This is a genomic window from Brachybacterium sacelli (genome assembly GCF_017876545.1).
Classification (GTDB): domain Bacteria; phylum Actinomycetota; class Actinomycetes; order Actinomycetales; family Dermabacteraceae; genus Brachybacterium; species Brachybacterium sacelli.
In genome coordinates this window covers 966,675-1,082,017 of sequence record NZ_JAGIOD010000001.1, presented here as the reverse complement: position 1 = coordinate 1,082,017, position 115,343 = coordinate 966,675, and the positions used below count along the sequence as shown (strand labels likewise).

The 115,343-nt window shown below is 71.0% G+C and carries 94 protein-coding genes (2 of these 94 cut by a window edge); 44 read left to right on the top strand and 50 right to left on the bottom strand.

Annotated elements, in window-relative coordinates:
- Positions 1 to 477, bottom strand: the 5' portion of a protein-coding gene (locus JOF43_RS04790) for a sodium:solute symporter family protein (RefSeq protein ID WP_245354260.1). The gene continues 1,158 nt to the left of window position 1, outside the view; only the first 477 of its 1,635 coding nucleotides appear in the window; it begins with the start codon at positions 475 to 477; its stop codon lies beyond the left edge, outside the window.
- A gap of 540 nt (positions 478 to 1,017) precedes the next feature.
- On the opposite strand from JOF43_RS04790, the gene JOF43_RS04785 reads away from it, so the two are divergent.
- A complete protein-coding gene (locus tag JOF43_RS04785; RefSeq protein ID WP_209899839.1) occupies positions 1,018 to 1,911 on the top strand; it encodes an ATP-grasp domain-containing protein in 894 nt (297 codons plus the stop codon).
- Here the strand turns inward: JOF43_RS04785 and manA are convergent.
- Positions 1,898 to 3,178, bottom strand: coding sequence for a mannose-6-phosphate isomerase, class I (manA, locus tag JOF43_RS04780; protein WP_209899836.1), 1,281 nt, complete (start codon positions 3,176 to 3,178; stop codon positions 1,898 to 1,900). The genes JOF43_RS04785 and manA overlap by 14 nt on opposite strands.
- Positions 3,178 to 4,965, bottom strand: a complete 1,788-nt coding sequence (locus tag JOF43_RS04775) for a class I mannose-6-phosphate isomerase (protein WP_209899833.1) — start codon at positions 4,963 to 4,965, stop codon at positions 3,178 to 3,180. Before JOF43_RS04775 ends, manA begins: the two co-directional genes overlap by 1 nt.
- A 158-nt stretch (positions 4,966 to 5,123) precedes the next feature.
- Between JOF43_RS04775 and JOF43_RS04770 the strand changes: the two genes are divergently transcribed.
- A complete protein-coding gene (locus JOF43_RS04770) occupies positions 5,124 to 6,017 on the top strand; it encodes an ROK family protein (protein WP_209899831.1) in 894 nt (297 codons plus the stop codon).
- 15 nt (positions 6,018 to 6,032) lie between these two features.
- Here JOF43_RS04770 and JOF43_RS04765 read toward each other — a convergent pair whose 3' ends face one another.
- The 4 genes from JOF43_RS04765 to JOF43_RS04750 all read right to left on the bottom strand — a co-directional run bounded on the left by JOF43_RS04765 (position 6,033) and on the right by JOF43_RS04750 (position 10,140).
- A complete protein-coding gene (locus JOF43_RS04765; protein ID WP_209899828.1) occupies positions 6,033 to 6,758 on the bottom strand; it encodes an HAD family hydrolase in 726 nt (241 codons plus the stop codon).
- A 76-nt stretch (positions 6,759 to 6,834) separates the two neighbouring features.
- Entirely contained in the window at positions 6,835 to 8,208 is a 1,374-nt protein-coding gene (locus JOF43_RS04760; protein ID WP_209899824.1) for an extracellular solute-binding protein, read from the bottom strand.
- Entirely contained in the window at positions 8,205 to 9,125 is a 921-nt protein-coding gene (locus tag JOF43_RS04755; protein WP_209899821.1) for a carbohydrate ABC transporter permease, read from the bottom strand. The genes JOF43_RS04760 and JOF43_RS04755 overlap by 4 nt, the downstream gene beginning before the upstream one ends.
- Before the next feature lies 1 nt (position 9,126).
- A complete protein-coding gene (locus JOF43_RS04750; protein WP_209899818.1) occupies positions 9,127 to 10,140 on the bottom strand; it encodes a carbohydrate ABC transporter permease in 1,014 nt (337 codons plus the stop codon).
- A 485-nt stretch (positions 10,141 to 10,625) separates the two neighbouring features.
- On the opposite strand from JOF43_RS04750, the gene JOF43_RS04745 reads away from it, so the two are divergent.
- On the top strand, positions 10,626 to 13,799 hold the full coding sequence (locus JOF43_RS04745) for a glycoside hydrolase family 38 N-terminal domain-containing protein (RefSeq protein ID WP_209899815.1): 3,174 nt from the start codon (positions 10,626 to 10,628) through the stop codon (positions 13,797 to 13,799).
- 190 nt (positions 13,800 to 13,989) lie between these two features.
- The gene (locus JOF43_RS04740; protein ID WP_209899811.1) at positions 13,990 to 14,988 is read left to right on the top strand and encodes a LacI family DNA-binding transcriptional regulator; all 999 of its coding nucleotides are present in this window, start codon (positions 13,990 to 13,992) and stop codon (positions 14,986 to 14,988) included.
- 33 nt (positions 14,989 to 15,021) lie between these two features.
- On the opposite strand, the gene JOF43_RS04735 is transcribed toward JOF43_RS04740, so the two are convergent.
- From JOF43_RS04735 to xylA, 6 genes are all read right to left on the bottom strand, one after another.
- Positions 15,022 to 16,407, bottom strand: a complete 1,386-nt coding sequence (locus tag JOF43_RS04735; RefSeq protein ID WP_209899807.1) for a copper amine oxidase — start codon at positions 16,405 to 16,407, stop codon at positions 15,022 to 15,024.
- A 145-nt stretch (positions 16,408 to 16,552) separates the two neighbouring features.
- Positions 16,553 to 22,084: a choice-of-anchor G family protein gene (locus JOF43_RS04730; RefSeq protein ID WP_281065010.1), complete on the bottom strand. Its 5,532-nt coding sequence runs from the start codon at positions 22,082 to 22,084 to the stop codon at positions 16,553 to 16,555.
- An 885-nt stretch (positions 22,085 to 22,969) separates the two neighbouring features.
- Complete coding sequence (locus tag JOF43_RS04725; RefSeq protein ID WP_209899801.1) at positions 22,970 to 24,013, bottom strand: LacI family DNA-binding transcriptional regulator; 1,044 nt, start codon at positions 24,011 to 24,013, stop codon at positions 22,970 to 22,972.
- Between the two features lie 425 nt (positions 24,014 to 24,438).
- Complete coding sequence (locus tag JOF43_RS04720; protein ID WP_342592085.1) at positions 24,439 to 24,990, bottom strand: GNAT family N-acetyltransferase; 552 nt, start codon at positions 24,988 to 24,990, stop codon at positions 24,439 to 24,441.
- A 176-nt stretch (positions 24,991 to 25,166) separates the two neighbouring features.
- The gene (xylB, locus tag JOF43_RS04715; protein WP_209899796.1) at positions 25,167 to 26,564 is read right to left on the bottom strand and encodes a xylulokinase; all 1,398 of its coding nucleotides are present in this window, start codon (positions 26,562 to 26,564) and stop codon (positions 25,167 to 25,169) included.
- Positions 26,565 to 26,797: 233 nt separating this feature from the next.
- Positions 26,798 to 27,991, bottom strand: coding sequence for a xylose isomerase (gene xylA, locus JOF43_RS04710; protein WP_209899793.1), 1,194 nt, complete (start codon positions 27,989 to 27,991; stop codon positions 26,798 to 26,800).
- A gap of 278 nt (positions 27,992 to 28,269) precedes the next feature.
- Here xylA and JOF43_RS04705 point away from each other — a divergent pair, with 278 nt between their 5' ends.
- From JOF43_RS04705 to JOF43_RS04675, 7 genes are all read left to right on the top strand, one after another.
- A complete protein-coding gene (locus JOF43_RS04705; RefSeq protein WP_209899790.1) occupies positions 28,270 to 29,445 on the top strand; it encodes an ROK family transcriptional regulator in 1,176 nt (391 codons plus the stop codon).
- 311 nt (positions 29,446 to 29,756) lie between these two features.
- A complete protein-coding gene (locus JOF43_RS04700) occupies positions 29,757 to 31,094 on the top strand; it encodes an extracellular solute-binding protein (RefSeq protein ID WP_209899788.1) in 1,338 nt (445 codons plus the stop codon).
- Between the two features lie 2 nt (positions 31,095 to 31,096).
- Complete coding sequence (locus JOF43_RS04695) at positions 31,097 to 32,044, top strand: carbohydrate ABC transporter permease (protein ID WP_209899786.1); 948 nt, start codon at positions 31,097 to 31,099, stop codon at positions 32,042 to 32,044.
- Position 32,045: 1 nt separating this feature from the next.
- Positions 32,046 to 32,858 carry a carbohydrate ABC transporter permease gene (locus JOF43_RS04690; RefSeq protein WP_209899784.1) on the top strand — a complete coding sequence of 271 codons (813 nt, stop codon included), beginning with the start codon at positions 32,046 to 32,048 and terminating at the stop codon, positions 32,856 to 32,858.
- 109 nt (positions 32,859 to 32,967) lie between these two features.
- Positions 32,968 to 34,179, top strand: coding sequence for a Gfo/Idh/MocA family protein (locus tag JOF43_RS04685; RefSeq protein WP_209903084.1), 1,212 nt, complete (start codon positions 32,968 to 32,970; stop codon positions 34,177 to 34,179).
- Positions 34,179 to 34,976 carry a ThuA domain-containing protein gene (locus JOF43_RS04680; protein WP_209899783.1) on the top strand — a complete coding sequence of 266 codons (798 nt, stop codon included), beginning with the start codon at positions 34,179 to 34,181 and terminating at the stop codon, positions 34,974 to 34,976. The genes JOF43_RS04685 and JOF43_RS04680 overlap by 1 nt, the downstream gene beginning before the upstream one ends.
- Before the next feature lie 5 nt (positions 34,977 to 34,981).
- Entirely contained in the window at positions 34,982 to 36,061 is a 1,080-nt protein-coding gene (locus JOF43_RS04675; RefSeq protein ID WP_209903082.1) for a Gfo/Idh/MocA family protein, read from the top strand.
- Between the two features lie 166 nt (positions 36,062 to 36,227).
- Here JOF43_RS04675 and JOF43_RS04670 read toward each other — a convergent pair whose 3' ends face one another.
- Together JOF43_RS04670 and JOF43_RS04665 are read right to left on the bottom strand one after the other, a co-directional pair.
- Positions 36,228 to 37,799 carry an aspartate:alanine exchanger family transporter gene (locus JOF43_RS04670; RefSeq protein ID WP_209899781.1) on the bottom strand — a complete coding sequence of 524 codons (1,572 nt, stop codon included), beginning with the start codon at positions 37,797 to 37,799 and terminating at the stop codon, positions 36,228 to 36,230.
- A gap of 180 nt (positions 37,800 to 37,979) precedes the next feature.
- Positions 37,980 to 38,645, bottom strand: coding sequence for a maleylpyruvate isomerase N-terminal domain-containing protein (locus JOF43_RS04665; protein WP_209899779.1), 666 nt, complete (start codon positions 38,643 to 38,645; stop codon positions 37,980 to 37,982).
- A 338-nt stretch (positions 38,646 to 38,983) separates the two neighbouring features.
- On the opposite strand from JOF43_RS04665, the gene JOF43_RS04660 reads away from it, so the two are divergent.
- Positions 38,984 to 40,072, top strand: a complete 1,089-nt coding sequence (locus JOF43_RS04660) for a Gfo/Idh/MocA family protein (protein ID WP_209899777.1) — start codon at positions 38,984 to 38,986, stop codon at positions 40,070 to 40,072.
- Between the two features lie 151 nt (positions 40,073 to 40,223).
- Here the strand turns inward: JOF43_RS04660 and JOF43_RS04655 are convergent, their stop codons facing one another.
- Entirely contained in the window at positions 40,224 to 41,633 is a 1,410-nt protein-coding gene (locus tag JOF43_RS04655) for a GntP family permease (protein WP_209899775.1), read from the bottom strand.
- A gap of 452 nt (positions 41,634 to 42,085) precedes the next feature.
- On the opposite strand from JOF43_RS04655, the gene JOF43_RS04650 reads away from it, so the two are divergent.
- The 4 genes from JOF43_RS04650 to JOF43_RS04635 all read left to right on the top strand — a co-directional run bounded on the left by JOF43_RS04650 (position 42,086) and on the right by JOF43_RS04635 (position 46,416).
- Complete coding sequence (locus JOF43_RS04650; protein WP_209899773.1) at positions 42,086 to 43,609, top strand: mannitol dehydrogenase family protein; 1,524 nt, start codon at positions 42,086 to 42,088, stop codon at positions 43,607 to 43,609.
- Positions 43,609 to 44,613: an L-idonate 5-dehydrogenase gene (locus tag JOF43_RS04645; protein ID WP_209899771.1), complete on the top strand. Its 1,005-nt coding sequence runs from the start codon at positions 43,609 to 43,611 to the stop codon at positions 44,611 to 44,613. The genes JOF43_RS04650 and JOF43_RS04645 overlap by 1 nt, the downstream gene beginning before the upstream one ends.
- Before the next feature lie 121 nt (positions 44,614 to 44,734).
- A complete protein-coding gene (locus tag JOF43_RS04640) occupies positions 44,735 to 45,388 on the top strand; it encodes a bifunctional 4-hydroxy-2-oxoglutarate aldolase/2-dehydro-3-deoxy-phosphogluconate aldolase (RefSeq protein ID WP_209899769.1) in 654 nt (217 codons plus the stop codon).
- Positions 45,385 to 46,416, top strand: a complete 1,032-nt coding sequence (locus JOF43_RS04635) for a sugar kinase (protein WP_209899767.1) — start codon at positions 45,385 to 45,387, stop codon at positions 46,414 to 46,416. The genes JOF43_RS04640 and JOF43_RS04635 overlap by 4 nt, the downstream gene beginning before the upstream one ends.
- Before the next feature lie 181 nt (positions 46,417 to 46,597).
- Here the strand turns inward: JOF43_RS04635 and JOF43_RS04630 are convergent, their stop codons facing one another.
- Complete coding sequence (locus tag JOF43_RS04630) at positions 46,598 to 47,200, bottom strand: TetR/AcrR family transcriptional regulator (protein ID WP_209899765.1); 603 nt, start codon at positions 47,198 to 47,200, stop codon at positions 46,598 to 46,600.
- Positions 47,201 to 47,263: 63 nt separating this feature from the next.
- Here JOF43_RS04630 and JOF43_RS04625 point away from each other — a divergent pair, with 63 nt between their 5' ends.
- Positions 47,264 to 48,166, top strand: a complete 903-nt coding sequence (locus tag JOF43_RS04625; RefSeq protein ID WP_209899762.1) for an oxidoreductase — start codon at positions 47,264 to 47,266, stop codon at positions 48,164 to 48,166.
- A gap of 10 nt (positions 48,167 to 48,176) precedes the next feature.
- Here JOF43_RS04625 and JOF43_RS04620 read toward each other — a convergent pair whose 3' ends face one another.
- Positions 48,177 to 49,259, bottom strand: a complete 1,083-nt coding sequence (locus tag JOF43_RS04620) for an alkene reductase (RefSeq protein ID WP_209899759.1) — start codon at positions 49,257 to 49,259, stop codon at positions 48,177 to 48,179.
- Positions 49,260 to 49,454: 195 nt separating this feature from the next.
- On the opposite strand from JOF43_RS04620, the gene JOF43_RS04615 reads away from it, so the two are divergent.
- Entirely contained in the window at positions 49,455 to 49,895 is a 441-nt protein-coding gene (locus JOF43_RS04615) for a MarR family winged helix-turn-helix transcriptional regulator (RefSeq protein WP_342592084.1), read from the top strand.
- Positions 49,896 to 50,013: 118 nt separating this feature from the next.
- On the top strand, positions 50,014 to 51,324 hold the full coding sequence (locus tag JOF43_RS04610) for an MFS transporter (RefSeq protein ID WP_209899756.1): 1,311 nt from the start codon (positions 50,014 to 50,016) through the stop codon (positions 51,322 to 51,324).
- 63 nt (positions 51,325 to 51,387) lie between these two features.
- Here JOF43_RS04610 and mgtE read toward each other — a convergent pair whose 3' ends face one another.
- The 6 genes from mgtE to JOF43_RS04580 form a co-directional block, all read right to left on the bottom strand.
- Positions 51,388 to 52,764, bottom strand: a complete 1,377-nt coding sequence (mgtE, locus tag JOF43_RS04605) for a magnesium transporter (RefSeq protein ID WP_209899753.1) — start codon at positions 52,762 to 52,764, stop codon at positions 51,388 to 51,390.
- Between the two features lie 19 nt (positions 52,765 to 52,783).
- Positions 52,784 to 54,547 (bottom strand): aryl-sulfate sulfotransferase, encoded by a 1,764-nt coding sequence (locus JOF43_RS04600; RefSeq protein ID WP_209899751.1) that lies wholly within the window; start codon positions 54,545 to 54,547, stop codon positions 52,784 to 52,786.
- A 9-nt stretch (positions 54,548 to 54,556) separates the two neighbouring features.
- Positions 54,557 to 55,069, bottom strand: coding sequence for a hypothetical protein (locus JOF43_RS04595; protein ID WP_209899748.1), 513 nt, complete (start codon positions 55,067 to 55,069; stop codon positions 54,557 to 54,559).
- Entirely contained in the window at positions 55,066 to 56,304 is a 1,239-nt protein-coding gene (gene manD / locus JOF43_RS04590) for a D-mannonate dehydratase ManD (RefSeq protein WP_209899745.1), read from the bottom strand. Before manD ends, JOF43_RS04595 begins: the two co-directional genes overlap by 4 nt.
- Entirely contained in the window at positions 56,301 to 57,731 is a 1,431-nt protein-coding gene (locus tag JOF43_RS04585; RefSeq protein WP_209899742.1) for an MFS transporter, read from the bottom strand. The genes manD and JOF43_RS04585 overlap by 4 nt, the downstream gene beginning before the upstream one ends.
- A 93-nt stretch (positions 57,732 to 57,824) precedes the next feature.
- The gene (locus JOF43_RS04580) at positions 57,825 to 59,246 is read right to left on the bottom strand and encodes an MFS transporter (protein WP_209899739.1); all 1,422 of its coding nucleotides are present in this window, start codon (positions 59,244 to 59,246) and stop codon (positions 57,825 to 57,827) included.
- A 224-nt stretch (positions 59,247 to 59,470) separates the two neighbouring features.
- On the opposite strand from JOF43_RS04580, the gene JOF43_RS04575 reads away from it, so the two are divergent.
- Positions 59,471 to 60,268 (top strand): IclR family transcriptional regulator, encoded by a 798-nt coding sequence (locus tag JOF43_RS04575; protein WP_245354012.1) that lies wholly within the window; start codon positions 59,471 to 59,473, stop codon positions 60,266 to 60,268.
- Here JOF43_RS04575 and JOF43_RS04570 read toward each other — a convergent pair.
- Positions 60,224 to 60,928, bottom strand: a complete 705-nt coding sequence (locus JOF43_RS04570; protein WP_209899734.1) for a hypothetical protein — start codon at positions 60,926 to 60,928, stop codon at positions 60,224 to 60,226. The genes JOF43_RS04575 and JOF43_RS04570 overlap by 45 nt on opposite strands.
- A 202-nt stretch (positions 60,929 to 61,130) precedes the next feature.
- On the opposite strand from JOF43_RS04570, the gene JOF43_RS23120 reads away from it, so the two are divergent.
- Complete coding sequence (locus tag JOF43_RS23120; protein WP_209899731.1) at positions 61,131 to 62,363, top strand: sensor histidine kinase; 1,233 nt, start codon at positions 61,131 to 61,133, stop codon at positions 62,361 to 62,363.
- Entirely contained in the window at positions 62,360 to 63,010 is a 651-nt protein-coding gene (locus tag JOF43_RS04560) for a response regulator (protein WP_209899728.1), read from the top strand. The genes JOF43_RS23120 and JOF43_RS04560 overlap by 4 nt, the downstream gene beginning before the upstream one ends.
- Before the next feature lie 72 nt (positions 63,011 to 63,082).
- Here the strand turns inward: JOF43_RS04560 and JOF43_RS04555 are convergent, their stop codons facing one another.
- The gene (locus tag JOF43_RS04555; protein ID WP_209899725.1) at positions 63,083 to 63,364 is read right to left on the bottom strand and encodes an SHOCT domain-containing protein; all 282 of its coding nucleotides are present in this window, start codon (positions 63,362 to 63,364) and stop codon (positions 63,083 to 63,085) included.
- A gap of 392 nt (positions 63,365 to 63,756) precedes the next feature.
- On the opposite strand from JOF43_RS04555, the gene JOF43_RS04550 reads away from it, so the two are divergent.
- The 3 genes from JOF43_RS04550 (at position 63,757) to JOF43_RS04540 (ending at position 67,257) form a co-directional block, all read left to right on the top strand.
- A complete protein-coding gene (locus JOF43_RS04550; protein WP_209899723.1) occupies positions 63,757 to 64,716 on the top strand; it encodes a Gfo/Idh/MocA family protein in 960 nt (319 codons plus the stop codon).
- Between the two features lie 139 nt (positions 64,717 to 64,855).
- Positions 64,856 to 65,869 carry a Gfo/Idh/MocA family protein gene (locus JOF43_RS04545; protein WP_209899720.1) on the top strand — a complete coding sequence of 338 codons (1,014 nt, stop codon included), beginning with the start codon at positions 64,856 to 64,858 and terminating at the stop codon, positions 65,867 to 65,869.
- A 131-nt stretch (positions 65,870 to 66,000) separates the two neighbouring features.
- Positions 66,001 to 67,257, top strand: a complete 1,257-nt coding sequence (locus JOF43_RS04540; protein ID WP_209899717.1) for an MFS transporter — start codon at positions 66,001 to 66,003, stop codon at positions 67,255 to 67,257.
- Positions 67,258 to 67,392: 135 nt separating this feature from the next.
- Here the strand turns inward: JOF43_RS04540 and JOF43_RS04535 are convergent, their stop codons facing one another.
- Both JOF43_RS04535 and JOF43_RS04530 read right to left on the bottom strand, forming a co-directional pair.
- Positions 67,393 to 68,013 carry a DinB family protein gene (locus JOF43_RS04535; protein ID WP_209899714.1) on the bottom strand — a complete coding sequence of 207 codons (621 nt, stop codon included), beginning with the start codon at positions 68,011 to 68,013 and terminating at the stop codon, positions 67,393 to 67,395.
- Between the two features lie 155 nt (positions 68,014 to 68,168).
- On the bottom strand, positions 68,169 to 68,747 hold the full coding sequence (locus tag JOF43_RS04530; protein ID WP_245354011.1) for a mycothiol transferase: 579 nt from the start codon (positions 68,745 to 68,747) through the stop codon (positions 68,169 to 68,171).
- A gap of 149 nt (positions 68,748 to 68,896) precedes the next feature.
- On the opposite strand from JOF43_RS04530, the gene JOF43_RS04525 reads away from it, so the two are divergent.
- Positions 68,897 to 69,853 carry a helix-turn-helix transcriptional regulator gene (locus JOF43_RS04525; protein WP_209899711.1) on the top strand — a complete coding sequence of 319 codons (957 nt, stop codon included), beginning with the start codon at positions 68,897 to 68,899 and terminating at the stop codon, positions 69,851 to 69,853.
- Between the two features lie 4 nt (positions 69,854 to 69,857).
- Here the strand turns inward: JOF43_RS04525 and JOF43_RS04520 are convergent, their stop codons facing one another.
- The 3 genes from JOF43_RS04520 to JOF43_RS04510 all read right to left on the bottom strand — a co-directional run bounded on the left by JOF43_RS04520 (position 69,858) and on the right by JOF43_RS04510 (position 72,742).
- The gene (locus JOF43_RS04520; protein WP_209899709.1) at positions 69,858 to 70,724 is read right to left on the bottom strand and encodes a sulfite exporter TauE/SafE family protein; all 867 of its coding nucleotides are present in this window, start codon (positions 70,722 to 70,724) and stop codon (positions 69,858 to 69,860) included.
- Positions 70,725 to 71,021: 297 nt separating this feature from the next.
- On the bottom strand, positions 71,022 to 71,732 hold the full coding sequence (locus JOF43_RS04515) for a DAK2 domain-containing protein (protein ID WP_209899707.1): 711 nt from the start codon (positions 71,730 to 71,732) through the stop codon (positions 71,022 to 71,024).
- A gap of 11 nt (positions 71,733 to 71,743) precedes the next feature.
- Positions 71,744 to 72,742, bottom strand: coding sequence for a dihydroxyacetone kinase subunit DhaK (locus JOF43_RS04510; RefSeq protein WP_209899704.1), 999 nt, complete (start codon positions 72,740 to 72,742; stop codon positions 71,744 to 71,746).
- Between the two features lie 236 nt (positions 72,743 to 72,978).
- Here JOF43_RS04510 and JOF43_RS04505 point away from each other — a divergent pair, with 236 nt between their 5' ends.
- Positions 72,979 to 73,686 carry a histidine phosphatase family protein gene (locus JOF43_RS04505; RefSeq protein ID WP_209899701.1) on the top strand — a complete coding sequence of 236 codons (708 nt, stop codon included), beginning with the start codon at positions 72,979 to 72,981 and terminating at the stop codon, positions 73,684 to 73,686.
- Between the two features lie 61 nt (positions 73,687 to 73,747).
- Here the strand turns inward: JOF43_RS04505 and JOF43_RS04500 are convergent, their stop codons facing one another.
- The gene (locus tag JOF43_RS04500) at positions 73,748 to 74,755 is read right to left on the bottom strand and encodes an aldo/keto reductase (protein ID WP_377783898.1); all 1,008 of its coding nucleotides are present in this window, start codon (positions 74,753 to 74,755) and stop codon (positions 73,748 to 73,750) included.
- A gap of 279 nt (positions 74,756 to 75,034) precedes the next feature.
- Between JOF43_RS04500 and JOF43_RS04495 the strand changes: the two genes are divergently transcribed.
- The 3 genes from JOF43_RS04495 (at position 75,035) to JOF43_RS04485 (ending at position 77,907) form a co-directional block, all read left to right on the top strand.
- On the top strand, positions 75,035 to 75,541 hold the full coding sequence (locus JOF43_RS04495; protein ID WP_209899696.1) for a nucleoside deaminase: 507 nt from the start codon (positions 75,035 to 75,037) through the stop codon (positions 75,539 to 75,541).
- Complete coding sequence (gene codB / locus JOF43_RS04490) at positions 75,538 to 76,821, top strand: cytosine permease (RefSeq protein ID WP_209899693.1); 1,284 nt, start codon at positions 75,538 to 75,540, stop codon at positions 76,819 to 76,821. The genes JOF43_RS04495 and codB overlap by 4 nt, the downstream gene beginning before the upstream one ends.
- Before the next feature lie 384 nt (positions 76,822 to 77,205).
- A complete protein-coding gene (locus tag JOF43_RS04485) occupies positions 77,206 to 77,907 on the top strand; it encodes a class I SAM-dependent methyltransferase (protein WP_209899690.1) in 702 nt (233 codons plus the stop codon).
- A gap of 30 nt (positions 77,908 to 77,937) precedes the next feature.
- On the opposite strand, the gene JOF43_RS04480 is transcribed toward JOF43_RS04485, so the two are convergent.
- Complete coding sequence (locus tag JOF43_RS04480) at positions 77,938 to 78,699, bottom strand: glycerophosphodiester phosphodiesterase (RefSeq protein WP_209899689.1); 762 nt, start codon at positions 78,697 to 78,699, stop codon at positions 77,938 to 77,940.
- A gap of 236 nt (positions 78,700 to 78,935) precedes the next feature.
- Here JOF43_RS04480 and JOF43_RS04475 point away from each other — a divergent pair, with 236 nt between their 5' ends.
- Entirely contained in the window at positions 78,936 to 79,133 is a 198-nt protein-coding gene (locus JOF43_RS04475; RefSeq protein ID WP_209899686.1) for a hypothetical protein, read from the top strand.
- 46 nt (positions 79,134 to 79,179) lie between these two features.
- Positions 79,180 to 80,412: an amidohydrolase gene (locus tag JOF43_RS04470; RefSeq protein ID WP_209899683.1), complete on the top strand. Its 1,233-nt coding sequence runs from the start codon at positions 79,180 to 79,182 to the stop codon at positions 80,410 to 80,412.
- A gap of 90 nt (positions 80,413 to 80,502) precedes the next feature.
- On the opposite strand, the gene JOF43_RS04465 is transcribed toward JOF43_RS04470, so the two are convergent.
- From JOF43_RS04465 to JOF43_RS04445, 5 genes are read right to left on the bottom strand one after another with little or no spacing between them, the layout of a single operon-like run.
- Complete coding sequence (locus JOF43_RS04465; RefSeq protein ID WP_209899680.1) at positions 80,503 to 83,256, bottom strand: sugar-binding protein; 2,754 nt, start codon at positions 83,254 to 83,256, stop codon at positions 80,503 to 80,505.
- Between the two features lie 36 nt (positions 83,257 to 83,292).
- Positions 83,293 to 84,537, bottom strand: coding sequence for a carbohydrate kinase family protein (locus tag JOF43_RS04460; protein ID WP_209899677.1), 1,245 nt, complete (start codon positions 84,535 to 84,537; stop codon positions 83,293 to 83,295).
- Complete coding sequence (locus JOF43_RS04455; protein ID WP_209899674.1) at positions 84,537 to 85,340, bottom strand: carbohydrate ABC transporter permease; 804 nt, start codon at positions 85,338 to 85,340, stop codon at positions 84,537 to 84,539. Before JOF43_RS04455 ends, JOF43_RS04460 begins: the two co-directional genes overlap by 1 nt.
- Complete coding sequence (locus JOF43_RS04450; RefSeq protein ID WP_209899671.1) at positions 85,337 to 86,224, bottom strand: carbohydrate ABC transporter permease; 888 nt, start codon at positions 86,222 to 86,224, stop codon at positions 85,337 to 85,339. The genes JOF43_RS04455 and JOF43_RS04450 overlap by 4 nt, the downstream gene beginning before the upstream one ends.
- Positions 86,225 to 86,231: 7 nt before the next feature.
- The gene (locus JOF43_RS04445; protein WP_245354010.1) at positions 86,232 to 87,704 is read right to left on the bottom strand and encodes an ABC transporter substrate-binding protein; all 1,473 of its coding nucleotides are present in this window, start codon (positions 87,702 to 87,704) and stop codon (positions 86,232 to 86,234) included.
- Between the two features lie 35 nt (positions 87,705 to 87,739).
- On the opposite strand from JOF43_RS04445, the gene JOF43_RS04440 reads away from it, so the two are divergent.
- Positions 87,740 to 88,510 (top strand): DeoR/GlpR family DNA-binding transcription regulator, encoded by a 771-nt coding sequence (locus JOF43_RS04440; RefSeq protein ID WP_209899667.1) that lies wholly within the window; start codon positions 87,740 to 87,742, stop codon positions 88,508 to 88,510.
- Positions 88,507 to 89,928, top strand: a complete 1,422-nt coding sequence (locus tag JOF43_RS04435) for a family 4 glycosyl hydrolase (protein WP_209899664.1) — start codon at positions 88,507 to 88,509, stop codon at positions 89,926 to 89,928. Before JOF43_RS04440 ends, JOF43_RS04435 begins: the two co-directional genes overlap by 4 nt.
- Positions 89,929 to 90,225: 297 nt before the next feature.
- Here JOF43_RS04435 and JOF43_RS04430 read toward each other — a convergent pair whose 3' ends face one another.
- On the bottom strand, positions 90,226 to 91,608 hold the full coding sequence (locus tag JOF43_RS04430; RefSeq protein ID WP_209899661.1) for an alpha-L-fucosidase: 1,383 nt from the start codon (positions 91,606 to 91,608) through the stop codon (positions 90,226 to 90,228).
- Between the two features lie 106 nt (positions 91,609 to 91,714).
- On the opposite strand from JOF43_RS04430, the gene JOF43_RS04425 reads away from it, so the two are divergent.
- A complete protein-coding gene (locus JOF43_RS04425) occupies positions 91,715 to 93,307 on the top strand; it encodes a M81 family metallopeptidase (RefSeq protein ID WP_209899658.1) in 1,593 nt (530 codons plus the stop codon).
- A gap of 165 nt (positions 93,308 to 93,472) precedes the next feature.
- Here JOF43_RS04425 and JOF43_RS04420 read toward each other — a convergent pair whose 3' ends face one another.
- The gene (locus JOF43_RS04420; RefSeq protein ID WP_209899655.1) at positions 93,473 to 94,222 is read right to left on the bottom strand and encodes a TetR/AcrR family transcriptional regulator; all 750 of its coding nucleotides are present in this window, start codon (positions 94,220 to 94,222) and stop codon (positions 93,473 to 93,475) included.
- Positions 94,223 to 94,312: 90 nt separating this feature from the next.
- Here JOF43_RS04420 and JOF43_RS04415 point away from each other — a divergent pair, with 90 nt between their 5' ends.
- The 5 genes from JOF43_RS04415 (at position 94,313) to JOF43_RS04395 (ending at position 98,783) form a co-directional block, all read left to right on the top strand.
- Complete coding sequence (locus tag JOF43_RS04415; protein WP_209899653.1) at positions 94,313 to 95,011, top strand: DUF899 domain-containing protein; 699 nt, start codon at positions 94,313 to 94,315, stop codon at positions 95,009 to 95,011.
- Positions 95,008 to 95,514, top strand: a complete 507-nt coding sequence (locus tag JOF43_RS04410) for an SRPBCC family protein (RefSeq protein WP_209899650.1) — start codon at positions 95,008 to 95,010, stop codon at positions 95,512 to 95,514. Before JOF43_RS04415 ends, JOF43_RS04410 begins: the two co-directional genes overlap by 4 nt.
- A 205-nt stretch (positions 95,515 to 95,719) precedes the next feature.
- Entirely contained in the window at positions 95,720 to 96,610 is an 891-nt protein-coding gene (locus JOF43_RS04405; protein ID WP_209899647.1) for a hypothetical protein, read from the top strand.
- A gap of 44 nt (positions 96,611 to 96,654) precedes the next feature.
- Positions 96,655 to 97,869, top strand: a complete 1,215-nt coding sequence (locus JOF43_RS04400) for a toxic anion resistance protein (protein WP_209899644.1) — start codon at positions 96,655 to 96,657, stop codon at positions 97,867 to 97,869.
- Between the two features lie 143 nt (positions 97,870 to 98,012).
- Positions 98,013 to 98,783, top strand: a complete 771-nt coding sequence (locus JOF43_RS04395; protein WP_209899641.1) for an SDR family NAD(P)-dependent oxidoreductase — start codon at positions 98,013 to 98,015, stop codon at positions 98,781 to 98,783.
- Positions 98,784 to 98,816: 33 nt separating this feature from the next.
- Here JOF43_RS04395 and JOF43_RS04390 read toward each other — a convergent pair whose 3' ends face one another.
- The 10 genes from JOF43_RS04390 to JOF43_RS04345 all read right to left on the bottom strand — a co-directional run bounded on the left by JOF43_RS04390 (position 98,817) and on the right by JOF43_RS04345 (position 109,887).
- Positions 98,817 to 99,572 (bottom strand): GntR family transcriptional regulator, encoded by a 756-nt coding sequence (locus tag JOF43_RS04390; RefSeq protein ID WP_209899638.1) that lies wholly within the window; start codon positions 99,570 to 99,572, stop codon positions 98,817 to 98,819.
- Between the two features lie 142 nt (positions 99,573 to 99,714).
- Entirely contained in the window at positions 99,715 to 101,358 is a 1,644-nt protein-coding gene (locus tag JOF43_RS04385) for an MFS transporter (protein ID WP_209899635.1), read from the bottom strand.
- 48 nt (positions 101,359 to 101,406) lie between these two features.
- Positions 101,407 to 102,447, bottom strand: a complete 1,041-nt coding sequence (locus JOF43_RS04380; RefSeq protein ID WP_209899632.1) for a Gfo/Idh/MocA family protein — start codon at positions 102,445 to 102,447, stop codon at positions 101,407 to 101,409.
- A gap of 29 nt (positions 102,448 to 102,476) precedes the next feature.
- A complete protein-coding gene (iolB, locus tag JOF43_RS04375) occupies positions 102,477 to 103,388 on the bottom strand; it encodes a 5-deoxy-glucuronate isomerase (RefSeq protein WP_209899629.1) in 912 nt (303 codons plus the stop codon).
- 26 nt (positions 103,389 to 103,414) lie between these two features.
- On the bottom strand, positions 103,415 to 104,314 hold the full coding sequence (locus JOF43_RS04370; RefSeq protein WP_209899626.1) for a Cgl0159 family (beta/alpha)8-fold protein: 900 nt from the start codon (positions 104,312 to 104,314) through the stop codon (positions 103,415 to 103,417).
- Complete coding sequence (iolC, locus tag JOF43_RS04365) at positions 104,311 to 105,342, bottom strand: 5-dehydro-2-deoxygluconokinase (protein WP_209899623.1); 1,032 nt, start codon at positions 105,340 to 105,342, stop codon at positions 104,311 to 104,313. The genes JOF43_RS04370 and iolC overlap by 4 nt, the downstream gene beginning before the upstream one ends.
- Positions 105,343 to 105,486: 144 nt before the next feature.
- A complete protein-coding gene (locus JOF43_RS04360) occupies positions 105,487 to 105,876 on the bottom strand; it encodes a tautomerase family protein (protein ID WP_209899620.1) in 390 nt (129 codons plus the stop codon).
- A 53-nt stretch (positions 105,877 to 105,929) separates the two neighbouring features.
- Positions 105,930 to 106,934 (bottom strand): sugar phosphate isomerase/epimerase family protein, encoded by a 1,005-nt coding sequence (locus JOF43_RS04355; RefSeq protein WP_209899616.1) that lies wholly within the window; start codon positions 106,932 to 106,934, stop codon positions 105,930 to 105,932.
- A gap of 54 nt (positions 106,935 to 106,988) precedes the next feature.
- The gene (locus JOF43_RS04350; RefSeq protein ID WP_209899613.1) at positions 106,989 to 108,182 is read right to left on the bottom strand and encodes a Gfo/Idh/MocA family protein; all 1,194 of its coding nucleotides are present in this window, start codon (positions 108,180 to 108,182) and stop codon (positions 106,989 to 106,991) included.
- A gap of 94 nt (positions 108,183 to 108,276) precedes the next feature.
- Complete coding sequence (locus JOF43_RS04345; protein ID WP_209899610.1) at positions 108,277 to 109,887, bottom strand: MFS transporter; 1,611 nt, start codon at positions 109,885 to 109,887, stop codon at positions 108,277 to 108,279.
- A gap of 401 nt (positions 109,888 to 110,288) precedes the next feature.
- On the opposite strand from JOF43_RS04345, the gene iolD reads away from it, so the two are divergent.
- From iolD to JOF43_RS04325, 4 genes are all read left to right on the top strand, one after another.
- Complete coding sequence (gene iolD / locus JOF43_RS04340; RefSeq protein WP_209899607.1) at positions 110,289 to 112,199, top strand: 3D-(3,5/4)-trihydroxycyclohexane-1,2-dione acylhydrolase (decyclizing); 1,911 nt, start codon at positions 110,289 to 110,291, stop codon at positions 112,197 to 112,199.
- A gap of 78 nt (positions 112,200 to 112,277) precedes the next feature.
- A complete protein-coding gene (locus JOF43_RS04335; protein ID WP_209899604.1) occupies positions 112,278 to 113,774 on the top strand; it encodes a CoA-acylating methylmalonate-semialdehyde dehydrogenase in 1,497 nt (498 codons plus the stop codon).
- Positions 113,775 to 113,935: 161 nt separating this feature from the next.
- Entirely contained in the window at positions 113,936 to 114,868 is a 933-nt protein-coding gene (locus tag JOF43_RS04330) for a TIM barrel protein (protein WP_209899601.1), read from the top strand.
- 13 nt (positions 114,869 to 114,881) lie between these two features.
- Positions 114,882 to 115,343 carry the 5' portion of a sugar phosphate isomerase/epimerase family protein gene (locus JOF43_RS04325; protein ID WP_209899599.1) on the top strand. Its footprint extends 408 nt past the window's final position, so only the first 462 of its 870 coding nucleotides appear in the window; its start codon is at positions 114,882 to 114,884; its stop codon lies beyond the right edge, outside the window.

Below are 115,343 nucleotides of genomic sequence, written 5' to 3'. Positions count from 1 at the left end.
CGAGGCGCGGAAACCGGACCACAGGGTGTACAGCAGCACTCCGCCCGCGATGATGACGATGCCGTGGCCGAAGCTCATCGGGGAGAGCATCGCGATCAGTGCGCCGCCGGCGATGAAGTTGGAGGTCAGCGAGATGACCGAGCCGAGCACGTTGGAGCCGGCGAGCATCAGCTGGGAGGAGCGGCCGTGGCGGGCGTACATGACCTCGGCGAGGGTGTGCGCCTTGGGGGCGACCTTCCGGATCCGTTTGCCGAAGGGGTAGATGAACAGGATCATCAGCGCTCCCCACAGCCCGTAGTGGATGGGGCCGGAGACGCCGTACGTGTAGCCCGCGGTCACCGAGGCGTACATCGAGGACGCCCAGATCCAGGTCGCGGTCATGGAGGCGGCGGAGACGCCGAAGCCGATCTTGTTGCCGGCCGTCATGTAGTCGTCGGCGTTCTCCTTCTTGCGGGAGATCGCCACCGACATCCACATCGTGCCGCCGTAGAACAGCAGCAGGAGGAGGATGACACCGATGGTTCCGAGCTGGGATATCTCCCCTGTGGGCGCGGGCGGCACTGCACTTCCTTTCTTCGCGGACGATCCGGTCACTCTCTGCCGGCGCGTCGCGACGCGGACGCGAGAGCGCGCTGACGTCAGGGGGTACCCCACAGCGGGCCGACCGGCATTCGGCCCCCTGAGCGCGTCCCGTCCGACATCGACCCGGGCGGTGCCTCGCACCTGCTCCGGGGATGTCCTTCTCGACGGCTGCGGTGGGATCCGCGCTCTTCTCGGAGCGCGGTCCCGCACGTCACAATCACGCTTGGGGCCGCATAGATACTCGCACACGTGGCCCCCGATAGCCACCTGAGAGGTCACTGGACGAGTCGATTTGCAGGTCATGGGGTCAAAAGTGATTGTCGGACAAGCAGATCCCCCGAGCTGTCAGCTCCGTGGCGCATGTCGATGCACTCCGCGCGCGCCCCGGCGGACGCCCACGGTGCGGCGCTCCCCGGCGCTGTTAGGGTCACGGCCATGACCCGCATCGGCCTCGTCGTGACGGACCCCGCGACCTTCACGGCCGCCGATCCGCATCTCGATGCCGTCCCGCTCCTGGAGGCGCTGCGGCGACGGGGCGCGGAGGCCGAGCTCACCGTCTGGCACGATCCGGCGGTGGACTGGGCCGCCTTCGACCTGCTGGTGATCCGCAGCCCCTGGGACTACGCCGAGCGGCCGGCCCGCTTCGAGGAATGGCTGGACCGGGTCGGGACGCTCACCCGGGTGCTCAACGAGCCCGAGATGGTGCGCTGGAACATGGACAAGAGCTACCTCGCCCAGCTCGAGGAGGCCGGCGTCGCTGTCGTGCCCACGAGCTACCACCTCGAGATGCCCACCCTCGAGGCCGCGCTGGCCACGGAGGGGAGCTCGACGCCGCACGTGGTGGTGAAGCCGACCGTCGGGGCCGGTGCCCGACACACCGGGCTGTTCGCCCGCGACTCCCCCGCCGCCCTCGAGCTCGGGCGCGCGATCCTCACCGAGGGCGGCGTCGTGATGCTGCAGCCCGAGGTGCCGGAGCTCTCCGAGGGCCGGGAGAAGGCGCTCTACGTGGTCGACGGGGAGGTCACGCACGCGATCGCCAAGGGCGCCCTGCTCGAGCGGGGCGGCGGCCTGCGCGGCGGGGTCTACCGCGAGTCCCCCGTGGTGCTCCGCGCCACGGCCCGTGAGGAGGCCTTCGCCGGACAGGTGCTGGAGGCGGTCTGCGAGGTCACCGGGCTGCCCGCACCGCTGTACAGCCGCATCGACACCGTTGACTCCGCCGAGCACGGCCTGGTCCTGCTGGAGGCGGAGCTGTTCGAGCCGCTGTTCAACCTGCAGCTGGTCCCCGAGGTCACCGAGATCTTCGCCGACGCGATCCTCACCCGCGCCTGAGGCGCATGTCCCCGGCCATCGCCAGGGCGACCCTGCCGTGACCCGAGACGGTCAACGCCGGCTCGTCGGCCGCGATGAACAGTGCCCGGCCCCGCCGCAGCTCGAGCTGCTGCGTCCTTCCCCGCAGCCGGGGGGCACCGTCGAGCGCGAGGGCGATCGCCGGTCCCCGGAGATCGACCACGGTCCCCTCCCGCTCCCGTCCCTGCCCGGTGGAGGGCGCGGCCGCGGGTGACGGGGCGGTGACCAGGTGCAGCTCGAAGTCCGGTTCCCGGGGACGGTAGACCGCGACGTCGGGCTGCGACCGATCGGGCCGGCAGGTCGGGTCCTCCAGCGGATCCGCGCAGACGATCCGCTCCAGCTCACGCGCGTCGACGTGCTTGTCCGTCAGCCCTCCGCGCACGACGTTGTCCGAGGCGGCCATGACCTCGACGGCGAGTCCCCCGAGATGTGCATGGAGCGCCCCCGGAGGGACGTACGCCGCCTCGTCCTCGCGCAGGCTCAGGGTGTTCAGGAGCACGGCGGCGAGGATCCCGGGGTCCCCGGGGCGCACCGTCACGAGGCGCGCGAGGGCGCGGAGGTCGTCCTGCAGCGACGGGTCGGCACCCTCGATCGGGATCGCCGACTCGACGGCCTCGGTCACGGCCTCGACCAGCTCCGCGCTGCCGGCGTCCAGGAGATCACCCACGAGGCAACGCAGCCGGTCCCCGCACGCCCCCTCCAGCGAGCGGGCCCAGCGGGTGAGCACCTGCTGGGCGCGCGGGCGATGGGCGGCCCGGGTGATCAGCTCCTGCAACATCAGTCGTCTCCGGGCGCTCGGCTTCAGCCCCACCAGGGTCTCGAAGGGCGCCTCGAGGGCGAGGGCGAGCTCCGGCTTGTGCCGCGGGTCCTTGTAGGTCCTGGTGGCGCTCGTGCTCGGGACGCCGCGGCGGCTCTCCACCGCGTACCCTCGCGCGGCCTGGTCGGCATCGGGGTGGACCTGGAGCGACAGCGGCTCCTCGACGGCCAGGACCTTCATCAGGAACGGCAGCTGGTCCGAGGCCCGGTCCTCACCGAGGGTGCGCACCGGGTCCGCGGCGATCAGGGCGTCGAGGCTCTCATGGCGGTCGGCCGCATCCGGCACCACGATGTGGCTGGGGCACAGTGGGTGCGCTCCGAGCCAGAGCTCCGCCTCGGGTTCCCCGCTGGGGCAGCGGCCGAGGAACTCCGCCATCTTCGAGCGGGAGCCCCAGGCGTACGGCCGGGGGTCGTTGGTGATCTCCAGCAGCATTAGGAGGCTCTGGCGGCGGTGCCGTCGACGAACGCCTTCACCGTCGCGTGCTGCACGCCCTCCCCGACGCCGTGGGGACGGATCCGATAGGCCCCCACCTCGGCCGGGACGATGAAGGTCTCCGCGTAGTGCACGACGAAGGGCGCGAAGGCGCCGTGCGGGCTCTCGACGACCGCCTCCGGTCCTTCGACCAGGTTGAGCACGTTGACCGTCCCCTCGGTGTCATGGTCCACGGCGTCGGTGAACCAGTGCCGTCGCACCTCGATGAACTCCAGCTCGTGCAGGCCGGTGCGCTCCTCGCGCCATCCCGGCCCCTCCGCGATCGGCACGACGCGGTCGACCAGCTGCTGCCTCGTCCACTCGGTGTCGCGATCCCACTGGACCGACGCGAGGGCGTGCTCGAGGTGGATCGGTCGGGGTGCGCCGTCGAGGCCGACGCGGCCCCAGTCCCACATCTTGAAGGTGAAGATGTACGGGGTCGCCGAGATCTCGAGGACCATCGACCCGGCCCCGGAGGCGTGCACGGTCCCGGCCGGGATCGCGAAGTGGTCATGCTTCCTCGCGGGGAAGGTGTTGACGAACCGCTCCGCGGGGAAGGAGCTCTCCCCGGCATCGGCGCTGCGCAGCCGGGAGACCATCTCCTCCGGGTCGGCGTCCGTGCGGAGCCCGAGGTAGACCCTCGCGTCCTCGGCGGCGTCGAGCAGGTAGTAGCTCTCGTCCTGCGTGAACGTCATCCCGAAGGTCTCTTTGATGTACTCGGTCAGCGGGTGGACCTGGAGGGAGAGATTGCCGCCGTCCATCGTGTCCAGGAAGTCGAAGCGGATCGGGAACTCGGCGCCGAAGCGGGCGAAGGTGCGCTCCCCGAGCAGCTCGCGCGGATGCGAGAGGACGAGATCGATCGCCGGGATCTCGAGGACCTGGTCGCCGACGGCCAGCAGCAGACTGTTCTCCTCCGGCACGCAGTCGAAGCACCAGGCGTAGTTGTCCTGCTCCGGGTCGAGACCGCACACCTCCTTCATCCACTGACCGCCCCAGACCCCGGGGTCGAAGAAGGGCGCCAGACGGAAGGGGCGATGCACCGCAGAGCGGAGCCCCTCGCGCAGCGCGTCACCGGTGGTCATGGGTGCTGTCTCGAGCGGACCGTTGGCGTCGAGCACGAAGTCGGCGCGCTCGAGCAGACCGGTCTTGTGCCGGTCGGCCACGCGCCATTCGACGAAGTAGCCGCGCTTGAACTTCGCCAGTGCATCCTGGTCGCCGTTGTCCGCACGCCAGTTGCCCGCGCCGGCACGGTATCGACGCTGGATCTCTGCGCGCGCGAGATCCGCCAGAACGAGGGCCGAGGGCGCCAGCGGGACCAGCGACGCCCCCCACCCCACGAGCACGCACTGGTGCTCGGCGGAGGAGACCCGTTCGGCGAGCGCGCGCAGGCGGGATGCGTCGTAGAACTCCTCGAGGCGGTGGTGGGAGACGAGCCCGAAGACCCGATCGGCGGTGAGGTTCCGCTCGAGCAGGGACTGGATCCGGTCCGGGTCGAGCGCGGCCTCCCGCTCGACGTCGATGACCTCGGCGCGAGGCAGGGCCTCGTGGGCCACCGCACCGAGCGCCTGCACGTCACTGGCCGGGTAGGCGTCGACGACGATCGTGCCGCCGGCCGCGTGCGCGGTGATCGCCGTCCAGGCCTCGCGTCCGCTCCAGGCCGGGTGATCGCCGGGGACGTCCATCACGGGGCGCTTGTCGTAGTTGCGGTGCGCCGCGCTGGCGGGGACCTGCATCGTGCTCGTACCCATCGCGTTATCGGTACCTTTCCGAATCCCGCACCTGAGAGCTCATCTCGCAGCTAAGTTGAGGAGATGCAGTTCAACAGGGTGCATCTGATGCGTGTTGCTTGGTAACGTTACCAGAGATCGTCATTGCACCCCGGCGCCGAGCCCTCGAGGATGAGCACATGCATCGCGACCACCGGAGATCGCCCACCGTCACGGCCGTGGACATCGGCGGCACCCACGTCTCTGCCGCCATCGTGGACACCGAGCTGCGGATCCGCGACGAGCAGCGCCGCCCTCTCGACGCCGACGCCCCGGCGCACCAGGTGCTGGACCAGATCGCCGGCTGCGTCCGCGAGCGGCACCTGGACACCACCCGGATCGCGATCGCCGTCCCCGGCCCGTTCGACTACTCCCGCGGCATCGGCGATTTCGAGGGCGTCGAGAAGTTCGCCCGCCTGCGCGCCGTGGACGTGCGGGAGGAGCTCGCCTCGCGCTGGGACCGGGATCCCGGCACGCTGCGGTTCGTCAACGACGCCGAGGCCTTCGGCCTGGGCGAATGGGCGGCCGGGGCGGGTGGTCGCGCGCGCCGATGCGTCTCGATGACCCTCGGCACCGGGATCGGCAGCGCGTTCATCGACCGAGGCCGCTGCCTCACCACCGGCACGGAGGTGCCCGCGGACGGCAATCTCCACACGGTCGAGGTGGACGGCGCCCCGCTCGAGGAGCACGTCTCCCGCCGCGCGCTGATCGGAGCGTTCCGTGACCGGGCGGGACGCACGGTCGACGTGGCGGAGATCGCCGAGCTCGCCCGTCGCGGCCACCGGGACGCCGCCGAGATCCTCACCGCCGGCATGGAGGTGCTCGGCACCGCCCTCGCGCCCTGGCTGCGCGCCTTCCGGGCCGAGCGGCTCGTGATCGGCGGATCCATGGCCGCCTCGGCGGATCTGCTCTTCCCCCCGCTGCACGCGCAGCTCACCTCCTTGATGACGGCGGCGCCGCCCGTGGTCCAGGGGGCGCTGGGCGCCGAGCGGGCGAGCCTGATCGGAGCGCTGATCGGCACCTCGGCGCGGTGAGGGCCCCGGGCGCGATCAGCGCGCCTGCTGGTGCTGCAGGAGCAGGTCGCAGGTCTGCTCCAGGCGTCGGACGTGCTCGTGGTCGTCCGCGAGGTCCTCGCAGTCGCCGAAGGGGTCGTAGTGGACGGGGCGGATCCCCGCCGCCTGCGCTCCGCGGACGTCGGCGGGGACCGTGTCGCCGAGGTGGACGGCCTGCCCCGGGCTCGCCCCCACCAGATCCAGGGCGCAGCGGAAGATCTCGGGGTCCGGCTTGTCGAACCCGACGAGCTCGCTGTCCACGATCCCGTCGACCTCGACGCCCGGCCCTTCGCCGATCTGGCACATCTCGGCCTCCCGCAGGAGCTGTGCCGCGGTGCCGTCGGCCTGGGAGACCACGACGGTCGCGATGCCCGCGGCCCGCACCAGGCCCAGGAGGCGGCGCGCCGGCGGGTGCGCCAGATGGCACATGTTCCGGGTGTGCGAGAGCGCGCGGAAGGCCTCGGTGAACTCCTCGAGCTCGTCATCGGCGACACCGGCGACCTCGCCGAAGCGGCGGTAGTAGTCACCGTCGGGCCGGACTCCGGAGAAGGTGCTGTTGTGGCACGCGAAGTGCACCCGCTGATAGTCCTCGGGGGTGCGGAGTCCGCTGTACTCCGCGAGGAGCGGGAGGAGCAGCTCATGGTTGTTCAGCAGCAGCACACCGCCCGCATCGATCAGCAGGACAGGGGGCTTCCCGGCGCGGTGCGTCGGAGCATTCGTCATGGTGGGTCCTTCCGGGGGTGGGTCATGATGTCGGCGCTGCGCCCGCGCGTCGTCGGGCTCATGGGGCTCGTGGGGCTCAGCCGCCGGGGATCTCATTGGGCTGCCCGTAGGTCTCCGGCATCGTGTAGCCGGGGAACAGGTCCATCTTGGGCTTGACGTAGGCCTGGTTGATCGCTACCGCCTCCGCGGGCGTCTCCGAGCCGATCGGCACCGCCGCGCGGGTGCGATCGAGGGTGTCCCAGATGGCCTGTCCCGCCGGGACCGGCGGTCGGGCGATCGACGTCGGGAGCATCTGCCGGAAGATCTCCGCCGCCGGGTTGTACTTCTTCTCCTCGATCGCGCGCAGGTTGGTGGGAAGGTTGCCCATCGAGGGCTGGATGATCGACTGCCCCTCGAACCCGGCATGGAACTTGATGTACTCCCAGAGCGTCCGGGTGATGTGGGCGCCCTTCGGGATCGCCAGGGAGAAGCCGCCGGACCAGGTGTACGTCTCGGCGCCCGCCTCGCTGACGGGCAGCCAGGTGAACTTCAGCGGGAGGTCCGGGGCGTACTTCTCGTTGCCCTCGAGGGACCACGGGCCCGTCGTGGTCAACCCCAGCCGGCCGCTGAACATGGCGCTCTGGCTGGGCGGCGCGTTCGGCGGCTGGTACGTCGCGAAAAAGGTGTCGACCATCGAGTACGGGAACTCCTCCGCCCAGTCCGCGTAGAGGCCGTAGACGGCCTCCCACTCGGGCGAATCGAGGGTGACCGTCGCCGTGTCGTTGTCGTACGCCTGCGCGCCGAGCCCGAAGCCCCAGGTGTAGGCCCATCCCTCATCGAGCCAGGGCGCGAAGCCGAAGCGGGTGTAGTTGCCGCGGGCGTCGGTCTTCGTGATCGTCCGGGCGACCTCTCGCAGCTCGTCCCAGGTCATCACGTGCTGCTCGGGGTCCAGCAGGTCGAGGTCGATGCCGGCCTCCTTCATGACGTCCTCGTTGTACATCAGCGAGCGGGCGTCGGTGTCCGTGGGCAGCCCGTAGATCTGGCCCTCGTACGTCAACTCGTCCACGGCGAACTGGAGCCACTGGCGCTTGAACTCCTCCGGGGAGACGTCCTCGTACTTCTCGATCAGCGGGTCGAGGGGCTCGAGCAGACCGATGGAGGCCGTCTGGACGGCGGTGAAGCGTCCCATCCACCACAGGTCCGGAGCCGTGTTGCCGCGGACCGCGGTGATGATCGAGCTCATGTCCCCGGCGCCGTTGGAGGGCACCTGGTCGATGTAGATCTGCGCGTCCTTGCCCGCGTCGGTCCCCACGAAAGCCTCGCGGACGGCCTTGTCCTTGTCGGAGTCGGCAGCACCCATCCCCCAGTAGCGGATGACGTGCTCCCCGTCGGCGGGGACGCGGGCGCAGGAGGGCAGAGCCAGGCCTGCCGCGGCGGCGGAGCCGCCGAGGAAGTGTCGTCGGGAGATCACTTGAAGCCTCCGATCGTGATGCCGCGGATGAAGTACCGCTGGAAGATGAAGAAGAGGATCAGCAGCGGCAGGATCACCAGGAACGAGGCGGCCATCAGCTGGTTGAAGGAGACGTCCTGGGCGTTGACGGAGCGGAAGGCCTGCAGACCGATCGAGAGCGTCTGCACGCTCTGGTCCTGCAGGTAGATCAACGGGCCCATGAAGTCGTTCCAGGAAGCGACCGCCGCGAAGATCGCCACCGTCGTCAGCGCGGGCAGGGAGGTCGGGAACACCAGGCGCCACAGGATCGTCCACTCCCGCGCGCCGTCGACCCGGGCGGCGTTGAGCATGTCCTTGGGGATCTGCAGCAGGAACTGGCGCAGCAGGAACGTGTAGAACGCGGACCCGAAGGCCGCCGGGATGATCAGAGGGAACAGGGTGTTGACCAGGTCCAGGCTCGACCAGAAGTCGAACATGGGGATCAGCGTGACGGGGAACGGGAGGAAGAGGGTCGCGATGACCACGTAGAAGAGCGTGTCGCGCCCGCGCCACTCGATGCAGGCGAATCCGTAGGCGACCACGAAGTTCGACAGCACCGAGAGGATCACGACGCTGACCGTGATGATCGAGGAGTTCAGGAAGAACTGCAGGAACGGCATCGCGTTGAGGGCGTGGAGGAAGTTCTCGAACTCCCACGTCTGCGGGAGGAGGGTGGGCGGGAACTGCGCCAGCTCCTCGTCGGACTTCAGCGCCGAGACGATCATCCAGTACATGGGCAGCAGGAAGAGCAGGCTCAGCACGACCATCACCACGCGGGCGAGGGTGCTCGACCACCAGGGCCGCCGGGTGCCGTCCGCGCGCCGGTTCAGCTCGCTCTGTCGCTCGGCCCGGCCGCGGGCCCGGAGCGAGGTCTTGTCGGTCAGCGGGGTCGTGGCCATGTCAGTTCGCCTCCACGTCGTAGTTCACGAGCCGGCGCGAGAGCCAGAAGATCAGCAGGGCGAGGATCAACCCCACGAGGAACAGCAGGACCGCCAGCGCGGAGGCGTAGCCGAGCTCGGCGAAGCCGAAGGCGTTGCGGTAGAGGTACATCATGTAGAACAGCGCTCCGGCGTCGGGTTCGCCGGTGCCATCGGTGACGACGTAGGCCTCGGTGAAGACCTGCAGCGCGCCGGAGACCCCGGTGATGAGGTTGAACAGCACCACCGGGGAGATCAGCGGCAGCGTGATGGTGAAGAACTGACGCAGCGGGCTCGCCCCGTCAACGCGGGCCGCCTCGTACAGGGTCTTCGGCACGTTCCGCAGTCCGGCGAGGAAGATCAGCGCTGCGTTCCCGGCCCCGAACTGGGCCATCAGGATGATCGCGATCTTCACACCCTGCGGGTCGCCGAGCAGGTTCACGTTCTGCCCGCCGAAGAGCCCCAGGATCTGGTTGAACAGGCCGAACTTCGGGTTCAGGAACACGATGAAGATGAACGACATCGCGAAGGCCGGGATCAGGGACGGGGCGTAGAAGATCGTCCGGTACAGGGCGACCTCGCGGACGTTCTGGTTCATGGCGATGGCGAGCACGAGCGCGATCAGCAGGCCCAGCGGGATCGCGATGATGGCGTAGTACGCGGTGTTCGAGGCCGCCTTGTGCACCAGCGGATCGGTGAACGCCGAGATGTAGTTCTGGATGCCGACCCAGGTGGGCGCCTCCATCCCCGAGTACCGGGTGAAGCTCAGCGCGATCGAGTAGACCACCGGGTACACGATGAAGACCATCAGCCCGATCAGCCACGGGGAGACGTACAGCAGCCCGGCGCGAATGCTGCGCCACTGATAGCCCGTGACCCGGCGGCGCCCTGAACGTCCTGGTGAGGACTTCGGTGCGGGGTCACGGCTCCGGGGCGAGCTCCGCCCCGTGCCCGCACCGGGCGGGGAAGTCGCGACGGTCGGGAGAGCATCCTCCATGGGTTCTGGCTCCTTCGGTCGGGAAGTCTCGGGGCTTCCGCGAGCAACGGGTCGAGTCATGCCGTGGTCCGGTCGCCGACTGCGATGTCGCCGGACGTCAGCAGGGTCGGTTCTGCTGTGCCGACCCCGGGGGTACGGGAGTGCGGCGAGGTCGTCGAAGGTGGGTGACTGCGAAGGCCCTCGGGGTGGACCCGGGGCGCCGCCACCTCGAAGGCTTCTGAAAGGTATCGCTACCCTTCCACCCCGTCAAGGTCCACAGGGTGAGAAGGCCACGCAGGTTGACGTTGACCTGCAGTGATCGCCGAAACATCGATGACCTGGGGGAAGAACGGTCCTCGGGCGGCGCAGAACCTTGACCGACCTGCTTGGTACCGATATCTTTCCTGACACCGAATGTGCGCCGGTCCGCGCCGATCCTGCGAGGGCCGCAGCGCGCACGAGGAGTCCGGCACGAACGCGCCACAGCACAAGGAGAGTGCAGCCCCATGCCGAAGACATCACTGGTCGCGCGAGGACCAGGCCACCGCGAGCGTCTGCTCGAGGCCTCCGCCCGCGCGTGGATCCCGGTGGGAGACGAGACCATCGCGGTCGTCTGCGAACCGTTGATCAGGAAGGACGACGACGGCGCCCGGATGCGCGCACTGCGTCTCGACCTCCCGCCCGGCGTGAGGGGCTCCCTGTCTCCCGCGGACGTCCACATCACCGACGGGGACGGTTCCACGGTGCGCACCGCGGAGGCGCCCGCGCCCGAGGGCACCGTGCGGATCCTGGTGCCGCTGTTCGCGCAGGAGACCACGGTGCACGTCGCCGTGCGCACCACCGAGGTCGACGCAGGGACCGACGTCGTCCTGGATGTCCCGCGGGAATGGACCATCCACCTGGTGCACCACTCGCACCTCGACATCGGGTACACCGATCCGCAGCCGCGCATCCGTGCCGAGCAGCGCTCGTACATCGACTCCGCCCTGGACCTGTGCCGGGCCACGGACGACTGGCCCGAGGACGTCAGGTTCCGGTGGACCGTCGAATCCCGCTGGGTCGTGGACGACTGGATGCGCTCCCGCCCCCGTGCGCGCATCGACGAGCTCGTCCGTCGGATCCGTGAGGGCCGCATCGAGCTCTCGGCGCTCCCGTACAACGTCCACCTCGACACCTGCTCGACCGATGAGCTCCACGAGATGCTGCGCCCGACGGTGGAGTTCAGCCGGAAGTACGGCGTCGAGCTCCCCAGCGCGATGCAGACCGACGTCCCCGGGCAGCCCGTCGGCCTGCCCCAGGCTCTCAGCGACGCCGGCGTGCGCTACCTCTCGGTCGCGCACAACTGGGCCGGCCGCTCGATGCCCCATACCCACGGCGACGACGACCTCCCGCGGCTGTTCCGCTGGAGGGCGCCCTCCGGCGCGGAGGTCCTCGTGTGGAAGACCGACAGCCCCCACGGCGGGGCCTACATGGAGGGACCGCACGTCGGCCTCCACGAGTCGTACGCGGAGGTGGACCGCCTGCTGCCGTCCTACCTCTCGAATCTCGCCCACCTGCCCTATCCCTACCCGCCGGGAATCTTCGGCTGGCACGGGGAGGAGGTCTCCACGCGGGACCCGTACCCGTGGGACGTGCTGCACCTGCGGACCCAGGGCCGCGGCGGCGACAACGCCCCCGCCCGGCTCCAGGCCGCGGAGATCGCCAAGGAGTGGAACGAGACCTGGCAGTGGCCGCGGCTGGTCACCTCCACCAGCACGGCCTTCTTCGAGGATGCCCAGGAGCGTCTCGGCGACGAGATCCGCACCTTCGAAGGGGACTGGGGCGACTGGTGGGTCGAGGGGGTCGGCTCCGGTGCGCTCCCCCAGTCCCTGGTCCGCGACGCCCAGGCGCGCGTCAGGGATGCCCACTTCGTCTCCCGGACGGGCCAGATGCTCGGCATCGACGGGACGGACGCCATGGACGCCGGGGACGAGCGCCGTCTGGCCGACGCCGGCTACCAGGCGATCTCCCTCTTCGACGAGCACACCTGGGGCGCATCGAACTCCTGGCTCGCCTCGGACCGCGGCATGGATTCCGGTGGCCTGCAGTGGCAGTGGAAGGCCTCACGCGCCCTCGATGCCGAGGAGGCCACGCGGGAGTTCCTGGAGAAGGCGAGCTCGGAGCTCGCGGACCAGGTGGGCTCGGATCCCTCCTCCCTGCTGTCCGTGCTGGCCGTGAACACGCACGGCTGGGCCGGCTCCACCACGGCGTCGTTCCTGCTGCGCGAGGCGATCGTCCCCTTCTCCCAGGAGATCGTGGTCCTCGACGCCCGCACGGGCGAGCCGCTGGCCCATACGGAGGCCGAGCAGGTCAACCACACCTTCCGCGAAGCCGGGCGCTGGATCCGGGTCACCGTCCCGGACGTCCCCGCACTCGGCTACGTCCGTCTCGATGTCCGGGCGGCCCCCGAGACGTCGGCCGCCCGGCGCTCCGACACCGCCGAGGGGACCGCGCTCGAGGCCCTGGTGCTTCAGAACGAGTTCCTGCGTGTCGAGTACGACGCGAACCGCTCCTGCATCACCTCGATCCGCGACCTCGCCGGCGACCGCGAGCTGGTCAACCCGGACTCCGTGCTCGGATTCGATCAGTACGTCTACGACGAGTACACGACGGCGAGCGGCTTCAACCACCATTCCAACCGGTCCTCCTCGAGCTCCAAACTCGAGCTGCTCGGCAGCCGGAGCCTGGCCGGGCCGTCGGTGCTCACCGAAGCGGTCGACGACGGCGTGGAGCAACGGCTCGTCCTGGAGTTCACCGCGGCGGGGATCGAGCAGGGCTGGACGACGCTGCGTCTGCGGCACGGCGAGAACCTCCTGCGCATCGAGCACCGCCTCCGCAAGCCGACCACGGAGACGAAGGAGAGCGCGTACTTCGCCTTCCCCTTCGCCCTCGCGGAGCCCCGCGTGCACTTCGAGATCACCGGGGGGATCGCCGGGGACGACCTGCCGTCCATCCCCGGCGCGCCGACGCACATGCGGGCCATGCGCAACTGGGTGAGCATGGAGTCGGAGCAGGACGGATCCGTCGCCTGGGTCACCCGCAATGCGCCGCTGGTCGAGTCCGGGGTCATCGCGCTCCCCTACGCCCCCTTCCCCGACAGCACGGCTCCGCGCGAGCCGGCCACGGTGTACTCCTGGGCGCACAACAACGTCTGGGACACCAACTTCCCGAACCAGCAGGCCTTCGAGACCACCTTCGAGTACGCGGTGGGGGTGCCGGGCGACAGCGGTCGCCACGGTGACGTGCTGGCGGCGGCGACCGCCGCGAGCGTCGTCCACCCGCCGGTAGCGGTGCCCGCGCACGGCGCGCCGGGGGCACCGGTGCCGCCGCCGCAGGGGCAGCTCCTCGCGGTCACCGGGGACGGTGCCGAGGCGGTCCAGGTCGTCACGGTCTCCGCGGGCGAGCAGGGAGCGGTGCTGGTCAAGCTGCAGTCCTTCGCCGCGGACCCCGTCACCGTGCAGGTCTCCCTGCCGCAGGTCGACGTGCGGGCGGCACGGTCGACCAGCTACCTCGGCGAGGAGGGAGAGGACCTTCCCCTCCGGGACGGAGCGGGGGTCCTCACCCTCGAGCCCCGCGGAGTGCGGGCCGTGGCGCTGCTGCCCGCGGACACCGCGTCGGGTCCCGGCGGGGGCGAGGCCTGACGGCCGGTCTCCACCGGTCACGGGCAGGAACCGCCTTCGCGCTCACGCCTCCGGTCCCCGAGCAGTGCTCGGCGGGCCGGAGGCGTGAGCCCGCTCCGGCCCCGGGTACGCGAATCTCCCGCCCGGTACGCAGGTGATCTGCACCGAACGTCCTTTGCCAGGATCCTCGTCGGTTTGGCATGCTGAGGCCGTGGGAACGATACCGACGATGCGCGACGTCGCCCAGCGCGCGCGAGTGTCTCCGATGACCGTCTCGCGCACTCTGCGGGGCGAGGGCACGGTGGGCCCCGAGCTCGCCGCTCGTGTGCTCGCGGCCGTCGAGGAGCTGGGCTACCGGCACAACGACTGGGCGCGCGGCCTGAAGTCGGGCAGCAGCAGCGGCCTGGTGGGGCTGGTCGTCACGAATCTCGCCAACCCCTTCTACGCCGAGCTCGCGACCGGGGTGGACCGCGTGGTCTCGGGCGAGTCGCTCCAGCTCCTGTTCGGCTCCAGCGGTGACGACGGAGGTGGGGAGCGTCGCGCTGCCGACGGCCTCGCCGCGCGGCGCGTCGAGGGGCTCGTGGTCGTGCCGACGGCCGACGACGACGATTTCCTCGCCCAGCTGTGCCACCAGCTCCCCGTGGTCACGGTGACCAGTCGCCTGGCAGACGCCCAGGCGGACTCCGTCACGGTCGACGACTTCGGCGGCGCCCGCGACGCGAGCCGTCGGCTGGTGCTGGAGGGTCATGAGCGCATCGCCTTCCTCGGGCTGTCCCATGCCTCCCGCACCGGCGAGGAGAGGGAGCGCGGCTACCTCGCCGGCCAGGAGGAGTGCGGGCGCCCACGGGACCGGGCCCGGATCGTCACGCTCGCGGCCGACGAGGCCGAGGCCGACCGGCAGATGTGGCGCCTGATGTCGGGCCCCGAGGCTCCCACCGCGGTCTTCGCCGCCAACAACCGCAACACGATCGCCGCCTGCCGGTGGGTGGCCGCCTCCGGTGATCCGCTGCGGATCATCGGCTTCGACGCGATCCGCACGGCAGGATTGTTCCGGATGCCGATCTCCCTGGTCGAGTACTCCGCGGAGGAGCTCGGCGAGCGGGCCGGAGAGCTGCTGCTGCGGAGGATCCGCGGAGGTCTCGAGGAGCCGCCGCGCCACGAGGCGATCGCGACCCAGCTCGCGCACTACGGCGCGGCGGGGACCCTGTAACTCGCCCCCGCCGCGGACTGCGACGCGGTCCGATCACCCGGTGGGGGACTCGTGCCACTCGGAGTCGGGGATCCCGTTGACCTCCTCGTGCCCCTCGGGGACGTCGAACCGCTGCGCGGTGAGATCGCGGGGGAGCATCGAGAACCCCTGCCAGTGCATCTCCATCGGGGACTGGTCCTCGTCACGGGCCACGTGGTGGAATCCGACCGCCACCCAGGAGACGACGTCGTCGAGCGTCTCCTCGCTGCCGTCCTCCACGAAGTCCTGGACCCCGCCGCCGCAGTCCCCGCGGTTCTTCACCGCGAAGCGTTCACACTCGTCGTAGTTGGTGAACGCGACGTCGTACCCGAGGTCGCTCTCGTGCTCGTGGCCCTCGCCTCCCCCGTCGGCCTGGGCCTCGGCGAGGTCGTCGGCGAAGACGAACGAGTCGGTCTTCTTCATGTCGATCTGGTAGGAGATCGGATGGCCGTCCTCGTTGAGCACGTCGGGATTGAGCACCCGCCACCAGCGCCGGTCCTGCCACTGCGCGGTGGTGGGCTGCCGGATGGGCGTGATGTCCCCGGTCAGGAGCGCCGACTCCTCCCCCATCTCTCCGGTGGGCTCCGCGTCGAACTGCTCGGCCTGCATGCCGCCGTCACCGCCGAGGGCCCAGTGCACGCGCCACACGGCGTTGTGCGAGTGGCTGGCGGCGTGCTCGTCGTCGCCGACGTCCCAGCCGTGCTCCTCGTCGGTGTAGTCGACGGGTGAGAGGTCCCCGGTCGCGCCCAGCTGCACGTCGATCGAGCCGTCGGCGCCGAAGGTGTACTCGGTGATGTACTCGTACCAGCCGACGCGGGAGACCGTGAACAGCTGCAGATCCTGCTTCCGGGTCGCGGCGGGGGCGACGGCGTCGCTCGAATGGTAGGAGACGCCCCCGTCGACCTCGGTGGAGCACAGCACCTGACGGGTCTCGGTCTCGCCGTAGCTGCCGTCGCCGATGTTGGGGATGTCCGCCGCGAGGAGGTCGCCGGTGCAGACCTCCTCGTCGAGGGTCTTCATCTTGGTGCCGCCGAAACCGGATTCGGTGATGTCGTGGGTGTTGCGCCCGCCGTCGTCGTAGGGCACCTCGAGCTGCGAGAGGGCGAGGGAGCTGATCAGGCTGATGGGTTCGGCCCCGGGCGGGGTCAGATGGATGTCCGAGACGACGAGGCCCATGTCCGGGTCGATCGACCAGCACATCGACCAGGTGGCGCCGCTCGTGAGAGTCCTCGAGAGCTCCTGGCCCTCGCCGCAGTCGAGCTCTGCCACGGCCCCGGTGGCTGCCTCGGTCTCCGCGGGCGCGTCGGGGCCGGGGGCCGTCGGCCCGATGCTCGCGACCCAGACGAGGATGCCTGCGGTGACGACCAGGACTGCGGCCAGAGCGATCTTGCTCTTGTTCATCGACCCTCCACGGAGATCGGTCCTTCGAGATGCTGACGCCTCGTCTCCGGGGCCGGTGCAACGAGTACTGCGGACAGCGCAATGGTGGCGACCCCACTGGGGGGCCGCCACCATTGCGGTTACTGCCTCATCGGATGGTGTCCGTTCACACCTTCCGCTGGTGGTGCGTGATGAGAGCAGCGGCACCGCCGATCGTCAGCAGCGAAGCGAACGCGGCGATCGGGAGCACGTCGAACCCGGTGTTCGCCAGGTCACCGTCCGCACCGCTTCCGCCGTTCCCGTTGCCCTCGCCGACACCGACGGACGAGTCATCGTCGCCACCGGGTGCCGGGTCGCCGCCGTTCTGCGCCTCGGTCACCGTGAGGGAGTCCGACGCGGAGTTGCCGTCACCGTCGGAGACCACGAGCTCGTAGTCACCGGGGCTGACATCGGTCGAGACGACGACCTCGTTCTCGAAGGCGCAGTCATCGCCGACCTCGATGATCTCGAGCGCGGCTCCGACCTGGTTGCCCTCGCCATCGACGAGCGCGACGTTCCCGGTGCCGGGAGCGAACCCGGTGCCGGAGACGATCACGGTGCCACCGGCGTCGACCGAGTCGGGCTCGATCGTCACCGTCTGGTCACCGACGCAGGTGCCACCGTCGGCCGCAGCCACCTCGAGGGTGTCCGTGGCCTCGTTGCCCTCAGGATCGGTCGCGGTGACGGTGTAGCCGTCAGCCGGGGTCGCATCCTCAGGGATCGGGAGCGCGGAGCCCTCGGGGAAGGCACCGTTCTCATCGGTGGTCACCGTGACCGGATCGCCGACGGCATTGCCCTCGGGATCGGCCAGCTGCACGGAGACCTCGGTACCCGGGGTCCAGCCGTCACCGGTCAGAGTGGACTCGCCACCGGCCGGAGCCGGCGAGGAGGCATCGACCAGCGGGGCATCCGCCGCAACCACCTGGATGGTGTCCGTCGCCTCGTTGCCCTCACGATCCCCCGCGGAGACGGTGAAACCGTCGCCCGGCTTCGCCTCCGGCGGGATCGGGAGCGCGGAGCCATCGGGGAAGGCACCGTTCTCGTCGGTGGTGACGGAGATCGGGTGGCCGACGGCCTCGCCCTCGGGATTGATCAGCTGGACCGACACCGCGGTGTCCGGGGTCCAGCCCTCGGAGGTCAGCGTGGACTCATCGCCCACACGCACCGGCGAGGACGCCTCGAGAGTTGCCTCGTCGGCCGAATCGGCCGGCGCGATCTCGAGGGTGTCCGTCGCCTCATTGCCCTCAGGGTCCGACGCGGTGACGGTGTACCCGTCGCCCGGAGCCGCATCCTCAGGGATCGGGAGCGCGGAGCCCTCGGGGAAGGCACCGTTCTCATCGGTGGTGACCGTGACCGGATCGCCGACGGCATTGCCCTCGGGATCGGCCAGCTGCACCGTCACGTCGGTATCCGGAGTCCAACCGTCACCGGTCAGAGTGGACTCGCCACCGGCCGGAGCCGGAGTGGAGGCATCCACCAGCGGAGCATCCGCCGCAACCACCTCGAGGGTGTCGGTGGCCTCGGTGCCCTCAGGATCCGTGGCGGTGGCGGTGTAGCCATCGCCGGGGGTCGCATCCTCGGGAACCGGGAGCACCGTGCCCTCGGGGAAGGCACCGTTCTCGTCGGTGGTGACCGTGACCGGATCGCCGACGGCATTGCCGTCGGAGTCGGTCAGCTGCACGGACACCTCGGTGTCCGGGGTCCAGCCCTCGGAGGTCAGCGCGGACTCATCGCCCACACGCACCGGCGAGGACGCCTCGAGAGTTGCCTCGTCGGCCGAATCGGCCGGCGCGATCTCGAGGGTGTCCGTCGCCTCGTTGCCCTCAGGGTCCGACGCGGTGACGGTGTACCCGTCGCCCGGAGCCGCATCCTCAGGGATCGGGAGCGCGGAGCCCTCGGGGAAGGCACCGTTCTCATCGGTGGTGACCGTGACCGGATCGCCGACGGCATTGCCCTCGGGATCGGTCAGCTGCACCGTCACGTCGGTATCCGGAGTCCAACCGTCACCGGTCAGAGTGGACTCGCCACCGGCCGGAGCCGGAGTGGAGGCATCCACCAGCGGAGCATCCGCCGCAACCACCTCGAGGGTGTCGGTGGCCTCGGTGCCCTCAGGATCCGTGGCGGTGGCGGTGTAGCCATCGCCGGGGGTCGCATCCTCGGGAACCGGGAGCACCGTGCCCTCGGGGAAGGCACCGTTCTCATCGGTCGTGACCGTGACCGGATCGCCGACGGCATTGCCGTCGGAGTCGGTCAGCTGCACGGACACCTCGGTGTCCGGGGTCCAGCCCTCGGAGGTCAGCGCGGACTCATCGCCCACACGCACCGGCGAGGACGCCTCGAGAGTTGCCTCGTCGGCCGAATCGGCCGGCGCGATCTCGAGGTTGTCGGTCGCCTCGTTGCCCTCGGGATCGGTCGCGGTGACGGTGTAGCCGTCAGCCGGGGTCGCATCCTCGGGAACCGGGAGCACTGTGCCCTCGGGGAAGGCACCGTTCTCATCGGTCGTGACCGTGACCGGATCGCCGACGGCATTGCCCTCGGGATCGGTCAGCTGCACGGAGACCTCGGTGTCCGGGGTCCACCCTGCGGATTCCAGGGTCGACTCCCCACCGGCCGGAGTCGGCGAGGCCGCATCCAGCGAAATCACCTCGGCATCGGGAGCGACCACCTCGATGGTGTCCGTCGCCTCGGTGCCCTCAGGATCCGTCGCGGTGATGGTGTACCCGTCGCGCGGGGTCGCCTCCTGCGGGATCGGGAGTGCGGAGCCCTCGGGGAAGGCACCGTTCTCATCGGTGGTCACCGTGACCGGATCGCCGACGGCATTGCCCTCGGGATCGGCCAGCTGCACGGACACCTCGGTGTCCGGGGTCCAGCCCTCGGAGGTCAGCGCGGACTCATCGCCCACACGCACCGGCGAGGAGGCGTCGATCGTGACCTCGTCGGCCGAATCGGCCTCCGTGACCTCGATGGTGTCGGTCGCCTCGTTGCCCTCGGGATCCGTCGCGGTGACGGTGTAGCCGTCAGCCGGGGTCGCATCCTCGGGAACCGGGAGCACCGTGCCCTCGGGGAAGGCACCGTTCTCATCGGTCGTGACGGTCACGGGGTCACCCAGCGGGTTCCCCTCGGGATCGCCCAGCTGCACGGACACCTCGGTGTCCGGGGTCCAGCCCTCACCGGAGACGGTGGAGTCATCGCCGGCGGCAACCGGCGAGGAGGCATCCACCAGCGGGGCATCGGCCGCGACCACCTGGAGGGTGTCGGTGGCCTCGGTGCCCTCGGGGTCGGTCGCGGTGACGGTGTAGCCGTCGCCGGGAGCCGCATCCTCGGGAACCGGGAGCGCGGAGCCCTCGGGGAAGGCACCGTTCTCATCGGTGGTCACCGTGACCGGATCGCCGACCGGGTTGCCCTCGGGATCGGCCAGCTGCACCGTCACATCGGTGTCCGGGGTCCAGCCCTCGGAGGTCAGGGTCGACTCGTCGCCGGGAACCACCGGCGAGGAGGCTTCCAGCGTCGCCTCGTCGGCATCGGCCTCGCCAACCTCGACAGGTGCCGGGATCTCTGCGCCGTTGTCGTCCGAGATGATCGCCTCGTAGTCACCCGGCTCGGTCCCCTCGGGGATCGTCACGCAGGTGTCTGCGGGGAGGTTGCCCTCGTCATCCGCCGTCGCCGTCACGGGGTCCCCGACGGGGTTGCCCTCGGCGTCGGTCAGCTGGATCGTGACCTCGCTGCCGGGGACCCAACCGCTGGAGGTCACCGTGGCGCACTCACCGGGAGCTGCCGGCGAATCGACCTGGGCTTCCGGCGCGTAGACCGTCAGCTCCGATTCGCCGGTGTTTCCGTCCGGGTCCTCGCCCACGACGGTGTAGTCACCGGGCTCGGTGCCCTCGGGCACCGTGAGGCAGGTGTCCGCCGGGACATTGCCCTCGGCGTCGGTGGTCGCCGTGATCGGGTCGCCCACGGGGTTGCCCTCGGCGTCGGTCACCTGGAAGGTCACCTCGGTCTCGGGGGCCCATCCGCTGGAGGTGATCTCCGTGCACTCGCCGGCCGGAACCGGGCTCGCGGCCTCGACCACGGGCTCGGCGGCGGCGAGACCACACGCATCGGTTCTCACGCCGGCATTACCTATGCCCAATCGTGCTGTGCCGTCCAATACGCCGATACTCAATGCCGATACCTCGAGGCCCGAGAGCGCTTCGGAGCCATCCGAGGTCTCGCAGGTCTGGGTCTCCTGGTGGTTGATCTGCACCGAGAACAGGTTGGTGGCGATCAGCTCGAGGAAGGGATCGAGCGCAGCACGCACCGGGACGGTCATCAGGTCCGTCTTGATGGTGGTGAACGCCTCGTAGATCACGCCCTCCGGGTTGGTGATCAGGTCGTTGATCGGCGTCATGACCGGGCCCAGAGCGCCCATCGCGCCTTCGAGGGTCGCGCAGGTCGCCACGCCCGTGATGCCGCTGGGGGTGCACTCGAAGTTGGAGACCTCACCGGCCAGCGTCATGTCCCACGAAGCCGTGGTGCCGTCGGGGGCGCTCACGGAGGAGCCGATGCTCACGCTCTCCAGGGAATCCATGGCGGTGCCGACGGAGAGATCGACGGTCTCGTCGATGACGTCGTGCACGCTGCTCGCGATGAAGGGGTAGGTCTCGTCATCGATGAGCTCGGTATTGGGGTTCTGGTTGTTGATCCCGACCGGACGATCGATGAGGCCGTCATCGTTGCCGCCGATCCGGCCCAGGTCGACCACGACCGTGCCGTCGCCGAGATTGATCTCGGCGAGGCCGTCATCCGTGGCGATGGGGCCGAGGAGAGTGGCGTCGAGGACGTCTTCCTGGAGGGTGCTGGAGACCTCGGTGTCGACCGAGAGACCGGGCACCGGCAGGGCGCTGGTCAGGTCGAGGCTCTCGTTGATGGTGTCGGTGACTTCCTGCTCCATCTGCCCGGCCGCATCGCTGAGACCGTCGCCCGCGGCCTGGACGGCCGGGGAGTGGAGCTCGAGCTTCATGTCGCCGACGCGGTACTGACCCATCTCGCCCACAGCATCCGGGTCCTGGAACTCGCCGTTGACCGACTCGACCCATGCACCGCCGAGTCCGAAGCTCAGATCGGCCTGATCGACCATCTGATCGGTGACCGTGTCGGCCCCGCTGGCCTTGGCGATGGACAGGAGGTCGACGCGTGCCGTGCCGAAGTCGCTGTCGGTGCCGTCGAGGGTGAGACCGCCGTCCGCCCCGACGATGCCGGTGATGGCTTCGCCGTTCTGGTCGTCGGTCGCGGTCGACTCGCTCTGGATGGCACCGACCTCACCGAACTCGAGGAACTCGTCGAGGGGGATCTGGTATCCCGTGCCGAAGTCGACGACTTCCCCACCGCCGATGGCACCGTTGAAGGCCTCGTTGTTCGGGCCCGGGTTCGAGGCGGAACCGGCCTGCGACTGCCCGAGTCCGATGAGGTCCTCACCGCCGAGCGACATCCCCGCAACGCTGGCCTCGGACTCCGTCGGCTCGTCGGGGTAGGTATCGAGGCCCAGCGCTGAGGCGGGACCGGAGGCCAGAAGTGCCCCGGCGAAACCCAGCGCCGCGCCTTGGGCGACTCGCCTTCGCCACGATCTTCCCCGTGGAGGTGGGGCGATTCCGTCCCGTGGTACTCGGTCAGGTGTGAGCATGACTTCCCTCTCTGGCGCGACGTCGAACAGGCACTAATTGCTGGCGATCACCACCGGATCGGACGGGCCTTCTCGGGGCGGACAGATCGCCAGCGTGCCCAGCCAACATTAAGCAAAGTGGTCCCGTCAAGTGATGGGAGGCCCTTTCCTGAAAGTCCACTCAACGTTGGCCATACATCCCCTAAGGGCGTTCTGCAAGGGCTGTCCGTGCCCGGCGCGCATCGCTCGGAAATGCTCGTGTCCAGCTACGATGCTGGATCATCCGGCAAGGTCCGTGGGACGAAATGGTCATATCGGCAAGACAACGAACCGGTAACGAAGCGCGACTTCAGCGTTTAAGCGCGCGTTGCCGGCGCTTGCCAGCTCGTGTTCAGGTTGCTGCCGCATCTCGCCACCCTCAGCCCCTCAACCCGCCGCACCGTATGCCCGAAAGAACCGGAAGAGTCCGATTTCGTACGAACTGCGCAATTTCTCTGCAGCGACCTTTCGGAGAATAGTTCTTCATGGACATCTGTCGCAAAGCGAAGTGTGCCGGGTCTCAGCCGCGCGTCGCGGAGTCGGGAGCACGGCGGCAAGCGCGCCGAGAGGATCGGAGAGCCACGCGGGCGAGCACGCCGAAAGGGTCGGAGCGCCACGCGGGTGAGCACGGCACCGGCGACCGCCACCTCGCGCGGCCGCGCACCGCACCGCGTCCGCCACCTCGCACGGCACTGCGACATGCACTCGCGGGCGCCTTCGCCCGCCTCGGCGTGCGAGCCGGCCTCTGATGTGAGAGGAGGGCTCTGCACCTGAGCGTGCCCTCGAGTTATGTCGCCGCAGGACCGATGCGGCACGACGCATCGGTCCTGCGGCGACATTTCTGCGTAGCGGCGGCCCCGCCGGGGCTCAGGTCCCCGCGACCGGGGCGGTCGACTCCCGCTCGATCAGCTGGGTCTCGAGCTTGAAAGGGTGGGCGAACAGGCCCGGGTCGGAGGACAGCGCCAGCAGGCGTTCGACGGCGACCTGCCCCATGGAGAACAACGGCTGGCGCACGGCCGTGAGCTGGGGATGTGTCCAGTTGGCGATCATGGTGTCGTCGAAGCTGACCACGCTGAGGCGATCCGGTACGGCGACCTCACGCCGGCGGGCGGCCCGCAGCACGCCGACCCCGAGAGTGTCGGCCACCGCGAAGATCGCGGTGGGCGGCTCGGGCAGGTCCAGCAGCGTCTCCGCGCCGCGCTGGCCGTCCTCGTAGCCGAAGCTTCCGTGCTCGATGAGGGCGGGGTCGACGGGGATGCCGGCCTGCGCGAGAGCGCTGTGGTACCCCTGGACGCGCTGACGGGCGGGGACCGACTCCTCGGGACCCCCGATGATCCCGATGCGCCGATGCCCGAGATCGAGCAGGTGCTGGACGGCGCTGCTGCCGCCCTCCCAGTTGGTGGCGGAGATCGCGACGACCCCCTTGGTGTCGGGGCCGATGGTCACCGGGTCGATGGCGATCAGCGGAAGCTTGAGGTCCCGGCTCCATCGGGCGTGTTGCTGGCCCACCGGCGAGGTGACCGCGATGAGCCCCTCGACTCCGCGGGCAGAGAGGTCCGCCATCATCGCCCGGGTGGGGCCCTGGTAACCGGGGCCCCGTTCGTCCACGCTCACGACGAGCAGGTCGACGTCGGCCCGGCGGGCTGACTGCTCCGCACCTTCGAGGATCTGGAGCACGTAGGGGCTGGTGAGGGTGTCGAAGTGGATCATCACCGAGCGCCGACCGTCGGTGTCGCGCCGCTTGGGCTGGTAGCCGAGCGCCCGCGCGGCCGCGGCGACCTCCTTGCGCGTCGAGTCACGCACGTCGGCGCGTCCGTTCATGACCTTCGAGGCGGTCGCGAGGGAGACCCCGACCCGCTCCGCGACGTCCCTCAAGGTGACGCGGCTCTGCCGCGAACCGTCCTCGGGCATGTCCACGTCCTCCCCGTCGTCTCGGCACCTTCACCGGCACCGACCGGCGGAGGGCATCCTTGCCGGATCCGCAGGTGCCGTACCTCCCAGCGTAAAGCACTCCATAACTTTCCGACACTTTTCGGCACGTTTCTGCTCGCACTCCGGGCGCCCGCCATTGGATGCGACGGACATCGCCGGTACAGCCCGTTGTGGAACCACCACACGGTCGGCGGCTCACTGAAGCAGCGCCGCCAGCTCGAGTTGTCGAGCGACCGCCGCTGATCGACCCTGCTGACGCGCCCGTCGGCCCCGACCCCTCGCATCTGCGCACCTGACCAAGGTCGAGCATCCGCGCGCCCTGATCCCTCAGGCCAGGGGGACGCGACCAACTGCTCACCTACTTCCGCCGGGCCTCCGACCCCCGGCGGGACATGGCGGCCGCTCTACTGAACGGGTCGTTCCCTGGCAAGCCGGGAGTGGACATGCATATCGTGCCAACCGTCAGCGTGCAGAGCACCGTCCCGTCGTATTCCTTCGGCCACGAAGCCCGCCTTGGATGCGACACGACAGGAAGCCGAATTTCGCGTCGAATGCTCAAGCTCCACTCTGCGCATCCCAATACTGAAAGCCCAATCACTCGCTACCACCAGCGCCCGCGGTGCGAGCCCACTCCCCCGATAGTCGGCACGGGTCCAGTACGCCGTTGAGGCACACCCTTCTGTGAGATCGAGCTTGAGCGTCATGCGTCCAGCCAGCGCACCGCGGACCTCGACGGCCCAACTTGCCTCAGTCTCTTCGGCCCACGCCGAGCCCGCGCGCTCCACCCACCGAGCGGCTTCGACTTCGGTCATCGAACGGGCGTGCCATCGCTGGATATCTGATTCCGCGTATACAGAGACCAGACCCGCGACATCGGTGAGTCGCCAAGGACGCAGGCGAAAAGCTCCGGCAGCGAGAATGGGTTGAGCAGAGATCGACAGCGATCCTGGCGGCACTGCAGGATGAACACATGAAGGCACGGTGGAATCATCTCAGCGATTCCCGACGAGGAGAAGGGCCAACGCCCCGTAAGTGTGTACCTCACGCCGCTCCGGCCTCACCCCTCCTCGAGGCGATGACCGCGAGCAGAGTCGGAGGGAGAGTGGGCCCGGAGGCGCCAGGGGCAGCCGCGTCAGCTCCGGCGGACCCAGCCCTCGGTGCGGTCCTTGAGCTCGCGGTAGGCACCGAGCACCTCCGGGGTGGGGTCCGCCTCGACGACCCGGCTGCCGGAGACCTCCCAGGACGGCGGCTCCTCGGTACCGGCCAGCGCCCACGCGGCCTGGCGTGCGGCCCCCAGCGCCACGTACTCCGCGGCCGGAGCCACGGTGACCTCCCGGCCGAAGACCGCGGGAGCCAGCTGCTGCACGGCCTGGTTGCGGGCCGCGCCGCCGATCAGCGTGATGCGGGCCGCGGAGGATCCGGTGCGGTCCTCGAGCGCGGTGATGCCGTCGGCCAGGGAGCACAGCAGCCCCTCGACGTAGGCGCGGGCCACGTCCTCGCGGGTGGTGGCGGTGCTCATCCCGCTCAGGGTCGCCCGGGCCTCGGGACGGTTCGGCGTGCGCTCGCCGTCGAAGTAGGGCAGCAGGGTCACCCCGTGGGCGCCCGGCACACTGGCCAGGGCGAGCTGCGCCATCTCCTCGTGGCTCACCCCGAGCAGGTCGCGGCCGGCCTCGAGGATCCGGGCGGCGTTGATGGTGGTGGCCATCGGCAGGAAGCGCCCCGTGGCGTCGGCGAACCCGGTGACGGCGCCGGTGGCGTCGTTCGGCCGCCGCGGGCTGACCATCGCGCACACCCCGGAGGTGCCGATCGAGACGGAGACGTCGCCCTCGCTCTGGGACAGACCGAGCGCGGCGCCCATGTTGTCGCCGGTGCCGGCGGCGATCGCGGCGCCGGAGGGGGTGCGGGCCATGATCTCCTGCGGTGTCCCGGGCAGGCGCGGCAGCTCGAGAGAGCTCCCCAGGGCCAGCTCGACCAGCTCGGGCTTCCACTCCTCGGTGCGAGTGGAGTAGTAGGCGGTGCCGGAGGCGTCGCCGCGGTCGGTGAAGGCCTCTCCCCCGCCGGCCAGGTGACGCGAGACGTAGTCGTGGGGAAGCAGCACGCTGGCGGCGCGCCGGGCCGTCCCGGGCTCCTCGTCCCGCACCCAGCGCAGCTTGGAGGCGGTGAAGGAGGCCACCATCAGGCTGCCGATCTCCTCGACCGAGGCCTCGGGGCCCCCCATCTCCTCGATGAGCGCCTCGGCCTGCGGGGCGGAACGGGTGTCGTTCCACAGCAGCGCGTCACGCACCACCTCGCCCTGCGCGTCCAGCAGCACCATGCCGTGCTGCTGGCCGCCGACGGAGACGGCCTCGGCCCGCTCGAGCAGCGGCCCCGCCGCCTCGTCGACCGCTTCGAGCCAGGCACGAGGGTCGACCTCGGTGGCGTCGGGGTGCGTCGCGCGGCGCTCCTCGAGGACCTCGCCGGACTCGGCGTCGACGAGCAGGGCCTTCGTGGCCTGGGTGGAGGAGTCGATGCCGAGAACCTTCGGTGCCATCGGGAGGTCCTTTCCGGGGAGCAAGGTGCGGGGGAAGCTGCGACTTCCCAGAGTACGTGGAGGCGGCCCCGGGCATGCCGGCTCGCGGGCCCGGCACCACCGCGAAATCCCGACGCCTGGTCCGGCTGCCGGGCCCGACACCGGGTCGGCTCACGGAGTGTCGCCTCGGGACCGATGTCGTCGAGAACATCGGTCCCGAGGCGACACTCCGCGGCTGCCGCGGACCGGACGGCTCAGGCGCGGAAGCCGAGCAGGTGCTGCAGGGCCAGCTGCTGCAGACGGACGAAGCCGTAGTTGCGCTCCCCCGCCGTCTCGGCGTCGAAGTCCTCGAAGGCGCTGCGGTCGGAGAGGAGGTCGGCGACGGTCTCGCGCTCGGCCAGCGTGGGCAGTGCGAGCTGGTCGACGCCGGAGTACGCCAGCGCCTCCTGCACCTCGGAGTCCTGACGGAACGCGACCGCGCGCTCCTTGAGCATCAGGTACATCTCCATGTTGGCGGCGGCCGCGTCGTACTGGCCCTGCTCGTGCTCGGTGCGCGAGGGCTTGAAGTCGAAGTGGCGGGCGCCCTCGTAGGCGCCGGGCTTCGAGGGGAACCCGTTCTCGAGCAGGTCGACGGTGAAGAAGGCGCTGATCAGGTCGCCATGGCCGAACACCAGGTCCTGGTCGTACATCGGGCCGTGCTGGCCGTTGAGGTCGATGTGGAAGAGCTTGCCGGCCCACAGCGCCTGGGCGAGGCCGTGGGTGTAGTTCAGCGTGGCCATCTGCTCGTGCCCGGTCTCGGGGTTGATGCCCACGATGTCGCCGTGCTCGAGCTGCTCGATGAAGGCCAGGGCGTGCCCCACGGTGGGCAGGAAGATGTTGCCGCGAGGCTCATTGGGCTTGGGCTCGAGGCCGATGCGCAGGTCGTAGCCCTTGTCCTTGATGTAGGCCGCGACGGTGTCGATGCCCTCTGCGTAGCGCTGGTGGGCGGCGAGCAGGTCCTTGGAGCCGTCGTATTCGGTGCCCTCGCGGCCGCCCCACATGACGAAGGTGCTCGCACCCAGCTCGGCGGCGAGGTCGACGTTGGTCAGCACCTTGCGCAGGCCGAAGCGGCGCACGGAGCGATCGTTGGACGTGAAGGCGCCGTCCTTGAACACCGGGTGGGCGAAGGTGTCGGTGGTGATCATCTCGATCACCAGGCCGGTCTCCTCGGTGACCTTCTTCAGCGAGGTCAGGATGCTCTCGCGCTCGGCGGGGGTGGCGTCGAAGGGGACGACGTCGTTGTCGTGGAAGGTGAAGCCCCAGGCGCCGAGCTCGGCGAGCCGCCGGATGTGCGCAGTCAGCTCGAGCGGCGGGCGGCTGGCCTCGCCGAACTGGTCACGGGCCTCCCAGCCGGTGGTCCACAGGCCGAAGGAGAACTTGTCGTCACGGGTGGGGGTGGGCGCGGTCATGGTCGAGCTCCTCTGGTCGCAGGCAGGTCTGGTCCCTCGCGGCCCGGGGCGCCGTCATACGATGCCCGCAGCGGGCCGGCCGTTCCACGGAACTGCCGTCCTCGAACCGCTTAGTATGTTTGGGTTACTAACATACGACGTCCCGCCGCCCGATCACAACCCGCACGTCTGCGGCCCGCCTGACCCCGAGCCGCCGGTCAGCCCGCCGGACCAGACCACCCACCCCCGAGCCGCCCGTCGTACGACGAAGTCACCGAGCACATGACGGAAAGGTCCCCATGCAGTCCACGCACCTGCGCGAGCACAACCTCTCGGTCGTCATGCGCGCCGTGGCCACGGCGACCGACCCCGTCTCCCGGGCGACGCTGGCCCGCTCGACGCAGTTGACCAAGCCCACCGTCTCCAAGCTGGTCGAGGAGCTGATCTCGGCCGGGCTGGTCGAGGAGCACGCGCCGGTCTCCCAGGGCAGCGGTCGCCCGATGGTCCCGCTGCAGCCCGCCAAGGGCACGGTGCTGGGCATCGGCCTCGAGATCGCCGCCGAGCACATCTCCTGCCTCGGCATCGACCTGGCCGGCCGGCAGCTGAGTACCCACACCGAATACCTCCGGGTCACCGCCGGCAACGTCGAGGAGACCGCACAGGCGTGCGCCCGGCTCGTGGCGCAGGTGCGGTCCGAGACGCCCGGGGCGACCCTCGTCGGCGTCTGCGCCGCCGTGCCCGGTCGCATGTCTCCGGACGGGCAGTCCGTGCTGGCCGCCCCGAACCTCGACTGGACCGAGGTGCCGCTGGGCCGCGAGCTCGCACGGACCCCCCAGCTGGCGGACGTCCCCGTCCAGGTCCAGAACGACATCCGCCTGTCAGTCCTCACGGAGATCGCCCGCCGCCCTGAGGACTCGTTCATGTACGTGCGCGGGAGCACCGGCGTGGGCGGGGCGATCGTGCTGGACGGCACCGTGCTCGAGGGCGTCCACGGCTGGGCCGGGGAGTTCGGGCACACGGTGGTCGAACCGGGCGGCGCGCTGTGCCGCTGCGGCCGACGTGGCTGCCTCGAGGCCTACATCTCCTACCACGCCCTGCGGGAGCGGGCCGGGCTGCGCACGGACGTGCTGATCGACGAGCTGGTCGAGGAGCTCTCGCGCAGCACCGACCGCGCCAAGGTGATCGGCACCATCGGCCGTTCGCTCGGCCTCGCGGTCGCCAATGCGCTGAACGTCCTGGACCTGTCCACCGTGGTGCTCTCGGGCTACCTGGGCCCGATCGCCGGGGAGATCGCTCCGTTCATCCGCGAGACGGTGGATCGCCACGCGTTGGCGGCCGAGGTCGACGAGGTCGTCATCGAGCGGTCCGACGACCTCGCGGCCCCGGCCCTGTGGGGTGCTGCCCGCGCGGCGATCTGGCCGATCCTCGACTCCCCCGGCGCCTGGATCGCTCGCACTGCCGCTACCGTCGACTGACGAAGCGACCTCCCGTCGGCCCGGACCGACAGCCGGCGCCACGGACCCGACCCACAAAAGCTTTCGGGGCCCTCTCGTCGCTCGTCCTACACGTGGAACGATCGCGACCGCCAGATCAGGGCGCATCGGTCATGGACCTCCGAGGCGCGCTCCACGACCCTCCGAACTCTGTGCTCCCGAAAATTCCAACCCTCTTGACCGTGGAACTTTCGATTTGTAAGTTAGGCACACTTACCTGGGTGCGCCCTTCGATCCGCGGGGCGACCCCTCTGGCCGCCGTACCCCGTCACCGTCGACATCAGGAGTAGGTCATGAAGAACCCCCAGCTCTCCCGCAGGTCCTTGCTGGGCGCCTCCGCCGGCGCCTCCGCCCTCACCCTCGCCGCCTGCGGCACCTCCGGCCCCGGCGGCTCCGGCGGCTCCGGCGAGGGCGGTGGAGGCGGCGGCGCCACGTATTGGGACCTCTCCGGCGAGCCCGGCGAGAGCATCACCCAGGGCGCGGTCGACGCCTTCAACGAGCTCGATCAGGGCACCGTCGACCTCACGTTCTTCCAGAACGACGCCTACAAGCAGAAGATCCGCACCGCCATCGGAGCGGGCCAGGCCCCGACCATCGTCTACGGCTGGGGCGGCGGCGGCCTGCGCACCTACGCCGAAGCGCAGCAGGTCGAGGACCTCACCTCGTTCTTCGAAGAGAACGCCGAGGTCAAGGATCGCTTCGTGAAGTCGGTCTGGGGCGCCGCGACCGTCGAGGACAAGATCTACGCGATCCCCAACGAATCGACCCAGCCCATCATCCTGTTCAACAACCGCACCGTCCTCGAGGACATCGGCGCCGAGCCGCCGACCACCTGGGAGGACCTGATGAGCACCATCGAGAAGGCGAACTCGGCCGGCATCGCCCCGATCTCCCTGGCCGGGCAGTCGCGCTGGACCTCGATGATGTGGCTCGAGTACCTGCTGGACCGCATCGGCGGCCCGGAGGTCTTCGAGCGGATCGCCGCCGGCGAGGAGGACGCCTGGCTCGATGACGCCGTCGTCGAGATGGGCACGAAGGTCGAGGAGCTGATCGCGGCGAAAGCTTTCGTCGACGGCTTCGAGTCGATGGCGGCGGACTCCAACAGCGATCAAGCACTGCTGTGGACCGATCAGGCCGCCCTGATGCTGCAGGGCGGTTGGACCTACGGCTCCATGAAGACCAGCGGGAACGGCTTCGTCCAGGACGGCCGGCTGGGCTACGACCCCTTCCCCACCATCGAGGGCGGCAACGGCGACCTCGCGAACCTGGTCGGGAATCCCGCCGGCTACCTCTCGATCTCCTCCGACGCGAGCGACGAGGAGAAGGAGGTCGCCAAGGCCTATTTCACCGACGGCGTCATGACCGACGCGGTCGCCGAGGCGATCATCGACACCGGCGGCATCCCCGTCGTCACCGGCCAGGACGAGGCGATGGCGGCCAGCGAGGACGCCGACTACCTGCAGTGGGTCTACAGCGGCACCCAGGAGGCCCCTGCCTTCACCCAGTCCTGGGACCAGGCGCTGCAGCCCACCGTGGCCGAGGCCCTGCTGGTGAACATCGAACAGCTCTTCCTCGGCTCGATCACCCCCGAGCAGTTCGCCGAGACCATGAACACCGAGACGGCAGGCTGAGCATGGCCACGACCACCACGGAACTGTCCTCCCCACCGCGGGACGGAGCGTCGCCGGCGCCCGCCCGGGCCGCGAAGGAGCGGACCCAGCTGCCCCACGTGCTCTTCGCCCTGCCGGCGCTGGTGATGTTCGGCGTCTTCGCGCTGCTGCCGCTGCTCGGCGTCATCGCCCTGTCCTTCACCACCTGGAACGGGATCGGCGCGATCGAGTTCACGGGCCTGACGAGCTGGAAGGAGGTGCTCTCCCGGAGCTCGACGTGGAACGGCCTGGCGCTGGTGGTGCTGATGGTCGTCGCCACCTGGCTGACGCAGACCCCCCTCAGCATCCTGCTGGGCGCGTTCCTCGCGGGGCCGCAGCGCTACCGCAACGTCCTGGCCGTGCTGTACTTCCTGCCGCTGCTGCTGTCCTCGGCGGCGATCGCCATCACCTACAAATCCCTGCTGGACCCCAATTTCGGCCTCGCCAGCGGACTGAACATGGACGTCTTCGCGCTGAACTGGCTGGGTGACACGACGCTGGTGTGGTACGTCGTGCTGTTCGTGATCGCCTGGCAGTTCATCCCGTTCCACACGCTCATCTACCAGGGGGCCGTGCGCCAGATCCCGCAGAGCATGTACGAGGCGGCCCAGATCGACGGGGCGGGCCGGGTGCGACAGTTCTTCTCGATCACGCTGCCGCAGCTGAAGTACACGATGATCACCAGCTCGACGCTGATGGTCGTGGGCGCGCTGACGTACTTCGACCTCATCTTCGTCCTCACCCAGGGCGGACCGGGGGTCGCCACCCGGATCCTGCCCCTGGACATGTACCTCACCGGGTTCCGCGGCAACGAGATGGGCGTCGCGAGCGGCCTGGCCATGATGCTCGTCGTCCTCGGCCTCGGCCTCGCCCTGGGTGTGCAGCGCCTGGGCGGCAAGGACGCGTCCGCCAGCCAGATGGAAGGGGCCTGACATGAACCGCAACTGGCTCGGAGGGACCCTCGGTTGGCTCTGGCTGATCGTCGTGCTCCTGCCCATCTACTTCGTGCTGATCACCAGCTTCAAGTCGATGGCCGCCTACTTCGGATCCAATCCGGTCGTCCCGGCGCTCCCGCCCGTCATCGAGAACTTCATCGCGGTCCTCGAAGCGGACTTCGGGATGTACCTGCTCAACAGCGTCGTGGTCGCCGTCGGCACCGTCGTCCCGCTGGTGATCATGGCCTTCATGGCCTCGTACTCGATCGTGCGGGGCAGCCGCCGTGTGTTCAACCCCGTGCGGAACCTGTTCCTGCTGGGGCTGGCGATCCCGGTGCAGGCGACGATCGTGCCCATCTACCTGCTCATCATCCGGATGCACATGTACGACAGCCTGGCGGCGCTGATGCTCCCGGCGATCGCCTTCGGGCTCCCGCTGAGCATCCTGATCATCGCCAACTCGCTGCGCGACGTGCCCAAGGAGCTGTTCGAGGCGATGGACATCGACGGCTGCACCGAGTGGCAGAAGATGTGGCGACTGGCCCTGCCGATGACCCGTCCGGCGCTGGTCACCGTCGCCGTCTACCAGGCCCTGCTGTCCTGGAACGGCTTCCTGTTCCCGCTGATCCTGACGCAGAGCCCGGACAAGAGGACCCTTCCTTTGGCATTGTGGTCCTTCCAGGGCGAGTACGCCACGAACATTCCCGTGGTCATGGCCGCCGTGACCCTGTCGTCCATCCCCATCGTCGTGCTGTACGCCGTCGGCCGCCGGTACCTGGTCAGCGGCATGACCGCCGGGGCCGGCAAGTGAACGACGACCTCCACCACCCACACCGCCCGCACCACCCGCTCTTCGAGGAGTCGTGAGACCTGCAGTGACCACCCCATCCGCCCCCTCCTCCCGGCCGCTGCGCATCGGCATGGTCGGCTACGGCTTCATGGGTGCCGCCCACTCCCATGCCTGGCGCACCGCCCACCGCTTCTTCGACCTGCCGCTCACTCCGGTGCTGCACACCCTCGCCGGCCGCACCGAGAGCAGCCTCGTCGCGGCCGCCGAGCGCTACGGCTTCGCGCAGACCACCACCCGGTGGCAGGACCTCGTCGAGGACCCGGAGGTCGACGTGATCGACATCTGCACCCCGGGCGACACCCACTTCGAGATCGCCATGGCCGCGCTCGCCGCCGGCAAGCACGTGCTGTGCGAGAAGCCGCTGGCGAACTCCGTGGAGGACTCCGAGCAGATGACCGCGGCCGCTGCGGCCGCCCGCGAGAAGGGCGTGCGCAGCATCTGCGGCTTCTCCTATCGCCGCACGCCCGCCCTCGCCTACGCGCGCCGGCTGGTCGCCGAGGGCTTCGTCGGCGAGCTCCGTCAGGTGCGCGCGCAGTACCTCCAGGACTGGCTCTCCGACGCCGACGCCCCCATGACCTGGCGGCTGGACCGGGAGAAGGCCGGCTCCGGGGCACTCGGGGACATCGGCGCCCACATCGTCGACCTCACCCAGTGGATCACCGGGCAGGACATCGCGGCGGTGGCCGGCACTGTGGAGACCGTCGTCCCCACTCGTCCCGCCGCCGGCACCGCGCAGGGCCTCGGCGGCACCGGCGACGCCTCCGGTGAGCGGGGGACGGTCACGGTCGACGACATCGCCCTGTTCACCGCGCGCTTCGGCGGCGGCGTACTGGGTTCCTTCGAGGCCACCCGCATGGCGCAGGGCCGCAAGAACGCGATGCGCGTGGAGCTCAACGGCGAAAGCGGCTCGATCGCCTTCGACTTCGAGCGGATGAACGAGCTGGAGATCTACGACGCGACCGCGCCCACGGGCCGGCAGGGATTCACCCGGGTGCTGACCACCGAGCCCGAGCATCCCTACGCCGAGGCGTGGTGGCCCACCGGGCACGGACTGGGCTACGAGCACACCTTCACCCACGAGATCGCCGACCTCGTGCGCGCGATCGGCGAGGGCGACGACCCGTCGCCGTCCTTCGAGGAGGCGCTGCACGTCCAGCGCGTCCTGGCCGCCGTCGAGGTCAGTTCGGCCGACGGCTCCGCCTGGCGCGACGTCGACCCGTCGGCCGCGAGCTACCCCACCTCCACCACCCCGCAGTCCCCCACCTCGCAGGAGAGCACCTGATGACCGACGCCCAGACGACCGCCTCGACCCGGATCTTCGTCGACGAGGACCCCACGCCCCGCACCGCCCTCGTCGTCCGCGGAGGATGGGACGGCCACCAGCCCATCGAGGCGACCGACCTGTTCATCCCCTTCCTCGAGGACAACGGCTTCACGGTCCGCATCGAGGACTCCCCCGCGATCTACGCCGACCCCGAGTACATGGCCACGGTCGACCTCATCCTCCAGTGCGTGACGATGTCCTCCATCGAGCGGCCCCAGTTCGAAGGGCTGCGGGCGGCGGTGGAGGCAGGCACCGGGTTGGCCGGCTGGCACGGCGGCATCGCCGACTCCTACCGCCACGAATCCGACTACCTCACCCTCATCGGCGGCCAGTTCGGCTGCCACCCGGGCAAGCACCCTGACGAGCGCCGGGGCGAGCAGGCCGACAACTACGTGCCGTACACCGTGAACATGGCGCCGGGGGCGGCACACCATCCGATCACCCGCGGGATCAGCGACTTCGACCTGGTCACCGAGCAGTACTGGGTGCTCTCGGACGATTACGTCGACGTGCTCGCCACCACCACCCAGAAGGTGCGCGAATGGGATCCGTGGCACCGCGAGATCACCTCGCCGGCGATCTGGACCCGCCAGTGGGGCGAGGGCCGGATCTTCGTCTCCACCCCCGGCCACCGCGTCGAGGTGCTCGAGGACGAGAACGTGCGCACCCTGATCCAGCGGGGCCTGCTCTGGGCCGCGCGCGGAACCGACCAGCCCTACGGCGACCACGGCACGACGGGAGCTGAGACCCGATGAGCACGATGAGGATCGGCATGATCGGCTGCGGGGTCATCTCGCAGCAGTACCTGGCGAGCTTCGAGCAGCTGCCGGACGTGCAGCTGGTCGCCGTCGCCGACCTCGACCCAGCCCGGGCCGAGGCCGCCGCCGCGGGTCGCGAGGGGGTGCGGGTGCTGAGCGTCGACGAGCTGATCGCCGACGACGAGGTGGACACCGTCCTGAACCTGACGATCCCCGCCGCCCACGCCGGGATCGATCTGCGCGCGATCGCCGCGGGCAAGAACGTGTACTCGGAGAAGCCGTTCGCGGTGACCACCGCCGAGGGCCAGGAGGTGCTCGCCGCCGCCCAGGAGGCCGGCGTGGTCGTCGGCAGCGCTCCGGACACCGTGCTGGGCACCGGCACCCAGACCGCTCGGGCCGCGCTCGAGGACGGCACGATCGGGGCCCCGATCGCCGCGGTGGCCACGATGGTGACCCCGGGCCACGAGCGCTGGCACCCGCAGCCCGACTTCTACTACGTCCCTGGTGGCGGACCCCTGCTGGACATGGGCCCGTACTACATCCATGCCCTGGTCACGCTGCTGGGCCCGGTCTCCGAGGTGATGGGGGCCTCCAGCCGTCTGCGCACCGAGCGGACCATCGGCTCCGGTCCCCGCCAGGGCGAGACCATCCCGGTCACCACCGACACCCACGTCACCGGCGTGCTCGTGCACGAATCCGGGGTGCTGTCCACACTGGTCATGAGCTTCGATGCGGTCGCCACGACGATCCACCCGATCGAGATCCACGGCACCGCGGGCACCCTGGCGGTGCCCGACCCGAACCGTTTCGACGGGGACGTGGAGGTCCGCCGACTGGGCGGTGACGGCTGGGAGACCCTGCCCGTGGCCGCCGGTTACGCAGAGGCCGGTCGCGGCATCGGCCTGCAGGACATGGCGGTGCGCGGGAGTGGGCTGCGGGCCAGCGGCGAGCTGGGCCAGCACGTGCTCGAGGTGATGAACGCGGTGCTCGAGTCCTCGACCGGCGGTGCGCGCGTGGAGGTCACGAGCAGCGTGGCGCGGCCGGCGATGGTGGCGCTGGAGGGCGCCGGCGTCACGGCGTGAGGCGCAGGAGGGTGGGGCGTTGTCGTGCTCGGCGGAGCGGTCATCTCCCCGAGATGATCCATGTACGTGACGATGCCCTTCTCCATCGGGGGCGAGGTCATGGCCCATGATGCTCAACCGTGTGCTGCGCGGCGGGGACCGGTGACGTCCGCGTGCCCTGGCGGCGTCACAGGTTCCAGATGACCGGGACGAGCAGGATCTTCACCACGATGGAGAAGGCGAAGAGCGTCGCGTAGGCGGTCTCGATGCGCTCGTCGGCCCGCTTGGAGTTGGCGGCGTCGAGCACCGCGGGCTGGCCGAGGAAGCCGGCCACCGCCCCGGCGGCCCGCGGGGCGGACAGGTCCAGCACCCAGCGTCCCGCCAGCAGCATGGCGGCGCAGCTGAGCACGGCGACGACCACGGAGAGGACCGCCGCGCGCCAGGCCGTCGGCGAGGCGAGCACCGCGGCGACGTCGGGCCCTGCCGTGAGGCCCAGCCCGGCGAGGAAGAGCAGCAGGCCCAACTGGCGCAGCGTGATGTTCGCGCTGCCCGGCAGGGCCCACACCACGGGCCCCGTGCGACGCAGGGCGCCCAGCACCATCCCCACCAGCAGCGGGCCCGCCGCCGGCCCCAGGGAGAAGCTCCCACCGCCCGGCATCGGGACCGTGACCAAGCCGAGGGCAAATCCGAGCACGAGCCCGAGGCCGAGCGACAGCACGTCGAGCTCACTGGCCTTGCGGTCGGAGTCCCCGAGCAGGGCATGCACGGCGTCCAGCCGGGAACGGTCCACGACCACGGCGAGCCGGTCGCCCGGCTCCAGCACGAGATCGTCCCGGGCGAGCAGCTCCAGGTCACCACGCCGCACCCGGGTGACGACCGCGCCGAAGCGCACCGGGAGGTTCAGCTCGGCGATCGACCGTGAGGCCAGGTCAGGGTTGGAGACCGTGAGCCGCGTGAACTCCACCAGTGACCGGTCGTGGGCGATGTGGCGGTCGCTGCGCCGGCCGAGCACCTCCGTCACCGCCTCCACCGCCTCCGGCATCCCGACGGCGACCACCTCGTCACCGGCCAGGAGGTCCTCGCCGGGCACGAAGACCCGCACCCGCTCCTCTCGGCGCAGGTAGGAGAAGCGCACCTGCTGGTCCCGCCACTGCGGGACGTCCCGCAGGTTCACGGAATGCAGCACCTTCACCGTCGTGGAGGCCAGACTCGTGCCGGCCAAAGCCGGGGTGTCCTTGCGTCCCGGCCAGCTGCGGGTGACGACGCTCGAGACCAGCACGATCCCGACGATCACGCCGAGCGGATAGCCGAAGGCGTAGCCCACCGAGGGCGCGGAGTTCCCGGCGAGCCGGTCCGCGGCGTCCAGGGCCGGGGCGGCGGTGAGTGCGCCGGTGAACAGGCCCAGGGAGAGGTCCTTCGTGATGCCCAGCACGTGTCCCAGGACGATCGTCGCCCCCGCCGCGAGGACCGTGCTGAGGGTGGCTGCGAGCAGCAGGGGCAGCTGACGGTTCAGCGTGCCGAAGAAGGCGGCGCCGGCGGAGATCCCGACCGTGTAGACGAACAGTGCGAGCCCGAGGGACTGCACGATGTGCATGCCGTCGCCCAGGTGCGGGGCGGCCGCCGAGAGGGCGAGCCCGGTGAACAGGGCCCCGGCGGCTCCGAACCTGACGCGGCCGAAGGGGATGGCTCCCAGCACGGCCCCGGTGGCGACGACCAGGAACAGCGCCAGCAGCGGATTCCCCTCGAGGACGTCGATCACGATGATCCTTTCCAGGGCCCGCGGAGGTGCACCTGGGCGGTGCGCGCCGGACGCGGGCACCGCGGTGTGAAGTGGGTTTCCACGATAGTCGGGGCCGACGGGCACCGTGCGTGGAGTTGTCCGAGGTCACCCCGGAACCACCGACGCTTCACTCGACCTCGGCTCGTCAGCCCTGCCGCCTCACCCGAGGGACAGCGGCAGCATCTGCCCGCGCACGCCGAGGGCGTCCAGCTCGGTGCGCTGGGCAGGAGTGGGTCGGAGGCGTCCGGTGGCGATCCGCAACCCGTCGGCGTCGGCCCATGCCTCCGGCAGCCGCACCCGGAGTATCCGCTCGAGCATCTCGCGGGACCGGGCCAGGCTCTCTGCCGGCGGGGGCCCGGCCCCGGGAACCGCTGCGATGAGATCCAGGTGGTGCAGGGTCCATTCGAGGACGTAGGCGCCGAGGTAGTCGCGCACCGTGAGGGTCATGTCCTGGGTGCTCACGGGCAGGTCGGGGTGGGCGAGACGGGCCGCGCGCTCGGCCGCTGGGCCGAGGTCCTCGAGGTGGGCGCGCAGCAGGGCCGGGTCCTCGTAGGCGGCCGCCAGGCGCACGGTGAGCGCGTCGAAGGGATCCTTGCCGTCCGGCGGGGTCGCCGAGGGCGTCCAGTAGCTGAGGGCGTCGTGGGTGGGGGCGGCGTCCGCCGGGGTCGCGAGGGTGATCAGCACGTCCTGGGCGTCGATCACGAGGTGGCACACCAGGTCCCGCACCGACCAGCCGCTGCAGCCGGAGGGCCGGGCGAAGGTCTCGTCGGGCAGTTCGGCGACCGTGGTGAGCAGCGCCGAGAGGGAGCGGGAGAAGAGGTCCACGTCCGCACGCTAGCAAGGAGGCCCACCGGCGGCGAGGTCGAGCCGTCGTCCGGCCCCGTCGCCCAACCAGGTGCCGACCGCCCACGCCGCGGCGCCCATGGCAACATCCGGCACCTCCCTGCCCCGACACGGGTGGTGCAGGACACTTTCGGGGGGCGTCCCTCGGCCGCGGGCGCGCCCTTCCGCGCCGACGCGGCCGGCTGCGTCGGCGACGACGCAGCGCCCCCTCGACGCGCTCGCCGGCGGCCGACGCGACCACCCGCCGCCCGCGCCCGTTTCCCCTGACCAGCCCCCGTCACGCAGAATCCTGATCACCGATCACCGTCGAAAGGACCCCCATGGCCGTCTCCGAAGGAGCCAACTACGCCCCCGCCCCGATGCCGAAGCCGGTCGTCGAGCCCGGCGAGTTCGTCTTCGCCGTCGCGCGCCTCGACCACGGCCACATCGGCGGCATGACGCAGGGGCTGATCGACGCCGGAGGCGCCCCGAAGTGGGTCTACGACACCCAGCCCGAGCGCGCCGCCGCCTTCGCCGAGAAGTTCCCCGGGGTGAAGATCGCCCGCAGCGAGGAAGAGATCCTCGGCGACGACGACGTGCTGCTGGTCGCCGCCGCGGCCGTGCCCGCCGACCGCGCAGCGCTGGGCATCCGGGTGATGGAGGCCGGCAAGGACTACTTCACCGACAAGACCCCCCTGACCACCCTCGACCAGCTGGCCGAGGCCCGCGCGGCCGTCGAGCGCACCGGGAAGAAGTACGCGGTGTACTACTCCGAGCGTCTGCACGTGGAGGCCGCCGTCCTCGCCGGGCAGTACATCGACCGCGGCGCGATCGGCGATGTCATCCAGGTCATGGGCATGGGTCCGCATCGTCTGGGCGATCCCGCCTCCCGCCCGGACTGGTTCTACGAGCGCGCCCGCTACGGCGGCATCCTCACCGACATCGGCAGCCACAACTTCGAGCAGATGCTCACCTTCACCGGGTCCGACGACGCCGAGATCCTCTCCAGCGCCATCGGCAACTTCGCCCACGGCGACCACCCCGAGCTCGACGACTTCGGTGACGCCCACATCCGCCTCTCCAGCGGTGCCTCCGGCTACGTGCGGGTCGACTGGTTCACCCCGGACGGCCTGCGCACCTGGGGCGACGGCCGCACCTTCATCCTCGGCACCGAGGGCTACATGGAGCTGCGCAAGTACGTCGACGTCACCACCGACAACGGCGGCGGACAGGTGATCCTGGTCGATAGCGCCGGCGAGCACCGCATCGACGCCACCGGCCAGGTGGGCTACCCGTACTTCGGCGAGCTGATCCTCGACGTCCTGCACCGCACCGAGAACGCCATGACCCAGGACCACGCCTTCAAGGCGGTGGAGCTGGCGCTGACGGCCCAGCAGCAGGCCACCGTGCTGCAGGCACCGCGCGGCTGAGACCCGCACGAGCAAGGGCCGGGCCCCGGGCGCTGACCCCGGGACCCGGCCCTCCTCGATGCGCCGGCGCGGGTGCGCCGGGACCGCCGCCGACGTGGCGGCCGACGACGGACGGACGCGGCCCGTCGCGGTCAGCAGCGGCCGGTCGCGGTCAGAACAGGCTGACCACCCCGTAGACGGCCAGCACGATCGCGAAGGCGACCACGGACTCGATCGCCTGCTGGACGGTCCACACCCGCAGGGTGGTCTTCACGTCCATGTCCAGCAGCCGGCCCACCAGCCAGAAGCCCGAGTCGTTGACGTGACCGGCGAACACCGAGCCCGCCGCCAGCGCCAGCACCATGCAGGCCGTCTCCATCGCGCTGAAGTCGCCGCCGATGATGCCGGGGGCGATGAGGGCGGCGGAGGTGGTCAGGGCGACGGTGGCCGAGCCCTGGGCCAGGCGCAGCGCCACGGCGATGAGGTATCCGGCCAGGATCAGCGGGATGCCGATGTCCGCCAGCGTGTCGGCGAGGGCGTCGCCGATGCCGGTGGCCTGCAGCACGCCGCCGAACATGCCGCCGGCGCCCGTGATCAGGATGACCGCGCAGACCGGGCCGAGAGCGTTGTCCATCGTCTTCTCGATGGTGGTCCCGCTCTTGCCGCGGCGGAAGCCGAGCACGATGACGGTGAACAGCACCGTGATCAGCAGGGCGATGGGGGTCTCGCCGACCATCCGCATCACCTGCACGATCGTCGCGTCGGGGTCGACGACGCCGATGCTGCCGAGCGCGTCGAATCCGGTGTTGAGCAGGATCAGGATCAGCGGCAGGATCAGGATCAGCAGGACGGTCGCGGGGGACGGGGGATTCTCGACCTCCTCCTCGTCGCCGGTGAGCCCGGCGAAGGCCGCGTCCGGCACGTTGATGCGGTGGCGGCGGGAGACGAACTTTCCCCACAGGTGCCCGGAGACGAACCAGGTCGGGAAGGCCAGCAGCAGGCCGAGGATCATCACGAAACCGAGGTTCGCCTCGAGGAACGTGGTGGCGGCGACCGGCCCGGGATGGGGCGGCAGGTACACGTGCATGACGGACAGGGCCGCGGCCACCGGGATGCCGAAGGCCAGCAGGTTCCCGGTGAGACGCCGGGCCACGGCGTAGACGATGGGGACCATCAGCACGAAGGCGGCGTCCATGAAGATCGGGAAGCCGATGAACAGGGCGGACAGACCCAGTGCGAACGGCGCGCGCTTCTCACCGAACAGGCGGATCATCCATTCGGCGAGCGCCCGCGCACCGCCGGAGGTCTCGACCATCGCGCCGAGCATCGCCCCGATCGCGACCAGCAGGGCGACGCTGGAGAGCGTGTCCCCGAAGCCCCAGATCATGGTCGGGACCACCTGCCCGGCAGGGATGCCGGAGACCACTGCGGTGAGCAGGCTGACGATGATCAGGGCGAGGAACGCGTGGATCTTCAGCTTGATCACCATGACCAGCAGAGCGGCCACGGCGACGACAGCCACAGTGATCAATCCGCCGGCACCGAGCCAGCTCTCCCATCCGGTCTCTTGTATCCAGTCCATGTCGGCTCGCTTTCGTCGAGGTCGGGCGGGGTCGTGCGACGCCGGCCGCTCCGTCGTGGAGGCGCGGCGCACGGTACGACGGGACCCGTGGTGCAGAGGACGCCGAGCGGAGCCCTCCGCGCGGCGAGTGGACGGCGGGTCACGGGCACCGTCTCGGGGCGTTCCGCGGCGCCCTTCGGACGCGACCGTCAGCGTCGCACCGTACCGGGTGGAACTGGTGATGACCCATTCGGGGTCCTGGCGCTCCCCGGCCCCGCTCGGAGAGCGGCGGGATCCCGCTCGAGCCCGCGGGGCCGCCTACCGTGGACCGCGGCGGGCTCACCGTGGCCGCTTGATACGCTGTTGCGACCCACAAAACTATAGTTTTGAATCGCGAAACGCTCTCGGATGCCGTGTTCTGCACCGCCCGCCCGAGCACCACTGCGCGAACCGTCATCGACCAGGAGAACCACATGCCGTCCTCGGCCTCCGCCCCCGCCCTCGGGCGGGCGAGCGTGACCGGTCTGCCGCTGCTCGGCGCCTCCGCCCCACGGGATCCCGCGCGGGCCGGCATCATCCACCTGGGACTCGGTGCCTTCCACCGCGCCCATGCCGCCGTGCACACCGCCCGCGCGCTCGCGGCGGAGGAGGGCGACTGGGGCATCATCGGCTTCGCCCACCGCTCCCGCGCCGTGGTCGACCCGATGCGCCGTCAGGACGGGCTGTACAGTGTCCTCCAGCTCGCCGACACCGGCATCCGGGCCGACGTGGTCGACGTCCACCGCGGGCTCGGCGTCATGACCGAGGACCCCTCCGCAGTGATCCGGGAGATCGCCGACACCCACCGTCGCCTCCTCACGCTCACCGTCTCCGAGGGCGGCTACCACGTCTCCCCGCGCACCGGGCACCTGGACCTCGAGGCCCCGTTGCTGCGGGAGGATCTCGCCGCCCCGTCCGCGCCTCGTACCGTGATCGGCCTGCTCGCCCGCGGCCTCACCGAGCGCGCCCGCGGCGGTGAGCCCTTCACCGTGCTGCCCTGCGACAACGTCTCCGCCGCCGGGCAGACCGCCCGACGGATGGTCACCGAGTTCCTCGAGCACTCCGGGGCCGACGACGACGTCCTGAACTACGTGCGCACACAGGTCGCCTTCCCCGATGCGATGGTCGACCGGATCGTCCCGGCCACCTCCGCCGGCACCGGCGACCAGGTCGCCGAGCTGCTGGGGGTGCGCGACGAGGCCCCGGTGCGCGCCGAGAAGTTCTCCATGTGGGTCATCGAGGACGACTTCCCGGCCGGCCGGCCGGCCTGGGAGCTCGGCGGGGCGATCATGTCCCCCGAGGCCGCGGACGTCGGCAGGTACGAGCAGGTCAAGCTGCGGATCCTCAACGGTCCGCACTCCCTGATCGCCTACCTCGGTGCTCTCGACGGCCGCCGCACGATCCCCGAGTCCTTCGATCAGGACTGGATCGCCGAGTCGACCCTCGCGCTGATCCGGGGCGAGAACCTGCCCACGATCGACCTGCCCACCGGCTTCGACGTCGGCGGCTACCTCGAGGACCTCACGCACCGCTGGCACAACCATGACCTCGGCCACCGCACCCGCCAGGTGGGATCCGACGGCTCGATGCGTCTGCCGCAGCGGATCCCCGCGCCCGCCCTGTTCCACCTGGAGCAGGGGCGCACGCCCGCTCTGCTCGCGCTGACCGTCGCCGCCTGGTTCGCCTGCGTCGTCCCACCGCGAGGCTTCGAGCCCGGCGCGCAGGCCCGCGCCATGACCGACCCCGCCCAGGAGCGTCTGGTCGAGATCACCGCGGGGGCGACGGCCCCGGCGGAGCACGCCCGGGCGCTGCTCGAGAGCGGCTGCCTGACCACCGCGCTGGCCGAGCACGAGGGCTTCGTCGGCCTCGTCGGCGAGCTGCTGACCCTCCTCGTCACCTCGGGACCGCGCGCCGCGGCCGCCGAAGCCCGAGCCGCCTCGCTGAAGGAGAACCACTGATGAAGGCCCTGACCATCCACGCCGCCGGCGACATCCGCTGGGAGAACGCCCCGGACGTCGAACCTGCTGAGAACGAGGTGCGACTGCGCATCGCCTACGTCGGCATCTGCGGCTCCGACCTGCACTACTACTTCCATGGCGCCAACGGCGCCTTCGTCATCCGCGAACCGTTGATCCCGGGCCACGAGCTGTCGGCCGTGGTCGACCTCGACCCCCGCGGCGAGCTCGCGCCCGGCACCCCGGTGACCGTGCACCCGGCCCGCTACGGGAACTCCGTCGCAGGCATCGAGGGCCGGCCGCACCTGTGGCCGGGCGGGGACTACCTGGGCAGCGCGAGCGTGATGCCGCACCGCCAGGGCGCCGCCGCCGAGTACATGGTCATCGACCGCGCGAACCTTCGGCTCCTGCCCGAGGGGATACCGCTGCGCCGGGCGGCGCTGGCCGAGCCGCTCGCCGTCGCGCTGCACGCGGTGAGCATCGCCGGGAACGTGACCGGGAAGAAGTGCCTGGTCCTGGGTTCGGGACCGATCGGGCTGCTGGCCGCCGCCGCCCTGCTGCACCGCGGAGCCGCCTCGGTCGATGCGACCGACATGCGCCCCGAGCCGCTCGAGCGGGCGAAGGCCCTCGGCGCCGAGCGCACCTTCCTGGTCACCGAGGAGACCCCCGCGGACAACGACTACGACGTGGTGCTCGAATGCTCCTCGGCCCCGGTCTCGCTGTCCTCAGGGGTGCGGGCGGTGCGACCGGCCGGGATCATCGTGCAGGTCGCGATCCTGCCGGACGCGGAGATCCCGGTGAACCTCGCCACCCTCGTGGCCAAGGAGGTCCAGCTGCGCGGGACCCAGCGCTTCGACACGGAGATCGACGAGGCCATCGAGGTGCTCGCGGCCGATCCCCGCTTCGATGCGGTGGTCACCCAGTCCGTGCCGGCCGCCGACGCCGAGGAGGCCTTCGCGACCGCTCAGGACGCCTCCCGCTCCGCCAAGGTGCTGCTGGAGCTGTGAGCCGGGACGGCCGCGGCTGCCCCGTCGGCCCCGCGACGAGCCGCCGTCCCGCGGTCGCCGTGCCCTCCCCGGACGACCCGCCGCTCCCGACCGACCATCCGTCACCCCTGAGGAGATCCCGATGACCACCACCGACCGCCCCGTCCTCCCCGAGCGCACCGCTGCCGCGCGGCTCATCGTCGTGATCCGCGGCGAGCGCGCCGACCAGTACGCACCCGTGCTCGAGACCCTCGCCGACGCCGGCATCCGCTCGGTGGAGCTGACCCTGTCCACCCCCGGGACCCTCGACGTGCTGCCCAGCCTGCTGGAGCGCGTCGGAGACCGGCTCGACATCGGCATCGGCACCGTCACCGACCCGGCCGACCTGCGCACCGCCGCCGAGCGGGGCGCCCACTACATCGTCACCCCGATCACCCGGACAGATCTGCTCGAGGCCGCCGCAGAAGTGGGCATCGCGCTGGTGCCCGGAGGCCTCACCCCCTCCGAGCTGCACGCCGGCTGGGCCGCGGGCGCAGCGGCGGTGAAGGTGTTCCCGGCGAGCGTCGTGGGCCCCGGCTACATCAAGGACCTGCGCGGGCCCTTCCCGGGCATCCGGGTGATCCCCTCCGGCGGTGTGGACCTGCAGGCGGCCGCGGCCTGGCTGCAGGCCGGGGCCGACGCGGTCTCCGTGGGCGGCCCGCTGCTGGGCGACGCACTGAAGGGCGGCAGCCTGGAGGACCTGGCCGAGCGTGCCGCGAAGTTCGTCGGCGTCACCACCCGGGAGGCCGGCGCATGAGCAGCGCCGGGGCAACCCCCGGAGCGGGCGACGCCGGGCGTGGCGTCGCCGGGACGGGCAGCGCCGGGGCCGGGCCGCGGGTGGTCGCGATCGGCGAGACCATGGCGATGATGCGCAGCGGCACCATCGGCTCCCTCGCCCACCTGCCCTCGGTGGACATCTCCCTCGGCGGCGCCGAGTCGAACCTCGCGATCGGCCTGCGCCGTCTGGGTGTGCCGGTGGCCTGGGTGAGCCGGGTGGGCGATGACCCGCTGGGGACCCGTGTGATGCGGGAGATCCGCGCCGAGGGGGTCGAGGTGCGCTGCGCTGTGGATCCGACGCGGCCGACGGGTCTGATGGTCAAGTCCCGCCCCACCGGGACCACCACCCGCGTGGACTACTACCGGGCCGGCTCCGCCGCCTCCGCGCTCACCCCGGCGGACCTGCCCGCAGGTCTCCTCGAGCAGGCCGAGATCGTGCATGTCAGCGGCATCACCCCGCTGCTCTCGGCGACGGCGCACGCCACCAATGTCGCGGCCGTCCAGCGCGCTGCCACAGCCGGCATCCCGGTCAGCCTCGACGTGAACTACCGCTCCCGGCTGGGCTCCCGCGAGCGCCTCGCGGAGCTGCTGGGCGAGATCCTCGAGCACGTCGACATCGTCTTCGGTGGACCGGAGGAGCTCTCGATCCTCGCCCCGGGCGTCGACGAGGGCGATCATCGTGCGCTGCTGCGGGCCCTCGCATCCGGCGGACGCCAGGTGGTCGCCAAGCTGGGGGCCGACGGTGGGGCCGCGCTGGCCGAGGGCGAGATCCTCGAGGCGCCCGGGCACCGGGTCGACGTGGTCGACACCGTCGGGGCCGGGGACGCCTTCGTCGCCGGTTACCTCAGCGCCCAGCTCGACGGGCTCGATGTCCCGGCACGCCTGGCCCGCGCGAATGCCTGCGGCGCCCTGGCCTGCACCACCCCCGGGGATTGGGAGGGGGCGCCGCGTCTGAGCGACCTCGACGCCCTGCTCGCCGGGGACGGCGGCGACCCCGTCACGCGCTGAGCTAGCGGCGACACCCGGCACCCCGTGCCAGGCAGGACCCCCTCAGCGCACGCCACCACCCTCGCCACGTCGTGAAAGGTACCAACCAACTGGAACCTTTCACCGCGTGGCGCCATGGGCCGCACCTCCGGGGAGACGGGCCGTGGGGAACCGTCACGCGGCACTGACTGTGGGGGTACCGTCACGCGGGACGAGTGCCTCTGAGGAACTGCGCGACCGCCCGCTCGACCAGGGCGTCCATCTGGGAGCGGCCGATCATGTCGCCGTTGACCAGGGTGGCGATGCCCTGCATCGTGGCGAACAGGACCATCCCCACCTGTTCCGAGCTGCCCTGCTCCAGATGGCCGGACTCCTGGCCCTCGCGGATCATGCCCTCCATCAGGCCGAATCCCGCTTCCGAGGCCGCCCGGACCTCCTCGGCGCCCGGTCGGTGCTTACCGGAGAACATCAGCTCGAGCAGCGCCGCGTCCTGCGTGGCGAAGTGCAGGTAGGCCGCGACGGCGGCGTCGAGCCGGGCCGGGAAGTCGTCCGCGGGAGCGGCGGCGACCGCCTTGCGCAGCTCACGGTCGAGCCGCTCGAATCCGGCGACGGCCAGGGCGTCGAGCAGGGCCTGGCGATCCGGGAAGTGCCGACCGGGTGCGGCGTGGCTGACGCCGATGTCACGTGCCAGCTTCCTCAGCGAGAGCTGGTCCTGCCCGTGCTCGCGCAACGTGCTCTCGGCCGCTTCCAGCAGGGCCTCCCGCAATCGTCCGTGGTGGTACGGGCGTTCCTCGGAGACAGACATGGGCCACATCTTAGTAGATGTTGCCATTGACAACACATGTAGTCGGTGACTACTTTAGCCCTCATGACATCCCCGACAGCCCGCCTGCCCGAGCCCGACCTCTCCGCCCTCGAGGGTCGCACCATCGTCGTCACCGGTGCCAACAGCGGTATCGGCCGCATCGCCGCCCGCAGCCTCGCCGCCGCCGGAGCGCGCGTCATCCTCGCCGTCCGCACGCCGCAGAAGGGGCTCGACGCCGCGGCGACGATGACCGGCGACGTCGAGGTCCGCACGCTCGACCTGGCGGATCTCGCCTCGATCCGCAGCTTCGCCGATGAGCTGTCGGAGCCGATCGACGTGCTCATCAACAACGCGGGCCTGATGATCCCGCCGCTGGGCCGCACCGCCGACGGCTTCGAGCTGCAGTTCGGCACCAACCATCTCGGCCATTTCGCCCTGACCAACCTCCTGCTCCCCCGGATCCGGGACCGGGTCGTCACTCTCGCCTCGCTCGGGCACCGGCTGGGGAGGATCGATCTCGGGGACCTGAACTGGGAGCGTCGTCCGTACCGGGCACTTCCCGCCTATGCGCAGTCCAAGCTCGCCAATCTCCTGTTCACCGCCGAGCTGCATCGTCGCCTCGCCGCGGCAGATTCCCCGGTGCGCGCCCTGGCGGCACACCCCGGCGTCTCCTCGACGAACCTGCTGAGCCGGAACCAGAAGCTGTCGCCGGTGGAGCGGCTCACGATCAGGTGGGCGCAGCCCGAGGAGGACGGCGCCCAGCCCACGCTCCTGGCCGCCTCGGCGGACCTGCCGGGAAACAGTTACATCGGCCCCGGCGAGTTCATGGGATGGCGCGGAGCACCGACGCCGGCGAGCCGTTCACGCCGGGCCCGTGATGCCCAGGTCGCCCGGCGACTGTGGGTCGCCTCCGAAGAGCTCACCGGCGAGAGCTTCCCGCAGGACGCGATGGCCCCGAGCAGCTGACCGGGCGCGGTCAGGCGCTCAGGGGCGCCTCGGCCATCGTGGGGTAGTCGGTGTACCCCACGGCGAGGCCGTCGCCCGTGTCGGGGTAGAACGTGAGCGGATTCGGGGTGTTCGGGCCGACCCCGGCGGCGATGCGCTCGGCGAGATCCGGGGTGGCGATGTAGTCCCGGCCGAAGGCGACGGCGTCCGCGGTGCCGTCGTCGACGTGGCGGCGCCCGTCGGCCGCATCCATCTCCTCGTTGGTGATCACCGGCCCGCCGAACAGCTGCCGAATCTCGCCGATGAGACTGTCGGCGGCCTCGATCTCGCGGATGAAGAGGAAGGCCGCCCGCCGCGCCCCCAGCTCCTCGGCGACGTGACCGAAGATCGAGCGGGGGTCGCTGTCCCCCATGTCGTGCTCCTCGCCGCGCGGGCGCAGGTGGACTCCGACTCGCCCGGGACCCCAGACGTCCATCACGGCGTCGGTGATCTCCAGCAGGAATCGGGCCCGGTTCTGGACCGACCCTCCGTACTCGTCCGCGCGATGGTTCGTGCTGTCCTGGAGGAACTGGTCGATCAGGTATCCGTTGGCGGCGTGGATCTCGACCCCGTCGAAGCCTGCGCGCTTCGCGTTCTCCGCCCCGCGCCGGAAGTCCTCGACGATGCCGGGGATCTCGTCGATCTCCAGTGCCCGGGGCCGGACGTACTGCCGCCTCGGGCGCAGGCGCTTCACGCGTCCCGCGGGGGCGATCGCGCTGGGGGCGACGGGGAGCTCCCCGTCCAGCAGCTCGGGATCGGAGATCCGCCCCACGTGCCACAGCTGCAGGACGATGCTCCCGCCGGCGGCGTGCACCGCCTCGGTGACCTTCCGCCAGCCGGCCACCTGTTCGTCGTTCCAGATCCCCGGGGTGCCGTGGTAGCCGACCCCCTGCGGGCTGACGCTGGTGGCCTCGCTGATGATCAGCCCGGCTCCGGCCCGCTGCGTGTAGTACTCGGCCATCAGATCGGTGGGGACGCGATCGTCGCCGGACCGGGCGCGCGTGAGCGGCGCCATGACGACGCGGTTCGGGATCGTCAGCTCCCCGAGGTCGAGCGGGGTCATCAGAACGGACATGCGGGAGGTCCTCCTTCTCGGCGCTTCTCGGCGCGCGGCCGACGGTCTGGCCGGTGCGCCGCTCCATGAACGAGCGGTCACAGCCTCTCCGCGCAACGGCCGTAGGGACCGACCTATTCCTCCGACCAGGAGATACGAACATCACGTGCGCTCACCCCTTGCACTGGTTTGCATTACTAACTACTGTGGTCCGACGTGACGACGACTCCCGGCACCGACAGCGATCTCCCCCAGCACCTCGCACTGGCGTGCAGCCAGTTCTCGAGGCTGGCCGCCCGTCGCTCGGACGTCGGCGTCGGGGCCGTCTCCTGGCGCGTGGTCGCCACCATCGAGCGGCACGGACCGCTGCGCCTGAGCGAGATCGCTGACCGTGAGCGGGTCTCCCGCCCGACGGCGACCACAGTGATCCAGCGCCTCGAGGAGGAGGGGCTGCTGCAGCGGGCCCCCGATCCCACCGACTCCCGCTCCTCGCTGGTCAGCACCACCGAGCGCGGGAACGACCAGCTCGCCGCCTGGCGCACACAGCTCGCCGTCGGCGTCGGCGGCCTGCTCGAGCAGCTGCCTGCCGCGGACCTCGCGACCCTCGAGGCGGCCACCGAGATCCTCACCCGACTCGTCGACGCGCACGACGGGTGACCCCCGCACGGGACCGGCCCACCCGGACCGCCCGTCACCTCCCCGGCCTCGCCCCGGGTCGAGCCGCTCGTCGGCCCTCCCGTCACGACGCTCCCCTCCGACCGAAGGATCCCTCCGCATGACCGCGCACGTCCCTGAACCGGCGGCATCCGCCGCCCCGCAGAGCGCTTCTCCCACCGCCCCCACCCTGCGTGACGCCTTCCGGCAGCCCAAGGCGGTCTGGGCGATCGCCTTCGCCGCGACCGTGTCCTTCATGGGCATCGGCCTGGTGGACCCGATCCTCCCCGCGATCAGCACCCAGCTGGACGCCTCCCCGTCGCAGGCGATGCTGCTGTTCACCAGCTACCTGTTCATCACCGCGATCGCCATGTTCTTCACCAGCTGGTTCGCCTCCCGCGTCGGCGTCAAGCGCACCCTCCTCATCGGCCTCGCCCTCGTGGTGATCTTCGCGGCGCTCGCCTCCACCGCCGGCTCGGTCAACGAGATCATCGGCCTGCGGGCAGGCTGGGGGCTGGGCAACGCCCTGTTCATCTCCATCGCCCTGGCGGCGATCGTCGGCGCGACCGCGGGTCCGTCGGGCGGCGCGATCATCCTCTACGAGACCGCGCTCGGCATCGGCATGGCCTTCGGGCCGCTGCTGGGCGGGCTGCTCGGCTCCGTCTCCTGGCGCGCGCCCTTCGCCGGCACCGCCGCCCTGATGGCCGTCGGCTTCCTCGCGATCGCCCTGCTCCTGCGCCGCGAGCCGCTGCCCGCACCTGTCTCCCCACTGGCCTCGCTGCGCGCCCTCTCCCACCCCGCGCTGCGCACGCTCGCCCTCACCGCGATCTTCTACAACTTCGCCTTCTTCGTGCTGCTGGCCTACTCGCCCTTCCCGCTCGAGGCGGCGGCCGCCGCCCGCGGCGGCGAGTTCGGTGCGATGGGCATCGGCGGGGTGTTCTTCGGCTGGGGGCTGGGCCTCGCCATCACCTCGGTGTTCGTCGCCCCCGTGCTCACCCGCCGGCTCGGCCTGATCCCGACGCTGCTCACCACGCTGTCGCTGCTCACGCTGGTGATGCTGGCCCTGGCCATCTCGCACGGCTCGATGACCGGGATGATCACGCTGATCATCATCGGCGGCCTGCTGCTGGGCATCATGAACACGGCGCTCACCGAGACCGTCATGGAGGCCACCGATCTCCCGCGCGGCGTGGCGAGCTCGGCCTACTCGGGCGTGCGCTTCCTCGGCGGTGCGATCGCCCCGGCCGTCGCGGGCCCGCTCGCGGAAGCCACGACCGCCGGCGCTCCGTACTTCATGGCCGCCGCCGCCCTGGTGGTCGCGATCGCCATGCTGGTGATCGGCCGTCGCCACCTCAGCGCGGTGGGACACCGGGCCGCGCCGCTGGACGAGGTCGAGGAGGCCGAGGCGATCACGGTCGGCGACGAGATCTGACGCCCCGCCCCGCGCGATGACGGCCACCGCGCCGCACCAGGGGTGCGCACCGGTGGCCCACCCTCACAGCCCCAGCACTGCGGTGGCGATCGTGAAGTAGATGATCAGCCCGGTGGCGTCGCAGAAGGTCGAGATGAAGGGGTTGGAGAACACGGCGGGGTCCGCGCCGACCTTCTTCGCGACGATCGGCATCAGTCCGCCGACGATCGCGGCCATGGTGCACACGGACAGCAGAGTCGTCCCCATGACCAGTCCGATCGGCCACCCGTAGATGAGGCCCGCGATGAGCAGGCCGAGCACCCCGAGCGCGCTGCCGAGCGTCGCCCCCACCCGCAGCTCGCGCCACACCACCCGCGGCAGGTCGCGCACCCGCACCTCCCCCACGGCGAGCGCCCGGGTGACCGTGGTGGCCGCCTGGTTGCCCGTGTTGCCGCCGGTACCGGTCAGCAGCGGGATGAACAGGGCGAGGATCACCACCTGGTCCAGGCGGTCCTCGAAGATCTCGAGCACCTGGACGGTGAGGATCGCGGAGACGGCCAGGACCAGCAGCCACACGATGCGGCTGCGCACGATGCGCAGGATCGGAGTGGACAGGTAGGCGCGGGGCAACGGCTCGGAGCCGCTGGTGCGGGCGGAGTCCTCCGCGTTCTCCTTCTCCAAGATGCCGAACGCATCGTCGATGGTGACGATGCCGACCAGCCGGTTCTCGCGGTCCAGGATCGGCATGGCCAGGAGCTTCGCGTCCAGGAATCGGCGGGCGGCGTCCTCACGGTCGTCGGTGGCGTAGGCGTGGACGGCCTCGTGGGCCAGATCGCCGACCAGCTCGTCCCCCTCGCTCAGCAGCAGGCGCCGCAGCCCGATCACCCCGAGCAGACGCCGGGTGCCGTCGACGACGGGGAGCATGTAGATGGTCTCCGGCTCCGCGGCGTGGGCACGCACGTGCTCGAGAGCCTCACCGGTGGTCATCGTCGGCCGCAGGGGCAGCACCTCGGGCGACATGTACCGGCCGATGGCGTGGCGCGGGTAACCCAGGACGGCGGTGGTCATGGCGCGCTCGTCCGCGTCGAGGCCGTGCATGAGGCGCTCGGCGACCGAGGCCGGGAGCTCGTCGAACAGGAGTGCACGATCGTCGGGATCGAGGTCGCTGATGATGTCGGCGACCTGCGGGGTGCGCAGACCGGAGATCAGCTCGGCCTGGTGCAGCGGGGGCAGCTCCTCGAAGACGGCCAGGGCCAGCTCCTTGTCCAGCACCCGGAACAGCAGCGCCGCCTCGGTCGCGGGCCGTGTCTCGACCAGATACACGAGCTCGCCGAGAGGCAGCAGGCGCACCTCGAGCGCGAGCTGCTCGAGCAGCTCCTCGTCGTGCTGCGGGGCGCGCAGCAGAGCCAGGACGGAGTCGAGGGAGGCCGAGGACGCGGAGGAGGTGGAGGAGGTGGTCACGAACCCATTGTGGTCCCGCTCAGGGGGCCGCGAACCAGAACCCCTCGAAGGAATCCTTGTACACGCGATAGCCGTGGCCGGCGGAGTCGTAGCGGTAGGAGGCCAGCAGAGTCCCGTCGGCCGCACGTTCGGAGTACTCGCCCGCGCGTCCGGAGTTGGTGACCATCGGCTGGTCGATCCCGCCGTCGCCGAGACGGAACACGTTCGAGACGACCGAGGAGTAGGGCAGCTCGACGGCGGCGTCCTCACGGAAGGTACCGGCGCTCTCGTCGACCACGTAGCGCAGGGCGTGGCTGACCCCGTCGTGCTCGTCGGTGGTGGCATCGTCGGGGCCGACGTCCTGCCACTCCGCCTCCTCGCGGGTGCTGAGCTGCCAGAAGTTGTTGTTGAACATCTCCAGGTAGTACTGCCCCGCCGGCAGGGCGTCGTCGTCGATGCGGTGCACGGTGTGCTGGCCGGCGTTCCCGATCACGGTGCCCTCGGGGGCCAGGAAGTGCTCCTCGTACCCGGTGCCCTCCCACAGCGCCTCGACCCCGATCATCCAGCGCACGGACGGCTCGGAGCCGGGTTCGAGCGCGTCGTCCAGGGCGATGATCGTCGAGGTCTCGCGGGCGGAGACGATCATGACGCCGTCGGTGACGTCGATCGAATTGAGGTGGATCCAGTCCTTGCCCTGGACGGCGGAGCCGCCGGCCTCGCCCTCCTGGACGTGCGCGATCGCCTCGTACTCGGGCAGGACCGTCTGCAGGTCCACCACCTGGGCCACCTCGCCGGTGGAGAGATCCACCCGGAGCACCCGATCCTCGACGCGGCCGGAGGACGCCACGGAGGTCAGCAGGTAGACGAGGTCACCGACGACGGCGAGGTCGTGATGGACGCTGTGATCCCCCAGGTCGATGAGGGCAGTGGCATGGCCGAAGGGGTCCAGGACCCCGAGCTGGCGCGAGCCCGTGGTGGTCACGATGCGACCGTCCTCGGGGACGAAGTGGTGGGCAGCGGTGTCCCCGGAGAGCACTTCGGCGCGCATCGTGCCGCCGTTGTCGACGAGGTAGGTGTTGGTGCTGAGATCGGTCACGCCGCTGAGGGCGAAGAGGCCCGGGGTGAGGGCCTCGGCATCGGCGATCTCGGCGGCCACGGAGGTGCCGTACCCGGAGGCGGTGGTGGGCGCCTTGATCCGCACCTCACCGGAGGTTCCGCCGGAGCCCTCGGGTCGCCAGGTGAGGGTCAGGGTGTTGTGGGCACCGGGAATCATGCCGATGACCAGGCCCTCGAACCCTGACTCGGCCGCATGGTTGGCGGCGGTGTGGGCGAAGTCCTCGGTCGCGGCCGCCCGCGAGACCACGTCGAGCCGCCCGCCGGCCTCGTCCTCGAAGAAGACGTACAGCCCGGTCAGGGTGCTGCCGTAGGGGTCGAGCACCAGCAGGGGGTCCTCGCGGGTCCACGGCTTCTCCGCCTTCTTGGACTCGAGCGCTTCGTGCCGAGCCTCCTGGGTCGAGGCGTCGTACAGGGGCGGCGCGTCCTGGTCCTCCTCCAGGTCGTAGCCGACGGACCAGACCGTCCAGTCCCCGCGAGCGGCGGGATCCTCGCTGAAGACGACCCTCAGGGCGGTGACCTCGTCGGTGTCGGGCTCCTGCGGGCCGGGATCGGTGTCCTCATCGGTGCAGGCGGTCAGCGCCAGCAGGCTCAGAGACGTACTCGCGGCACCGGTCATGATCGTCCGACGGCGCAGCGACCGGCCCCCTCGGGACGCATCGGCGGAGGAGAGGGGGCGGTCGCTCAGCATGGCTCCACCCTAGGCATGGCGTGAGAACGCCTCGGGCCGCGGCACGGCCAGCGGGAGGAGGGGTCGAGGCGCCGGGGCCCCGCCCACGGCCCCAACGGCGCCCACGGCCACGCTCGCGCCCACTGCCACGACCCCGCCCACGCCCATCGAGATCGACATGAGGACCACTTTGCGGGCACGAAACTGGTCCTCATGTCGATCTCGATCCGTCGGACCGAGGTGGACGGCGGCGGAGCCGAGGTGGACGGCGGCGGAGCCGGGGTGGACGGCGGCGGAGCCGGGGTGGACGGCGGCGGAGCCGAGGTGGACGGCGGCGGAGCCGAGGTGGACGGCGGCGGAGCCGAGGTGGACGGCGGCGGAGCCGAGGTGGACGGCGGCGGAGCCGAGGTGGACGGCGGCGGAGCCGAGGTGGACGGCGGCGGAGCCGAGGTGGACGGCGGCGGAGCCGGGGTGGAGGGCGGCGGAGCCGACATGGGGATGATCCCGGAGCCGATGAGCGTGCTCCCCGCCCCGGCCGCTCACCAGTCGTGCACGGAACCGTCCCGCAGCCGGTTCACCGGCAGGTAGGCGGGCACGTACTCGTACTCGGCGGCGGCCTCCTCGTCGAGCTCGACGCCCAGGCCGGGAGCCTCCCCCGGGTGCAGCATGCCGTCCTGGACGCGGTAGCCGGTGCGGAACACCGACAGGGTGTCCTCGGAGTGGGGCATGTACTCCTGGATGCCGAAGTTGTGGATCGCCAGGCCCAGGTGGAGGTGCGCTGCCATGCCCACGGGCGAGACGTCGGTGGGGCCGTGGAAGCCGGAACGGATCCCGTAGATCGCCGCGAACGACATGATCTGGCGCAGACCGGTGATGCCTCCGGCATGGGTGGCCGAGGAGCGCACGTAGTCGATCAGCCGCTCGGTGATCAGCGTCTGGTAGTCGTACACGGAGTTGAAGACCTCGCCGATGGCCAGCGGCGTCACCGAGTGCTGGCGCACCAGGCGCAGCACGCTCTGGTCCTCGCCCGGGGTGCAGTCCTCGAGCCAGAACGGGTCATAGGGCTCGAGGGACTTCGCGAGCTTCGCGGCCTCGATCGGGCTCATGCGGTGGTGCCCGTCGTGCAGGAGGCGCAGCTCGGGACCGAACTCCTCGCGCACGGCGGCGAAGACCGTGGGCAGGTGGCGCAGGTAGGCGGCGGTGTCCCAGGTCTCCTCCGTCGGCCGCATGGCGGCACCGGCCGCGGCGCGCCCCGCCGGCTCGTACTCGTACTTCCCGCCGGGCGCGGCGTCGTGCACGCCGTAGATCTGATCGAGCCCCGGGACGCCGGCCTGGATGCGCACGGCCCGGAAGCCCTGGTCGACGTAGCCGCGGACCGCCTCCTTCAGCGACTCGATGGTGGTGCCGGAGGCGTGGACGTAGGCGAGCAGCCCGGTGCGGGAGGCCCCGCCGAGCAGCTTGTACAGGGGCTCGCCGGCCTTCTTCGCGGCGATGTCCCACAGCGCCATGTCGATAGCGGCGACGGCCGCCATGGTGACCGGCCCGCGGCGCCAGTAGGGGCTGCGGTAGAGGTACTGCCAGGTCTGCTCGATCGCGGACTCGTCGCGGCCGATGAGGGTGGGGGCGACGTGGTCACGCAGGTAGGAGACGACCGCGAGCTCGCGGCCGTTGAGAGTGCCGTCGCCCCAGCCGATGTGGCCGTCCTCGGTGGTGACCTTGACGGTCACGAAGTTGCGGCCTGGGCTGGTGACGGTGACGTCGATGCGGGCGATGGTCATCGCGTGCTCTCCTGGGAGTCGGCGGGATGGGAGTCGGCGGGATGGGTGGTGGGGCGGGGATCGGTCCGGTCGAGGGAGGCGGCGTCCTCGAGCGGGCTGCCGCCGCCCCAGTGCGCGTACTCGGTGCCGCCACGGGCGGCAGGGGCGGTCTCGGGCAGGAACCGCAGCGCGATGATGCTGATGAGGATCAGCGCCGCCACGTACAGCGCCGACCAGTGGAATCCTCCGCCGCCGGCGATCAGCAGTGCGGTCGCGACGACGGTGAAGGGCCCGCTGGCGATCATCGCACCGAACTGCCACACGATCGAGACACCCGAGTAGCGGGCGTGGGCGGGGAACAGCTCGGGGAAGAAGGACGCCTGCGGGGCGTAGGTGCCGGCATGGCCCAGCGCGAGGCCGCAGATCAGCAGCACGGTGATCACCAGCAGGTTCTCGCTCTGGACGGCGTAGAACGCCGGGACCACGAGGAGCAGGTTGAGCACCGCGGCGACCAGATAGACGGGTTTGCGGCCGACCCTGTCGGTCAGCCGCCCCAGCAGCGGGATGGTGATGATCTCGCAGACGATCGCGATGATCACCGCGTCGAGAATGAGCTGGGACTCGTAGCCGTTGGTGTCCGCGTACGCGACGAGGAAGACCGTGTAGAAGGGGAACACCGCGGCTTCGACGAACTTCGTGAACATCCCGCCGAGGACCTCGCGGCGGTTGCGGGTGACCAGCTGGGCCAGGGGCGCCTTGTGCTCGGTGGCCTCCTCCTTCACGGCACGGAAGGACGTCGACTCCGGCACGCGGGTGCGGATGTACAGGCCGATGGCGACCACGACGATGCTCAGCAGGAACGGAATCCGCCAGCCCCAGCTGATGAACGCCTCGTGGTCCAGGGAGGACATCAGCACGGCGAACAGCGCGGTGGGGATGAGGTAGGCGACCGGGGACCCCAGCTGCACGAAGCTGGACCAGAAGCCGCGCCGGTGCGGGGGTGCGGCCTCGGCGGTGAGCAGGACGGCGCCGCCCTGTTCGCCGCCGACGCCGAAGCCCTGGATGAGGCGGACGATCACCAGGATCACCGCCGCCCAGATCCCGATCTGGTCGTAGGTGGGCATGAGGCCGACGGCGAAGGTGCCCAGGCCGGTCAGCAGCAGGGTGAACACGAGCGCGCGCTTGCGCCCGACCCGGTCCCCGACGTGCCCCCACACCAGACCCCCGAGGGGTCGGGCGAAGAACCCGACCGCGTAGGTCGCGAAGGCGGCGAGGGTGCCCATCAGGGGGTCGGTCTCGGGGAAGAAGATCTCGTTGAAGGCGAGGGCCGAGGCGGTGCCGTAGATGAAGAAGTCGTAGTACTCGGCGATGGTGCCGATCACGGAGGCGCCGACGGTGCGACGGAGGTCCTTCGTCGTGGTCGGTGCGCGGAGATCACTGCTGGTCATGGTGCGCTGTGGGCTTTCGGTCAGGGTCGGGAGGGTCGGAAGGTCGGAAGCGGACGGGGCGGGCTCGAGGACGGGGCCGCGAGGGCTCGGGCGTCACATCGCCGGGTTCGGGTCGGTGAGGTCGCGCCCGGCGATCTCCTTCATCCAGATCGCCGCGAACAGGGCGCAGCCGCTGAAGAACATGATGATCACGGCGACCGGGATCCACGAGCCCGTGGCGCTGACGATCGCGGCGGCGATGACCGGGGTGGCCCCGGTGGCGACGATGGCCGCGACCTCGCGCACCACACCCGTGGCCTGGTAGCGGTTCCGGGCGCCGAAGATCTCCGGCAGGGCCAGGTTCTCAATCGAGGCCAGCGACATCACGCCGATGTTGTGGATGACCACGTAACCGACGATCACCTGCCAGGTCACCCCGGAGACGATCAGGAGGACACAGGGGATCGCCACCACCATCCCCACCGCGCTCATGATCGTGTACATCCGCTTGCGGCCGAACCGGTCGCCGAGCAGCCCGATCACGGGCACGGTCACGAAGGCGACCAGGGAGGAGATGATGACGACCTCGGTAGACAGCTGCTTGTCCAGCAGGAGGAACACGGTCATGAAGGTGATCAGGTAGGTCTGGATCATGCCGGAGTTGCCGGCCTGCCCGAAGCGCAGCAGGAAGGCCACGGCGACGGACTTGACCGTCAGCGAGCGGGCCTGGGTGAACTCCTCGGCCTCCGCCGGGGCCTGCCCGGCATCGATGGTCTCCGCGTCGACCGCCTCGCCCTCGACCACGTCGTCCCGGGCTTCGAAGACCGGGCTCTCCTTGAGGTTCAGGCGCACCCACACCGCGAACACCATCACCAGCGCGCTCGCGATGAAGGGGATGCGCCAGCCCCAGTCCATCAGCTGCTGCTCGGTGACCGCCACCAGCAGCACCGCCCACACCGCCGAGGCGAACAGCGTGCCGCAGTTCGTGCCCAGCGCCACCAGGGAGGCGACCAGCCCGCGGCGCTTCACCGGCGCGTACTCGGCGAGCATGACACCGGCCCCGGAGATCTCGGCGCCGGCGCCGAAGCCCTGCAGCAGCCGCAGGAGCACGAGCAGAGCCGGCGCGAGCAGTCCGACCTGGCCGTAGGTGGGCAGCACCCCGATCAGCGTGGTGGCCATGCCCATGAGCACGATCGTGTAGAACAGGACCTTCTTGCGGCCGATCCGGTCCCCCATGCGCCCGAAGTACCAGGCGCCGACGGGGCGGGCCACATAGCCCACGCCGTAGGTGGCCATCGCGCCGATCACGGCCATGCCGGGGTTGTCGGCGGCGAAGAACACCTCGCTGAACACCAGGGCCGCGGCCAGGGAGTAGAGCTGGAAGTCCATGAACTCCAGGGCGGTGCCGAGCCAGCCGGAGACGGCGGCGCGGACCAGGTCCCCGACGGATCGCGTGGGCTGGGTCGAGGCCGCTCCGGGGGCCGTGGGGGTCTCGGGCGGGTCGGCCGACGCGTCGGTTCTCGGGTGGGTGCTCATCGTGCTCCTTCGCGCGGGCCCGTCGCCGCGGCGCGGCTCCCGGTCGTCGACGACGTCGTCGACCGATGTGGATTGCGGCAGCTCGCGGGGCCTGAGACGAACGAGAACTGCCTGATGTTTTGTATGCTGGAACGTGCGTTCCGTAGTGCGCGATCAGCATAGGCCTCCCGACCGGCCTCGGCAACGACGTCCCGCCCCTGGGACCGACGGAGAGAATGGACCCCATGACCACGACCCCCGAGACCGCGGCCTCCCCCGTCGGCAGCGTCGACAAGGCGCTGGCCCTGCTCGAGATCCTCGCCGAGGCGGGGCCCGACGGGCTGACGCTGCGCGAGATCACCGCCTCCAGCGGTCTGAACAAGGCCTCGGTGCACCGGCTGCTGCGCGCCCTGATCCATCGGGGCTTCGCCGAGCAGGTGCAGCCCGACCAGCGCTACCGTCTGGGCAGTGCCGTCCCGGTGCTGGCAGGGCGCTTCGAGCGGGGGGAGAACCTCCCGGTGCTGTTCGCCCCGGCGCTCGCGGCGATCTCGCACCGCACCCAGGAGCTGGTGCACCTGGGCCGGCTCGACGGCCCCCACGTCCTCTACCTGGACAAGGTCGAGCCCGAGCGCACGCTGCGCGTGTGGTCCAGCATCGGCAAGCGCGCCCCGGCGGCACGCACCGCCATGGGGCGGGCCCTGCTCGCGGCCGACGGGGTCCGCGGCCAGGCGCTGGACGCGTACGCCCGCGCCACCGCGGCGGAGACGGCGGAGGTGGGACAGGTGATCGCCCTCGAGCACCTCGCGGAGGTCGTCGACCGGACCGCCGCGCGCGGCTGGTCCATGGAGATCGAGGAGAACGAGACGGGCATCGCCTGCGTGGGCGTGGCCCTGGTGCGTCCGGGCGGGCGGTCGGTCTCGGTCAGCGTCACCGGGCCGATCGAGCGCATGGACGAGCGGCGGCGGGCCGGGATCGGCGACCTGCTGCGCGAGGAGCTCTCACGCCTCGCTCCGGCGGGCTTCGAGGTCGCCCCGACGGCCTGAGCGCAGCGCCATCAGGCCGCCGACGGCGGTGCCCAGCACCAGGGCCCCCACGATCACGACGAGCTGCGTGGGCATCGGGATCGCGGAACCGCCGGTGGCGACGGCGAGCACGACGATCGCGGTCCCGGTCATCACGGCCGCGACGGCGCCTGCCGCCGCGACGCCGATCTGCAGGGCTCGCACCCTGCGGCCGGCCGCGACGAGAGCGCTGACCACGAGCGCCAGCACCACGGCCTCGATCACCACCGCGGTGAGGGCCACCAGCGCGGACTGCGTGAGGGCGAACATGGACGGAAGGGCCCGCCCGGGCTCGGCGAGGCCGATCAGAGCGCAGGCGAGGATGCCGACCACGGCCGTCCCGCCCGAGCCGTCGGAGCGGATGACGATGGACACCGCAGCGACCACCGCGCACAGCAGCCCCAGCACCAGGCCGAGATCCGCGGCGGCCGTGAGGGCTTCCCCGAGACCGAGGAAATGTGCGGCGATGACGGCGAGCACGCCGATCAGGAGTCCGAGCCCGAGGGCGAGCCCCGCGCCGCTCCGCATCCGGCGCGGCGCGGCGATCACCCCGGCGGCGACGGGGAAAGCGATCGGCAGTGCGAGCATCACGGCGTTCAGGGCGGCGGCGAGCAGTTCGAGAGGGGCCAGATCGAACGACATGTCTCATCGTCTCCCGGAACCCGCCGCCGGGGGAAAGGTTTTCGCACAACCGTGATCTCCCGGCCGGCGCGTGTCGGCCGCTCGAGGTCGGCCTCGGCCCGTCTACGTCCCCGGACGTAGTCCCCGGTACGCCGCCGACGGGGTGACGCGGCCGCGCCATCGCGCCAGACTGGTCCCCCGACCACGGACGAGGGGAGCTGACGTGCCGGAGCCCGATCGCCCGCAGCGGCCGCTCCTCGCACCGGGGAGCCTGGCGCGGGATCTCGTGCCCGCCCTCCTGCTGGCCGCGCTCTGCCTGGCGACGCTCCCGGTCATCGGCCGTGCCTCGCAGCGCTGGGGCCCCGGGCCCGAGGGCCCGAGCCCGACGCCGCCGGTGCCGGAGGGGGCGACCAGCCCGGATGCCGTCGCGGCGGTGCTCGTGGCCACGGCCGCGCTGGCGCTGGTGGCACGCCGCCACCGACCGGTGACAACCCTGGTCATCGCGACCACGGCGACCACGATCTACCTGATCATCGGCTATCCGTACGGTCCGGTGCTGCTCGCCGTCGCGCTCGCCGTCCACGCCGTGGCCCGCCGGCGGCCCCCGCGCGTCGCCGCGGTGTGGGCGCTCGTCACCCTCGCCGCGCTGATGCTGCACCTGGTCACCTCCTGGTCCCTCACATCCCTCACCCACGGCATGGTCGGCCTGGTCCCGGCCGCGGCGTGGGTCGCGCTGCCCTTCTCGATCGGGCTGGCGCGCCACCTGGCCGCCGACGCGCGGAGCCGGGCCCGCGCCGACGCCGACGAACGGCTCGTGCAGGCCGAGCGGCTGCGGATCGCCCAGGAGGTGCACGACGTCGTCGGCCATGGCCTGGCCGCCATCCAGATGCAGGCGGACATCGCCCTGCACGTGCGAGACACCCGACCCGGACAGTCCGAGGAGGCGCTGCGGGCGATCAGCGCGGCGAGCGCGGAGGCTCTGGACGAGCTGCGCTCCACCCTGTCCTCGATCCGCCCCGACGGCACGGACGCCTCGCAGGACCCGGTCGCCCCCACTCCCGGGATCGCGAGGATCGGGGCGCTGTGCGAGCGGGTGCGGACGGCGGGCGTGGCGGTGGACCTCGAGATCGACCCCGCGGCGGGGCCCTTGCCGCCCGCGGCCGACGTCGCCGTCTACCGGATCGTGCAGGAGTCGCTGACCAACGTGGTCAAGCATTCCGCGCACCCGCGGGCCGAGGTGCGGATCCGCCAGGAGAGCGAGGCCGTGGAGGTCACCGTCACCAACCAGGACCTGCATCCGGCCGGGCACGAGCCCGGCTTCGGGATCTCCGGGATGCGGCACCGCGCCGCTCGCCTCGGCGGCACCCTGACCGCCGGCGCCGGCCCCGAACCGCACACCTTCCACGTCCACGCGGTCCTCCCGCTCGCCAGCCCGTCCCCCGAGGAGCAGCCATGACCTCCGTCCTGATCGTCGATGACCAGGAGCTGGTCCGGCTCGGTCTGCGTGTCCTGCTCGAGGAGACCGACGGCCTCACCCTGGCCGGGGAGGCACCCGACGGGCTCGCCGCCGTGGAGGAGGCCGCGCGGACGCGCCCGGACGTCGTCCTCATGGACATCCGGATGCCCGGGATCGACGGGCTCGAGGCGACGCGGCGGATCCTCGCGCATCCGGATCTCGAGCACACGCGGGTGATCGTCCTGACCACCTTCGAGCTCGACGAGTACGTGTTCGAGGCGCTGCGTGACGGGGCGAGCGGATTCCTGCTCAAGACCGCACCACCGGCGGATCTGGTCGAGGCGATCGCCATCGTCGCCGAGGGCGGGGCCCTGCTCGCGCCGACGGTCACGCGGACCCTGATCCGGGAGTTCACGCGCCGGGCGCCGCGGCGGGCGAACCCGCACCCACGGCTCGGCGAGCTCACCGAGCGGGAGCGGGAGGTCGTGGCGCTCGCGGCGGAAGGCCTCAACAACCAGGAGATCGCCGAGCGTCTGGTGGTCTCCCCCGCGACCGCCCGCACGCACGTCAGCCGGGCGATGATCAAGCTGGGGGCCCGCGATCGCGCCCAGCTCGTGGTGTTCGCCTACCAGTCCGGGGTGGCCTGAGCAGGGCGAGGCGGACACGCTCGAGAGAGGGTCCTCGGGCAGAGCCGCCGACCCCCTCCCGAGCGTCAGGGCTCACTTCTCGCGCAGCACCGCGCGACGGGCGCGGAACTCGTCCTCGTCGATCGCCCCCTCGGCGTACCGTTCGGCCAGGCGCCTCTCCCCGGCCCGTCGTCCTGCCGCGATCTCGCGACGGCGACGGCCGAGCACGACGGTCAGGACCACGGCGATCACGACCAGCAGCCAGAACAGCGGGATGAGGAAGAACGGGAAGGGTGGTCCCCCGCCGTCCATCCAGGGCCCCTGCTCGCCGCCGGCGACGACGATCTCGGTCAGTCCGTGGGTCAGTGTGTTCATGGTGGTGTCCTCCTCGGTGGGTACGTGCTCCCGAGACTGCCCGTCCCCGCGACGCGCGGCGTCGGTCGGCGGACGACACCTCCGCTACGCTCCCCGACGTAGCATCCTGAATCCCGGCACCGGCGGCCGGGTTCCCGGGTTGGACGGCGACGGAAGTGGCCGGGCGAATCGAGGCGCCACCTGCTGATCCGCTCGCGGCACCGCACCCCCGCCACCACACAAAGAGCAGCGCTCTCGCTCAATCGCCCAGCCAGAAGCGGTTAAGCCTTGGCAAAAAAGGTCGCGCCAGGGGGATGCGATCCGACGGATTCTCTGTAGGCTGGTTCACACCAATTTCGCGGCCGTAAGTCCTGCGGGCACGCCGCTCCCCCGACCCTGGATCGTGAGGATTCGTGTCCGCACCGCTGCGCATCGCTGCCCTGTCCGCCTGGCATGTCCATGCCGAGGAGTATGCGAGAGAAGCCCAGAACCACCCCGACACCGAGCTGGTCGCCGTCTGGGACGACGACGGCGAGCGCGGGAAGGCTCTCGCCGAGAAGGTCGGCGTCGAGTTCGTGCCCGACCTCGATGCCCTGCTGGCCCGCGAGGACCTCGACGGCGTCACCATCACCACCGCGACCACCGTGCACCGCGAGGTGATCGGCAAGGTCATCGCCGCCGGCAAGCACGTGTTCACCGAGAAGCTGCTGGCCCCCGATCTTGCGGAGTGCGATGAGCTGCTGGCGGCCGCTCGCGCCGCGGGCGTGCAGGTCACCGTGTCGCTGCCGCGCCTGGCCCACGGGTACACCGTGGCGTTGCGGGAGGTGCTCGAGGCCGGCACCCTGGGCCGGCTGAGCTACTCGCGGGTGCGCCTGGCCCACAACGGCTCGACCGGCGACTGGCTTCCGGCCCGCTTCTACGATCCGGCCGAGGCCGTCGGCGGGGCGTTCAGCGACCTCGCCGCCCATCCCGCCTATCTCACCCAGCTGATCCTGGGCACCGACGTCACGGTCGCCTCGGCCACCTACACCGACATGACCGGCCGCGGCGTCGAGGACAATGCGGTCGTCACCGTGACCAGCCCCGACGGGGCGATCGGCGTCGTCGAGACCGGCTTCGTGACCCCCTCCAGCCCCTTCTCCATCGAGGTCCAGGGCACCGCAGGCACCCTGACCCACGGGCTCGGCGCCGATGGCGGCATGGTCCTGGACACCGGTGACGGGCCCGCCCCCGTCGAGGTCCCGGCCGACGCCCCGAATCCCTTCGCCCAATGGGTCCAGGCGATCCACAGCGGCGAGGAGACCACCGAGAACCTCGAGCGTGCCCGGGCGCTGACCGCACTGGTCATCGCCGCCAACACCGCCGCCGCCTGAGGCCGGACGGCGCCCGAGGCGACGGCCGCACGTTCCACGCACCCTGCGTCACCCGGTGCTTCCCACGTGCCAGGTGCCGCTGACCCCGACCCGCGAACACCCCGAACTCACCCGCTCCACCTTTCCGAGGAGAACCCCCATGACCAGCACCATCCAGTCCCCCGTCCGCATCGGCATCATCGGCGGCGGCGGCATCGCCAACGCCCACCTGAAGGGCTACGCCCAGATCCCCGACCGCGTCACGATCGCCGCGATCGCCGACGCCAGCGAGGAGACCCTCGCCGCGCGCGTCGAGGAGACCGGGGCGACGGGCTACAGCGACTTCACCGAGATGGTGAAGGATCCGAACGTCGACGCTGTCGACATCTGCCTGCCCCACCACCTGCACACCCCCGCCATCGTCGCGGCCGCCGAGGCCGGCAAGCACATCCTGTGCGAGAAGCCGCTGTGCCTGACCCCCGAGGAGGCCACGACGGTCTCCAAGGTGATCGAGAAGTCCGGCGTGACCCTCATGTGCGCCCACAACCAGCTGTTCATGCCGGCCGTGGCCAAGGCCAAGGAGGTCATCGACTCCGGCGCCCTGGGTCAGGTCTACGAGGTCCGCACCACGGACTCCTTCTTCAACGACTTCGACCCGGAGTCGATGGGCTGGCGCGGGGTCACGGCCACCTCCGGCGGCGGCGAGCTGATCGACACCGGCTACCACCCCACCTACCTGATGCTGCACCTGGCCGGTGCGACCCCGGTCAGCGCCTTCGCGATGCTCTCGACCCACCGCCTGAAGTTCATGGAGGGCGAGGACTCGGCGCAGGTGCTGGTGCGCTTCGACAACGGCGCGGTGGGTCAGATGGTCACCTCGTGGGCCTATGCGGCCGCACCCGGGACCGACCGGTTCTCCGCCGTCGGCGAGAAGGGCTCGCTCAGCTCGGACGGCTCGACCCTGAAGGTGCAGCTGCGCGGCGAGGAGGTGCAGGTCTTCGAGCACGAGCAGGTCGACACCTTCGCCGCCGAGATCGCGCACTTCGTCGACGTACTCACCACCGGCGGGCGTCCGCTGAACAACCAGGTCGAGGGCGTCAGCGTGCTCGGAGTGATCCTCGCGGCCTACGAGTCCTCGAAGACCGGTCAGGTCGCGGACGTCATCAGCCTCTGACCCGGCTCCGGCGCGCGCCTCGATGATGCGGCCCCAGGACCGATGTTTCGCGCATCATCGGTCCTGGGGCCCCTTCTCTGGGGCTCCCACGTCGATTCCTCGGCGCCCACCGAGAGAGAGGCCCTCGCCTCGTGACCCCCTCTGACCCACCCGGTGGCGCGCCCGGCGACGCTCAGCGCGGGGCGCCCGTTCCGGCATCGCCGCCCGGGGTCCCGTACCGCACCCTGATCTGGCTCGCGGTCGCGACCTTCACCACCGGCATCGACGGATACGTCCTGGCCGGTCTGCTGCCGGACATCGCCTCGGATCTCGAGGTCACCGCGGCCCTGGCCGGGCAGCTGGTCTCGGCCTTCGCCCTCACCTCGGCCGTCGCCGGTCCGGTGCTCGGGGCGACCACCAGCGGGTGGGAGCAGCGCCGCACCATCATGGTCGCGCTGACGACCTTCGTCCTCGGCAACCTGCTCACCGCGATCGCCCCGAGCTACTCACTGGCCCTGGGCGGGCGAGTGCTCGCGGCGCTCGGTGCCTGCCTCCTTGGGGCGGCGGTGACGGGGTACGTGGTCCACCTGGTCCCCGAGCGCCACCGCGGGCGGGCGCTGTCGTTCGTCCTCGGCGGGTGGATGACCGCCACCGCGCTCGGGGTCCCCGTCGGGCTGATCCTGGGCCAGTCCAGCTGGCGCCTGCCCCTGGTGCTCGTCTCCGTCGTCGGCGCGATCGCCCTGCTGGGGATCGGTCTGCGCCTGCCGCCGCTGCGCTATCCCTCCTCCTCCCTCGGTGCTCGCCTGCGCCCGCTGGCCCAGCCCCGCCTGGTGGCAGGTCTGCTGGTCTCCACCGGAGTGCTGTGCGCGAGCTACACCTGCTTCACCTATGCCGTGCTGATCCTGCAGCCCACGCATCGAGCCGGCTGGATGATGATCGTGATCATGTGCGGCTACGGGCTGGCGAGCATGCTCGGCAACGCCGTCACGGGGCGGCTGGTGGACCGCTACTCCCCCGTGCGCGTGCTCACCGTGATCCTCACGGCCCTGCTGGTCGATGCGCTCTTCGGAGCACTCGCACTCTCGCTCGCAGCCCCGATGGCGGTGGCGGTGCTGAGCGTGGTCTGGTTCCTGCTGGCGGGCATCGGCAACGGCGGCCACGCGGTCCCGCAGCAGGCCCGACTGGCAGGGATGGCTCCGGCGTCGGTCGCCGTGGTCATGGCCCTGAACGCGAGCGCGATCTCGCTGGGCAGCGCTCTCGGCGGCGGCGTCGGCGGGCTCGCCCTGGCGACAGGCCTCACCCCGGGCCACCTCCCGCTGATCACGGCGGCGGTCCTCGCCCTCACGCTCCCGCTGCATCTGCTGGTGGCGCGGTGGTCGCGGACGGGAGCGGGGGCGCGCCCGGCGTGACCGCGGGGGCCTGGCGGTCGTTTCCTTCAGGGGCCTCACCGGCGCCCACGGAGTACGACCTCCGGGGCGACCTGGCTGACCGACGGCATCCCCGCACGTCCGAGCTCGGTGCTTGCGGGGATGCCGTCGGGCGTTTCACGCCCGATGCGCCCACAGGTCCCGCAGCAGTGCGATCTCGGCGAGGTGATGGATGAGCTCGCGGTGGATGTGAGCGACGAGGGTGGCGCGGGAGTACTCGGCCCACGGTCCCTCCGCCTCGCCGACGGCAACCTGCAGGTCCTCCTCGTTCCAGGAGCGCACCCCGGCGATCCACCGCTCGTACTCCGCGTCGAACTGCTCCAGGGCCTCCGCCGCGGTGGCGGCGTAGCTCCAGGTCATGTAGTCCGCGGGCGGGCCACCGAAATGCGAGTGGCTCCTCGCGCCGAGGACCCCGACGATGATGTGCCCCAGCCGCCACGCGATGGTGGTCAGCGGGGTCGGGTCGGGCTCGGGGAACTCGAAGTCGATGACCACGTCCCCGGCGCCGCCCTGGATCGCGGTGGGCGGGGCCTGCCCCTCGGACACGCGCGGGTGGACGGTCCAGGCGGAGCCGTCCGGGGTCGGGTCGTAGAAGTACTCCTCGTCGCTCAGCCCCTCCAGGCGCGGCCGGAGGTGCTCACGGACGTGGTACTCGATCTGGTCGAGGAGCACGGTGGGCAGGTCACCATCCTTTCCCGGGGCGAGGTCGGGCGTGGTGGGGGTGTCGCTGCTGGTCATGGCGTAACTCCTGGTTCTCGTGAGCGTGCGGGTTCTTCCTGTGGCGCGATCTCCGCGCCCGGATGTCATCGGGGAAGACGGACCGGATCGACAGGGATCACTCGTGGTCGATCAGGATGGAGTCGGATCGAGCCGGGTCCGGTCTCGCCGGTGGGTCACCACCCCGCGGGCGGCCACTCCTGTCCGTCGGCCAGGGCGTTGAGCTCATAGGCACCCTTGCCGTCGATGCTCTCGCGCAGGATGTCGGCATGCCCGGCGTGTCGGGCGTTCTCCTCGATCTGGTGGAGGGCGTACCAGCGCACGCTCCACAGCTGCCGCCCCTCGAACCAGGGCTGGTCGGGGTACGGCCCCTCCGTCTCCGGATCCGCAGCGCGGAGGACCGCGCCGAGTCGCTCCCCGGCCTGGTGGAGCTCGGCGATGAGCGACTCCGCAGTGTCCTCCTCCCGCACGGCCTCGGGGGAGATGGTGCCCTCGGCCTCGTACTGGGCCGGCGTGCGCTCGGGCTCGCTGCCCTCCTCCGGCGCGGCGGCGATATGCGCCACCGCACCCTCCGTGATGAGGATGGCGTGACGCGCGAGCGCGCCGAGGCTCATCGCCGAGGCGGTCGGGACCTGACGGATCTGCTCGGGGCTCAGCCCATGGAGGGTGGTCGCGATCTGGTCGAGCTGCTGGCCGGCGAAGGTCGCGAGGCTGTCGAGCTCATCGGTGGTCTGTGCGGTCAGGAACGGCATCATGCTCTCCTTCGATCGGTGCGTGCACGGCGAGCATCCTCCGTGCAGCCGCTGAGGGACCGGGCCGGTCGGCCGTCGTCCGTGCTGTCGGATCACACTCTTCCGAGCCAGGCGGACAGATTCTGTCCTCAAAGTGGGACAGACTGTCACCCATGAGCGACGTGACCACGAGAGCCCTGCGATTGCTCGCGCTGCTGCAGTCGCGCACCGTCTGGACAGGCCCGGAGCTGGCCGCCGAGCTGGCCGTGACGGTGCGGACGGTGCGGCGCGACGTCGACCGGCTGCGCGAGATGGGGTACCCGGTGCTGACGTCGGCCGGCCACGGCGGCGGCTACCAGCTCGGCGCGGGCAGGGAGCTGCCGCCGCTGCTGCTCGGCGCGCGCGAGGCCGTCGCGGTCGCCGTCGGCCTGCGCCTGACCGCCACCTCCGGTCTCGAGGGGCTCGACGCCGACGCCCTGCGCGCGCTCGCCGCCCTGGACCGGGTCCTGCCGCCGGAGGTCCGCTCGGAGGTCACCGCGGTGGCCGACGCGATGGGAGTGGTCGCCCGTCCCGTGCCCGCCGCCCGGTCGGAGGTCCTGCTCGCCCTGGCCACAGCCGTGCGCGACGCCCTGCGGGTGCGGGTGGACTACGAGCGCGGTGACGGCGAACGCTTCGAACGCCGTCTCGAACCCCGCCGGGTGGTCTCGATCGACGGGCACTGGTACCTGTTCGCCTGGGACCTCGACCGCGAGGACTGGCGCACCTTCCGGCTGGACCGGATGCACGCGGTGCATCCGAGCACTTTCCGCATCACCCCGCGCCCGACCCCGGACATCGAGGCCACCGTGCGCGCCTCCATCACCCACGGCGCCTACCCGCAGAAGGCGACGGTGCGCCTGCACGCGCCCTACGAGGAGATCGCCCACCGGGTCCCGCCACGGACGGCGACCGTCACGCCAGAGAGCGAGGAGACCTGCCTCCTAAGCGCCGGCGCCGACGACCTGGATTGGATCGCGATGCATCTGCTCGCGCTGGGAGCGGCCGTCGAGGTGCTCGATCCTCCGGAGCTGATGGACGTCTTCGCGCGGATCGGCGAGCAGGCCGCCCGGGCGACCCTCGCCGGATCCTGAGTGCTCAGATCAGCAGCAGGGCGAGGGCGGAGCCGACGGTGAGCACCAGCACCGCGGTCTCGAACACCCGCTGCGGGATCCGTCGGGCGATCTTCGCACCGCAGAAGGCGCCGATCAGGACGATCGGCACCAGCATCACGTCCATGACCAGCGTGTCCCGCGTGATCAGACCGAGGCCCGCGGAGAACGGCAGTTTGAGCACGTTGACGATCGCGAAGAACCAGGCGGAGGTCCCCAGGAACGTCAGCACCGGCATCCGCATCGCGTAGAAGTACATCGACATCACCGGCCCGCCCGCGTTGGCGACCATCGTGGTGAAGCCTCCCAGCGCCCCGTACGCAGCACGGCTGAGCGCGGTGGAGAGTCGGGAGGGCGGCGGTTGTGTCCTCGCCGGGTGGTCCTCGGCCGAACTGGTCGCGGCTGCTCCCGTGCCCGTTTCGCCCGCCGACGGCTGCGCGGCCTCAGGCGCCAGGGCCTTGATCCGGGCGGCCCGACGACGCCAGACGGTCACGGCGATCAGGGCCAGCAGGATCACGCCGATGGTGGTGCGCACGGTCTCGCCGCCGACGGTCGCGAAGAAGATCGTGCCGAGCACGACGCCGATCAGCACGCTGGGGATCAGCCGCACCAGGGTGCGCACGTCGGGTTCGCGCCGGTAGACCCACAGCGCGGTCGCATCGCCCACCATGAGCAGGAGCAGCAGTGCGGCGGTGGACTCCTTGGCGGGCAGGGCCAGGGCGAACAGTCCGACGGCGATGGTTCCTCCCCCGGGCATCGCCGTCTTCGACAGGCCGACGACGAAGGCACCCACCGCCACCAGCAGCCAGGTGGCCGTGGCGAGGGCGGGGATCTGGGAGGCGAGGTCGGGCACGGCAGACGAAACTACCAGCGCCGCTCACCGGCCCGCGGCCCGGTCCGTGCGTCAGGTCGCCACTCGCACGCTCACCCGCTGCGCGGCAACGGAGGCGGGTTCGGCTCCGGACGCGGGCCCGGACGCGGGCCCCACATCGAGATCGACATGGGGACCACGTTCCCGGCCACAAAGTGGTCCCCATGTCGATCTCGGTTGAGGGAGCTGGCCGGAGCCGTGAGATCAGGCCGGGGCCGAGGGGCAGGCCGGGGCCGAGAGGTCGAGACGCGGCCAGGCCGGACCGGGGCGAGCGCCGCCTCAGGCGATCCAGGAGGTCTCGACCGTCTCCGTCCCCTCTGCCGCGGCCCGGGAAGCGCCGATGACCAGTGCCATCGCGGCGGCACCGGGATCGATGACTCCCTCCGAGGCCTCGCCGACGTAGCTGGCCCGTCCCCGGCGGGCGGTGGTCTCGGCGGTGGATCTTGCGGCGTCGACGGCGGCCTGCTCGGCGGCACCGAACGCGGCGGCTGCATCCTTCCCCGCCTCGAGCGCCTCGCGCAGCGCGGCCACGGCCGGGTCGAGGGCGTCGACCATGGTCTTGTCGCCGACCTTCGCCTCCCCGTACTTCTGCACGGTGGCCTGCCCGGCAGCCAGGGCGTCGCCGAACTGCGCAGGAGTGGGGCCACCCTGTTCCGAGGCCGGGTCGCCGCCCCCGGTTCCCGGGGACTGCGCATCGGCAGCCTTGGCGAGGTCGCGGAAGAACATGCCGAACAGGGGGCCGCTGGTGCCGCCGACGCCCAGCCAGGCCATGTACAGCGCGGTGAGCCACTCGCGGTAGCCGTCGGGGTCGTCGTCCTCGACGTTCTTCTTCAGCAGCGTCATGGCGGTGCGGATGTTGGTGCCGAAGTCGCCGTCACCGGCGCGACGGTCGAGGTCGCCGAGGGCGTCGGCGGATCCGCTCAGCGCCTCGCGCACGCGGGTGACAAAGGCGCGACCGAAGTCGTCGGGCAGGGTGCTGGTGGTGGTCATGGCAGGGCTCCTTACCAGGTCAGGGCCGGGGTGCGGACGGGTGCGTCCCAGAGACGGCGCAGCTCGTCGTCCAGCGGCATCAGCGTGATCGAGACGCCGTGCATGTCGAGGCTGGTGACGTAGGGGCCGACGAGCGAACGGCTGATCGTGAGGCCGGCGCCGTCGAGCCGATGGTGCAGGGCGCGGGCGACGAGATTCAGCTCGAGCGGGTAGGTGGAGCCCAGGCCGTTGACGATCGCGACGACCTCCTGTCCGCGCCCCAGCTCGAGCTCGTCCAGCAGCGGGTCGACCAGCAGGTCCGTGAGACCGTCGGCATCGGTGAAGGGCACGCGCTGCGCGGCCCGCTCCCCGTGGATGCCGACGCCGAGCTCGACCTCGTCGTCGCCGAGGGTGAACTGAGGCTGCTCGTCGCCGGGGTGGGTGCCGGCAGAGAGCGCGAGGCTCATGGTGCGGGCCGACGCGGCCGCGCGGCGGCCGATCGCGGCGACCTCGGCCAGGCTCGCGCCCTCCTCGGCGGCCGCCCCGCACACCTTCTCGACGATGACGGTGGCGGCGGTGCCGCGGCGACCGGGTCCGTCCTCGTCGCCGGTGTCAGTGGCGAGATCGTCGTCGACCAGCACGATCTCGGTGTCGAGGGCGTCATCCCCGGTGATCTCACCGGCGATCCGGAAGTTCAGCACGTCCCCGGTGTAGTTCTTGACGATCTGGACGACGCCGCGCCCGGAATCGGCGGCCTTGGTGGCCTCGAGGACCTGCAGGGCCGTCGGGCTGGCGAAGACGGCGCCGGCGACCGCGACATCGAGCATCCCGGGGCCGACGAACCCGGCGTGCAGCGGCTCGTGGCCGGAACCGCCGCCCGAGACCAGGCCGACCTTGTCCCGGGCGGGCTCGGCGCGAGTGAGGAAGCGGTGCTCGGCGTTCAGCGCGAGCATCGTCGGGTGGGTGAGGGCGAGGCCCTCGAGGGCCTGCGGGATCAGCTCGTCCGGATCGTTGAGGATGCTGCGACGCATGGGCGCTCCTTCCGCGGAGGTGAGGTGCGCCCAGGCTACGCCGCGCGGGGCACCCGGTCTGCGGGACCTTCGGCGCCGCGGCCCGCGCGATATCTGGGGGGCCTGCTCCCGGCGGGACGGTACCTGCGGCCACCGGCTCCCGGCGAGGTCGGCGTCGGGCCGGTTCCCGGCGAGTGACTCCCCCGTCGCGGCCGGTTCCCGGCGCGTGCCGATCCTCATGGCCTATGGTCCTGGCCATGCGACTCCTCCTGATCCGTCACGGCCAGACCCCGAACAACGTCCTCGGTGCGCTGGACACCGCGCGGCCGGGCGCAGGGCTGACCGAGCTGGGCAGGGAGCAGGCCCGGGCGGTGCCCGAGGTGCTGGCCGCCGAGCGGATCGCCGCGCTGCACGTCTCCGCGCTCGTGCGCACCCAGCAGACCGCCGCTCCCCTGGCGGCCGAGCGGGGGCTCACCGCCCAGGTCACCGAGGGTCTCGAAGAGATCTCAGCCGGGGACCACGAGATGGGCCGCGCTCACGAATCGGTCGCCGCCTACCAGGAGAACCTCGTGCGCTGGGGTGACAGCGACTTCGACCATGCGATCCCGAGCGGCGAGGACGGGCACACCTTCTTCGGCCGCTACTCGTCGGCGCTGCGCGCGATCGCCGCGGAGCACCCGGAGGACGCCACGGTCGCCGTGGTCAGCCACGGCGCCGCGATCCGCATCTACGCCACGATCGCCGCCGGTCTCCCCCTGGAGACCCTCGATGACCAGCCGCTGTACAACACGGGCATGGTGGTGCTGACCGGGCATCCCGACCGCGGCTGGGAACTGAGCACTTGGATCAACGACCCGGTCGGCGGCGCGCAGCTAAGGGGCGACACCAGCCACGACGTCACTGCCGACGACACCACCGACGCGGTGGGGACGGAGACCCAGGACTACACCTCGACCTCGGAGTGACCTGCTCACACGCAGCGATCGGGGAAGCGCAAGGATCGCGGGACCCGACGACCCCCGCCCCTCACCAGCGCGAGTGGATCGACTCCCGCAGCAGCTCGTCGTAGGTCTCGCGCACGGCCTCGTCGAAGCGGGCGAGGATCTCCTGCTGCGCGTCGGTCGGCGCGCTGCCCGCGGCCGCATTGCGCCGGGCCTGTTCGCCGCTGCTGGCTCCGGGGATCGCCGCGGTCACTCCGTCCTGGGCGAGGATCCAGCGCAGCGATGCCTCCGGCAGCGGCATCTCCCACCGTAGGGCGTGCTCGAGACGGGCAACCGCCTCGAGACCCGTCCCGTACTCGACGCCGGAGAACGTCTCGCCCTGGTCGAAGGCTTCGCCGCGGCGGTTGAAGGTGCGGTGATCGTCCGCGGCGAAGGTGGTCTGCGGTGAGAACTTCCCGGTGAGCAGACCGGAGGCGAGCGGGACGCGGGCGATCACTGCCACGCCCTTCTCACAGGCCTGCGGCACGACGGCCTCGAGCGGCTTGAGCCGGAAGGGGTTCAGGATGATCTGGAGCGAGGCGAGGTGCTCGCGCTCGAGGCTGATCAGAGCCTCCTCGCAGGTCTCCACGCTCACGCCCCAGGCGGCGATTTTCTGCTCGTCGACCAGGGTGTCGAGCACATCGAACACCCGGTCGTCGCGATAGACCGCGGGCGGCGGGCAGTGGAGCTGGACGAGGTCGAGGGTGTCGGAGGCGAGGTTCTGGCGCGAGCGCTCCACCCAGCTGCGCAGGTTCTTCTCGGTGAAGGACTCCGGGGCGAAAGGGTCCGCCCGGCGAGAGGCCTTGGTGGCCAGGAACAGAGGGGCCGACAACGATCCGGCACGCTCACGCATCGCTCCCACCAGACGTTCGCTGCGGCCGTCACCGTAGACGTCGGCGGTGTCGAAGAAGTTCACGCCCGCGTCGAGGGCGGCGTCCAGCACCGCGTTCGCGGAATCATCGGAGACCTCACCCCAGTCGGCGCCGATCTGCCAGCAGCCCTGCCCGATCACGGACAGCGGGCGGCCCAGGCGGGAGGGTGTGCGGTGCTGGATGGACATCATCGACCTCGCGTTCTCGGCTGGCCGCCCAGCGGCGGGCGGTATACAGGGCCAGTGTCCCAGAACCGGGTCGGGCAGTGCCCGCGACAGCACCTGGGGACACTCCAGCGGCGATCGAGGTCGCCGGCTCCATCGTCATCCCTCAGCGGCTCACGGCGAGGATTCGGACAGGTATCGGTGCGGTCTCGCCACCGTGCCCGGGGGCGCAGCGGGGCCTCCATCAGTTCTACGATGCCGGGCGACCGTCCCGTCGACCGCAGGAGCACGCACCTCATGACCTGGACCCCCACCGCTGACGATGACCGCCGGTTCCTTTCCCTCGCCATCGAGCAGGCCCGCAAGAGCTGGGACGAGGGCGGCGTACCGATCGGAGCGGTGCTGGTCCACGACGGGGAGGTGCTCGCCGCCGGACACAACCAGCGCGTGCAGAAGGACTCCGCGATCTTCCACGGGGAGACCGACACAATCGAGAAGGCTGGCCGGCTGCGTGCAAGCGTGTACCGCGAGTCCGTGCTCTACACGACCCTGTCGCCGTGCATCATGTGCTCCGGCACCGCGCTGCTCTACGAGATCCCGCGGATCGTGGTGGGCGAGAACCGCACCTTCGAGATGGCCGAGTCTCTGCTGCGCGAGCGCGGCGTCACGGTCGACGTGCTGGACGATCCGGAGTGCATCGCCCTGATGGAGCGGATGATCGCCGAGCGACCCGAGATCTGGAGCGAGGACATCGGTGTGGAGGCCGCGGAGCTGGGCGGCCAGGCCAAGAGCCAACAGCGGTGACCGCCGCCGACGTGCGCGATGGCGCGGACGAGCCGCCCGTCGACCCCGACTACCCGGTCACGCCGGTCCCCCGCTCCGCACGCCGCGGCGTGGTGTCGATCAGCGTGGTCCTCATAGGCTTCACCGTCTTTGCGCCGACGCTCATGGCCGGTGCGAGCATCGGCGCAGCGTTCCGATTCTCCGAGTTCCTGGCAGTGCTCGCGGTGGGATCCGTGGTGCTCGGCGCCTATGTCGCCGCAATCGGCTTCCTCGGCGCCCGCACCGGCCTGACCACCGTGGTCATGTCCCGGTACACCTTCGGCACCGCCGGGTCGAAGGTCGTCTCGCTGCTGTTGGGCGGCACGCAAATTGGCTGGTACGGGGTGGCCGTCGGCTCGATCGGCCAGATGACCGCCCTCGCCTTCGGGTGGGAGAGCACGTGGGCTCCGGCGCTCGTGATGATCGCCGTCTCGATCCTCATGATGCTCACGGCCCTGTACGGCTACGAAGGCATGTACTGGGTCTCCCTCATCTCCACGCCCCTGATCCTCATCCTCGCCTTCTGGATCACGGGCAAAGCCCTCGCCGAGGTGGGTGGGGTGAGTGGGCTGTTCGACATCGCCCCGACCACCACGATGAGCTGGGCCGCAGCGGTTACCACGGTGGTGGGCACCTTCGCCTCCGCCGGGACACAGGCCGCGAACTGGACCCGCTTCGCTCGACGCGGCCGCGACGCCGTGATCGCCTGCGCCATGGGCTTCGTGATCGGCAACGGGCTCATGGTGTTCTTCGGCGCCGTCTCCGCCCTCGCGTTCGGCGAGGGCGACTTCACGTCGTTGCTGCTGGGCATGGGGATGATCGGCTGGGGCCTGTTCTTCCTGTTCGGGAACCTCTGGAAGTCCAACGCCGACGCCGCCTACGCCTTCGGGGTCGCCGGCGCTGAAATCGCCAGCTCCACCCGCAAGGGCCCCTTCATCATGGGCGGCGTCGCTATCGGCACCGTGCTCGCGCTCACCGGCGTGGAGAGCCACATCGTGGGTTACCTGAGCTTGCTGGGCGTGCTCATCCCGCCGCTGGGCGGAGTGCTGATCGGCGACTGGATCGCCCGCTGGCGGCGTGGGCAACCCGCACTTGAGACTCTGACGGAGAAGGTGCGGTGGCAGGCGATCGTGCCGTACGTGCTCGGGTCGCTCAGCGCCTGGGTCTCGAACGAATTCGGGATCGGGATCGCGCCGCTGAACGGCATCGTGGTGGCGCTGGTGCTGGCGTGGGTGTTCGAGATACGGAGCGCGAGGAGCTGAGGCGGACGGGTCAGGAACTATCCACTGAACCTCACGCTCTCCCCGCTGGTCGCCGCGATCGCCGGCGGCAACACTGCGATGGTCAGACACTTCGGCCACGTCGCGAGGGTCTACAACACCCTGCGTGTCAGGCCCGGGCAGGTTCGGCACCGACTGGCCAGCTTGGATCGCGTCCGTCCAGCACAGCGCGTTTGAGGCGAACGAGGAAGGCCGCAGTCTCGCTCCCCCACCCGCGCTGATCCCCGGTCAGCGGTGACCGGGCAGAACCGCTGGAAGTGACGTCACTCTACCGGAGCGGCGCGAGGCGCAACGCGGGGTGCGTCGGGACGGCTTCGTACGCAAATCTGCTGTCGCGGCGTCGGACGGCCTGCCAGGCTTTCCCTCATGACCGGACACCCCCAGCACTCCGTCGCGCACCAGCACGGTGCCTCCGTCGAGCACACCGCCACGCACGACCACATCGCGCCCGATCCATCCCTCTCCCCCGCCGACCACTGGGAACAGCGCTACGCCGGCCAGGAGCGCATCTGGTCCGGACGGGTCAACACGACGCTCGCGGACGTAGCCGGCAGCTTTCCCCCGGGCACGTCGATCGACCTCGGGTGCGGGGAGGGCGCGGATGTGCTGTGGCTGGCCGAGCAGGGATGGCAGGCCCACGGCCTGGACATCTCGGAAACCGCCGTCGATCGCGCCCGGGCCGAAGCCTCCGCGCGCGGCCTGAACAACGCCTCCTTCACCGCGACGGACCTGAGCACCTGGCAGCCGGAACCGGGTTCAGCAGACCTGGTCACCGCGTCGTTCTTCCAGTCCGAGGTGGCGCTGGACCGCATGGCGATTCTGCGCCGTGCGGCCGCCGGTCTGCGGCCCGGTGGCCATCTGGTGACGATCTCCCATGCAGCCCCGCCCTCCTGGGCCGATCACCACCCCGCGCACATGATCGACGTGCGCGCGGAGGCGGAGGAACTTGCACGGCCCGCTGCGGAGTGGGCGGTGGAGGTCGCCGAGGAGCGTCCGCGACCCGCCGACGGTCCCGACGGCGCCCCTGGCGAGCATCTGGATGCCGTCGTGGTGCTGCGCCGGAGGTGAGGCCCCGCCGCCGGCGGTGCGAGGCCCGCCTCAGCCGGCCTCGGCGCGGGCCTGCTCGTACCAGGCGAACGCGGCCTCGGGGTCGTCGGCCGTGGTGCCGTCCAGTCCGATCTCGAGGGCGCGGCGGAGGTTCTCCTCGCTGCGGGTGGGCCAGCCGTGCACCAGGCGGCCCGCGGCGTGCTGCTCGGCGACCACCTCGGCGCTCAGCCCCGGCCACCCGCAGTACAGGACGCTCGCACCGGTGCGCTCGAGCAGATCCTCCACTCCCTCGGGGCTGTCCTCGGGCAGCGGGAGCCCGTGCACGATGAATCCGCGGGGGATCTGCGGCATCAGTTCGCGCGCATGCACCAACGCCCCCGCGTCGAAGCTGGTCAGGCGTGCGCGCTCGGTCAGCGCGGGCAGTTGGTCGACCCGTTCGGCCAGCAGCGGCACCACCGCCGGGTCCTTGATCTCGACCTGCAGGAAGACGCTGGTGGCCTCGATGGCCTCCTCGAGCGTGGCCACCCGGTGCCCGTCGCGCAGCACGATCCGCTGGAGGGCCGCCCAGTCCAGGGAGTCGACGGGGTCGAGCCCACGGTCCTCCTCCGCCACCATCCGGTCGAGGCTGCGGTCGTGGGTGAGCACGAGGCGGCCGTCGGTGCTGGGCCGGATGTCGAGCTCGATCTCCTGGCAGCCCACGCGCTCGGCCTCTTCGAAGGAGGCGATCGTGTTCTCGAGGACGGTCGCCATCGCGCCCCGGTGGCCGACGATGGTGAAATCTTCCCCGGGGCGGGTGGGATCGCTGGTGGTCATGATGCTGGTCTCCGTCGTCTCTGTCGGATGGTGGGCCGCGGGCCGTCCGCGGTGACGGGTCCCAGCCTCTCACCACGACCGTGCCGTCCGTGCTCGAACCGCGCTGCGAGCTCCCGGGCAATCACGCCCGGCGGTAGGTTGGGACCTACCAGAGCGTCCAGCGCGCGAGCTCGGAACGGCTGCCGCGCGGGCGCCGACCGTCGACCGGTGCGCCGGGGTGGGAAGTGGGTGGGGCAGTGAATACGTTCTTCGGTCTGGGCGGGTGGGAGCTGATCATGCTGGTGGGCATGGGCATCGTCGTCCTCGTGCTGCTGGTGGTGGGAGCGGCCCTGGTAAAGCTTGCGTTCTTCGGCCCCGCGTCACGTCGGGACGATGACGAGAGCGATGATGAGGACGGCGACCACGACGAGGACTACGACGACGACGGACGGTGACGTCCCCTCGCGCCGGGCAGACCTCCTCCATCGGAAAGGACATCGGATGACCGTGTTGAGCGCATCGATGAGCGCCGCACTTCAGGAGCAGACGGCGTGGCAGGAGTCCCTGCTGAAGGACTTCCATCGTCACCCGGAGCTGTCGATGCGCGAGGAGCGCACGCGCGGCGTGATCGCCGGGCAGCTCGCGGGCTACGGCTACGAGGTCCATGAGCTCGGCGGCGGCGTGGTCGGCGTGCTCGCGAACGGCGAGGGCCGCACCGTCCTGTTCCGCGCCGACATCGACGGTCTGCCGGTGCGGGAGGACTCCGGGCTGGACTACGCCTCGACCGCGACCCAGGCCGACGGCGAGGATGTTGAGCAGCCCACGATGCACGCCTGCGGCCACGATTTCCACCTCACCGCGGGTCTGGGCGCCGCGAAGCTGCTGGCCGATCACCGCCAGGACTGGTCCGGGACCTATCTCGCACTGTTCCAGCCCGGCGAGGAGAAGGCGGCCGGTGCGCGCTCGATGGTGGAGGCCGGTCTGGTCGACGCGGTCCCCGCTCCCGACGTGTGCTTGGGCCAGCACGTGCTCACCGACCCCGTCGCCGGGAAGGTGGCGGTCGCGTCGGGTCCGGTGATGAGCACCGCGGCCTCGGCCCGGATCGTGGTCCACGGCGCCGGCTCCCACGGGTCGATGCCCCACCTCGGTGTGGATCCGGTGGTGCTGGCCGCCGCGATCGTGACCCGCCTGCAGACCCTGGTCGCCCGCGAGCTCTCCCCGGCGGATTTCGGGGTGGTCACCGTCGGCTCCCTGCAGGCAGGATCGAGCGCGAACATCATCCCCGGCAGTGCGACGATGCTGGTGAACTTCCGCGCGTACGACGAGGACATCCTCGGCCGGCTCATCGCGGGGGCGGAGCGGGTGGTGCGCGCCGAGTGCGAGACGGCCAGGTCACCGCGCGAGCCGGAGATCGCGGTGTACGACCGCTACCCGCTGACCGCGAACGACGAGTCGGCGGCCGAGGTGGTCCGCGAGGGGTTCCTGGCGCAGTTCGGTCCGGAGCGGGTCGAGGTCATGGCACCGGTGACGGCCTCGGAGGACTTCTCGATCGTGCCGGATGCGTTCGCGGCGCCGTACTGCTACTGGGGCGTCGGCGGCTACGCCGAGGGTCGCGAGGCGTACCCGAACCACAGCCCGCTCTGGTCACCGGATCTGCAGCCCACGCTGCGCGTCGGCACCGAGGCGGCCACGGCTGCCGTGCTCGCCCACCTCTCGACGGACCGGATGGGCTGACACTCGCGCGGCCGCGCTGATCCCGAGGAATTCTCCCCGTCGGCTCGGCGCGGGTCGCGGGCCACCCTCGGCGTCGGGTACCGGCTTACCTCATCCCACCGGGGCGGCAGCAGCGGCCGTCCCGTCCTCGTTCTCGAGCGACACCGCGAGGTGCAGCTCGGCGTCCTGGGCGATCTCCCCGGTCAGCGGCACCTCGAGCGTCTGCCTGCCTGTCCCGCTCTCGCCGGCGTCGAGGGCACCGACGGTCCCGGTGCCGTCCCACAGGTAGGCCCGCACCGTGCCGGCCTGCCCGGTGCGCAGGCGCACCGAGACGCCGTCGGAGGTGCGAGAGATCGTGCCCAGGCGGAGGGCGCCGTCATCCAGCGCGGTCGCCCCGCCGAGGCCCGTGCCGTCCCCTGCCGCCTGGATGATCGAGGCCGGGGAGTGCACCGACCGCGCCGCGGTGTCGGGGATCTGCGGCTCGAGCGGTGCTTCCTCGCCGGCAGCGGCGTCGGGCAGCTCGAGCACGCCCCATCGGTAGGGATCCGCCTGGACGCCGGGAAAGGTGGACCAGCCGATACGGGACTGGCCGGTGCGGTCCTGGGTGTCGGAGTCGTAGACGACGACGTTGAACCCGAGACGGGTCGGGTCGATGCCGTCGGGCAGTTGCGCGTACGGGATCCTCGCCTCGAGCACGTACCCGTCGTAGGGGTCCGAGAGGGTGGCGGCGATCCTCACGCCGGGCGCCACCTCGTCGATCGGCCCCTGATGGTTGTCGTGATCCCGCCCGGCCACGGGCCCTCCGGTGCCGTCCTCGGCAGCGGTGCCGGGCAGGGCGCCGAGGATGAAGGTCGTGGCGGTGTGGTCCGAGCTCCCGCGCGGGTCGATCATGATCTCGATCGAGTCCGTGCGGAAGCGCTGCTTGTTGTCCTCCGGCGGCAGCAGGGCTCCGAGCGTGTCGTCGACGACCTGCACGAACACGGACAGCCCCTGCTCGTCGTAGGTGACCCAGGTGGTGCCCGAGGCGTCCTCGGCAGTGACTTCGTCACCCTCCCAGAGGGTGCCGACGTCGATGCTGTCGCCCGGGTACTCGCCGCTGCTCCGCCGGGCATCGATCTCGATGCCCGCGGACCGCTCGGCGACCAGCCGGGGCACCAGGTGCAGCCCCTGCGCCGTCGAGGAGGTGCTCCCCGCAGCGGTCACGGTGACGGTCACCGGATAGACGCCGTCCTCGGGCGCTCGGTTCGCGGTGGGCAGGGAGGGATCGGTGTTCTCCAGCCGCACCTCGCGTGCCGCCTCCTGACCGGGTGGGACGCCCTCGACCGACAAGTGGGTCGGGTCGGCCGTGAAGCCCTCAGGCAGCTCGAGGGTGACTTCGGCGTCCTGCGCTGTGGCGGAGCGATTGCGCACCACCACCTCGACGGTCTCCGCGAGTCCGGAGCCCAGCGCCCGACGGGTGGGGACCAGCGCGTCCAGACGCTGCATGCCCAGCTCCTCGGTCCACTCCAGGAAGGTCGCGATCTCCGGACGGTCCGCGAGGCCTGCCTCGACGGGTCCGGCGGTGCGCAGGGGCAGCACGTTCTCGCCGGTGCCGCCCCGGGAGCTCGCGCGGGCTCGCAGCTGGACGTGCTCGCCGAGGGCGACGTCCTCGGGAGCAGTGACCGTGAAGGTCGCGCTGCGATGCTGCTTCGCGGGGACGGTGCCGATCCGCTGCATCCCGCCGACTTCCCAGCCCTCGGGGACCTCGAGAGCCACCTCGACGCCGGGAAGCGCCCTGCCCGGGGAGCCGACGGTCACGGTCACCTCGAGGTCCTCCCCCGGCAGGGCCGTGAAGCGCTCGGAGGCGACCTCGAGCGTGGTGCCGAGCGGCAGGCCGCCGTCGATCGGCAGCGTCGCACCGCGCAGGGCCGCGGTGCCGGAGCTGGTGGGGTCGGCCAGCGGAGTGCGGGAGGCGATCAGGGTGAACCAGGTGACCGGGATCTGCGCCGGGTCGGAGGGCGAGGGCGGGTTCACGTGCCAGCCCTGGGTGCGATAGGTGTGGACCGCATCGTCCAGCACCGCGCTCCAGCGCTTCCCGTGCCGCGCGGACTCGGTGCCGTCCCAGGCACCGAAGACGACCTCGCCGGCCACCTCGGGCTCATACCCCTGGGCGACGGCGTCCGGTCCGGTGCCCGCGCTGCCGTTCGAGCCCGAGCGCAGGATCCGGGACGGGGAGAAGGGGCGCAGGCCCTCCTCGAAATGCTCCGGGAACACGTCCTCGCGCCCGGCCAGCTGATAGGCCTCGACGGCGAACATCGCCGCCTGCTGGTGGTTGCCGTGGTTCCCCTCGACGGGAGAGGGGTCCATGGTGACGATGACGTCGGGCCGGGTGGCACGCACGATGCGGATCACCCGGCTGAACACCTCGGCGCCGCCCCACACCTCGTAGGACAGCGGGGCCGAGAGGGTGTAGAAGAAGTCGACGGCGTCGAGGTTGAAGACGTGTTCGATCCCGGCGTAGCCGACGGCGGTGCGCTCCTCGGTCTCCCGGAGGAGGCCGAGGGCGGGGCCCTCCTCGAGTCCGACGGCATTGCCGCCGCCCTCGCCGCGCGTGAGGGTGATGACACCGGCGCGCTGGTCCTCGAACTCGTGCCACTGCCCGAGAGCCGCGAGCGTCCAGGCCTCGTCATCCGGGTGCGCGCCGATGTAGAGGACGTCGAGGTCGACGGTGCCGTCGGCGAGGGCGCGCTCCATCGGCGGCAGGCCGGGGACGTCCAGGACGGTCGCTCCGGCGGCGAGGCCGAGGACGGCCGAGCCCTGGAGCAGACGCCGCCGGCTGAGCGGAGTGGCGGACGGGGTCGAGGAGGTGCGGGCGGGGTGCGACATGGGGTTCTCGTCTCTCGCGGGACCGCTGCCGTGCGGTCAGTGCTTGCCGGCGTCCGAGCGCAGGGCGAAGGTGCCCTGGGCGCGACGTCGTCCCTGGACCCGACGGTCGGGGACGATGTGCTCGAGGAAGCAGTAGCCGTCGCGGGTGTACGCGGCGCGCAGGTCCCCGTCGTCGGCCGCATCGGTGAGGTGCCGCCACCAGTCGGTGATGTCGCCCCAGCCGGGGGCTGCCAGGGACCCGCCGAACTGCTGGACGGCGAGAGCGGAGCAGAGTGAGGCGAACTTCAGTCGCTCGTCCAGCGGCCAGTCGGCGAGGGTGCCCAGCACCATCGAGGCGGCGAACACGTCGCCGGCACCGGTGGTGTCGATCGCGGTCACGGGCACGGCCGGGCAGTACGCCTCCTCACCGGTGGACGCGTCGATCGCGTAGGAGCCGGTGGCGCCGTCGGTGACCACGGCCAGCGGCACCTTCTCGGCGAGCGCGCGCACGGCCCGGTCGGGGCTCTCGGTGCGGGTGTACCCCATGGCCTCGACCGCATTGGGCGTGAAGGCATGGCAGTGCGCGAGCGGGGCGAGGTCCGCCACGTCCCAGCGGCCGGTCTCGTCGAAGCCGATGTCGGCGAAGATCTTCGAGCCGCGACGGGCGAGGTCCGCCCACCACCCGGTCTCCCCCGCCAGGTCGACGACGGCGGCCCGCGCGGCCGGGGCCCGGGCGATCATCACCGACAGCGGCTCGGGCAGCTCGTGGCCGTGGGTGACCATCGCCCGGTCGCCCTGGGCGGCGACGGAGGCGGTCAGCGGCGAATGGAAGTCGGGGAAGCGACGGGAGGCGGTCAGGTCGATGCCCTCCTCGTGCGCCATGGTGTGCCACATCCAGTCGGCATAGGCGTCGTCGCCGAATCCGGCCACCAACCCGGTGCGCAGTCCGAGGCGGGCCGCGGCCACGGCGAGGTTGGCGATGCCCCCGGGGCTGGAGCCCATGCCCTTGCTCCACAGCTCCTCGCCGGGCGCGGGCAGACGGTCCAGGCCCGTGAAGACGATGTCGAAGAAGACGGTCCCGGACAGCAGCACGTCCAGCGGCGGGTCCCCCTCCTGGCGGGTCGCGGCCAGGGGGTCCCAGTCCGCGGCGGCGTCGATGGCGGCCGCCTCCTTCGCGGTGAGCCAGGGGCGGGACGCGGCGGTGGAGCCCTCCGGAGGGGCCGGGTCCGACGGGGCGCTGTCCGTCGTCGGGCGGCCGCTATCGGGGGTCGCAGGTCCGGGGGTCGGGGCGTTCTCGGTCATCACTTCACGGCTCCTTCGAGCATTCCGCGGATGAAGTGCCTCTGCAGGAACAGGAACATGATCACCATCGGCAGCGCGACGATGACCGCTCCCGCCGAGAGCAGGGCGAGCTCGGCGGTGTACTGGCCTTGGAAGTTGGACAGGCCCAGCGGGGCGGTGCGCAGGGAACCGCCGGGGGCCATGACCAGGGCGATGAGGAATTCGTTCCAGGTCCACATGAACGCCAGCACGACGAGGGTGGTCAGTGCCGGGACGGAGGCGGGCACCACCACGCTGCGCAGTGTGCGCATCGGTCCGGCGCCGTCGAGCGCGGCGGCCTCCAGCAGGCTGGTGGGAAGGGTCCGGAACTGGGCGCGCAGCCAGAAGGTGCCGAAGGCGACGGACTGCGCGATCTGCGGGAGGGCGATCGCGGCGTAGGTGTCGGTCAGACCCAGGGTGCGCAGGTCGAAAAACAGCGGGATCACGGTGGCCTCGGTGGGGATCATCAATCCCAGCAGGAACACGTAGAACAGCACCGTCGCGCCCCGGAACCGCATGGTGCCGAAGGCGTAGCCGGACAGCACCGAGAGGACCACGGCGGAGGTGACCACGAGGGCGGCGACGATCAGGGAGTTGCCCAGGGAGCGACCGAAGCCGCCCACCTGCCAGGCCTCCACGAAGTTGCCCAGGTGCAGTCCGGGGGCCTCCCCGATCTGCGGGGAGAGCGCCGTGGCGAGGATGGTGAGGATCGGGACGAGGGCGAACAGGGCGAACAGCACCAGCACGACGTAGTTCATCGTGCGCTCGGCGGCGGAGATCCTCATCGCGACCGCTCCCCGATCCGCGTGACCAGGACGTTGATCGCGAACACCAGCACCGTCAGCACGATGGCGACGGCGCTGGCGGAACCGACCTCACGCAGCTGGAACGCCCTGTCGTACACCTCGTAGCTGGGCACCGTGGTGGCGTTGCCGGGCCCACCGGACGTCGTCATGTAGATGAGGTCGAAGGTCTTCAGGGCCGCGATGATGGTCAGCACCAGGGCGACGACGATCTCACCACGCACCGACGGCAGGGTGATCGCGAAGAACTCGCGCACCGGACCGGCGCCGTCCAGCCGCGCCGCCTCGAAGAGGTCGTCGGGGATACGGCTCATGCCCGCCAGCAGCAGCAGCATCACCAGCCCCATCTCCAACCAGGTGCCGATGAACCCGACCGCCGGCAGGGCGGCCCCCGGGTCCCCCAGCCAACCGCGGGCCAGTCCGTCGAGCCCGACGGCGCGCAGCAGCTCGTTCAGCGGCCCGTTCGGCGCGTAGATGTTCCGCCATGCCACCGCGACCACCACCAGCGCGATCACCTGCGGCAGGAAGATCACCGAGCGGAAGAAGCCCATCCCTCGCACCTGTCCGCGACGGAAGATGGCCGCCAGCACGAGACCGATCACCAGCGGCAGCAGCGCGTAGAACGCGATCAGCACCAGGGCGTTGCCGAGGGCGGCCCGGAACGCCTCGTCCCCCGCGAGGTCCGCATAGTTCGCCAACCCCACGAAGGTCGAGGGCCCGAAGCCGGCCCAGTCGTACAGGGAGAACTGTGCCGCCCTGATCAGCGGGTACAGCGAGAACGCCGCATAGACGAGGAAGGCGGGCAGGATGAAAAGGTACGGGGTCAGGCGCGAGCGCACGACCGCCGAGGGGGGACTCTTCGACATCGGCGACTCAGCCCTCCGCAGTGAAGTCGCCGTAGTCGGTCTGCAGCTCCTCGGCCGCGGCGGCCGGCTCGCTCTCGCCACCGATGACCTGCTGCAGCGCGGCCCCGGCGGTGTCGGCGAAGGTCGGCGTGGCGTAGTCGAGGTAGGGCAGCAGCTCCCCGTCGTTCGAGACCGCGTCGAAGGCCTCGTAGATGTCCTTGTTCACCCCGGAGGCCGGGGCGAGCTCCGCGGTGCGCAGCACCGGCATCCCGCCGGCCTCGGCGATCAGTTCCATCGCCGTGTCGGAGGTGAGGTGGTCGATGTAGGCGGCCGCCGCGTCGGCGTTCGCGGCCTTCGCCGGGATCGCGAAGGGCAGGCCGGTGCCGCCGGTGGTGGCGATCGTCCCGTCGACCCCGGCGGGTGGGGCCATGAAGCGCAGGTCCTCCCCCATCACGGCCCCCATGTCGGGGCCGAGCCAGGAGCCGCCGATCAGCAGCACGCCCGAGCCCTCCGTGTACTCCGCCCAGGCGGTGTCGTAGGCGAGGCCGTTGGGGGAGTCGCCGAGGGCGCCGCTGCTCGCCCAGTCGGCGAGCCGCGTGAGGGCGGCGAGGTTCTCCTCGCTGGTCCAGTCGGCCCCGGCGTTGCCCATGGCGAGGGGGACGATGGTCTCGGCGGTCACGAAGTCCGCCTGCAGCGGGCCGAAGAGGTGCAGCGCGGGCCACTGCTCGAGGTTGCCGAGCTTGATCGGCAGCTCGCCGGCCTCCTGCGCGGCCTCCACCAGCGCGTACACCTCGTCCCAGGTCGTCGGTGGCTTCGCCCCGAGAGCCTTGAGCTTCTTCGCGCTGTAGTAGATGCCGCACACCTCGCCGGTCTGCGGGAGTCCCCACAGCGGGCCTTCGCCGAAGGTGACTCCGTCGGCCGAGTAGCGGGCCTTGGACAGCACCGACGTGGGGAAGCGGTCCTCCCAGCCGTAGGCCTCGGCGTAGCCGGTCAGGTCGGTGAGCTGGCCGGCTTTGACGAACTCGCCCATGTCGCCGCGGGCGTTGTTGACCTGCAGCACGTCGGGCACGTCGTTCCCGGACAGCGCCAGGCCGGACTGCTGCTGGAGGTCGTCGAAGGACTGCTTGACCCGATCGACCGTGATGTTCGGGTACGCCTTCTCGAAGGCGTCGACGAGCGATTCGATCGCGTCGTTCTGCGCGCCGCGGACCTCCTGGTCCCAGACCTTCAGGGTGATCTCGCCCATCGCCGCGGGGTCCGTCTCGACGTCGGAGGCGGCCGGGCCGGAACCGCCGCCGTCGCTCGCGCCGGAGTCGGAGCCGGGTGCGCAGGCGGCGAGGAGTCCGACGCCCCCGACGGCAGCGCTCGAGCCGAGGAAATGTCGACGGGACTGACGACGCATGGTGTCCTCCTGGGTGCGGGCGGCGACAGCCGCGATGCTGTGGCGCAGGGCACCATGATGGCACATCGTGCTCGCAGATGCAGGCTTGTGCACAGTCATGTTCGAAGCTGCGCGAACGGTGCTACGGTGACGCCATGCTCAGCGAAGAACGCCACGAGGCCATCGTCGCCTTCGTGCGCCGCCACGGTTCGGCGACCGTCGGCCGCCTGAGCGTGGACTTCGCCGTCTCCGAGGCCACCATCCGTCGCGATCTCGAGCTGCTGTCCGGTTCCGGCGCGGTGCGTCGCGTGCGCGGCGGTGCCTGCGACGTGCGCGGCAGCATCCGGCCCGAGGCCGACGTGCGGGCCTTCGCCGACGTGGCCACCTCCGCCTCGACCGCCAAGCGGCAGATCGCCGAGCGCGCCGTGTCCTGCATCGCCGACGGTGACGTGATCGCGCTGGACATCGGCACCACCGTCGCGGCGATGTGCCCCCTGCTCGCCGGGCGGTCGCTGACCGTGGTCACGGCCTCGCTCGCCGTGATCCAGGCCCTCGCCGAGGCCCCGGACGTCGACATCGTCGTGCTCGGCGGGCTGCTGCGGCCGAACTACCAGTCGCTCGTGGGGACCCTGACCGAGTCCGCCCTGCGGCAGGTCCGGGTCGACATGGCGTTCCTCGGCACCTCCGGCATCCGGCCCGACGGGACGGTGCTCGACTCGACTCCCAGCGAGGTGCCGGTCAAGCGCGGCCTGCTCGAGGTCTCGACCACGGCCTTCCTGCTCGCAGATCACGAGAAGCTGCCCGGCTCGGGCTTCCTCGAGGTCTCCTCCCTGGATCGGTTCACGGGACTGATCACCGACCGTTCCCCCGCCCCCGATGCGCTCGTCCTCCCGGAGGGGGAGGAGCTGGAGGTCCTGCTGCCATGAAGCTGACGATCCTGGGCGGCGGCGGATTCCGCGTGCCGCTGGTGTACGAAGCCGTGGCCACCGGAGCCACCGGGCTGCAGGTCGACGAGATCGCCCTGCAGGACGTCGACACCGGCCGTCTGCGCACGATCACGGAGGTCATCGGTGGGGTGCGCGAGCGGCTCGAGGCGGAAGGGCGCCTCTCCCACGCGCCCCGCCTGAGCGCGACCACCGACCTGCGCGAGGCCGTCGCCGGCGCCGACTTCGTCTTCAGCGCGGTCCGGGTGGGCGGCGCCGAGGCCCGCACCATCGACGAGCGGGTCGCCCTGGGCCTGGGACTGCTGGGCCAGGAGACCATCGGTCCGGGCGGGCTCGCGTACGCGCTGCGCACGATCCCGGTCGCCCTGGACATCGCGCGTACGGTCGCCGAGCTCGCCCCCGACGCCTGGACCATCAATTTCACGAACCCTGCCGGCATCGTCACCGAGGCGATGCGCTCCGTGCTCGGCGACCGCGTCGTCGGCATCTGCGACACCCCGATCGGTCTGGTGCGCCGAGTGGGCCGGCTGCTCGATGTGGACCTGGTGGCCGGCGAGCGCGGCGCCGAGGTCGACTACGTGGGGCTGAACCACCTGGGGTGGCTGCGCGCGGTCACGGTCGACGGGATCGACCGCTTGCCCGGGCTGCTCGGCGACGACGCCGCCCTCGAGGAGATCGAGGAGGCACGGCTGATCGGCAAGGACTGGGTGCGGGCCGACGGCGCGCTGCCCAACGAGTACCTGTACTACTACCTCCACACGACCGCGGCGATCGAGCGGATCACCGGCGCCGCGACCACTCGCGGGGAGTTCCTCGCCAAGCAGCAGGGGGACTTCTACCTCGCTGCGGAGGACGAGAGCTGCTGCTCCTCCCCCGCCGAGCTGTGGCGCGAGACGCTCCACGAGCGCGAAGCGACGTACATGGCCGAGTCCCGCGACGAGGAGCGCCGCGAGGAGGACGTCGCCGGCGGCGGCTACCAGGAGGTGGCGCTGCGGCTGATGACGGCGTTGGCCACGGGGCGGCGCGAGCGGATGATCCTCGACGTCGGCAACCTCTCCGCCGAGCGGCAGGACGCCCTCGCCTCCGAGCGGATCGTGCCGGAGCTGCCGACCGATGCGGTGCTCGAGGTGCTGTGCGAGGTGGATGCCGACGGGGTGCATCCGCTGCCCATCGCCCCCGTCGAGCTCGGACGGCTGGGCCTGATGAGCTCTCTGCGGGCCTCCGAGCGGAAGATCCTCGAGGCGGCGGTCACCGGATCCCGCGATGCCGCCTGGCAGGGCTTCGCCACACATCCGCTGGTCAGCTCCCCGGAACTGGGTGCGAAGCTGCTGGAGGGCTATGTCGCCGGGCACCCCCAGATCGCGGAGCTGCTGGGCACGGACCTGCTGGGCACGGACTGACCCAGCGGCCCCACCCCGAGCGGTGGCCGGCCACGGCCAGGCGCCCGCCCCCGGATTGCCCCGACCCAGACCGCGGCCCCGGCCGGCTCCGATCAGCCCCAGTCGTCGCTCCACCGAGGATTGTCGCCAGAGGACCGATGTTCGCGACGACATCGGTCCTCAGGCGACAATCCGTGTCACGGCTCAGGACATCCGGGACGCCTCGGACCGCGAGGCCCCACGGCCGGCCGACCCCGTGTGGCACCTGCCGACCTCCGCGCTCTGCAAGCACCTGTGACGGCTGTCGGCGTCGAGGGGTCACCGCAGCGGCAGGGTCACCACGGAGACGGCGCGCTCCCCGGGACGCGGGGTCAACGTGACGCGCCCGCCGTCGCAGGACCCTCCGGGGGCGCCGGCTTTCCCAGCCGCACCCTCGGGCACCTGCGCGATGTCCCGGACAGCTGCCGAGACCTGCGTCTCGAGCGTGACGGGGCCGGCGTCAGGGTCCAGCAGCAGCATGTGCATCACCTCGCGCCCGTCAGTGTCGCGGCCGCACGTGAAGCGCACACCGTCCGGCGGTACCCGCACCGCTTCGTGCCTCCACGGCCTCGTCCCGTAGATCGCCGGCCCGTGCCTGCCCAGCCAGTCCCCCAGTTCCTCGAGGGCGCGGCGCTGCAGCTCGGGGATGCTGCCGTCGGCGCGGGGGCCGACGTTGATCAGCAGGTTCCCGTTCTTGGAGACCACGTCGGCCAGCAGCCGGATCAGCTCGGGGCCGTCGAGGGCGTGCTCGGCGGACTCGTCGGCGTTGTAACCGAAGGAGAGGCCCAGTCCGCGGGTGGATTCGAAGGCCTCCTCCTGCACCGACTCGATGTCCTGGTACTCGCGGGTGAGCACGCCGTGCACCGGCACGCCCCATCGGTCGTTGACCAGGCCGTCCGGGACCGCAGCGAGGTGCTCGCGGAACAGCTGCTGCAGGGAACCCGCGCCGTGGTACTTGCCGGCGTCGGGCCAGTCGATGTCGTTCCACAGCAGGTCCGGGGCGAAACGCTCGATCAGTTCTCGCAGCTGGGCGGCGGCGAATCCCGCGAACCGCTCATCGTTGCGGCGCAGCGCGAAGAGATCGTCGTTCGAGGTCAGCGGCGGATAGTCGCTCGCGTGCCAGTCGTGGGCGCCGGAGTAGTACAGCCCCAGGCGCAGCCCGGCTTCCCGCGCGGCCGCGGCGACCTCGGCGATCAGGTCCTGGCCGGGGCCGCGACGGGCGGCGGTGAAGGATGTGGTGGCGCTGTCCCACAGGCAGAACCCGTCGTGATGCTTGGTCGTCGGCACCAGGTACCGCGCACCCGCCCGCGCCGCGAGGTCCACGATGCCGCGGGCCGCCTCCGGGGAAGGCTGCCAGTCGTCGGCGAAGTCCTCGTAGGAGTGCCCGACGCCGTACAGCCGCTCGTGCCGCTCGCGGGTGGGGCTGCCGTCGATCCGCACGGTGTTCGCATACCACTCGGCGTACTGGTGGCGGGCGTAGGCGTTCTCGGCGGTGACGTCGCGGCGGTCCAGGACGTCGGCCCAGGCGGGCACTGAGTACAGCCCCCAATGCACGAACACGCCGAGCTTCGCGTCGCGATACCAGTCGGGGACGGCGAGGTCGGGGTACTCCGCTGCCGCGGCGGCGTCGGCCGGACCGTGGCGGTCATCGAAGCTGATCATCGGCATGCTCCTACGAGCGCCTCGGCGCGCTCATGGCGGGGACGACGGTCGGGGTGGAAGGATGTCCGTACCCAGTATCAACCGCTTGAGCCTCTGGAGCATCCCCATGTCTGCGACGACGCCGTCCACGCACCCGACAGAGCTCTCCCGGCCCGACGCGCGCGGCAGCGGCCCCCTCCCCCGCATCGGCATCGCGGGGATCGCGATCGAGTCCTCGACCTTCACCCCGTACCGCTCCTCCGAGCAGGACTTCGAGGTGCGGCGCGGCACCGGGGCGATCCTGGAGCGCTACCCCTTCTTCGCTGACGGCTCGACCTCCGGTCAGGCGCTGCGCGAGGCCGCGGAGTACGTCGGCGTGCTGCACGCGCGGGCATTGCCCGGTGGTCAGCTGGAGCGCGAGGCCTACGAGGCCTGGAAGCAGGAGATCGTCGACGGGCTGGCCGCCGCGCACGCCGAGCAGGCGCTGGACGGCTTCTTCTTCGACATCCACGGGGCCATGAGCGTGGTCGGGCTCGAGGACGCCGAGGGCGATCTGATCACCGCGATCCGCGCGGTGATCGGCCCGGACGCCGTGGTGGGCACCGCGATGGATCTGCACGGCAACGTCTCGCACACCCTGTTCGAGGCCTGTGACCTGCTGACCTGCTACCGCCACGCGCCGCACATCGACGCCTGGGAGACCCGCGAGCGCGGCCTGCGTGACCTCGTGGGGACGGCCGCCCGGGTGCGCGACGGCGGCGCACTGCCCCACAAGGCGCTGGTGCACGTGCCGATCCTGCTGCCCGGGGAGAAGACCTCCACCCGCATCGAACCGGCGAAGTCGATCTACGCGGGCATCCCCGCGATCACGCAGCGCGACGGCATCACCGACATCTCCTGCTGGATCGGCTTCGCCTGGGCCGACCAGCCTCGCTGCCAGGCGGCGATCGTCGCCGTCGGGGACGACGCCGCAGCGGTCGACGCAGCCGCCCTCGAGCTCGCCGGCACCGTGTGGCAGGCCCGCCACGACTTCGAGTTCGTGGCCCCCACCGGCAGCTTCACCGAATGCCTGGACCGCGCCCTGGCGTCCGAGGCACGCCCGTTCTGGATCTCCGACTCCGGGGACAATCCGGGCGCGGGCGGGGCCGACGACACCACCTACTGCCTGGCCCGGCTCCTGGACCGCGAGGAGATCCTCTCCGGGCGGGTCAGCGCGCTGATGGTCTCGCTGGTCGATGAGGTCTCCGCCGACGCCGCCCACGAGCTGGGCGTCGGCGGCCGCGGCGAGTTCGCGGTGGGGGCCCGGATCGACACCCGGGACCCGGGACCGGTGCGGCTGCGCGCCGAGGTGTCGGCGCTGGACGAGACGGGCCCGACAGGTCGCGCCGCCGCACTGCGCGTGCTCGAGGGAGACCGGCCGACGGGGCTGACCGTGATGGTCACCGCCCGGCGCTCCCAGTGGGCGCGCCACGAGATGTTCGAGCGCCTCGGGCTGTCGATGACCGGCTTCGACGTGGTCACCGTGAAGATGGGCTACCTCGAACCCGATCAGTACGAGGCCGCCGCGGACTGGCTGCTGGCCCTGACCCCGGGAGGCGTGGACCAGGACCTGGTGCGCCTCGGCCACTCCCGGATCAACCGCCCGATGATCCCCTTCGATCCGGAGATCCCGGCCCCCACCAGGCAGGACGTGCTCACCGGCGGAGGCGCCCACAGCTGACCGTAGCCCACTCGCGGGGCCGCGTCGTGCTGCACAACGGCCCGATACGCCTCGGCCCCCACGTCCATTCCACCGAAACGCATCGCGGATGAAGCGGATCGAGGGAACGGACGGGCAGCGCTCTGCGTATCGTGCGGAGGGGCTGCCTTCCGTGCATCGCGCGGCTCAACGGACCCCGGCGACGATGTCGTCGACGACGCGTTCGGCGACTTCACGCACCACGGGGCCGGGAGCTCCCCGCAGCGGGCCGTGCACCATCAGCTCGGCGCACCCGTGCACCGCGGACCAGCAGGAGAACTCGGCCCCGCGCCGTCGCTCGGGGGACAGCGCCCCGGTCGCCGCGCACTCATCCAACGCAGCCATCAGCTCGGCGAAGGGCGGCACCTGCCGCAGGGCGGGCGAGCCCGCCGGATCGGTGCCGCGCCCGGGCGAGCTGCCCGGACGGGATGCGTTCGCAGCCGCGGCCCCCGGACGGGAACCGCTCACGGCTGCAGGCCCCAAACGGGCGCCGCTCGCCGGTGGCACCCGCACGCTCGAGGGCAGGCCGTCCTCGTCGGCCGGCCCGAAGAACGCCAGCTCGAACCAACCCGGCTCCTCGAGAGCGAAGTCGATGTAGCCCAGTCCCACCCCGCGCAACCGGAGCAGAGCGGCATTCTGCGGGTCCTGCTCGGTGAGGCTCTCGTCCCGTGCCCGCATCCGCGCGACCATGCGGTCCTGGATCTCGGAGGCCAGCGCGCCCATCAGCGCTGAGCGGTCGCGGAAGTGCCGGTAGGCGGCCGCCGGCGAGACGCCGACGCGACGTGTCACCTCGCGCAGGGAGAGCGCCGTGGGACCGCAGCGGGCGACCTCGAGCGCCTCGGCCACCAGCGCCGCGCGCAGGTCACCATGGTGATAGGGACGCGATCTCTCCGACACCCTTGACGCTCAACTCCTCGAAGTTTACGGTGTTCACACCGAATGTGTACGGCGTTAACATGCACTGTATCCCACTGATCTCAGGAGAGCATGATGGCCACGATCCCGACCGCCCTCCCACCCGTCGTCGACACCAGCACATGGCAGAGCGAGCTCGACGCTCTGCGGGTACGCGAGAAGGCCGCCACCCGAGAACTCGACGCCATCGCCGCCCAGCGCCGCCGTCTGCCGATGGTCGAGATGCCCGAGTACACCCTGGAGTCGAAGGACGGGCCCGTGCGCCTGGTGGACCTCTTCGACGGCCAGTCCCAACTGGTCACGTACCACCACATGTGGTCCCCCGGCGCCGAGTGGCAGTGCGGCGGCTGCACGAGCTGCACCCACCAGTTCACCCGGCTCGAATTCCTGCGCCGCTACGACGCCCGTTTCGTCGTCGTCACCCAGGGGCAGATCGACGAGGCACTCGCCTACCGGGAGAAGGTGGGCAACGAGATGGACTGGTACTCGACGGCCCACAGCTCCTTCGGGGCCGACGTGGACGCCCCGCCCGGGGGTGGCTTCGCCGTGAACGTGTTCCTCCGCGACGGTGACCGAGTCTTCCGCACCTGGCACACGACCGGCCGCGGCACCGAACAGCTCACCTACACCTTCGCGCTGATGGACGTGCTCCCCTACGGCCGCCAGGAGAGGTGGCAGGACTCCCCGGAAGGCTGGCCGCAGTCGGGCACCGGCTCGGGGTGGCTCGACTCGCCCGAGGTCGCCGCGCTCTACGGGAGGACCGCGTCATGAACAGCCCCCAGCACTCGGGGGCCGAGGAGACACGGCTCGTCGCCGAACGTACCGTCGACGCCTCCCCTGCGACGGTGTTCTCCCTGCTCACCGACCCGTCCAAGCACCACCTCACGGAGCCGACGGACTGGGTGAGGGGCTCGCTGGAGGCTGACCCAGCACCGATCACCGAGGTGGGGCGGGTCTTCGGGATGGACATGTTCCACGTCGACGCCGGCGGGCATTACGAGATGTACAACCAGGTCATCACCCTCGAGGCGGAGCGCGCGATCGCCTGGAAGCCCTCGCAGTACGGCGCCGACGGCACCCTGGCCAGCGGCGGATGGGTCTGGCGGTACGACCTCGCCGCGACCCCCGCCGGAACTCGGGTGCAGCTCATGTTCGACTGGAGCGAGACCCCGCCCCAGCTGGCCGGGGAACTCGGGTTCCCTCCGTTCGCCACGGAGTTCCTCGACCGCTCTCTCGCCGCTCTCGCCCATGCGGTGGAGACCGTCCCGAAGTGAGTCCCCCGACGTCCCGGCGTGGCCGGATTCGCTGAGAGTTGTCCCGGCCCGGGTTCAGGTTGTCCCGGCCCGGGTTCAGACGGTGACGGTAGCCTTCGGGGACGCCCATGACGAGGAGCTCTCGCGGCGCCCGGACCCGGCCCGCCCGGACCGCCGGCCCCGAGAGGAGCACTTCGTCTCCGCCGTCCGAGGGAGCAGCGGGTCCGTGAGTGACGGGAACGCAGGACCGGCCGAGAAGCCGGGGAACGGGGACGCGACGTCCCCAGATCCCGTCGCGCCCGGCGATGTCGACCTCCCCTGGAAGGCCACCCCGGAGCGGCGGAGCCTGTGGGGGCCGGTCGAGAGACCGCTCGAGGGCACCGTGCACGATCCCGGCTCCGATGCGGTCGGCCGGTCGCGCCGACGCTCGGGCCTGTTCGCCGTGGGGGTCCCGCTCCTCGCCGGCGGCCTGGTCGGCGTGGCCTGCCTCGTCCTCGGACTCGGCACCGCGATCGTCGGCCCGCTCGGCGCCCTCGGCCTCGCCGCCGGGGCCGGCGTGCTCGTCGCAGGCGGCAGCGGCGTGGCCGTGCGCGCCCTCCGACAATCATCGACTCCGCAGGTCACAACTGGAACCGACGGTCCCGACACCACCGCGCGGATGCTCGAGGAGGTCCGGCGGGCCACCGCCGAGACCCGACAGCGCACCCGTCAGCTGCGCCATCGGGCCTCCGAGCCGACCGTCGGCCTCACTCTCGAGCACGTCGAGTCCCTGCTGCGGCGGATCGACGCCCTCGCCGACTCGGAGACGCTCCGCGCCCAGCGCCCCTACGAAGGCGAGGTGACCATGCTCGAGGGGATGGCCACCCGGTACCTCCCTGAGCTGGTCGACGCCGCCGCCGACATCATCGGGTTCCTGGACACCTTCGCCGGCAGCGCCCGTCAGGAGGCGCTGGAGAATCTCGAGGACATCGATCAGCAGCTCACCGTGCTCGGGGACGGGCTCGAGCAGATCGAGAGCGACCTCGTCGCCGGCGTCTCCCGCTCCCTCGAGGTCCATGCCGAGTTCCTGCGCACCCGCTTCGCCGACCAGCACCTGAACCCGATCATCGACGTCTGAGTACCCCTGCCCGTGCCCCGTCCGACCCCGTCGAGGAGACCCCGATGAACAAGCTCGAACCGCCCACACCCGATCCGGAGATCGCGCCCGCCGAACCCGTCGAGCAGATCGAGGAGGACGAGGCCGTCTCGATGCTGACCGAGCTCCCCGCCGAGCAGCAGCAGGACCTCGAGGACCGAGCCGACCAGTGGCTGGACCAGATCACCACCCTGAACCCGCACTCCCAGGAGTTCACCGCCCAGGTCGACGCCCTGGGGGCCGTGGCCCGCCGGACCTTCGAGCGCACCAGCGGCACCTCCTCCCGCTTCATGGAGCAGTCCATGCGCGATGCCCGCGACTCCGGCGGCGCGCAGGAGTCGGTCTCGAAGTCCCTGGGCGAGCTGCGCACGACGATGGAGGATCTGGCGCCGAAGGAGGAGACCTTCGCCGACAAGGCACTCTCGTGGCTCCCGGGCAGGAACGTGGCCAAGCGCTACTTCCGCGGCTTCGAGTCGAATCAGGAGCAGCTCGACGAGGTGATCGCCGCCCTCGGCCGCGGTCAGGAGATGCTGCAGCGCGACAATGCCGAGCTGGCCGTGGAGCGCCGCTCCCTGTGGGATGACCTCAGCGCCCTGCAGAAGGCCTCCTACCTGCTGGGACTGCTGGACAAGCAGGCCGTGCGGCGCGCCGAGCAGGCTCGCGCGGAGGGGAAGGCCGACGCGGCGAACGCACTGGAGCGGGACGTGCTCTTCGCGGTGCGTCAGCGGCGTCAGGACGTGGCCACGCAGATCGCCGTGACCGTCCAGGCATACCTGGCGATGGGCCTCATCGAGGACAACAACACCAAGCTCGCCCAGGGCGTGGACCGTGCTCGCACCACCACCGTCACGGCGCTGCGCACCGCGGTGATCACGGCCCAGGCGCTGGAGAACCAGAAGATCGTGCTGGACCAGATCGACGCGGTGAACCGGACCACCGATTCCCTCATCGACCGCACCTCGCAGATGCTCGCGGACAACACGCTGAAGATCCAGGAGCAGGCCACGAACTCGGGCGTCTCCCCGGAGACCCTGCAGAAGGCCTTCGACAACCTCTTCACCACGATGGACGGGATCGACGCCTTCCGCAGCCAGGCCAACGAGAACTTCCTGTCCACGGTCACGGCACTGGAGCACCAGGTGGAGCGGGCTCAGCCCTACCTCGAGCGCATGCAGCAGGAGCCCGAGGAGACGGCGACGCTCGAGAAGAGTGCACAGGACCTGCTCGAGATCGACGACTGAGCGGGGCGGCCCGTGGCACAGGCCCCGTGCCCGGACCTCCTTGCGGCAGGTCAACCGGTTGTGCAGACTGACGGTCGCACGGCCGGTGACCGCGTCGCGCCCGACAGCACCGTTGCTCCGCCCGCATCGAACGGATGGTCCCGATGTCTCGCCTCTCCTCCCGCACCGCCCTCGTCACCGGCGCCGCCTCCGGCATCGGCTTCGCCGTGGCCTCCCGCTTCGCCCGGGAAGGGGCCCGCGTCGCCCTCGCCGACCGGGACGGCGCCGCGGCGGAGAGCGCGGCCACCGGCATCGCGGAGGAGACCGGTGATGGCACCGCCCGGGCGCTGACCATGGACATCTCCGACGAAGCGGCCGTCGGAGCGGGCTTCGCGGAGCTCGGGTCAGCGGGCTGGGCACCCGATGTCGTGGTCGCCAACGCGGGCGTCCAGCTGTTCGGGCTGGACGCGAAGATCGCCGAGCTCGACCTCGAGGTCTGGCAGCGCACCGTGGACGTGAACCTCACCGGCACCTTCCTGACCCTCAAGCACGCGGTCCGCTCGATGCTGGCCACGGGCGGCGGCTCGATCATCCTCACCGGCAGCCCCACCGGCCTGACCGGCGAGGGCAACGACTTCACCGCCTACTCGGCCACCAAGGCCGGCATCCACGGCCTGGCCCGCACCGTCGCCGCCGCCTATGCGGCCGACGGGATCCGCGTCAACACCGTCGTCCCCGCCTACACGGAGACTCCCCTGGTCACGACGATCTCGGATGATCCCACCGAGCGCGCCGCGATCGTGGGCCGCATCCCGCTGGGCCGCGCCGGCACGGCCCACGACGTCGAAGGAATCATGGTGCTCCTCGCCGGCGAGGACGGGGCCTTCGCCACCGGCTCCCTGTTCGCGGTGGACGGCGGCATGACGTCGTTGTGATCGGCGTGGCGGACGACCCGGCGCCCGCGGCCCTCAGGAATCGACGAGCGTGACCTCGAAGGAGTACCGCGAGGCGCGATAGACGTGGTACCCGAACTCGACCACGCTGCCGTCGTTCGCGAAGGACTTCCGCTCCATGGTCAGCAGCGCCGCGCCCACCTCCTCGTCGAGCAGCTCGGCGTGCTCCTCGTCGGCGACGGTGGCGCCGATGCGCTCGTGCGCGAGCACCGAGACCACCCCGTCGGCCCGCAGCGAGGCGTACAGGCCGCTGTCGGCGAGGCTCTCGCGGGAGGGGGCGATCCGTTCGGGCAGGGTGTTGCGCATGACGGCCAGGGGCTCGTCGTCGGCGTAGCGCACCCTGATCAGGTCCAGCACCTGCTCGCCGGCGCCGAGCTGCAGGCGATCCACGGCCTCGGCCGAGGGGCGCCCGATGCGGTACTCGATGATCTCCGTGCGGGGGGCCTTCCCGGCGGTGCGCAGGTCGTCGTACAGCGAGGTCAGCGCGACCTGACGGTTCACCGGCGCCTGCACCACCTGGGTGCCCACGCCGCGCTTGCGCACCAGCATGCCCTTGTCCACCAGCTCCTGGATCCCCTGGCGCACCGTCGGCCGGGACAGCCCCAGTCGCTTGGACAGGACCAGCTCGTTCTCCAGCCTGCTGCCGGGCGGCAGGGTGCCGGAGCGCACCGAGGCCTCGATGGCCCCGGCCAGCTGCAGGTAGAGCGGCGTCGTCGCGGAGCGATCGACCTCGATGTCGATCTCCGTCGCGCCCGGGGTCTCCACGGGCATGCCCACCTCCGATGTCTCCCTGTCATGGTCTCGGCTCCGTCGCGGATCCGAGTCGTTCCGTGCTGCTCCGCTCAGGACGACACCCATGCCCCGAACATACCGTGAGCCGATCCTGCCGGGCGCGGGCCGCGTCCCGGGGGTCTCAGTCCCCGTAGCGCGTGCGGTACCCCTCCTCGAACTCCTCGAGGGAGACGTCCTTGGTCTCCGGGACGACCTTCCAGTAGAAGAGGAACGCGACCACGTTGATGAGCGCGAAGATCAGATAGGTCTTCGATCCGCCGAGGGACGTCATCATCACCGGGAACACGAGCGCCACGATCCCGTTGAAGAACCACAGCGCCCCCACGGAGATCCCCTGGGACGCGCCGCGGATCTTGGCGGGGAAGATCTCCGCCAGCAGCACCCAGGTCACGGTCCCGGCCTGCTTGATGAAGATGAACAGGGAGACCACCGCGAGGATCAGCCACGGGATCAGCAGCGGGACCGCGTCCCCGACGGAACCGTCCGCGCTCATGTGCGGCTCGATCCCGAAATGGAACAGGGCCGCCAGGAGGAACAGCGACACGGCGATGCCGAACTCCTGCGCCATCCCGACGTGGCGTCGCATGAACTTCGCGACCAGCCAGAGTCCGAGCAGGGACCCGACCGCGGAGACGAATCCTGTCAGCACGTTCAGCAGCAGCGCGTCGGCGGTGGAGAACCCGGCCGCGGACAGGATCGTGGGCATGTACCACATCGCCGTGTTGATGCCGGTGAGCTGGTCGAAGATCCCCAGGCCGATGCCGATCCAGATCAGGCGTCGGGTCCACTTCTTCGCGAAGCCCCGCCGCAGTGACCATTCCTCCTGCTTCTCCTGCTGTCGTTCCAGGTCGATCATCTCGGCGACCTCGTCGGTGACGGCCCCGTCCTTCGAGGGGTCCCGCAGCTGCTTCAGACTCGCGATCACGTCGTAGTACCGCTGGTTCGCGGCGTACCAGCGCGGGGACTCCGGCATCACCCGCATCCCGATCCACAGCACGAGGGCCGGCAGCGTCGCCAGGATCAGCATCCAGCGCCAGGCATGTCCGTTGCCGTCGGCGACGACGAGGCCCTCGATCTGCTGGAGCGCGTCCCAGGAGACGGTCTCGCCGGGTTCGAACTGCCCGGTCGGATCGCTCTGGACGGTGGCCTCCGGCGCCCGCACCATGCGGGAGATCGCGGCGTTCATCGAGTAGGCGATGAACTGTCCGAACACGATCATGAACTGATCGATCGCGACGACCGGGCCGCGGATGCGCTTGGGTGCGGACTCGGCGAGGTACAGCGGAACGGTCGACGAGGCACCGCCGACGGCCCAGCCCAGGATGAAGCGGAACGGCGAGATCACCACGACGTTCGGCGCGAGCGCGCACCCGATGGTGCCGACCAGGAAGATGATCGCCAGCAGCATGATCGCCTTGCGGCGGCCGATCCGGTCGTTGATCTGCCCCCCGATGAGCGCACCGAAGGCCGCCCCGAAGGCCAGCAGGGAGGTGACGACCCCCTCCTCCGCGGAGGAGAGCTCGAGCCCACCGGCGGCGAGCGGGAGGTGCATGTAGGAGAGCGCCCCGGCGATCACGCCGGTGTCGTACCCGAAGAGGAAGGACCCCATCGTGGCGACGGCGGCGATGGCCAGCGGGCCGCGGCGCTTCCCGGCGGCCCTGATCCTCTCGACGAGGCCGGGCAGCTCCTCCGGGGAGGGCACATGGCCAGGGGGCAGCGCGGAACGATCCGTGGTGGGCATCATCGACTCCAGGGGGATCATCATCGGCCCGGGTACCGGTCACACCGGGGGCCCGGGCGGGGCGGGTGGTCGTCAGGGGCGAGGGCGAGTGGTGACCGGCACGAAACCGTCGCTGGTCAGCGCCGTCTCGGTCGCCTCGCAGGCGGCGGCGGCCAGGTAGCCGTCCCAGGCGGTCGCGGACCGGTCGGCGACGTGCGAGCCGTCCCGGACGGCCGCGACCCAGGCCTGGACCTCGGCGTCGTACGCGTCGAGGAAGCGGGGCCGGAAGTCCGGGGGGATCGCACCGCCCCACCGGGCGCCCTCGAGATGCGTGGTCACCCGCCCGCTCCCCGTGCCGATGGTCGCGATGCCGCGCGAGCCCAGCACCTCGGTGCGGACCTCGTAGCCCGCGTCGGTGTTCACGTAGAGCTCGTCGGTGACGATCCGCCCTGACTCCGTGCGGAACAGCAGCAGCATCGGGTCGTGCTGGCCGCCGTCGGCCCGGGGCCCGGGCACCGGCAGGACGGCCTGGACCGCGACGATCGGCTCCTCGAGGAAGTAGTGGATCGCGTCGACCTCGTGGACCGAGGAGTCGTAGACCATCATCGAGTCCACGAAGCCGGGCAGGGTGTGGGCATTGCGGTGCTTGCAGTTCAGGATGCTGATCTCGCCGAGCTCCCCGGCATCGATCGCGTCCTTGAGCTCCGCGTACTCCCGGTCGAAGCGGCGCATGAAGCCGAGGGAGACGTACCTGCCTCCGGAGGCCTGCTCGGCCTCCACCACGCTGTAGGCGTCCTCGGGGTTCATCGCCAGCGGCTTCTCGCACAGCACCGGCTTGCCGGCCTCGATGCAGGCGGTGGCCTGCTCGCGGTGGAAGCGGCCGGGGCTGGCGATGAGCACGGCGTCGACGTCGTCGGCGGCCACCAGCTCCTGCCAGGATTCCGCGACGCGGCAGCCGGGCGCGGTCGCGGCGACCTTCTCGGCGGTCTCGCGCACGTAGTCGTCGACCACGCTGACGCGGGCGCCCTTGATGCGGGCGGTGAGGCGCTCGACGTGGTCGGCGCCCATCTGGCCGACGCCGATGACGCCGACGCGCACGTCCGGGGGGAGGGTGGTGTCAGGGGTGGAGGTCATGCGGGTCTCCTGCGTGAGGTCGGGGGTCGTCAGCGGAAGTCGCCGGCGCGCGGATCGGTGCCGAGCTCCTCCCAGGTGCCGCGCACCCAGGTCTGCTCCGGATGGTCGGTGATGTTCCAGGCCCGCACCGGCTCCGGGCCCGCCATCACGTTGAGGTAGTACATGGCGTGGCCGGGCGCGGCCGCGCAGGGCCCGTGCCAGCCGTGGGGCACCAGCACGGTGTCGCCGCTGCGCACCTCGCTGAGCACGTCGATCGGCGTGTCCTCGCCGCTGGTGGTGGTCCGGTGGTAGCCGAAGCCGGGACCGCCGCCGGGGGCGTCCTGGATCTCGTAGTAGTAGATCTCCTCGAGCTGTGATTCACGGTGCTCGGGGTCGTCGTCGGTCGTGTCGTGCTTGTGCGCGGGATAGCTGGACCAGTTGCCGCCGGGGGTGATGACCTCGCAGGCGATCAGGCTGTCCATCGCGTCGAAGGCGCCGACGGCCCCGAAGTTGCGCACGGTGCGGGTCATGTTCCCGCCGCCGCGGATCTCGACCGGCACGTCCTCGGCGCGGATCAGGGCGACCGGGTGAGCGGCGGTGGCCACGGCCGTGACCAGCGCGAAGCGCCCACCCTCGGAGGAGCGGAGGGTCAGCTCCGCGCCGACGGGCACGTAGAGCACGTCGGTCGCGGAGGCGAACACGTCACGGCGCCCGCGCAGGGTGTGGGTCTCCCCCGCGACGGCGACCTCGCAGCCGCCGCTGAGCGGGACGACCATCACCTCGACGCCGTTCGCGATGGTGGTCTCGCTCCCGCCCGGCGGCAGGGCGAGCACACGCAGGCCGGTGTGGTCCCAGCCGTCGCGGGCTCCGGGGTCGATGATCGTCTCGTAGGTGCCGCGGCCGGTGGAGCCGGCGGGCAGGTGCAGCTCGGAGGAGTTCGGCGTGCCGGAGGTGGAGGACATCGGTGGTCTCCCTTCGAAGAGGCTGGTCAGCGGAGCATGTCGACGGAGGCGCTCACCGCGGCGGTGACGTCGTCGTCGGCGGGGTACAGCAGGGTGCGGCCGACGACGAGCCCGCGCACGTTGGGCCGGGACAGCGCGCGCTTCCAGGTCGCACGCAGGATGTCCGGGTCGTCGTTCGCGGGGTCCCCGCCGAGGATCAGGGCCGGCAGGGTGGTGGCGTCCATGACGCGCTCCATGTCCTCGACCGCCGGCAGCTTCAGCCAGGTGTACGCACTGGTGGCGCCGAGCCCCTGGGCGATGTGGATGGACCTGATGACCGCCTCGGGGCTGAGGTCGTTGACGACCCTGCCGCCGCCCGGCCGGCCGGACATGAACGGTTCCACCATCGCGATCAGCTCGTGCCGGGCCAGATCGGTGACGGCCTGCGCGCTCGCCTCGAGGATGAAGGACGTGCGGTCGTCCTCGAGGTCGATCCGGGTGAGCATCTTGCCGCCGTCGAAGCCGGACGCCGCGATCGCGGCGGCGTCGTACGCGGTGAAGCGGTCCTCGATCTCCCAGGAGCTGCCCTGCAGGCCGCCGCGGTTCATCGAGGCGAAGACGATCTTGTCCTCGAGGGCGCCGAGCAGGAGCAGGTCCTCGAGGATGTCGGCGGTGCCGAGCACCCCGTCCACCCCGGGCACGGCCAGGGCTTCGCGCATGCGGTCCAGCAGTTCGAGGCGGCTGGCCATGGCCGCCGGCCGGCTGCCGACGCCGAGGGCGCCGCGGGCCGGGTGGTCGGCGGCGATCACCATCATGGTGCCGTCGGTGTCGGCCACGGTGCGGCGCCGCCGGGCGGCCGCGAGGCGGCCGATCCGACCCGGGTCCTCCAGGCGGACGCGGGTGACCTCCTCGTAGGTGCTGACGAAGCCGCTTCCGGTGCTGCTCATGCCGTTTCCTCCTGGGCCGCGCCGACGCCGCGGTCGCGCAGGGCACCGAGCATCTGGTCGACGGTCCGTCCGTGGTTGGGGTCGCCGCCGTCGATCAGCAGGTCGATCTCCTCGCCGGTGGGCATGGCCGTCGAGCACTCCAGGCGGCTGGTGACGATGGCGCCGGCGGCGTTGCAGCGGGTCAGGATGGTCTCGAGGTCCTGGCCGGCCAGGAGGCCGTGGCACAGGGAGCCGCCGAAGCTGTCCCCGGCGCCGAGCCCGTTGATGACCTCGATGAGGTTCGGGGCGACCTCCACGCGGTCCTCGCGGGTCTTGCCGAGCACACCCTTGGGGCCCTGCTTGACGATGGCGATCTCGACGCCGGCCTCGAGCAGGGCGTCGGCCGCCCGCTCGGGCTCCGACTCGCCGACGGCCACCTCGCACTCCTCCTTGTTGCCGACCGCGACGGTGGTGTGCTTCAGCGCCTCGCGGTACTGGGCGCGGGCGTCCTCGACGGAGTCCCAGAACATGGGCCGGTAGTCGAGATCGAAGACGGTGTGGGCGGTGCGCCCGCGGGCCTCGAGGGCGGTGAGGTGCGCCGAGCGGCTGGGCTCCTCGGAGAGCCCGGTGCCGGAGAACCAGAACAGCGGGACGTCTGCGATCGCCTCGAGATCGAGGTGCTCGGGGGCGACCTGCAGGTCGGGGGCGCTGGGCCGGCGGTAGAAGTACAGGGGGAAGTCGTCGGGCGGGAAGATCTCGCACAGGGTGATCGGGGTGTTCAGCTCGCCGTTGCGGACGACGAAGCGGCCCGAGACGCCCAGACGCTCCATCTCCTGGACCACATAGCGGCCGAAGGGGTCATCGCCCACACCGGTGATCACCGCGGGGGCGTGCCCGAGGCGGGCGGCGGCGACCGCGACGTTGGTGGGGCTGCCGCCGAGGAACTTGCCGAAGCTGTAGATGTCCTCGAGGCCCTTGGCGATCTCCAAGGGGTAGATGTCGACACCGCTGCGACCGAAGGTGATGATGTCGAGGTCGGGTGCTGCCATGGTACGGAGCCTCTCTGCGTCGAGATCTGGGCGGTGACCAGGGATGATCCGCTGTGTCGTGCCGCGCGATGGGTCTATCGTCCCACTGGTGGTTTTCTTTGTCCAGACAAATTAGCAATCATGTCCGGGAACTGCGGTCAGCAGTCAGAGCTCCCCGGTGAGGAACTGCGCCCGGCCGTGGCCGAAGGACCAGTCCTCGCGGTCGTTGTGGACCACGGAGAGGATCAGGTCCTCCGGGCGCACGAGGTCCGCCGCGGCGAGCCGCTCGGCGAGCGCGGCGTAGAGCGCCTGCTTCTGCTCGGTGCTGCGCCCCTGCTGGGTGACGTGGATGATCACCACGCCGTCGCTGCGCTGGATGCCGAGCCCGGTGTCCTCGGCGATGATCGAGCCGACCGGCAGGGTCTCGAGGATCTGGTACCGGTCCCGGGGCGGAGCGGCGAACAGCTCGAGCATGACCTCCTGGACGATGTCGGCCATCTCGCGGGTCTGCGCGGGAGTGCGGACCTGCTGCTGGGAGATGCGGACGAGAGGCATGATCGGTTCCTTGTCTGGGCCGGGGCCCGGTGGGGTGCGGCGCACCGGTGGGTTCAGACGCCGGCGCTCCGTGCGGCATCGAGCAGGGTGCGCGCGCCGCGCTCGAGGCCCTCGATCTGCCCGAAGGCGGCGTCCTCGTGCTCGATGTTGACGTGCAGGTCGGGATTCACCGCGGCCAGGGCGGTGAGGAAGCGTGCCCAGTAGTCCGTCCCGTGCCCTTCGCCGAGGGCCACGAAGCGCCAGGCCGGGTCTTCCGGCCAGGTCGAGCAGTAGTGCCCGATGCCCGTGGGGGTGCGCTGCGCCGGATCCTCGGGGACCGGCCCGAAGGTCGTATCGAGCACGCCGCGGGTCGCCACGGCCGGGAGCACCGCGGTGTCCTTGGCGTGGACGTGGGTGATGTGGGCGCCGAGGCGCTGGATGCACTCGATCGGCTCCATCTGCTGCCAGAACAGGTGCGAGGGGTCGAGGTTCACACCGATGTTCGTCGGCTCCACGCGTTCCAGGAACTGCTCGAAGGTGGGCGGGGAGAACACCAGGTTGCGCGGGTGCATCTCGAAGGCGATCTGCACGTCGTGACGACGGGCCAGGGCGTCGATCTCCCGCCAGAAGGGCACGGCCACCGACCACTGGTGCTCGAGGATCTCGAGGTCGATGCCGTTCCACGGGTTCACGATCCAGGCCGGGTAGCGCGCGCCCGCATCGGTGCCGGGGGTCCCGGACATGGCGACCACATCGCGCACGCCGAGCGCGCCGGCCAGCTCGATGGTGCGGCGCAGGTCCTCGGCGTGGCCGATCCCCTCGGTGGGCAGCGGGGACAGAGGGTTGCCGGAGACCGTCAGCCCGGTCAGCTGCATCCCGCGGTCCGCGAAGAGGCGCAGGTACTCGCGCCGGGCCGTCGCGCCGGCCAGCAGCGCGTCGACCGGGGCGTGCGGGGCGGGGATGAACCCACCGGTGTTGATCTCCGCACCGGCGAGACCTGCCCCGGCGAGGACGTCGAGCGCCTCCTCGAGGGTGCGGTCCTGCAGGCAGGCGGTGTAGGCGCCGTAGGTGAGTGCCATGGATGGGGTCCTTTCGCGAGGACGAGATGGTGGGAGTGGGGCGGGCGTGGCAGGTCAGTCGATCGCGATCACGCTGCCGCCGTCGGCCGCGGACCGGGCGACGGCGTCCAGCACGCGCATCTGGCGGTGGCCGTCGGCGAAGGTGGCGCACGGCGGCAGGGCCCCGTCGGTGACCCCGGCGACCTGCTGCAGGAAGGCGTGGGCCTGATAGGTGAACTGTTCGATCTGAGTGAGGCCGACGCCGCCGAAGGCCATCGAGGACCCGGCCGCGAAGTACGGGAACTCGGGATTGACCAGCACCTGGCGCAGGCCGCCCAGGCCCTGGGGCGAAGTGCCGTCGGCGACCTGGATCTCGCCGGTGCGGTCCAGGGACCAGCTCGCGGTGCCGCCGGTGCCGAGCACCGTCAGCGCCTTGTAGTTGGGCAGGCCGTGGGCGACGCGGGAGACGGAGAAGGTCCCGGCCGCCCCGGAGGCGAAGCGGGCGGTGAAGGTCGCGACGTCGTCGTTCTCCACCGCTTCCCGGGGGGCGTCGGCGGAGGCCGCGACCCCGCGCCCGCCCGCGACCGCACCGTCGGCGACCGGCCGCTCCGCGATGGTCCGCACCAGCTGCGCCCCGGAGACCTCGACCACGGGGCCCAGGATCAGCTCGGCCGAGTCGACCAGGTGGGAGCCGACGTCGCCGAGCGCGCCCGAGCCCATCGGGCCCTTGTAGCGCCAGGCCATCGGCACGTTCTCGTCGGCCCCGTAATCGCACCAGTAGCGACCGTCGAGGTGGGCGATGGAGCCGAGGGAGCCCTCGCTCGCGAGCTTCGCGAGCATGGCGACCCCGGCGTTGCGTCGGAAGGTGTAGCCCGTGGCGAGGACGAGGTCGGGGTGCTGCTGCTCGAGGGCGGCCATCGCCTCGGCGTCCTCGAGGGTGCCCGCCAGCGGCTTCTCGCACAGCACGTGCTTGCCGGCCGCGGCCATGGCCTCGGCGATCTCGCGGTGCAGGGCGTTGCCGACCACGATCGAGACGATGTCGATCGAGTCGTCGGCGGCCACCTCGCGCCAGTCGCCCACGGCCCTCTCGTAGCCGTAGCGGGCGGCGGCGTCCTCGGCGAAGGGCAGGTGCATGTCGGCGATCGCGGCCAGGCGCACGGGCGGCAGGCCCAGGTCGTAGACGGTCCCGGCCTGGCGCCAGGCGTTGGCGTGGGTGGTGCCGGCCATGCCGGCGCCGATCACGGCCACGGACAGGGGTGAGGTGGTCATGTCTGGTCCTTTCACAGGGGTGCGAGCTCGGTGGTGAGGTCGTGCGGTGGGAGACGTGGGGGATGGCGAGCGACGGCGGACGAGGGGACGCGACTCAGCGCAGGCGGATCACGCCGCCGGCCTCGCGGAACTCCCACTCGATGCGCTCGAGGGAGAACTTCTTGGTCTCGGGGATGCGCAGGAAGTACCAGATCACCGCGCCGATGTTGATCGCGGCGAAGATCGCGTAGGTGAACACCGAGCCGATGCCCTCCATCATCACGGGGAAGAGCACCGTCACCGTGAGGTTCGCGATCCACAGGATCATCACGGCGAAGCCGTTGGCGGCGCCGCGGATGGCACCCGGGAAGATCTCCGCGAGCATCACCCACATCACCGGGCCGGGCCCGGACTGCATCCCCAGCATGAACAGCACGATCACGACCACCACGAGGTACGGGACGAAGCCGGGGATGTCCTCGGAGACCGCCCCGTCGGCACTCAGGTACGGATTGATCCCCAGCAGGAAGATCGCCGTCATCGCGATCAGGGACAGGGTGAGGATGGTCTGGCCCACCAGCAGCACCTGGCGTCGGCCGAAGCGACGCAGGGCGAGCAGTCCCGCGGCCGAGCCGATCACGGAGGCCAGCCCGGTGAAGACGTTCAGGACGATCGAGGCCTGCGCATCGAAGCCGGCGGCCATGAGGACCTTCGGGGCGTAGTACATCATCGTGTTCACGCCGGTGAGCTGCTGGAGGACCGCGAAGATGCCGCCGAAGACGATGATCGAGCGCAGCCAGGGGATCCGGAGTCCCGCACGCAGGCTGAGCTTCTCGCGTTCTGATTCGAGCCGGCGGTTGTCCTCCATCTCGGCGACCTCGACGGTCACGTCGTGCTTCCCCTCGATCCGCACCCGCTTCAGGGCGCCGATGGCCTCGACGAGCTCGCCGCGGCCGATGTGCCAGCGGGCCGATTCCGGCATCATCCGGATGCCCAGCCACAGGCCGATCGCCGGGATCGAGCAGAGCAGGAGCATCCAGCGCCAGGCGTGCCCGTTGCCGTCGGAGACGGCCACCCCTCCGAGCCCGGCCAGCAGCGACCAGGACACGGATTCCCCGGCCTCGTAGGTTCCCGAGGGGTCCTCGGACACGACGGCCGAAGGGCCGCCCTGGAGCGAGGCGATCAGCGCGTTCGTGGCGAAGGCGACGAACTGGCCGGTGACGATCATCAGCTGATCGACGGCGACCAGCATCCCGCGCTGCTCCTTGGGTGCGGACTCGGAGAGGTAGACGGGCACGGTGGTCGAGGCACCGCCGACGGCGAGGCCGAGCACGAAGCGCGCCGGGTAGAGGGCCCACAGGCCCGGGGAGAGCGCACAGGCCAGCGCGCCGACGAAGAAGACGACGGCGAGGATCAGGAGGTTGTGGCGACGGCCGTAGCGGTCCGAGAGCCGCCCGCCGAGGATCGCGCCGACGGCACAGCCGGCCAGCAGGAATCCACCGACCAGGCCCTCCTCCAGAGAGGTCAGGGCCAGACCGCCGGCCTCCTTCGGCATGTACATGTAGGGCAGGGCGCCGGAGATCACGCCGGTGTCGTAGCCGAACAGGAAGCCGCCGAGGCAGGCGACGACGGCGAGGAATCCGATGGAACGGCGCGGGCCCGACGGGGCGGTGCGGCGCACGAGCTCGGTGAGGCGGGTCCGTTCCACGTGGTGCTGTGTGCTCATGTCCCCTCCTCGGAACCTGAGTCCGGCCGGCGAGCGTGCTCGTCGTGCCGGGCGCCGGCCGGATGGCCCGCGGCGGGTCGCAGTGCCGTGCTCACGCACCGCATGTCAGGCATGTGTCAGGACACCTGCATTGCATGTCCGGTCTAAGTGACAAGTCCTCACTGACTAACCGGAAAGCTAGCACAGCTCTCCCGCGCCGGGGAAGGCCCCGCCTGCTTCGATCCACGGGCACGGGCGCCCGACCTGCGCCGCCACGGGGCATGTCTTGTCCTGACAAACTATTGACAAGCACTGCTGGTCTCGGCATGCTGGGTCCACATGAACTCACCGTCGAGTCCTTCCCGGCAGACGGTGCCCCTCGAGTCCCGTCCCCGCGACGGGTTCCGCATCACGGAGGCAGCATGAGCGTCCCCTCGTCGGCCCGCACCGGCACCATCCGGCTCACCGTCGGCCAAGCCCTCGTCCGCTTCCTCGCCGCCCAGTTCACCGAGCGCGACGGCGTGCGCGAGCGCTTCATCCCCGGGACCTTCGGGATCTTCGGCCACGGCAACGTCGCCGGCGTGGGCCAGGCCCTGCTGCAGAACGCGACGGATCCCGGCGAGGGCGAGAACCCGATGCCGTACTACCAGGCGCGCAACGAGCAGAACATGGTGCACACCGCGGTCGCCTACGCCCGCACCAGGAACCGCCTGCAGGCCTTCGCCTGCGCCGCCTCGATCGGCCCGGGCTCGACGAACATGGTCACCGGTGCCGCGCTGGCGACCGTGGACCGCATCCCCGTGCTGATCCTGCCCAGCGACATCTTCGCCACCCGCACCGTCGACCCCGTGCTTCAGCAGCTCGAGGACGAGACCGGCGGGGACGTGTCCGTCAACGACGCCTTCCGCCCCGTCTCGCGCTATTTCGACCGCATCTCCCGGCCCGAGCAGCTGATCCCCGCTGTCCTGCAGGCCATGCGCGTGCTCACCGACCCCGCCGAGACCGGCGCGGTCACCCTCTCCCTGCCGCAGGACGTCCAGGCCGAGGCCCACGACTGGCCGCTGGAACTCTTCCGCGAGCGCACCTGGCACGTGGCCCGCCCGGTCCCCGAGCCCGCCGCCCTCGACCGGGCGATCGACGTCATCCGCACCGCGCGCAGGCCCGTCCTCATCGCCGGCGGGGGCGCCGTCTACTCCGAGGCGAGCGCAGCGCTCGCGGCCTTCACCGACGCCACCGGCATCCCGGTGCTCGACACCCAGGCGGGCAAGGGCGCGCTGAGCGCCGACCATCCCCTCGCGATCGGCGGGGTCGGCGCGACCGGCAACAACGCCGCGAACGACCTGGCCGCCGAGGCCGACGTCATCATCGGCGTCGGCACCCGGTACACCGACTTCACCACCGCCTCCCACACCGCCTTCCGCCACCCCGGGGCGCGCTTCGTGAACCTCAACGTGAAGGCCTTCGACGCCGCCAAGCACTCGGCGACGATGGTGGTCACCGATGCCCGCGCCGGCCTCGACGCCCTGCGCGAGGCCCTCGGCGACTACCGCGCCCCCGCCGAGCACAGCGCCCTCGCCCAGACCAGGCGGGCCGCGTGGGAGGAGCTCGTCGAGCCCTGCTTCCAGCCCCACGACCAGGAGCTGCCCGCGCAGACCGAGATCTTCGGGGCCCTCAACGAGCTGATGGGCGAGGAGGACGTCGTCATCAACGCCGCCGGGTCCATGCCCGGCGACCTGCAGGCGCTGTGGAAGGCCCGCTCCCCGCTCCAGTACCACCTGGAGTACGGCTACTCCTGCATGGGTTACGAGCTGCCCGCCTCGCTCGGCGTGAAGATGGCCGCCCCGGAGTCGGAGGTGGTCGCGATCATCGGCGACGGCACCTTCCAGATGGCCCCGCAGGAGATCGCCACGATCGTCGCCGAACGGGTCAAGGTCATCCTGGTGATCCTGCAGAACCACGGCTGGTCCTCGATCGGCTCCCTGTCCGAGTCCCACGGCAGCGAGCGCTTCGGCACCAAGTACCGCCTGCGCAACGAGGAGACCGGGCTGCTGGACGGCGAGAAGCTGCCCTTCGACATCCCGGCCAACATCCGCTCCTACGGCCTCGAGGTGCAGGAGGTCTCCAGCGCGGTCTCCTTCCGCGAGGCCTACCGCCGCGCCGAGGCCTCCGAGCAGGCCACCGCGATCGTCGTCAACACCGATCTGTACGGCCCGAACCCGCCCGGCAACGGCTGGTGGGACGTTCCCGTCTCCCAGGTCTCCCGCCTGGAGTCCACGCGGCGGGCCTCCCAGGAGTACGAGGCGGACAAGGCGCCGCAGCGCCACTACCTCTGACCAGCGAGGTCATCGATCCGGCAGGCCCCGCGGCCGGACACCACCCCACAGACCATCCGAATTTCGAGGAGTACACCCATGGGATACGACGTCCAGCACTGGGTCGGCGGCACCGCGACCGCCGGCACCGGCTCCACCCAGCCGATCCTGAACCCCGCCACGGGCGAGGAGGTCGGCACGCTGCACCTCGGTGATGCCGCCACCGTCGACCGCGCCGTCGAGGTCGCCACCGCCGCCCAGCGCGAGTGGGGACAGGTCTCACTGGCCAAGCGCACCCAGGTCCTCTACCGCATGCGTGAGCTGCTGATCGACGCGACCGACGAGATCGCCGTCCACATCTCGCGCGAGCACGGCAAGACCCTCGGCGACGCGAAGGGCGAGATCGCCCGCGGCCTGGAGACCCTCGAGTTCGCCACCTCCATCACCCAGGACCTCAAGGGCGGCTTCTCCGAGAACGTCTCCACCGGGGTGGACGCCCACACCATGCGCCAGCCGCTGGGGGTCGTCGCCGGCATCACCCCGTTCAACTTCCCGGCCATGGTGCCCTTCTGGATGCACCCGATCGCGATCGCGACCGGCAACGCCTTCCTCCTCAAGCCCTCCGAGCGCGACCCCTCCGCCTCCAACGTCGTCGCCCGGCTCTACCAGGAGGCCGGTCTGCCCGACGGCGTCTTCCAGGTGGTCCACGGGGGCAAGGACACGGTCGATGCGCTGTGCACCCACGAGGGCATCTCCGCGGTGTCCTTCGTCGGTTCCACCCCGATCGCCAAGCACGTCCACCGCACCGCCTCGGCGGCCGGCAAGCGCGTCCAGGCCCTGGGCGGGGCGAACAACCACGCCGTGGTGATGCCCGATGCGAACATCGAGTTCGCCGCCTCGCAGGTCGCCTCGGGCGCCTTCGGCTCCGCCGGCGAGCGCTGCATGGCGGTGCCCGTCGCCGTCACCGTCGGCGAGGCGCACGAACCCTTCCTCGAGGCCATCGCCGCCGAGGCCGAGAAGCTCGTGGTCGGCCCCGGCGACGACCCGAGCACCGACATGCCCCCGGTGATCACGCCCGACGCCCGTGAGCGCGTGATCCGGATGACCGACGAGGCCGAACAGGCCGGCGGCCGCGTGCTCGTCGACGGCCGCGGCCTGGTCGTCGACGGCCACGAGAAGGGCAACTTCGTCGGCCCGATCGTCATCACGGACCTCGAACCCACCCACCCGACCTACACCGACGAGGTGTTCGGCCCGCTGCTCGTGGTCATGCACGTGAACAACTTCGACGAGGCGGTCGAGCTCGTGAACTCCTCGCCGTTCGGCAACGGCACCGCGATCTTCACCGACTCCGGCCACTACGCGCGGCGCTACCAGGAGGAGATCCAGGTCGGCATGATCGGCATCAACGTGCCGATCCCGACGCCGGTGGGCTACTACTCCTTCGGCGGCTGGAAGGACTCCCTGTTCGGTGAGCACCATGCGCACGGTCCGGAGGGACTGAGCTTCTACACGCGGCAGAAGGCGGTCACCACCCGCTGGCCCTCGCAGAACGAGACCGTCGAGGCCTCGATGAGCTTCCCGACCCACGACTGAGCGTCCCCCGAGCCGCCCGCCACCCTGGCCTCGTCGGCCCGCGTCGGCACACCCCCCGCCGTCACAGTTCTGTCGCCCCAGGATCGATGTGCAGTGCGTGATCGGTCCCAGGGCGACAGAACCTCACCACCTCACCGTCCCGTGCCGCAGGAGATGCCTCTATGACGATCGACCGTTCCCGCAATCCCGAGCCGCCGTTCGACAACCTCACGATCGGCGTCTGCCCGGATCAGTGGGGGGTGTGGTTCCCCCAGGACGAGCAGCAGATCCCCTGGCGCACGGCACTCGGGGAGATGGCCGAGGCCGGCTTCTCCGTCATGGAGACGGGTCCGTGGGGGTACTTCCCGCAGGACGCGAAGCAGCTGCAGTCCGTGATGGACGAGCACGGCTTCCGCGTCGTCGCCGGCACCGGCTGGGGCATCCTGCACCAGGAGGAGGCCTGGGCGGAGACCGAGCGGACCTTCCGCGCGATCGCCGAGACCCATGCCGCCGTCGGGGCCGAGTACATGGTGCACCTGCCGCCGCTGTACCGCGATGACAAGACCTGGGAGTTCACCGACCAGCGGGAGCTGACCGGCACGGCGTGGCGCCGGTACGTCGAGAACGCCAACCGCCTGGGTGAGCTGCTCAAGCGGGACTACGGACTGACGATGGTGCTGCACCCCCACGGCGACAGCCACATCGAGACGCCGGAGGAGATCGCCCGGATCTTCGAGGCGACCGACCCGGAGCTGGTGAGCTTCTGCCTGGACACGGGCCACATCGTCTACGGCGGCGGCGACCCCCTGCTGATGATCGACGAGTACCCCGAGCGCATCGGCTACGTGCACATCAAGGCCTTCGATCCGGAGCTCACCCGTGAGGCCCACGAGAAGGACTGGCCCTTCGGGGAGGCGGTCGCCAAGGGTGCCTCCGTGTGCCCGCCGAAGGGACTGCCAGACATGAAGGACCTGGTCACGAAGCTCGCTGCGATGGACAAGGAGCTCTACGTGATCTGCGAGCAGGACCTCTACCCCTGCGATCCGGCGCTGCCGCTGCCGAACGCCATCGCCACCCGCGAGTTCCTGGCCGAGTGCGGCCTCGGCCAGAAGTGAGGAGGACGCACCGATGGTGAAGATCCTGCTGGACCCGAGCATGTACCACCCGCAGCTCTCGGTCGCAGGCGAGCTGCACAAGGCCCGCGAGCTGGGCTTCGAGCACCTCGAGCTGTCGCCCCGCGCGGACTTCCACGAGTGGCACCACTACCCCAAGGTGGATCGTCACCAGATCGCCGAGGTGAAGCAGGCGATGAAGGACACCGGGGTGAGCATCGGGGCGTTCAACCCCGTGTTCGACTGGGCCGCACCCGAGGAGCAGGAGCGCCAGGCGCAGGTGCGCAACTGGAAGCGACTGCTGGAGCTCGCCGACGCCCTCGAGGTGCCGCTGATCGCCACCGAGTTCTCCGGGGACCCGAACCGGGCGCTCGCCTCCGAGCACCAGTTCTACAGGTCCATGGAGGAGTTGGTCCCGGTCTTCGAGAAGTACGACCTGCAGTGCACGATCGAGGCCCACCCCTACGACTTCGTCGAG

Coding starts and splice junctions, on each gene's coding strand:
- JOF43_RS04685 (WP_209903084.1), top strand. CDS start 32,968: ATGGTCGGCTACGGCTTCATGGGTGCCGCCCACTCCCATGCCTGGCGC.
- JOF43_RS04460 (WP_209899677.1), bottom strand. CDS start 84,537: ATGACCGAGAACGCCCCGACCCCCGGACCTGCGACCCCCGATAGCGGC.
- JOF43_RS04700 (WP_209899788.1), top strand. CDS start 29,757: ATGAAGAACCCCCAGCTCTCCCGCAGGTCCTTGCTGGGCGCCTCCGCC.
- JOF43_RS04390 (WP_209899638.1), bottom strand. CDS start 99,572: ATGCCCGTGGAGACCCCGGGCGCGACGGAGATCGACATCGAGGTCGAT.
- JOF43_RS04355 (WP_209899616.1), bottom strand. CDS start 106,934: ATGGCACTCACCTACGGCGCCTACACCGCCTGCCTGCAGGACCGCACC.
- JOF43_RS04435 (WP_209899664.1), top strand. CDS start 88,507: ATGAAGCTGACGATCCTGGGCGGCGGCGGATTCCGCGTGCCGCTGGTG.
- JOF43_RS04445 (WP_245354010.1), bottom strand. CDS start 87,704: ATGACTGTGCACAAGCCTGCATCTGCGAGCACGATGTGCCATCATGGT.
- JOF43_RS04470 (WP_209899683.1), top strand. CDS start 79,180: ATGACCGTGTTGAGCGCATCGATGAGCGCCGCACTTCAGGAGCAGACG.
- JOF43_RS04705 (WP_209899790.1), top strand. CDS start 28,270: ATGCAGTCCACGCACCTGCGCGAGCACAACCTCTCGGTCGTCATGCGC.
- JOF43_RS04335 (WP_209899604.1), top strand. CDS start 112,278: ATGGGATACGACGTCCAGCACTGGGTCGGCGGCACCGCGACCGCCGGC.
- JOF43_RS04640 (WP_209899769.1), top strand. CDS start 44,735: ATGACCACCACCGACCGCCCCGTCCTCCCCGAGCGCACCGCTGCCGCG.
- JOF43_RS04505 (WP_209899701.1), top strand. CDS start 72,979: ATGCGACTCCTCCTGATCCGTCACGGCCAGACCCCGAACAACGTCCTC.
- JOF43_RS04785 (WP_209899839.1), top strand. CDS start 1,018: ATGACCCGCATCGGCCTCGTCGTGACGGACCCCGCGACCTTCACGGCC.
- JOF43_RS04620 (WP_209899759.1), bottom strand. CDS start 49,259: ATGTCCGTTCTGATGACCCCGCTCGACCTCGGGGAGCTGACGATCCCG.
- JOF43_RS04560 (WP_209899728.1), top strand. CDS start 62,360: ATGACCTCCGTCCTGATCGTCGATGACCAGGAGCTGGTCCGGCTCGGT.
- JOF43_RS04635 (WP_209899767.1), top strand. CDS start 45,385: ATGAGCAGCGCCGGGGCAACCCCCGGAGCGGGCGACGCCGGGCGTGGC.
- JOF43_RS04380 (WP_209899632.1), bottom strand. CDS start 102,447: ATGACCTCCACCCCTGACACCACCCTCCCCCCGGACGTGCGCGTCGGC.
- JOF43_RS04395 (WP_209899641.1), top strand. CDS start 98,013: ATGTCTCGCCTCTCCTCCCGCACCGCCCTCGTCACCGGCGCCGCCTCC.
- JOF43_RS04510 (WP_209899704.1), bottom strand. CDS start 72,742: ATGCGTCGCAGCATCCTCAACGATCCGGACGAGCTGATCCCGCAGGCC.
- JOF43_RS04575 (WP_245354012.1), top strand. CDS start 59,471: ATGACCACGACCCCCGAGACCGCGGCCTCCCCCGTCGGCAGCGTCGAC.
- JOF43_RS04350 (WP_209899613.1), bottom strand. CDS start 108,182: ATGACCACCTCACCCCTGTCCGTGGCCGTGATCGGCGCCGGCATGGCC.
- JOF43_RS04370 (WP_209899626.1), bottom strand. CDS start 104,314: ATGAGCAGCACCGGAAGCGGCTTCGTCAGCACCTACGAGGAGGTCACC.
- JOF43_RS04440 (WP_209899667.1), top strand. CDS start 87,740: ATGCTCAGCGAAGAACGCCACGAGGCCATCGTCGCCTTCGTGCGCCGC.
- xylA (WP_209899793.1), bottom strand. CDS start 27,991: ATGACCGCGCCCACCCCCACCCGTGACGACAAGTTCTCCTTCGGCCTG.
- JOF43_RS04585 (WP_209899742.1), bottom strand. CDS start 57,731: ATGACCAGCAGTGATCTCCGCGCACCGACCACGACGAAGGACCTCCGT.
- JOF43_RS04360 (WP_209899620.1), bottom strand. CDS start 105,876: ATGCCTCTCGTCCGCATCTCCCAGCAGCAGGTCCGCACTCCCGCGCAG.
- JOF43_RS04570 (WP_209899734.1), bottom strand. CDS start 60,928: ATGTCGTTCGATCTGGCCCCTCTCGAACTGCTCGCCGCCGCCCTGAAC.
- JOF43_RS04555 (WP_209899725.1), bottom strand. CDS start 63,364: ATGAACACACTGACCCACGGACTGACCGAGATCGTCGTCGCCGGCGGC.
- JOF43_RS04755 (WP_209899821.1), bottom strand. CDS start 9,125: ATGGCCACGACCCCGCTGACCGACAAGACCTCGCTCCGGGCCCGCGGC.
- JOF43_RS04695 (WP_209899786.1), top strand. CDS start 31,097: ATGGCCACGACCACCACGGAACTGTCCTCCCCACCGCGGGACGGAGCG.
- JOF43_RS04385 (WP_209899635.1), bottom strand. CDS start 101,358: ATGATGATCCCCCTGGAGTCGATGATGCCCACCACGGATCGTTCCGCG.
- JOF43_RS04485 (WP_209899690.1), top strand. CDS start 77,206: ATGACCGGACACCCCCAGCACTCCGTCGCGCACCAGCACGGTGCCTCC.
- JOF43_RS04515 (WP_209899707.1), bottom strand. CDS start 71,732: ATGACCACCACCAGCACCCTGCCCGACGACTTCGGTCGCGCCTTTGTC.
- JOF43_RS04600 (WP_209899751.1), bottom strand. CDS start 54,547: ATGCTGAGCGACCGCCCCCTCTCCTCCGCCGATGCGTCCCGAGGGGGC.
- JOF43_RS04725 (WP_209899801.1), bottom strand. CDS start 24,013: ATGCCCGAGGACGGTTCGCGGCAGAGCCGCGTCACCTTGAGGGACGTC.
- JOF43_RS04745 (WP_209899815.1), top strand. CDS start 10,626: ATGCCGAAGACATCACTGGTCGCGCGAGGACCAGGCCACCGCGAGCGT.
- JOF43_RS04530 (WP_245354011.1), bottom strand. CDS start 68,747: ATGATGCCGTTCCTGACCGCACAGACCACCGATGAGCTCGACAGCCTC.
- JOF43_RS04345 (WP_209899610.1), bottom strand. CDS start 109,887: ATGAGCACACAGCACCACGTGGAACGGACCCGCCTCACCGAGCTCGTG.
- JOF43_RS04465 (WP_209899680.1), bottom strand. CDS start 83,256: ATGTCGCACCCCGCCCGCACCTCCTCGACCCCGTCCGCCACTCCGCTC.
- JOF43_RS04680 (WP_209899783.1), top strand. CDS start 34,179: ATGACCGACGCCCAGACGACCGCCTCGACCCGGATCTTCGTCGACGAG.
- iolB (WP_209899629.1), bottom strand. CDS start 103,388: ATGTCCTCCACCTCCGGCACGCCGAACTCCTCCGAGCTGCACCTGCCC.
- JOF43_RS04610 (WP_209899756.1), top strand. CDS start 50,014: ATGACCGCGCACGTCCCTGAACCGGCGGCATCCGCCGCCCCGCAGAGC.
- JOF43_RS04580 (WP_209899739.1), bottom strand. CDS start 59,246: ATGAGCACCCACCCGAGAACCGACGCGTCGGCCGACCCGCCCGAGACC.
- JOF43_RS04690 (WP_209899784.1), top strand. CDS start 32,046: ATGAACCGCAACTGGCTCGGAGGGACCCTCGGTTGGCTCTGGCTGATC.
- JOF43_RS04545 (WP_209899720.1), top strand. CDS start 64,856: ATGACCAGCACCATCCAGTCCCCCGTCCGCATCGGCATCATCGGCGGC.
- iolC (WP_209899623.1), bottom strand. CDS start 105,342: ATGGCAGCACCCGACCTCGACATCATCACCTTCGGTCGCAGCGGTGTC.
- JOF43_RS04625 (WP_209899762.1), top strand. CDS start 47,264: ATGACATCCCCGACAGCCCGCCTGCCCGAGCCCGACCTCTCCGCCCTC.
- JOF43_RS04735 (WP_209899807.1), bottom strand. CDS start 16,407: ATGAACAAGAGCAAGATCGCTCTGGCCGCAGTCCTGGTCGTCACCGCA.
- JOF43_RS04655 (WP_209899775.1), bottom strand. CDS start 41,633: ATGGACTGGATACAAGAGACCGGATGGGAGAGCTGGCTCGGTGCCGGC.
- JOF43_RS04650 (WP_209899773.1), top strand. CDS start 42,086: ATGCCGTCCTCGGCCTCCGCCCCCGCCCTCGGGCGGGCGAGCGTGACC.
- JOF43_RS04495 (WP_209899696.1), top strand. CDS start 75,035: ATGACCTGGACCCCCACCGCTGACGATGACCGCCGGTTCCTTTCCCTC.
- JOF43_RS04730 (WP_281065010.1), bottom strand. CDS start 22,084: ATGCTCACACCTGACCGAGTACCACGGGACGGAATCGCCCCACCTCCA.
- JOF43_RS04645 (WP_209899771.1), top strand. CDS start 43,609: ATGAAGGCCCTGACCATCCACGCCGCCGGCGACATCCGCTGGGAGAAC.
- manD (WP_209899745.1), bottom strand. CDS start 56,304: ATGACCATCGCCCGCATCGACGTCACCGTCACCAGCCCAGGCCGCAAC.
- JOF43_RS04765 (WP_209899828.1), bottom strand. CDS start 6,758: ATGACGAATGCTCCGACGCACCGCGCCGGGAAGCCCCCTGTCCTGCTG.
- manA (WP_209899836.1), bottom strand. CDS start 3,178: ATGCTGCTGGAGATCACCAACGACCCCCGGCCGTACGCCTGGGGCTCC.
- JOF43_RS04525 (WP_209899711.1), top strand. CDS start 68,897: ATGAGCGACGTGACCACGAGAGCCCTGCGATTGCTCGCGCTGCTGCAG.
- iolD (WP_209899607.1), top strand. CDS start 110,289: ATGAGCGTCCCCTCGTCGGCCCGCACCGGCACCATCCGGCTCACCGTC.
- JOF43_RS04770 (WP_209899831.1), top strand. CDS start 5,124: ATGCATCGCGACCACCGGAGATCGCCCACCGTCACGGCCGTGGACATC.
- JOF43_RS04660 (WP_209899777.1), top strand. CDS start 38,984: ATGGCCGTCTCCGAAGGAGCCAACTACGCCCCCGCCCCGATGCCGAAG.
- JOF43_RS04455 (WP_209899674.1), bottom strand. CDS start 85,340: ATGAGGATCTCCGCCGCCGAGCGCACGATGAACTACGTCGTGCTGGTG.
- JOF43_RS04535 (WP_209899714.1), bottom strand. CDS start 68,013: ATGACCAGCAGCGACACCCCCACCACGCCCGACCTCGCCCCGGGAAAG.
- JOF43_RS04630 (WP_209899765.1), bottom strand. CDS start 47,200: ATGTCTGTCTCCGAGGAACGCCCGTACCACCACGGACGATTGCGGGAG.
- JOF43_RS04400 (WP_209899644.1), top strand. CDS start 96,655: ATGAACAAGCTCGAACCGCCCACACCCGATCCGGAGATCGCGCCCGCC.
- JOF43_RS04775 (WP_209899833.1), bottom strand. CDS start 4,965: ATGGGTACGAGCACGATGCAGGTCCCCGCCAGCGCGGCGCACCGCAAC.
- JOF43_RS04415 (WP_209899653.1), top strand. CDS start 94,313: ATGATGGCCACGATCCCGACCGCCCTCCCACCCGTCGTCGACACCAGC.
- JOF43_RS04430 (WP_209899661.1), bottom strand. CDS start 91,608: ATGATCAGCTTCGATGACCGCCACGGTCCGGCCGACGCCGCCGCGGCA.
- JOF43_RS04750 (WP_209899818.1), bottom strand. CDS start 10,140: ATGGAGGATGCTCTCCCGACCGTCGCGACTTCCCCGCCCGGTGCGGGC.
- JOF43_RS04330 (WP_209899601.1), top strand. CDS start 113,936: ATGACGATCGACCGTTCCCGCAATCCCGAGCCGCCGTTCGACAACCTC.
- JOF43_RS04675 (WP_209903082.1), top strand. CDS start 34,982: ATGAGGATCGGCATGATCGGCTGCGGGGTCATCTCGCAGCAGTACCTG.
- JOF43_RS04410 (WP_209899650.1), top strand. CDS start 95,008: ATGAACAGCCCCCAGCACTCGGGGGCCGAGGAGACACGGCTCGTCGCC.
- JOF43_RS04480 (WP_209899689.1), bottom strand. CDS start 78,699: ATGACCACCAGCGATCCCACCCGCCCCGGGGAAGATTTCACCATCGTC.
- JOF43_RS04450 (WP_209899671.1), bottom strand. CDS start 86,224: ATGTCGAAGAGTCCCCCCTCGGCGGTCGTGCGCTCGCGCCTGACCCCG.
- JOF43_RS04425 (WP_209899658.1), top strand. CDS start 91,715: ATGTCTGCGACGACGCCGTCCACGCACCCGACAGAGCTCTCCCGGCCC.
- xylB (WP_209899796.1), bottom strand. CDS start 26,564: ATGGCACCGAAGGTTCTCGGCATCGACTCCTCCACCCAGGCCACGAAG.